Here is a 113,495-nt window from a genome sequence, read left to right on the forward strand (position 1 = left end):
GATCTCGGCGCCGATGTGCGGGGTGAGCGGGCGGATGTCCAGGCGGCGGTACTCGGCCGTGGGCAGCCCCGGTGCGGTGCGGTCCAGGACACGCTTCCCGAAGTGGATCAGGGGCTTGTCGAGGACGGGGGAAGAGGTGGTGACCAGCTTGTCCATGGGGACTCCAGAACGACGACCGGCAATTTCGTTCCTGGCAGTATCGTTATTAGGGCAGGGCCTGGCAAGGGTCGGCGGTCATCGGTATGGGCTCCGGCCTGCGGGGCCTCGGGTCAGGGGGCCGGGGCGACGGCGCGGGCGACGAGATCCACCAGTGTCTCCACCAGCGCGGCGTCGGGCAGTTCCTGCTCGACGATCAGCCGGAAGAGCAGCGGCGCCGCCACCAGGGTCGCCGCGGCGCGCACATCCGTCTCGGGCCGCACCTCACCGCGGACGATCGCTCGCTCGAGGATGCGCCGCGTCTCACTCGTGATCCGCTCGGTGTACCCCGCGTAGGCACCCCGGACCGCGCCCGCCTCGGCCGCCGCCCCGACCAGACCGGCGATCAGCCGGTCCGACCCCGGCATGCGGTACGCGTCGAGCCGCGCGGTGAGGATGAATCGGAGCTCGGCGCGGAAGTCACCCAGATCGGGCACCGACAGAGCACCGATACGGGTCTCCGCGGCGGCGATGATCAGATCCTGCTTGGTGGGCCAGCGGCGGTAGATGGCCGGCTTGCTCACCTCGGCCCGCGCGGCGACGGCGTCCATCGTGACCGCCCCGATCCCCGACTCGGTGACGAGGTCGATCACCGCCTTCAGGACCGCCCCGGTGACGCGCTCCTCCCGCGGCCGCCCCGGCCCCCGCTCCGTACCCACCATGCCCCCGAGCCTACGATCCCCACAGCCCGTACGGACCACGGGTGCACGGCGGCCGACGCCCCGTCAGAAGCGAGTCCAGCAGCGCCCGAAGGGCTCCTCGCGCGGCGTCTCGATCACCCGCATCGCAGGTCTGATCGTTTCTGCACGGAGGGCGCGCGGTGGGGCGGGTGGGACTCGAACCCACGGCCGACGGATTATGAGTCCGCTGCTCTAACCGGCTGAGCTACCGCCCCATAGCGGCGTGTCGCGCACATTTGTACGCGCCGTCTGCCGCAGCATAGCCGCTCATACGATCTCCTGCTTCGGATGGTCGACTACGCATGCCCTGAAGGACTTCGACGCGCCCCGCGCGGTTCCCGGGCACTGGATCGGACATGAAAAAGGACCCCCAAGGGGTCCTCGTTCAACCTGCTCCCCCGACTGGACTCGAACCAGTAACCTGCCGGTTAACAGCCGGCTGCTCTGCCAATTGAGCTACGGAGGACCGAGCTCCCCCGACTGGACTCGAACCAGTAACCTGCCGGTTAACAGCCGGCTGCTCTGCCAATTGAGCTACGGAGGAATGCCTCGTTGCATCGAACGTAGCTACCTGGGTATTCGCCAGGGGGCGGACGCTCGCTGCGACACATACATTAGCGCAAGCAGGGGGGTGCTCCGCCAATCGGTACTCCGCCCACGAGGGAAGAAGGCTGGCCGCCATGCGCTACAAGCTCACGTTCGTCGTCGGGCTGGCTCTGGGTTACGTGCTCGGCACGCGCGCCGGACGCGAACGCTACGAACAGCTCAAGAAATCCGCGCGCCAGGTCACACAGAACCCGGCGGTCCGCAACACCGCGGAGACCGCGGCCCAGCAGGGCCGGGTGTACGCGGGCAAGGCCTACCACGCGGTCAGCGACAAGGTCGGTGACAAGGTCCCGGAGTCGGTGACCCAGCGCGTCCGCCACCTCCGCGACCGCCACCCGAACGGCGCGGCCGAGGACGACTGGGGCACCAGCACCACCTAGCCACCGGCGCGGCGCCGCCGGACCCATAGAATTTTCGCCATGGGGATAGTCGCCGGGTTGGACAGCTCGCCCGAGTTCACTCGAATCGTCGTCTGCGACGCGGACACCGGAGCCGTGCTCCGGCAGGGGTATGCGCCGCACCCGGTCGAGGGGCGGCCGTCCGACGTCGACCCCCAGGCCTGGCTGCTCTCCCTCGGCGAGGCCGCCGGTGGCGGTCTGCTGGAGGGGGTGCAGGCCATCGGCGTGTCCTCGCAGCAGAACGCCGTCGTTGCCCTGGACTCCCAGGGCAACACCACCCGCCCCGCCATGGTCGGCGGTGACAGGCGGGCCCAGGTCGCCGCCGCCGATCTCGTCGACGCGCTCGGCGGGCGGGAGGCCTGGGCGCAGGCCGTCGGCTGCGTGCCGCAGGCCGCGCAGCCGGTGACCAAGCTGCGCTGGCTCAGCAAGAGCGAACCCGACGCCGCCGCCCGCACCGCCGTGCTGCTCCAGGCCCACGACTGGCTGGTGTGGCAGCTGCTCGGGCGCCCGGTGCGCAGGACCACCGACCGCGGTGGCGCCTCCGGCACCGGCTACTGGTCCGCGGCCAGCGGCGCCTACCGCACCGATCTCGTCGAGCTGGCACTCGGTCACCAGGCCATGCTGCCCGAGGTGATCGGCCCCGCCGAGGCCGCCGGTACGACGCCGGAGGGGCTGCTGATCTCCGCCGGGACCGGCGAGACGATGGCCGCCGCCTTCGGGCTCGGCATCGGCCTCGGGGACGCCGTCGTCTCGCTCGGCGCCTCCGGATCCGTGATGGCCGTCCACCCCGAGGCCCTGCACGACCCGACCGGGATGATCACCGCGCTGGCCGACGCGACCGGCATGCACCTCCCCGTCGTCACCACCCTGAACGCCGTACGGACCCTGCGCGGCACCGCCGAACTGCTCGGGCTGCCCGATCTGGAGAGCCTGTCCGACCTGGCGATGAAGTCGACCCCGGGGGCGCACGGGCTGGTGCTGCTGCCCTATCTGGAGGGCGAGCGGACCCCGAACCTGCCGCACACCGCCGGAACCCTGACCGGGCTGAGGCGGGAGGCGATGCGGCCGGAGCATCTGGCGCGGGCCGCGTTCGAGGGCATGCTGTGCGGACTCGCGGACGCCCTCGACGTACTGCGCGGCCGGGGGGTCGAGGTGCGGCGGGTCTTCCTGCTGGGGGCCGCCGCCGAGCTGCCCGCCGTGCAGGCCTCGGCGCCGTCGCTGTTCGGCGCCCAGGTCGTCGTACCGCAGCCCGCCGACTACGCAGCGATCGGGGCCGCCCGGCAGGCCGCCTGGGCGCTCGGGACCTCGCAGGGCACGCTCGACGCGCGGACCCCGCCGGCCTGGCGGGGCGCGGCGGCGCAGGTGCTGGAGCCCGGCGAGGAGCTGGCGGTGGGACAGGCGGTGCGCCAGCAGTTCGTGTCGGTGCGCGAGCAGACCCATCCGGGGGCCTTTCGCGGATAGCGCACCCTTGTTGGGTTAATCAGTTGAGGTAACGCGGGTGGAGTGCCCGACGATAGGGGCCAGGGGCAACCAACCTCCCCGCCGCCGACTCCGAGAGACACAGCGTGCTCATACGACTCCTGCGGACCTACCTCAGGCCCTACCGAAAACCCATCGCACTGCTGGTGCTGCTCCAGTTCCTGCAGACTTGCGCCACGCTCTACCTGCCCACCCTGAACGCGGACATCATCGACAACGGTGTCGTGCACGGCGACGCCGGCTACATCCTCGGCCGCGGCGCCCTGATGATCGGCATCTCGCTGGCGCAGGTCGTCTGCAACATCGGGGCCGTGTACTACGGCGCCCGGACCGCGGCCGCGCTCGGCCGGGACGTGCGCGCCGCGGTCTTCGACCGGGTGCAGTCGTTCTCCGCGCGCGAGGTGGGCCACTTCGGCGCGCCCTCGCTGATCACCCGTACCACCAATGACGTGCAGCAGGTCCAGATGCTGGCCCTGATGACGTTCACCCTGATGGTCTCGGCGCCGATCATGTGCGTCGGCGGCATCGTGCTGGCCCTCGGCCTGGATGTGCCGCTGTCCGCGGTGCTGGTCGCCGTGGTGCCGGTGCTGGGCATCTGCGTGACGGTGATCGTGCGGCGGATGCGGCCGCTGTTCCGGGCCATGCAGGTGCGCCTGGACACGGTGAACCGGGTGCTGCGCGAGCAGATCACCGGCAACCGCGTGATCCGCGCCTTCGTCCGCGACGAGTACGAGCAGCAGCGCTTCCGCAAGGCGAACGCCGAGCTCACCGAGATGTCGCTGGGCACCGGGAACCTGCTCGCGCTGATGTTCCCGATCGTGATGACGGTGGTGAACCTGTCGTCGATCGCGGTGGTGTGGTTCGGCGCGCACCGGATCGACAGCGGCGGCATGCAGATCGGTGACCTGACGGCGTTCCTCGCCTATCTGATGCAGATCGTGATGTCCGTGATGATGGCCACCTTCATGTTCATGATGGTGCCGCGCGCGGAGGTGTGCGCCGAGCGGATCCAGGAGGTCCTGGACACCGACTCCAGCGTGGTGCCGCCGGTGGCGCCGGTGCGCGAGCTGCGCCGGCACGGCCGGCTGGAGATCCGCGGGGCGGGCTTCCGCTACCCGGGTGCCGAGGAGCCGGTGCTCAAGGGCATCGACCTGCTGGCGCTGCCCGGCGAGACCACCGCCGTGATCGGCTCGACCGGCAGCGGCAAGTCCACCCTGCTGGGCCTGGTCCCCCGGCTGTTCGACGCCACCGACGGGCGGGTCCTGGTGGACGGCGAGGACGTGGCGACGATCGATCCCCGGCTGCTGGCCAGGACCGTCGGCCTGGTGCCGCAGAAGCCGTACCTGTTCGCCGGGACCGTCGCGACGAACCTTCGCTACGGCAATCCCGACGCCACCGACGAGGAGCTGTGGCACGCGCTGGAGGTCGCCCAGGCCAGGGAGTTCGTGGAGCGGCTGGAGGGCGGGCTCGACGCGCCGATCGCACAGGGCGGCACGAACGTCTCCGGCGGTCAGCGCCAGCGGCTCGCCATCGCCCGGACGCTGGTGCAGCGCCCGGAGATCTATCTGTTCGACGACTCCTTCTCGGCGCTCGACTACGCCACCGACGCGGCCTTGCGTGCCGCGCTGTCCCGGGAGACCGCCGAGGCGACCGTGGTGATCGTCGCCCAGCGGGTGGCGACCATCCGGGACGCCGACCGGATCGTGGTGCTCGACGAGGGCCGGGTCGTCGGCACCGGACGGCACCAGGAGCTGATGGCGGACAACGAGACCTACCGGGAGATCGTGCTCTCCCAGCTGACGGAAGCGGAGGCCGCCTGATGGCCGGGCCGATGGGGCGGATGATGGCGGGCACCGGCCCGGAGCACCGCTCGCTGGACTTCAAGGTGTCGGGCCGCCGGCTGGTCGCCCAGTTCAAGCCGGAGCGGCTCACCATCTGGGTGCTGCTGCTGTGCGTCGTGGTCAGCGTGGGTCTGACGGTCGTCGGGCCGAAGATCCTCGGCCAGGCCACCGACCTGGTCTTCGCGGGCATCGTCGGACGGGAGATGACACCCGGCGCGACGAAGGAGCAGGTCCTCCAGGACATGCGGGACCGGGGCGACGGCGACGTGGCCGACATGCTCCGCAGCACCGACTTCACGCCGGGCGAGGGCATCGACTTCACCGCCGTCGGGAACGTGCTGCTGGTCGCGCTCGTCGTGTTCAGCGTCGCCGGGCTGCTGATGGCGGTGGCGACGCGGCTGGTGAACCGGGCCGTGAACCGGACCATGTTCCGGCTGCGCGAGGACGTGCAGGTCAAGCTGGGGCGGCTGCCGCTGTCGTACTTCGACAAGCGGCAGCGCGGTGAGGTGCTGTCCCGCGCCACCAACGACATCGACAACATCGGGCAGACCCTCCAGCAGTCGATGGGCCAGCTCATCAACTCGGTGCTGACCATCATCGGGGTGCTCGCGATGATGTTCTGGGTGTCGTGGATCCTCGCGCTGGTCGCGCTGGTGACCGTGCCGCTCTCCTTCTACATCGCCACCCGGGTCGGCAAGCGGTCGCAGCCGCACTTCGTGCAGCAGTGGCGCTCCACCGGCAAGCTCAACGCGCACGTCGAGGAGATGTACACCGGGCACACCCTGGTGAAGGTGTTCGGGCGGCAGGACGAGTCGGCGCAGCAGTTCGCCGAGCAGAACGAGGCGCTGTACGAGGCCGGGTTCAAGGCGCAGTTCAACAGCGGGGTCATGCAGCCGCTGATGATGTTCGTGTCGAACCTCAACTATGTGCTGGTGGCGGTGGTCGGCGGTCTGCGGGTCGCGTCGGGTGCGCTGTCCATCGGTGACGTCCAGGCCTTCATCCAGTACTCGCGGCAGTTCTCGATGCCGCTCACCCAGGTCGCGTCGATGGCCAACCTGGTGCAGTCCGGCGTCGCCTCCGCCGAGCGGATCTTCGAACTGCTCGACGCGGAGGAGCAGTCGACGGACCCCGTCCCGGGGGTGCGGCCGGAGGAACTGCGCGGGCGGGTGGCGCTGGAGGGGGTGTCCTTCCGGTACGACCCCGACACCCCGCTCATCGAGGACCTGACGCTGACGGTGGAGCCCGGGCAGACGGTCGCGATCGTCGGCCCGACCGGCGCCGGGAAGACCACGCTGGTCAACCTCCTCATGCGGTTCTACGAGGTCTCCGGCGGGCGGATCACGCTGGACGGGGTGGACGTGGCGGCGATGTCCCGGGACGAGCTGCGCTCCGGGATCGGCATGGTGCTGCAGGACACCTGGCTGTTCGGCGGGACGATCGCGGAGAACATCGCCTACGGGGCCGCTGGCGAGGTCACCCGGGGCGAGATCGAGGAGGCGGCGCGCGCGGCCCACGCGGACCGGTTCGTCCGTACGCTGCCGGACGGCTACGACACGGTGATCGACGACGAGGGTTCCGGGGTCAGCGCCGGTGAGAAGCAGCTGATCACCATCGCCCGGGCGTTCCTGTCGGATCCGGTGATCCTGGTGCTGGACGAGGCGACGTCGTCGGTCGACACCCGGACCGAGGTCCTGATCCAGAAGGCGATGGCGAAACTCGCGCACGGGCGTACGTCGTTCGTCATCGCGCACCGTCTGTCGACGATCCGGGACGCGGACACCATCCTGGTGATGGAGAACGGCTCCATCGTGGAGCAGGGCGCCCACGGCGAGCTGCTGGCGGCCGGCGGGGCGTACGCCCGGCTGTACCGGGCACAGTTCGCGGAGGCGGTCGCCGAGGTGGACTGAGCGTGCGGGGGCCGCCGTCCGGCGGCCCCCCTCCTAGTCCAGATACCCCCGCAGCTGGTCGGCGAAGGCATGGTCCCGCAGCTTGTTCAGGGTCTTGGACTCGATCTGGCGGATGCGTTCCCGCGTCACGCCGAAGATGCGGCCTATCTCCTCCAGCGTGCGCGGGCGGCCGTCCGCCAGGCCGTAGCGGAGCTGGACGACCTTGCGCTCGCGCTCGCCCAGCGTGGACAGCACCGCCTCCAGGTGCTCGCGCAGCAGGAGGAACGCCGCCGATTCCACCGGGCTCGCCGCGTCGCCGTCCTCGATCAGGTCCCCCAGCGCCACGTCGTCCTCCTCGCCCACCGGGGCGTGCAGGGACACGGGCTCCTGGGCCAGCCGCAGCACCTCGCTCACCCGCTCCGGGGCGAGGTCCAGCTGCCCGGCCACTTCCTCCGGGGTCGGCTCGTAGCCGCGTTCCTGCAGCATGCGGCGCTGGACGCGGACGACGCGGTTGATCAGCTCCACGACATGGACCGGGACGCGGATGGTGCGGGCCTGGTCGGCCAGGGCCCGGGACATGGCCTGGCGGATCCACCAGGTGGCGTAGGTGGAGAACTTGTAGCCGCGGGCGTAGTCGAACTTCTCCACGGCGCGGATCAGGCCCAGGTTTCCCTCCTGGACCAGGTCCAGCATGGTCAGGCCACGGCCCACGTACCGCTTGGCCACGGAGACCACCAGGCGCAGGTTCGCCTCGATCAGGCGGCGCTTGGCCATCCGGCCCATCACCACCAGCCGGTCCAGGTCCAGCGCCAGCTCGCTGTCCAGGTCGGGGGTGCTGCTGAGCTTCTCCTCGGCGAACAGACCGGCCTCGACGCGGCGGGCGAGTTCGACTTCCTCGGCGGCCGTGAGCAGCGGGATGCGGCCGATCTCCCGCAGGTATTGGCGGAACAGGTCCGAGGACGGCCCGCTGTTGTCGGCCCGGGGGGCGCGCACCGGCTCGGGCGGTTCGTCGAGGACGGCCGGGGTCTCCGGCTCGGTCTCGGGGTGGTGCACGGCACGGTTCTGCGGGGGCACCGCGACGAGGACGTCGGGCTCCTCGTCCGGTGGGACGTCCGTGCCGCCGGCGGTACTCGTGTCGGTCTGGGCGAGGGTCTGGGTCTGCACGGGGGCGACCTCCAGGATGATCGCTGCTGTGAAGAGCGGCAGCGCGGCTTCGAGGGCGGAGTCGGCGGCCTCGCCGCTGTCCGTCCCGTACGCGATGAGCGGAACCGCGGGGGTGTGGGACCCGTAGGGGACGGATCGGCCGCGCTCCGAGGACTCAGGCACCGGAACCCAGTGTTGCGTACGACACATCGCCGCCACGAGGGGCGTGCGGTGACTTTTTGCGTTCGGTCCGTGACGGCGCGGTCACCGCCGGCGGGCCCGCAGGGCTACAGAGCTGCGGCTCCGTGCTCGCGCAGGGCCTGGTCGTACTGCTGGAGCACCCACAGTTCGTTCTGCACGGAGGCGAGTTGGGCCGGGTCCCCGCCGGCGGAGAGCCGGGTCATCTGGGACTGGATGTCACGGATGCGGCGCTCGACGGCCCGGCGGCGGACGGTGATGAGCTGGTCGCCCGCGTAGTTCTCGTCGACGGTACGGCGCATGATCGCCTCGACGGCCAGCTCGGTGACCATCGCGCGGACCGCGTCGTCGGGCGCCGCGTCCCGCACCCGGACCAGGTAGTCCTGCGGGTCCTGGACGCCGTACTCGACGCCGCCCGCCTCCATGACCGCCTGGCGGACGGCGGCGTAGGGCGCGGCGGTGAACTCGTCGATGCCGTACGCGTCGAAGGCCGGGCAGACCAGCTCGGGGCGCTGGAGAGCGAGCTTGAGCAGCTCGCGCTCGGTGGCGTAGACGGGGTTGCGGAGGTTGAGCGCGGGGCCCGCCGCCATCGGCCGGGGGGCGGCGTCGTACGGCTGTCGCGCGCCGCGTGCGGGGGCCGGGCCCTTGCCGCCGCGGTCCCGGGCCCAACGGGCCAGCTGCGCCACCCGCTTGACCACGAACTGGGTGTCGAGGATGCCGAGCATCCCGGCGAGCTGGACGGCGACCTCGTGCTGGGCGCCGCTGTTCTTGATGCGGGCGACGATCGGCGCGGCCTCGTCCAGTGCCGCGGCCCGGCCGCCCGGGGTGTCCAGGTCGTAGCGCACGACGATCTGGCGGAGGGCGAACTCGAAGAGCGGGGTGCGGGGTTCGACCAGGTCGGCGACGGCCTCGTCGCCCTTGGCGAGGCGCAGGTCGCAGGGGTCCATGCCGTCGGGGGCGATGGCGATGTAGGTCTCGGCGGCGAACTTCTGGTCGTCCTCGAAGGCGCGCAGGGCCGCCTTCTGGCCGGCCGCGTCACCGTCGAAGGTGAAGATCACGCGGGCCGAGCCGTTGTCCATCAGCAGCCGGCGCAGGATCTTGATGTGGTCGGTGCCGAAGGCGGTGCCGCAGGTCGCGATGGCCGTCGGGACCCCGGCGAGGTGGCAGGCCATGACGTCGGTGTAGCCCTCGACGACGACCGCCCGGGAGGACTTCGCGATCTCCTTCTTCGCCAGGTCGATGCCGTACAGCACCTGGCTCTTGCGGTAGATCGCGGTGTCGGGGGTGTTGAGGTACTTCGGGCCGTTGTCCGCCTCGTACAGCTTGCGCGCGCCGAAGCCGACGACCTCGCCGCCGATGTCGCGGATGGGCCACATCAGCCGGCCCCGGAAGCGGTCGATGGGGCCGCGGCGGCCTTCCTGGGCGAGGCCGGAGAGGATCAGTTCCTTGTCGGAGAAGCCCTTGCCGCGCAGATAGCGGGTGAGGTGATCCCATCCCTGCGGGCTGTAGCCGACGCCGAAGTGGACCGCGGCGGCCTGGTCGAAGCCGCGCTCGGCGAGGAACACCCGGCCGGTCTCGGCCTCAGGGCTGACGGCGAGCTGCTCGGCGTACCACTCGGCGGCGATCTTGTGGGCCTCGACCAGCCGGATCCGCTCGCCGCGCTGGTGGGCGGGGTTGTAGCCGCCCTCCTCGTAGCGCAGGGTGATGCCGGCCTGGGCGGCGAGGCGCTCGACCGCCTCGGAGAAGGAGAGGTGGTCGACCTTCATCACGAACGTGATGGTGTCGCCGCCCTCCTGGCAGCCGAAGCAGTGGAAGAGGCCCTTGCTCGGGCTGACCTGGAAGGAGGGCGACTTCTCGTCGTGGAACGGGCAGAGCCCCTTGAGGTTGCCGCCGCCGGCGTTGCGCAGCTGGAGGTACTCGGACACCACGGCGTCGATCGGGACCGCGTCCCGAACCGCCTTCACGTCCTCGTCATTGATCCGTCCAGCCACGCGTGAATTCTACGGGGGCGGACCGACAGCTAAGGGATGAGACTGTCGAGTGGTGCGTGCGGGTCCGCCAGAGCCTCGGCGCTCACCCGGGCCCCGGCGCGGATCAGCCGCTGGATCGGGTCTGTGACGTCCCACACATTCACGTTCATCCCGGCCAGCACCCTGCCCTCCTTCAGCCAGAACGCGACGAACTCCCGCTTGCCCGCGTCTCCCCGGATCACCACTTCGTCGTAGGAGCCGGGGGGCGCCCAGCCGGAGTACTCCATCCCCAGGTCGTACTGGTCGGAGAAGAAATAGGGCACCCGGTCGTAGACGACGTCCCGGCCGAGCATCGCGCGGGCCGCGGCCGGGCCGCCGTTCAGGGCGTTGGCCCAGTGCTCCACGCGCAGGGCGGTGCCGAAGAGGGGGTGCGGGAAGGACGCGACGTCACCGGCGGCGTAGATGTCGGGGTCGGAGGTGCGCAGCCGGCCGTCGACGACGACTCCTCCGCCGTGGGCGCGGTCGGCGATCTCCAGGCCCGCCGCCTCCGCGAGAGCGGTCCGCGGCGCCGCCCCGATCGCCGCCAGCACGTCGTGCGCCGGATGCTCCTCACCGTCGTCCGTGCGCGCGGCCAGCACCACGCCGTCCTGCCCGATGATCTCGGTCAGCCGCACCCCGAAGTGGAAGCGCACCCCGTGCTCCCGGTGCAGCTCGGCGAAGAGCTGGCCGAGCTCCGGGCCGAGGACGCCGTGCAGCGGGGTCGGCTCCGGCTCCACGACGGTGACCTCGGCGCCGTACTCCCGGGCCGCCGCCGCCACCTCCAGGCCGATCCAGCCGGCCCCGGCGATCACGATGTGGCCGTTGTCCCGGCCGAGCGCGGCCAGCACGCCCTTGAGCCGCTCGGCGTGCGCGAGCCGGCGCAGATGGTGGACGCCGGCCAGGTCGGTGCCCGGGATGTCCAGGCGACGCGGCTCGGCGCCGGTGGTGAGCAGCAGTTTGTCGTAGTGGACGACCGTGCCGTCCTCGCCGAAGCGGACCGTCTTCGCCGTACGGTCGATCGCGTCGACGGTGTGCCCGAGATGCAGCTCGATGTCGTTCTGCGCGTACCAGGCGGGCTCGTGCACGAAGACGCTGTCGCGCTCCTCCTTGCCGAGGAGGTAGCCCTTGGAGAGCGGCGGACGCTCGTAGGGGTGGTCGCGCTCGTCGCTGATCAGTATCACGCGGCCCGTGAAACCCTCCGCCCGCAGCGTCTCGGCCGCCTTCGCGCCGGCGAGTCCTCCTCCGACGATGACGAATGTCTGATCCGCGTCGACCACTTGATGCCTCCTCGTAAGGGTGCCGCCACAGGGGAGCGTCCCGCACGGAGTGTGATGGGGGAAGAGGGAGTGGCCCGATCAGGCCACGGAGTGTCACATTCGGGCGCGTTTCACTTCACTGATGTCCCCGCACTCTCACGCGTGCCCCGTAAGGCGTCCGTGAAGCGAACGGGCCGAGGCGTCGGTGAGGGACGCGATCTGGTCCACGATCACCCGCTTGCGCTCCCGGTCGTCGGGCGCCCGGTCGAACAGCGCCCGGAACTGCGGGTCCAGCCCCTCCGGCGCCCGCGCGGTCAGCGCCTCCGCCAGTTCGGCCACGACGATCCGCTGGTCGGCCCGCAGCAGCTCCTGCTCGGCCCGCTGCATGACGTACCGGTCGGCGACGGCCTTCAGCACCGCGCACTCCAGCCGGACGTCCCGGGGTACGACGAGTTCGGCGCCGTACCGGGTGAGCCGCCCGGAGCCGTGGGCGGCGCGGGTGGCGCCCTCCGCGGCGAGGCAGAAGCGGCCGATGAGCTGGCTGGTGGCGTCCTTCAGGCGGGCCTGGGCGGCGGCGGTCCCGTCGTAGCCGTGCGGCCACCACTCCTGGTCCTGGAGCCGGTCGAGGGCGGCGGCGAGTTCGGCCGGGTCGGTGTCCGCGGGGACGTACCGTCCGACGGCCACCGCGAAGACCGCCCGGCGTTCGGGTTCGGCGTGCAGGCAGTTGGGGTCGATGTGGCCGGCGTGCAGGCCGTCCTCGACGTCGTGCACGGAGTACGCCACGTCGTCGGCCCAGTCCATCACCTGGGCCTCGAAGGTGGCGCGGCCGGCGGGGGCGCCCTCGCGGACCCAGTCGAACACCGGCCGGTCGTCGTCGTAGACGCCGAACTTCCCGGAGGCGGGGTCGGTGGGGTGGGCGCCCCGGGGCCAGGGGTACTTGGTGGCGGCGTCGAGGGTGGCGCGGGTGAGGTTGAGCCCGACGGAGCCCTCGGGGGTGAACCGCTTGGGCTCGATCCGGGTCAGGAGCCGCAGCGACTGGGCGTTGCCCTCGAATCCGCCGACGTCCCGGGCGAACTCGTTGAGGGCCTGTTCGCCGTTGTGGCCGAACGGGGGGTGGCCGAGGTCGTGGGCCAGACAGGCAGCCTCGACGAGGTCCGGGTCGCAGCCGAGGGCGGCGCCGAGTTCGCGGCCGACCTGGGCGCATTCGAGGGAGTGGGTCAGGCGGGTGCGGGGGCTCGCGTCCCACATCTGGCTGCGGGTGCCCGGGGTGACGACCTGGGTCTTGCCGGCGAGCCTTCTGAGGGCGGAGGAGTGCAGGATGCGGGCGCGGTCCCGCTGGAAGGCGGTGCGGCCGGGGCGCTTGTCGGGTTCCTTGGACCAGCGTTCGACCGACGTCGGGTCGTAGCCGGGGGGTGGGATGTGGTTCTCGTCCGCCATGGGTCGACAGTAAGCGCCATCGCGTCTGCCCAGGACTCTTATGTGGCGAGTGCGGGTCGCCGGTGGCTGGTCGCGCAGTTCCCCGCGCCCCTGAGGTGGGTGCTCGCGGCCCTCGCTGCCAAGCTCTGGTCGTAGCGGTGGAGGAGGAGTCGGGCCATGGCCGGGTGGGGGCCCAGGGGGGCCGATGCGATCCAGGGGGCCTGGGCCGCGCACTCCGTCGCGAAGCGGCCGGGGGCCGTGAAGCAGGAGGCGACCGCAATACGGTGGTGGCCCCGGGCGGTGAGCAGCTTGATCGCGTCGGGAACCGTGGGGGCGGCCGTCGTGGCGTAGGCGGGGACCACCGGGACGCCGAGGCGGTCCGAGAGGAGGGCCGCCGTGCGGCTGGTGTCCACCTTCGACTCCGGGTCACGGGAACCCGCCGCGGCCAGCACCACCGCCGTTCCCGGGGTCTCGCCCCAGCCGGCCTCCATCAGGCGGTCGTACAGGGCCTCCACCAGCAGGGGGTGCGGCCCCAGCGGCTTCGCCACGCTCGTGCGTACGCCGGACTCGGCCGCCATCTCGGGGATGTCCCGCTTCACGTGGTAGCCGCGGCTGAGGAGGAGGGGGACCAGGACCGCCTCGTCCGTGTCCAGGGCGGCGAGCGTGTCGGGGAGCAGGGGCTCGTTCAGTTCTATGTGGCCCAGACGTACGGGGAGGCCGGGGCGGAGTTCGCGGACGCGCTCGAGGAGGGCGTGGACGGTGCTCAGGGCTCGCGGGTCCCGGCTGCCGTGGGCCACCACCACCAGCGCGGGCGGGGTGGGGCGGCGCCGGCCGTCGCGCGCGACGAGGCTGAGCTGGCTGGCGAGCTGGCTGCTGATCCGGTTCATGAGATGCGCCGTACTGTCGAGGGACGTGGACTCGTCGTGAAGCGATTGCGACGCCGTCATGAACCGATGGTGGTGGCCGGAGGTTGCCGCCCCGTTGCGCGGGGGTCACGGGTCTTTTCCGCAGGTTCACCGTCCGGGACCCCTCGGTGTGAGCGGGCCTGACCTGGGCTTCCGGCGGCCTCGGTGACCTTGGTCACGCAACCGGGCCGCGGTGTCCCACGTCCTAGGGTGCATGAGGATCCGCCTGCCGCGCACCCGCACCGCACAGCGTCGGCTGGTGCAGGCGCTGATGGCGGCGTGTGTGCTGGCCCTGCTTCCGATGACCTGGATGTACCTCTCCACGGGCGACCGGCTGCGCTCCCTCGCCGACGCGCCCCGCACCGACGTGGCCGTGGTCTTCGGCGCGGGCCTGTGGCAGGGGGAGCCGTCGCCGTACCTGGCCCACCGGCTGGACGCGGCGGCCGAGCTGTACCGCGCGGGGCGGGTGAAGGTCGTCCTCGTCACCGGCGACAACAGCCGCGAGGACTACGACGAGCCGGACGCCATGCGCGCCTATCTGACCCGGCACGGGGTGCCCGACGCGCGGATCGTCAGCGACTACGCCGGCTTCGACACCTGGGACTCCTGCGTGCGCGCGAAGAAGATCTTCGGTGTGGACGAGGCGGTGCTGATCAGCCAGGGGTTCCACATCCGGCGTGCGGTCGCCCTGTGCGAGGCGGCGGGCGTGACGTCGTACGGGGTCGGGGTGGCCGCCGTGCACGACGCCACCTGGTACTACGGGGGCTCCCGGGAGATCCTCGCGGCGGGCAAGGCCGCGCTGGACGCCGTGTTCCGGCCGGACCCCACCTTCCTCGGACCGGCGGAACCCGGGGTGGCGAAGGCGCTGGCCGCCGGCCGGTGAACGGTGCCTCACCGGCGGCGGGGGCCGACGGGGAGGTGGCTGTCGACGCGGCGTAACAATCCGCCGTCACGGCACGTAACACGGCCGAAGCACGCTGGAGGGCATGCAGAACACCGCCACGCCCACGCACTGTCCGTACTGCGCCCTGCAGTGCGGGATGAATCTGACGCCCGCCTCCGACGGGACGGTCGAGCTGAGTGAGCGGGCGGACTTCCCCGTCAACCGGGGCGCGCTGTGCGGCAAGGGCCGTACGGCGCCGGCAGTGCTCTCCTCCCGGGTGCGTCTGACCTCCCCGTTGGTGCGCTCCGAGGGCACGCTGGTGCCCGCCTCCTGGGAGGAGGCACTGGACCGGATCGCCGAGGGGCTGAGCCGCACCCGGGCGGAGCACGGCCCGGACGCGGTCGGGGTCTTCGGCGGCGGTGGTCTGACGAACGAGAAGGCGTACACGCTCGGCAAGTTCGCGCGGGTGGTGCTCGGCACCTCGCAGATCGACTACAACGGCCGCTTCTGCATGTCCTCGGCGGCGGCCGCCGGCATCAAGGCGTTCGGGCTCGACCGCGGGCTGCCGTTCCCGCTGGAGGACATCCCGAAAACGGGCTGTGTGATCCTCGTCGGCTCCAACCTCGCGGAGACGATGCCGCCCTCGCTGCGCTTCTTCCACGAGCTGCGGGAGAACGGCGGCACCCTGATCGTCGTCGACCCGCGCCGCACGAAGACCGCCGAGCAGGCCGACCTGCATCTGGCGCCCCGCCCCGGCACCGACCTCGCCCTCGCGCTCGGGCTGCTGCACCTGGTCGTCGCCGAGGGGCGCACGGACGAGGAGTACATCCGCGAGCGGACGACCGGCTGGGAGGAGGCCCGCGCGGAGGCGCTGGCGCACTGGCCCGAGTACGTCGAGCGGATCACCGGCGTGTCCGTGCCCGAACTGCGCGAAGCGGTACGGATGTTCTGCGAGCCGGAGTCGGCCATGGTGCTCACCGCCCGGGGCCCGGAGCAGCAGTCCAAGGGCACCGACACCGTGGGCGCCTGGATCAACCTGTGCCTGGCGACCGGCCGGGCGGGCCGTCCGCTGTCCGGCTACGGCTGCCTCACCGGGCAGGGCAACGGCCAGGGCGGACGCGAACACGGCCAGAAGGCCGACCAGTTGCCCGGCTACCGCAAGCTGACGGACCCCGAGGCGCGGCGGCACGTGGCCGAGGTGTGGGGCGTGGACCCCGACTCGCTGCCGGGCCCGGGACGCAGCGCCTACGAGCTGCTGGACGCGCTGGGCACGGACATCCGCGCGCTGCTGCTGATGGCCTCCAACCCGGTGGTCTCCGCGCCGCGCGCCGCGCACGTCGAGGAGCGCATCAAGTCCCTGGACTTCCTCGCCGTCTGTGACGTCGTGCTGTCGGAGACGGCGGCGCTGGCGGATGTCGTGCTGCCGGTGACGCAGTGGGCGGAGGAGACGGGCACGACGACGAACCTGGAGGGGCGGGTGCTGCTGCGCCGGCAGGCGATCACGCCCCCCGACGGCATCCGCAGCGACCTGGTGGTCATGCACGAGCTCGCGGGCCGCCTCGGGGTGGAGAAGGGCTTCCCGACCGACCCCGAGGAGGTCTTCGAGGAGCTGCGCCGGGCCAGCGCGGGCGGTCCCGCCGACTACTCCGGCATCACCTACCGCCGGATCGTCGAGGAGAACGGCGTCTTCTGGCCGTGCCCGGCGGACGGGGACGCCCCGGAGCCGGTCCACCCCGGCACGCCCCGGCTGTTCCACGACCGGTTCGCCACGGAGGACGGCCGCGCCCATTTCGTGCCGGTCGCGCACCGGGCGTCGGCCGAGGAGCCGGACGAGGAGTACCCGGTGCTGCTGACCACGGGACGGGTGGTGTCCCAGTACCAGTCGGGCGCCCAGACCCGCCGGGTCGACGAGCTCAACGCCGCCGCGCCCGGCCCCTTCGTGGAGCTGCACCCGCGGCTGGCGGCGCGGCTCGGCGCGGCCGAGGGCGACCCGCTCGCGGTGGTCTCCCGCCGCGGCCGGGCGGTGGCCCCGGCCCGCATCACGACCGCCATCCGCCCCGACACGGTGTTCATGCCGTTCCACTGGCCGGGCGAGGGCCGCGCCAATACCCTCACCAACCCGGCGCTCGACCCGACCTCCCGCATGCCGGAGTTCAAGGTGTGCGCGGTGCGGGTGGAGACGGTGGAGGGCCAGCTATAGCCGTACGGCATAGACGTACGGCCCAGTCGCCGCCGGCGATGAGCCTGCCGTGGGCGCGCAGTCGTGCCGCCACGGCGGGTGCGGCCACGTACACCCACGCCCGCACCGGACGTGAGCCGGTGGTCACCTCTCGCTCGACGCGCTCGTAGAGGTTGCGCGAGCCTCCCGGCGTGTAGTCCTCCAGCCTGTCCAGGGCCCTCAGGAGGTCCGGGTACGCGTCGGGGCGCGGCGTGATCAGCTCGCCGTGGACCCGTCCGCCGGGCGCCTCGACGACGTAGGGATATCCGGGTCCGTCGTAGAGCCACGCCCCGCCGAGGGCCGCCGGTTCCTCCGTCAGCGTGCGGCCGCGCAGGAAGAGGTCGTGGTTCGGCCCGCCGGGCCGCAGCGTGCCGTAGACGAAGAACGGAAGGGTCACAGAAACGATTCTGACCCCTCACACATCTCCACGGGACGGCCCTGGCCCCTGATCTGTCATGCCCCCTTAAATCGCAGGACAAGATCACCCGCTCCCTCCCGAGGAGATCCATGAGCCGGATACGGCCGCATGTCCGAGGTTCCCGTCTCGCCACCGCCGGTGTCACCCTCACCGCCGCCGGCCTGCTCGCCGCGACACTCACCCCGTCCGCGGGCGCCGCCGACCGGCCGACCCGGGCCGTGGCCGTCGAGAACGCGGCCGCCGCGCTCGTCGACCATGCCGCGGCCCTGGGCCTGACCTCGGCGCAGGACACCGAGGTGCGGGACGTCATCGTCGACGCGGACGGCACGCAGCACGTCCGCTACGACCGGACGTACCGTCAGTTGCCGGTGCTGGGCGGCGATTTCCTCGTCCACCTCGCGAAGGACGGGACCTACCGCGGCGCCTCCCGCGCCGTCGAGGGGTCCCTCGCCCCGGCCGCCGGTGTCACCCCCGCGCTCCCCGCCGCCCGCGCCGCGGATCTCGCCGCGAACGCCCTGCGCGGCGCCCACCTCGGCGAGGCCCTCCGCCGGCTCACCGCCAAGCCCCGGCTCGTGGTGGACGCCCTGCACGGCGCGCCGAAGCTGGCCTGGCAGACGGACGTCCTGGCCAAGGACTCCCTGGGCAACCCGGTCGGGCGGACCGTGCTGACCGACGCGCGCACCGGCGACCAGATCGACGCCTGGGACACCCTGGAGACCGTGGGCGGCGACGGAAAGTCCCTGTACAGCGGGACCGTGCCGCTCGACACGACGCTCTCGGGATCGGCGTACCAGCTCAAGGACGCCTCGCGCGGCGGCACGTACACCGGTGACGCGGGGGGCCAGTCGGACCTCTGCCTTCTGGGCACGATCTGCCTCAGCCGGGCGCCCGCCACGGTGTTCACCGACGCCGACAACCACTGGGGCACCGGCGCGAGCACCGACCGCGCCTCCGCCGCCGTCGACGCCCAGTACGGCACCGACATGACCTGGGACTACTTCAAGGGCGTCCACGGCCGCAACGGCATCGCGGGCGACGGCAAGGGCTCGTACAACCGGGTGCACTACGGCACCCGGTACAACAACGCCTTCTGGGACGACAGTTGCTTCTGCATGACGTACGGCGACGGTGACGGGACGAATCTCGGGCCGCTGGTGTCGCTGGACGTGGCGGGGCACGAGATGTCCCACGGGGTGACGTCGAAGACGGCCGCGCTGACCTACTCGGGCGAGTCCGGCGGGCTCAACGAGGCGACCTCCGACGTCTTCGGCACGCTGGTGGAGTTCCACGCGGCGAACTCCGCCGATCCGGGCGACTGGTTGATCGGCGAGAAGATCGTCCGGGACGGGTTCGGGAAGGAGGCGCTGCGCTTCATGGACAAGCCGTCCAGGGACGGCAGTTCGGTGGACTGCTGGAGCCCGGCGACGGCCGGACTCGACGTCCACTACTCCTCGGGCGTCGGCAACCACTTCGCGTACCTGCTGGCGGAGGGAAGCGGGCCGAAGACGATCAATGGCACCGCGCACAACTCCCCCACCTGCGACGGCTCCTCGGTGACGGGGATCGGCCGGGACGCGCTGGGCGCGATCTGGTACCGGGCGCTGACGGTCTACATGACGTCGTCCACGGACTACGCCGGGGCGCGTACGGCGACGCTGAGCGCGGCGAAGGATCTGTACGGGGCGGGGAGTTCGGAGTACGCGGCGGTGGGGGCGGCGTGGAGTGCGGTCAACGTGGCGTGAGAGCGGGTGGGTTCAGCCCGCCGCCGCCTTCGTCACCAGGTCGTGCACCGGGCGGGGCGGCGCCCCCAGCAGGCCGGGGAGGTCGGAGGTGCGGGACTCCAGGAAACCGGCTCCCGCGTTGGAGAGCAGGGACAGGGTGTGGGTGACCTGGTAGGCCTCGTAACCCTGGTCCGTCAGCGCGGCACGCGCCTCGGAGAGGGGGGCGGGCCGGTAGGTGACGGTCCTGCCGTACCGCTCGGCGAGCAGGGCGGCGATGTCGTCACCGCCGAGCGCGGTGCCGCCCTCCAGCTCGTACGTCCGCCCCGCGTGCGGGCTGCGGGCGCCGGCCGCGAGCGCGCGGTCGGCCTCGGCCGCCACTCGCACGGTGACGTCCGCGAGGTCCGCCCTGGCCACGACCGACATCCGTCCCGTGCCGAGCGCGGCCGAGAAGACCCCACTGCGGGCGGCCTCGCCGGCGCCCGCCGCCGAGAGGCCGCCGAGCAGTTCGGCGTAGACGCCGTTGCGCAGGACGGTGGTGGCGAACGGCCCCTGGAGCAGCCGGTTTTCGGTCCAGCGGTGCGGCAGGGCGAGGGTGGTGCGCTCGCCGGAGCCCGCCAGGCTGGTGTAGATCACCTGGCGTACGCCCGCCTCGGCCGCCGCGTCGGCCACCGCGCCGTGGCGGGCCAGCACGACGTCGTCCTCGGCGTAACCGGCCGAGATCATCACCAGTACGTCGACCCCGGCGAAGCCCTTGCCCAGGCTCGCCGGGTCGTCGAAGTCGATCCGGCGGGCGGTCGTTCCGTCGCCGCCGCGGGTGCCGGCCACCACCTCGGGTCCGTCGAGTGCGGACAGGCCCTGGAAAACCAGACGGCCGAGTGCGCCGGAAACGCCGGTCACGAGAATCATTCGAACAGTCCTTGTGTTGATGCCGGTGAGAACAGCACCGAGCATCCGCCGGGTTCGGCGGGTCCGTAAGGAGGCACTTTCGTGTCAGCCCCGAACACGGCCGTAAGTTCCCAGCTCAGCACCCCTGTCCCGGAGGGGCCGTGTGGCGATGACGACTGCGGGATCCGGGAGGTGCTGGACCGGCTCGGCGACCGGTGGACGGTCCTGGTGGTCGTGGAACTCGCCAAGGGCAGCCGCCGCTACGGCGAGCTGGAGCGGGCCGTACCGGGCATCTCGCAGCGCATGCTGTCGCTGACCACCAAACGGCTGTGCCGGGACGGGCTGGTCGAGCGGATCGTCCATCCGACCCTCCCGCCCCAGGTCGAGTACCGCCTGACCGACATGGGCAGCAGCCTGTCCGGCATGATCTCCGGCCTCGCGGACTGGTCCCGCGACCACAAGCCGGCGATAGCGGCGGCCCGCGCGGCGTGGGACGCCGAACATACGGGAAGGCCGGCCCTTCCCGGCACCGGCCTTCCCGCACCCTCCTGACGGAGGACGTCCGCGCCCCGTCACCTGCCCGTGCCGTCGCACCGGGCCGCCTGGGGGACGGCAGTGGCCGGAGCGGGCCGGGCGGGTCCGGCGGGACCGGGACGTCGTGCCGTCCGGGGCGGCAGCCGACCGCGACGAGCCCGGCCGCTGCCGCCCGCTCTCCGCTCAGGCCGGCAGCGGCGTCAGTACGCCGAAGTGTTCGGTCCCGCGCAGGCTGAGCAGTGGGCCAGCCCCGGGGCGGCCACCGCCGCCGCCCGCGCAGGCGCGAGGGCCGGTCTCGCGCCGCTCGGTGGTTTCCGGACGCACCCCCGACCCGGCCCGGCGGTTTCCGGAGGCGCCCCCTGCCCGGCGGTTCCCGAACACGGCCCCCGCCCGGCCAGGGCTACGCCGCGTACGGCCTGCGTTCCTTTGCCTCCCTCAAAGCGAGGCCCCACCACACCAGTTGGTCCAGCATCGTCTTGGCCGCCGCGTCCGGTCCGGCCGGATCCTTCAGGCGGCCGGCGTCGTCGAAGGAGGCGCCCGCGTTGTGGAAGGACACGGTGTCCCGGACCGTCACGGCGTGCAGTTCGGCGAAGACCTGCCGGAGGTGTTCCGCGGCGCGCAGGCCGCCCGCGAGGCCGCCGTAGGAGACGAGGGCCACGGGCTTGGCGCGCCACTCGGCGTAGTGCCAGTCGATGAGGTTCTTCAGGCCGGCCGGGAAGGAGTGGTTGTACTCGGGGGTGAGGACGACGAAGGCGTCCGCGCGGGCCAGTTTCGGGGTGACGCCGGTGAGGGCGTCGGCCGCCTCGGGCGTGCGGGCGAAGGAGGTGGGCAGGGCGATCTCGGCGACGTCGACGACCTCGGCCGTCAGGTCCTCACGGCGCTGGACGTGGTCGAGGATCCAGTCGGCGACGACGGGGCCGAAGCGGCCGTGGCGGTTGCTGCCGATCACGACGGCGACATTCAGGGGTTCCATGGCGGAAGTCATGCCGACAGCATGATACCTCAACCTTTGTTGAGGTCAAGGGCCGGCCTGGCGCCGGTCCGGCGCCGGATCGGGTCACCCGTTCACACGCGCCGCGCACGCACTTCCCCGGCGCCTCTACGAAAGGGCACTGACCTGCGTAAACAGGTGGCCCGGCCGGGGTTCCTGACACCCATTCACCCCAATTCTGACGTCCCCTCAGGAAGCGCGCCCGGCCCGCTGCCCCTTACCTCGAAAGGGCAGTGACCCACCGCTGATCCCCAGGGAGCACCGATGCGCCGTACCGCCCGTCTGCTGATCGGGAGCGCACTCGCTGTCGTGACCGCCGGGCCGGTCGCCGCACCGGCGTACGCGGACGCCGCGGGCGCCGGGAGCCTGGAGGTCCGCCCCTCCTCCGTCGTGCCGGGCGAACAGGTCACGGTGCACACCGCGGCCTGCGGCGGCGGGGGTACCGCGGCGGGCGACGCCAGCGCGGTCGGCGCCGGTACGTTCACGCTGGCTCCGGGCGGCCGTGAGCAGGACGCGAGCGGCCGGTTCCGGGTGCCGCCGAGCGCGCAGCCGGGGACGTACGAGATCACCGCGACCTGTACCGGCGGCGGGCGGCGGGTGGCGGGTGACCTGGTGGTGACACTGACCTCGCAGCGGCAGCCGGTGCACCCGCGAGGAAGTGTGAAGACGGGGGTCGGCGGCGCACTCGGCCCCGACCCCGTGCAGACCGCGGCCGGTGTGGCGGCTCTCGCCGTCGCCGCCGCGGGCGGTACCTGGCTCCTGCATCGCCGGGCGAGAGGCGACGGGATCTGACGGACACCCTCCGCTGTCCGTCCGCCGGTACCGCATGTCCCCTCCCCCTCCGGGTCCGACGCCCCTCGCGGCCCGGAGGGGGAACAGGGCCCGTCCAGGAGGCTCCGGTGCGCAAGTACAGCAACGCCGCGCGCGAGTACGGCACCACCGAGCGCCGCCGCAGCAGCACCGAGCGCCGGTACGGCACCACCCCGCACCGGTGCGGCAACGCCGCCATAGCGGCCGTCACCGTCGTCGCCCTGTGCTCCGGGGCCTGGCTGCTGCGCAGCGGCGCCGAGCGGCACCCTCCGCCGCAGCCGTCCGCCGCCCAGGCGCACCCCGACCCCGCCGGCCGGCAGCCGTCCGCCGCGCCCGCGCTGCCGCCGTCCCCGCCCGAGCGGGTGCGCATCCCGTCGATCCGGGTGGACGCCCCCTTGACCGGCCTCGGCCTCACCGCGGCCGGCAGCCTGGACGTCCCGCCCGCCGAGCGGAAGAACCTGGCCGGCTGGTACGAGGCCGGGACGACACCCGGCGAGCAGGGCACCGCGATCGTCGCGGGCCATGTCGACAACGCCGACGGCCCCGCCGTCTTCTACCGGCTGGGCGCCCTGCGCAAGGGCAGCACGGTGGAGGTGGACCGGCGCGACGGAGGCACCGCCGTCTTCACGGTCGACTCCGTCGAGGTGTACGACGCCCGGGAGTTCCCCGACGAGAAGGTCTACGGCGCGGCCCGCCGCCCGGAGCTGCGGGTGATCACCTGCGGCGGCGGCTACTCACGCGCCACGGGCTATCAGGGCAACGTCGTCGTCTTCGCGCACCTCATCGGCAGCCGCTGACGCGCCCAGGACGTTGCTCTTGCCCCAGGCGCCCAGCGGTTCCAGGGCGGTGTTCAGGCTCACGCCCTTCGGCGTCAGCGAGTACTCCACCCGCGGCGGCACCTCGCAGTACTCCTCGCGGTGCACGATGCCGTCCGCCTCCAGCTCCCGCAGCTGGGCGGCGAGCACCTTCTCCGTCACCCCCGGCAGCCCGCGGCGCAGCTCCCCGAAGCGGTGCGGACGCACCGACAGCTCCCACAGGATGAGCACCTTCCACTTGCCGCCGATCACGTCCATCGCCGCGTCGATGCCGCAGACGTACGACCCCGGCCGTCGCCCCGTCGCCATGTCGGTCCCCCTGCCTCGATGCTTTCCCGGAGGTAAGCGCCCACTCCAAAGTACGTACTTGAGCAGGACGTTGACCCTCTACGAGGCTAACCGCCATGACTGACAACGCCTCCTCCCCCGCCCCGCGACCCCCCCTCACCCTGCTCGGCACCGGCGCCATGGGCACCGCCCTGGCCCGGACCTGGCTCGCCGCCGGACATCCGGTGACCGTCTGGAACCGCACCCCCGCCCGAGCCGAGGCGCTGGCCGCCGAGGGTGCCTTGGTCGCGAGCAGCGCCGCCCGGGCGGTGGCCGCCAACCGCCTGGTGATCGCCTGTCTGCTCGACGACGACTCCCTCGGCGAGGCCCTCGCCGGCGCCGATCTCACCGGCCGGGACCTGGTGAACCTCACCACCGGCACCCCGGCCCAGGGCCGCGCCCGCGCCGCCTGGGCCGAGGAGCGCGGCGCGCGCTTCCTGGACGCCGGGATCATGGCCGTACCGCCGATGATCGGCAGCCCGGACAGCGGGGCGTACGTCTTCTACAGCGGCTCCCCGGAGCTGTTCGAGGAGCACCGCGAGACGCTGGCCGTCCCGGCCGGGACCGCCTATGTGGGCGCCGACCCGGGGTTCGCCGCGCTGCACGACGTGGCACTGCTCAGCGCGATGAGCGGGATGTTCGCCGGGGTCTTCCACGCCTTCGCGCTGGTGCGCCGGGAGGACATCGCGCCCAAGGAGTTCGCGGGGCTGCTCCAGGGCTGGCTCACGGCGATGGCGCACACCGTCCACTCCACGGCCGACCAGCTGGAGAGCGAGGACTACAAGAAGAACGTCGTCTCCAACCTCGCCATGCAGGCGGCGGGCAACGCCACCCTGCTGCGCACCGCCGAGGAGCAGGGCGTGAGCGCGGAACTGCTGACGCCGTACATGGCCCTGATGGACCGGCTGCTCGCCCAGGGCCGGGGCGAGGAGGACACCACGGGGATGATCGATCTGCTGCTGGGCGACAAGCGCTAGGCCGACTGCGCTGCTTTTTACGCCCTTGCTGATGCCCTCACCGCTCGTACGCCATGCTCGTCACCAGGGCTTCCGGGGTTCCACCGGAACGGCCCCGTGTTCTCACAGCCCCGCCCGGCCGCCGCCGGGGAACCCTCACACCTCGCCCCGGGCCCCGCTGAGGGCAGCGTTCCCCGCGGGAAACAGAGGTGATGCGGTCGGGAAACACCCGCACCGCACGCTCAATGGCATGACCTCGAATACGCGTGTGGTGGTGATCGGCGCCGGCCTCGCGGGCGTACGGCTCGCCCGGCGGCTCGGTGAGCTCGGCACGCCCGCGCTGCTGATCGGCGAGGAGGAGCACCGGCCCTACAACCGGGTCCTCCTCGCCGAGGTGCTGGCCGGGCGGTACGCCCCCGAGGTGATCGCGCTGCCCACCCCGGCCGGGCTCGTGCGGACCCGGGTCACCCGCATCGACCGGGAGGAGCGCACCGTCGAGTGCGCGGACGGCTCCAAGATCGCATACGACACGCTGGTCCTGGCCACCGGCTCCAACCCGGTGCTGCCGCCGCTGCGCGGACTGTTCACGCCGGATCATGTGCTGCCCGAGGGCGTGCACGCGTTCCGCACCATGGACGACTGCCTGGGCCTGTCCAAGGCGGTACGGCCCGGAGTGCGCGCCGTCGTCATCGGCGGCGGGCTGCTCGGTGTCTCCGCGGCCCGCGCGCTCGCCGTGCGCGGCGCCCAGGTCGTCCTCGCCCAGCAGTCCGAGCGGCTCATGGAGCGCCAGCTCGACCCGGGCGCCTCCAAGCTGGTGCTGCGGCATCTGAAGGACCTCGGCGTCGAGGTGCACACCGAGTGCCGGGTGCGCGACGTGCGCTGCGTCGGCGGCGCGGTCCGCTCGGTGGAGATGGCCGACGGATACGCCCTCGACGCCGACCTGGTGGTGCTGGCCTGCGGGGTCCACCCGCGCGCCGGGCTCGCCAAGGACGCCGGACTGGCCGTCCACAAGGGCATCCTCGTCGACGACGAACTGCGCACCTCCGACCCGCACATCCGGGCCGTCGGCGACTGCGCCCAGCACGACGGCACGCTCTACGGCCTCGCCACCCCGGCGCTCGAACAGGCCGACGCGCTCGCCGAGCTGCTCGCCGGGGACACCGCCGCCCGCTACACCGGCACCCGGTCCCTGACCCGGCTGACGCTGCACGGAAACTCCGCCTTCGACCTCGCCGCGTTCGGCGAGACCGAGGCGCTCCCGGGCGACGACGTCGTCCAGCTCACCGACGCCACCCGAGGCACGTACCGCAAGGTCGTCGTCCGCGACGACCGCGTGGTCGGCGGGGTGCTCGTCGGTGAACTCGGCACCGTCGGCGCGCTCGCCCGCGCCTGGGAGGGAGCAGAGCCGCTCCCCACGAACGGCGCCCCCCTGCTCCATCTGCTCACCAACGACGGAGGCTCCTGATGACCGCCACCCCGGGGGCCACCCCCACGATCGTGCTCGTCGGCCACGGCATGGTCGGCCAGCGCTTCCTCGAAGCCCTCGCCGAGCGCGGCATGACCGCCACCCACCGCGTGGTCGTGCTGTGCGAGGAGCCGCGTCCCGCCTATGACCGCGTCGCGCTGACCTCGTACTTCTCGGGCAAGACGCCCGAGGACCTGTCCATGACGGACATGGAGTTCATCGAGAAGCACTCGATCGAGCTGTACGTCGGCGACCCGGCCGAGACGATCGACCGCGCGGCGAAGAAGGTCACCGCCCGGTCGGGCCAGGTCTTCACGTACGACACGCTCGTCCTCGCCACCGGCTCCTTCCCGTTCGTGCCGCCCGTCCCGAACAAGGACGCCGAGGGCTGCTTCGTCTACCGCACGATCGAGGACCTGCTCGCGATCGAGGAGTACGCGAAGAAGGCGACCACCGGTGCCGTGGTCGGCGGCGGTCTGCTCGGCCTTGAGGCGGCCGGCGCCCTCAAGGGCCTCGGACTGACCTCCCACATCGTGGAGTTCGCGCCGCGGCTGATGCCGGTGCAGGTCGACGAGGGCGGCGGCGCGGCGCTGCTGCGCACGATCGAGGACATGGGCCTGAGCGTGCACACGGGTGTGGGCACGCAGGAGATCGTCGTCGACGAGGAGGGCGCCGTCACCGGCATGAAGCTCTCCGACGGCTCCGAACTCGCCACCGATCTGGTCGTGTTCAGCGCCGGTGTCCGGCCCCGCGACCAGCTGGCCCGCGACTGCGGCCTCACCGTCGGCGAGCGCGGCGGCATCGCGGTCGACGAGCAGTGCCGCACGGTGAACGACCCGCACGTGTTCGCGATCGGCGAGTGCGCGCTGGCCGCCGACGGCCGGGTGTACGGCCTGGTCGCCCCCGGCTACGAGCAGGCCGAGACGGCCGCCGCCACGATCGCCGCCGACGAGGCAGCGTTCACCGGCGCCGACCTGTCCACCAAGCTGAAGCTGCTCGGCGTGGACGTCGCCTCCTTCGGCGACGCGCACGGCGCCACCGAGGACTGCCTGGACGTCGTCTACTCCGACTCCCGCGCGGGGCTGTACAAGAAGCTGGTCATCGGCCGCGACGGCACGCTGCTCGGCGGCATCCTGGTCGGCGACGCGGAGGCGTACGGCACCCTGCGCGCCTTCACCGGCTCGGTCCCGCCGGTCTCCCCCGAGTCGCTGGTGCTGCCGGCCGGCGCGGGCGCCCCGGCCCAGCTCGGCCCCTCCGCCCTGCCCGACGAGGCGATCATCTGCTCCTGCCACAACGTCTCCAAGGGCGCCATCCGCGGCGCGGTCACCGACCACCAGTGCACGACCGTGCCCGAGGTGAAGAAGTGCACCAAGGCCGGCACCGGCTGCGGCAGCTGCGTGAAGGTGCTCGGCCAGCTGGTCACCGCCGAGCTGGAGGCGTCCGGCGTCGAGGTCGACAAGGGCCTGTGCGGCTGCTTCGCCCAGACCCGCGAGGAGCTCTACGAGATCGTCCTCGCCCTGCGCATCAACAAGTACCAGGACCTGCTGGACCGGTACGGCCGGGACGGCGCCCGCGGCGGCGACGGCTGCGAGATCTGCAAGCCCACGGTGGCCTCGATCATCGCCTCCCTCGCCCCCGCCATCGGCGCCGAGGTGTACGTCCTCGACGGCGAGCAGGCGGCGCTGCAGGACACCAACGACCACTTCCTCGCCAACCTCCAGAAGAACGGCTCCTACTCGGTCGTGCCCCGCATCCCCGGCGGTGAGATCACCCCGGAGAAGCTGATCGTGATCGGCGAGATCGCCCGCGACTTCGGGCTCTACACGAAGATCACCGGCGGCCAGCGCATCGACATGTTCGGCGCCCGCGTCGAGCAGCTCCCGCTGATCTGGACCCGGCTGGTGGACGCCGGCTTCGAGTCCGGCCACGCCTACGGCAAGTCGCTGCGCACGGTGAAGTCCTGCGTCGGGCAGACCTGGTGCCGCTACGGCGTCCAGGACTCCGTCCGGATGGCGATCGACCTGGAGCTGCGCTACCGCGGCCTGCGCTCGCCGCACAAGCTGAAGTCCGCGGTGTCGGGCTGCCAGCGCGAGTGCGCCGAGGCCCAGTCCAAGGACTTCGGCGTGATCGCCACCGCCAACGGCTGGAACCTCTACGTCGGCGGCAACGGCGGCGCCACCCCGCGCCACGCGGACCTGCTCGCCCAGGACCTCTCCGACGCCGAACTGATCCGCCTGATCGACCGGTTCCTGATGTTCTACATCCGCACCGCCGACCGCCTGGAGCGCACGTCGACCTGGCTGGAGCGGATCCCGGGCGGCCTGGACCACGTCCGCGACGTCGTGGTCGAGGACTCCCTCGGCATCTGCGAGGAGCTGGAGTCCCTGATGGCGGCCCACGTCGACCACTACCGCGACGAGTGGGCCGAGACCATCAACGACCCCGAGAAGCTGGCCCGGTTCGTGTCCTTCGTGAACGCGCCGGACACCCCCGACCCGGTCGTCGGCTTCGTCCCCGAGCGCGACCAGATCAAGCCCGACCTGCCGCTGCTGTCCATCGGCCGCCGCCCCCTGGAAGGAAGCGCCCAGCGATGACCCTGGCACCCGAGACCACCGACCTCAAGGTCCAGCTCCAGCTCGACGCCCGCGAGGGCACCTGGTTCACGGTCTGCGACCTGAGCCGGCTGCTCCCGGGCCGCGGAGTGGCGGCCCTGCTGCCGGACGGCAGCCAGGCGGCTCTCTTCCGCGACCGCTCCGGCACGCTGTACGCCATCGACAACCGCGACCCGTTCAGCGGGGCCGGCGTCCTCTCCCGGGGACTGACCGGCACCCACCAGGGGCGGCCCTTCGTGGCCTCCCCCCTGCTCAAGCAGCGGTTCGACCTCGCCTCCGGGCAGTGCCTGGACGACGAGTCGGTACGGGTGACGACGTACCCGGTCCGCACAGCCCTCGGCACCGACCTGGTCGACAGCGGGGTCACCACCTGAGAAAACGGCTGGCCGAGCGGGGGCGAGCGCTGCTTCCATGGCGGCATGGTGCCCACCGACCGTCTCCTCGCCTTCGCGGCCATGTCGTTCCTGCTGATCGTGGTCCCCGGACCCAGCGTGCTCTTCGTCGTCGGCCGGGCCCTCGCCCAGGGCCGGCGGGCCGCACTGACGACCGTGGCGGGCAACACCGCCGGCGCCTATGTGCTGGTCCTGGCGGTGGCGTTCGGGGTCGGCTCGATCGTGGAGCGCTCGGTGCTGGTGTTCACGGCGCTCAAGCTCGCCGGCGCCGCCTACCTCGTGTACCTGGGCGTCAAGGCCTGGCGGGAGCGCGGGGCGCTGCGGGCCGCGTTCGCCGAGGACGCCGCGGCCGCCGGGCCGGGCAGCGCGCGCACCTTCTGGGAGGGGTTCGCGGTCGGGGTGACCAACCCCAAGACGATCGTGTTCTTCGCGGCGGTGCTGCCCCAGTTCGTGGACCGGGCAGCGGGCCAGGTGGCGGCCCAGATGCTGCTGCTCGGCCTGGTCTTCAACGTCATCGCGCTCGCCTCGGACAGTGTCTGGGGACTGGTCGCGGCGACCGCCCGCGGCTGGTTCGCCCGCTCCCCCCGGCGGCTGTCGGCGGTGGGCGGAGCCGGCGGGATCACCATGATCGGCCTCGGTGTCACGGTCGCCGTGACGGGCCGCAAGGACTGACCCTCACGCGCCGAGGGCGTCGTAGGCCACCCCGGTCAGCCGCTCGGAGGCGGCCCACAGGAGCTGCCCCATCGGGTCACTCACCGTCCAGGGCGCCCGCCAGGACGGTACCGGTGCGCCGCGCCAGCCCGCCAGGGACGGGCCGGTGAAGGAGTCGGGCGCCACCCCGGGTGCGGTGGCCGCGTACAGCGTGGGCAGGGCGCCGGCGTCGGCGGACTGGGCGACGAGGCGGTTGCCGAGCCCCATGACGCGCTCCGCGATCCGGCGGCCCGCCATCCGCGGCCCCGCCGTCTGGAGGTTGGTCGCCGCGTACCCCGGGTGGGCGGCGGCCGCCACCACGTCCGCCCCGTGTGCGGCGAGCCTGCGCGCCAGCTCGTGCGTGAACAGCAGATTGGCGCTCTTGGACCGGCTGTAGGCGATCCAGCGCCGGTAGCGGCGCTCGCTGTTGAGGTCGGTGAGGTCGATGCCGGCCACGGCGTGCATGAGGCTGGAGACGGTCACCACCCGGGCCCCCGGGGTCCGCAGCAGCACCGGCAGCAGCAGCCCGGTGAGCGCGAAGTGCCCCAGATGGTTGACGCCGAACTGCCGCTCGAACCCGTCCTCGGTCGTCCCGTACGGCAGCGCCATCACCCCGGCGTTGTTGACGAGGAGATCGAGCCGGCCGTACGGCAGACGGGACGCGAACTCCCGGACGGAGGCGAGGTCCCCGAGGTCGAGGCGCGCGTACTCCACGTCCGCGCCCGGCACCTCGGTCACCAGCCGGTCCCCGGCCTCGGCGCCGCGCCGTTCGCTGCGGCAGGCGAGCACCACCCGGGCGCCCCGGCGGGCCAGCTCGCGCGCGGTGACGTACCCGATGCCGCTGTTGGCGCCGGTGACCACGGCGACGCGTCCGCTCTGGTCGGGGATGTCCCCGGTGCTCCAGCCGGCCATGACCGGGCTCCCTCCGCCGCGGGCTCCCTTCAGCGTACGAGCCGCCGCGGGCTCCGTCCCGGCCTACGACTCGGCCTACGAGAGGACGCGCTCCGCGGAACGTCACGACCTGTCCATGGACTGTCAACCCGGTGCCCCTGGGCACGGTAACCCCGCCGCCCTAGCGTCCCTCTGCGCACGGCCCCCGTCGCCGACCGGTGGCGGGGCGGTCACTCCTCCCTTGGAGCGAGAGTGGAACGTCGTACTGTCCTGCGTGCGGCCGTCCTCGGCGGGTCCTCCGCCGTCTTCGGCGGAACCCTGTGGCGCGGCGCCGCGTACGCCGCGCCCGCCCAGCCCGGCACCGGCCCGTACGGGGCGCTCGGCGCACCGGACGCCCGCGGCATCCGGCTGCCCAGCGGCTTCACCAGCCGGGTGATAGCCCGGTCCGGACAGCAGGTCCCCGGCACGTCGTACACCTGGCACAACGCCCCCGACGGCGGGGCCTGCTACGCGGACGGCACGGGCTGGATCTACGTCTCCAACTCGGAGATCAACCCGGGCGGCGGGGTGAGCGCGGTGAAGTTCTCCGCCACCGGCGCGATCACGGGGGCGTACCGCATCCTGTCCAACACCCGCACCAACTGCGCGGGCGGCAAGACGCCCTGGAACACCTGGCTGTCCTGCGAGGAGGTCTCCCTCGGCTACGTCTACGAGACGGACCCGTGGGGCGTGAACGCGGCCGTGCGGCGGGACGCGATGGGCCGCTTCAAGCACGAGGCGGCGGCCGCCGACCCGGTCCGCAAGGTCGTCTACCTCACCGAGGACGAGACGAACGGCCGCTTCTACCGCTTCGTCCCGAACACCTGGGGCAACCTCTCCTCCGGCACCCTCCAGGTGATGGTCGCGGGCTCCGGCACCTCGGGCTCCTTCAGCTGGGCGAACGTCCCCGACCCGGACGGCTCCCCCACCACCACCCGCACCCAGGTCTCCGGCTCGAAGTCCTTCAACGGCGGCGAGGGCTGCCACTACGCCGACGACAAGGTGTGGTTCACCACGAAGGGCGACAACCGGGTCTGGCAGCTCAACCTCCTCAACAACACCTACGAGCTGGCCTACGACGACTCCCTGGTGACCTCGGGCACGGCCCCCCTCACCGGCGTCGACAACATCACCGGCTCCTCCTCCGGTGACCTGTTCGTGGCCGAGGACGGCGGCACCATGGAGATCTGCGTCATCACCCCGGACGACGTCATCGCCCCGTTCCTGCGCATCGACGGCCAGTCCGGCTCGGAGATCACCGGCCCGGCCTTCTCCCCCGACGGCCGCCGCCTGTACTTCTCCAGCCAGCGCGGCACGACGGGCAGCTCCTCGGGCGGCATCACCTACGAGGTGACGGGTCCGTTCCGGGCCTAGTCTCCACGGCCGGGCGGTGGCGCAGAGCTACCGCCCGGTCACGTCACGCTTGCATCACAGGTCCGTCGAACCGCCACGCCACCATGCGCCCCTCACTACGGTCAACACCTCAAATCCGGACCAAGGGGGGTTCCATGAACCTGTTCCGCATACCCGCCGCCTTAGCCGCCGCCGCGTTCGCGCTGGCCGTGACCGCCGGCGCCGCCCAGGCCCACGAGGGCACTCACCCGTTCGAGAACTGCTCCGAGGCGTACGCCAACGGGTACGCGAACATCGCCGAGGGCGACGAGCACTACGGCAGCCATCTGGACCGCGACGCGGACGGCATCGGCTGCGACCAGCCGCCCGCCGACTTCGAACCGGCCGAGGAGACGGGCGAGGACACCACCGACGCTGGGGCCGAGGACACCGCCGACGACACCGACCTCGCCGCGACCGGCGGCAACGGCGCCACCCCCTACCTCGCGGGCGGCGGCGCGGTCGTCATCCTCGCCGGCGGGGGCGTGCTGATGGCCGTCCGCCGACGCCGGGCCGGGGCGGAGTAGGACACGCCAAGGGGCGGCACCCCCGCACGGGTGCCGCCCTCTGGGTATCTACCTGCGAACTTCCCCTTTCCTGGGGCGGACAGGGCACTTTCAGGGCACGTCCGCCAGAGCCTCATCGATGAGAGCGGCCGTAGTGTCCTCGTCGTCCTCATACAGATGCACGTACAGATCCAAGGTGATCGATGGCTTGGCGTGACCGAGGCGCCGCTGCACTTTCTTCACCGACGCACCGTGCTTAATGAGTACCGAGGCATAAAAGTGCCTCAGATCGTGCGTTGTCGTCCCTTCGGGAACGCGCAGCGGCGACTCGCTGGCGGCCAACTGCTTGTCTGCCCGCTTCACCAGGCGCGCCCACAGCTTCGCCCACGACCCTCGCCGGATGGGGTTGCCCGTCTCGCTCACGAACAGCAGCCGGGCTTTCCTGGTCCTCGGCTTCCGCGGGTCCGTTCGGTCCTCGATCTCCACTTCGGCCAGCGGGTACGCCTTCAGGTGCTCCTCGATGGCCGCCACAGCAGTCACCGACAGCGGCACTGTGCGGTAGCTCTTCTCCGTCTTCGGCTCCCCGATGTACGGCACGCCCTTGTCGGGGCCGATGAGCTGCTGCTCAACCTCGACCGTTCCGGCCAGCAGGTCAACGTGCTCAGCCTCCAGTCCGAACAACTCGGCCTGCCGCAGGCCCGTGGTCGCGGCCAGGCGCATCAATGCCCGGTAGCGGGACGAGGTTGCGGCCAGCAGGGCTCGCACTACTGCGGGGTCGAGCGGAACCACCTCGGGCTTACGGATCTCGGGGAGGTCGATGCCGTGGCAAGGGTTCGCGCGGATGATGCCGTCGTAGTGGGCTGCGGCCATCACGCCGAACAGGGCATTCCACGGTGTTCGAAGGCTGGACGGGGCAAGAACGGCGGAGCGGTCCTTCACCCATGCCCTGATGTCCGATCGCTTGATGCTGGCGATCTGACGGGGACCGAGCAGCGGGTAGACGTGCAGCCGCAGCCCCCGCTCGACGTTGGACTCCGTCCTCTCGCGGTGCGTCGCCGTGGTGCGCCACTCCTCGGCGTAGTCCCGGAGCGTCTGGCGGCGCGTGAGGCGGTCGACGTACTCACCCTTGTCCAGTTCATTGGTGATCTCGGCCGCCCGCGCGTCGGCTGCGGTGCGCTTGGCGAAGTTCTCCTTCTTCTGCTCGCCCGACGGGTCCCGGTACCGAACCTGCCAGCGCTTCCCCACGCCATGTTCAGCGGAGGGAAACACGGTCCTGGTCTTAGTGCTGTGCTCCTTGCACGGCTCAGCGTCGGCCGGCGGTCGGGACAGGTGCCAGCGGTCATACACGTCAGCCATCAGTTCCCCTCCCACCAGAGCAAGGCGAGGCAGCATTGAAGTGGCGTGCGGCGTGGTGAGGTTGGCGCCCGTCTCTAGTCATGCTGCGCATCGGCCTCCGATCTCTTCAGCGTCGTACTTGTCGAGCGCTACGGCGTCGTACAGAACATGTCGCCCACGCCTGAAGAAGCACTGCGGACCGGTTCCGGCATAGCGCCAGTAGCGGACAGTCGCGGGCGACGTGCGGTAGCGCTCAGCAACTTCCGCAGTCGTCAAGTACCTCTGCATTGCGTCCTTCCTGAAAATCAGAGGCGGCGGGCAGGGTGCCCGTGTGTGTCCGAAGCAGGGATTTCTGCGTCATTGCGTCACCTGCGTCAATCAGGCCTCTGACCTGCTGTTTTCGGTGACGCAGCGGGATGGGCCTTGCGTCACCGATGTCACGCGCTCTCGTCACGGGGTGACGCGGATGACGCGGGATGACGCAGGATTCGCCGTCTGCGTCACCGTCTATAGCCGCAGGTCAGCGGCCGTCCGTCGGGCCCGTGGTGACGCAGTGACGCAGACCTTCCCTACTTGGGACAAAGAAGGGGGGGTGGTCTGTGTTCTTACGTCCACTCAGGACTTGAAGAACGGGCCGCTTCGCGGCGCGACCCTTGCAGGGCGGCTGCCGCCGCCGGACCAGCAAGAGGAGCACCCGCCCGGGGCGATGCGTGCTCCTCTTGCTTGTCCGCCTGGTCCCGGGGGCGGCTAGAACGCGGCCTGCTGCTCGGGGGGCGGGGCCGGGGCGGGGAGGCTGAGTTCGATGTAGCGGGCGGCGCTGGTGCGTCCCCAGTCGACCAGGACGCCCCGCGCCGCGAGGGTGGGTTGGATGCGTCGCAGCCGGTCGGACAGCACCTTGCCGGTGGTGGGCCAGCCTTTGGGCAGGGGGCGGCATTCCTCGCCGCTGTAGAGGGCGGTCAGGGCGTGCAGCCACTCCGCCGACGTCATCCGTTCTTCCTCGCCCGGGGCGAGGCCGGCGGCGTGCTTGAGGACCGTCTGCGCCAGCAGGTCACCCTCGATCACGTCGTCGTTGAGGTCGTCCAGGCTGGCCCGGTACGCCTCCAGTGTCCCGAAGCCGGTGGCGGCGTCGAGCTGGGCGCACAGGTGGGCGAAGTCGGCCATCCGCAGGTCGGTCGGGGTCTCGGCCTGCACCGCGCGGACCTTGACGGTCAGGTCGAGCAGGGAGCCGAGAACGAGGGGCAGGATCTCGGCGTACTCCGCCCACAGCTCCGCCTCGGTACGCCGTACCCGGGGGCGTTCCAGGCGCAGGGTGAGGAGGCGTTCGGCGAGGTCGGGGCGGATGACGCCGACGTCGATGCCGGTCAGCAGCATCGGGCGGCGGTAGCGGGAGCGGACGACGTCGCCGTCGGTGAACAGCGCGCGCTTGATGCTCTCGGCCCCGGTGATGATGCAGCACATCAGGTCGGACAGGTCCGGGGGCAGGTGGGAGAGGTTGTCCAGGGCGGTGACCCATCCGGCCGCCACCGCCGTGATCATGTTCTCTTCATCCTTGGGCGCCCGCCGCAGGTCACCGCTCATCCCCTCCACGATCCGGATCAGCATGCGCCCGCCGGTCGACTTGCCCGCCCCTTGTGGGCCGGTCAGGAACGGCGCCGGGACCGGCACAGACGGTTCCAGGCAGCCGATCAGCCACGCGATGGCCAGGGCCTCGGTCTTGGCGTCGGCGAAGTTGCACAGCCGCATCAGCAGATCGATGCCCTTGCCGTCGGTGTCCTTGGCGGGCAGGGGGAGTTCCCCGGTGAGCTGGGTGCGCCGCCAGCACACCTCCTCGGGGTCGGGGACGCGGATGTCCCAGCCGGTGGGGTGGATGCGGACGGACTGGCCGTCATCGCGGCCGAGGTCGAGCCAGGTGGCGCCGTCGAATCCGGGGGCGACGCGGATGTGGGTGGGCTGTACCTGCTCGGTCAGGGCGAGTGCCTCGATCAAATCCAACGCCTCCTTGAGAGCGGTTCCGTTGAAGATGCCGACCCCGTCGCGGAAGAGACCGACCATGAGTTCCTGGCGGTGGCTCCCGCTCGTGCCCTGGGAGCGGATCGGGCGGGCCACGGGGTGGCCGGTGCGCTGCGCGTACACGGTCCCGTCCACGGTGCGGAAGTACCGGAAGTGGGACTGGGCGTAGTCGGTGATGACCTTGCGGGCGGGGTCCTTCTCGTCGTCGGACACGGTCACAGTCCCAACGTGGTCAGGGCGTTGGTCCACGCGTCCACGCAATGCCGCGGGGATTCGCCCTTGGACTGCGCGGCGGTGAACAGCCGCGCGATGTGGGCATCGGTGAGACAGCCGCACCGGCCGTGTGTCGACAGCACCGCGAGGAACGTCCGGTAGACGGTGGCGTGCACCGCGCTGCGGGCCTCAGTGATGGCCTGCTCGGCCATGGCGATGCCACGGTCCAGATACGTCGGCGTGCGGTGCGGGCACTGCCCGCCGCCAGCTGGCGCGGACGCGGTGAGGACCTGCGCCACCGGCCGGACGACCGGGGGTTTCTCCGCGGCTAGCTCGCGCACGATGTCCGGGAGCGCCGTGATGGCACCGGTTCCGGTGCCGAGCCAGCGGACGTAGGCCATGGTGGATTTGATGTCCACACCAGGGCGGACCGCGTTCACGGACCGCATGGTGCCCTGGTAGATCCAGTGCTGACCTCGCGTGGTCGTCACGGTGCGGGTGCCGGGCAGCGCGTGGTGGGCCCACTCCATGGCCGCCTCGTCGTCAAGGTCGACCACGGTCAGGCCGGCGCCTCCGGGGTGGTAGGCCACGGCCACCGCTTGGCGCCAGGCGCGCAGCCACGGGCGCGAGGTGAGCACGTCCGGGTCTGTAGTGGCGGCGGCCCATCCGTGGCAGGGTGCGGGGCACCAGCACGGTCCGCCGTGCTTCATGTTCGGCCGGCCGCCGCACGCGTTCTGGGCACAGGCACGGCAGTTACCAAAGGGGACCTTGCCCTGGCGCAGGGGCAGCGGCGGCAAGCCGGTCTCCGCGAGGTCCAGGGCGATGCGCAGGAGCTCGGGCACTCGCCGGATGCCGGTGGGTTGGGTCATGCTGGGAGACCTCCAACAGGTCAGTAGCTGACTGGTTGGCAAGGGCGGCCCGGTCTTTGGCGAGAGGGGCCGCCCTTGGCATTGCTAGGGATTCGAGACAGCGCGGTTGCGGTTTCGGTGCCGGTAGGCGCGTTGTCGGCATGCCGGGGAGCAGTAACGCGGCGGGCGACCGGTGGCAGTTGCGGTGAGCGAGCGTTTGCACTCCGGGCAGCGCTTGCGACGACCCCGAGTGGGTTGGGTTTCGTCACACGTTTCATCACACGGTTCGGGCAACGGCGACGCGTCGTGGGTGGTGATCTCCCACAGGGCGCGGGCCATGTTTTCGGTACCAAGAGCGCGGCGGGAACGACTCGGGGAGTCCCATCCAGGACGGGCAGGCAGGTCAGCAATCTTGCGCCAGCCCGCGGCTCGGAGGCTCGCGCCGCTCTCGCCGTCCTGGGTGTAGGTGATGGCGCGGCGGTAGCCCGCGCTGCGGGCGGTGCGCCATGCAGCTGCGTACAGGGCGGAGCAAGCATTCGCGGTGCCGTCCGTCGCAACCCGGGTCACCTCGATGGTCAGCCCGTTGTCGAAGTGCCGGTTGACGGGACGACCCACGATGGCCACTCCGACCAAGCGGCCGTCGTTGGTGCGGACACCGAGGGAAAACTGGTGCCCTTGTGGCGGAGCATGGTGCCGGTGATGTTCCTCGACGTAGGCGCACGCGGCCTTCCACTTCATCGGCCGAATGTGCAGCCGCTGTGCGCCGGGCGGGGCAGTCATCGGGCAGTCCTCTCGGCTCAGTGCTTGACGCGGGCGCGCTTAAGGCTGATGCCACCGGTACCGATCGGTCCGGCTGCGGCGGCGATGACGGTTACGGCGTGGGCGGTGGCGTCCAGCAGTGCGCACAGCGCGGCGACCAGTCCCCAACAGCCGATGGCGGCGGCGCCGGCGGCGCCGACCGCGATCAGGATGCGGCGCCACGGAAGGGTGCTCGGGTCGGTGGTGTGGACGACGATCACGAGCGGGGCGCCGGTGTCCTGGGCGCGGCGGTAGGCGTCGGCGGGGATGTGCGGGGCGAGGATTCCCGGCGGGGTGCCGGGCGTGTGGGAGTGCATGCGGAATCCCTTCACAGGGTGGTTCAGGGAGGAAGAAACACCCCTTGCAGGGTGGCTTCTGGAGGGGGTTTCGGGGGTGCTGACCTGCGGGCCTCCCTGCCTCCCTGAGCGATCATTCGCGCAGCTCAGAGCGAGGGATGTGGGGCAGGGAGGGGTTCAGGGAGTTCTCCCTGCCTCCCTACCCCGGGGCGGGCCCTCTCCCTGCGACTAGGAAGCGGAAGCGGAACCGTCGTTGCGGTTGGCGAGGGCGCGGGCGAGCCGGTCACGCGCGATGACCATGACGCCGTCGGACTTGTAGGGCTCGGCTCCGGTGCCCTCAAGGACGCGCTTGAGGTCGATGAACGACCAGCCGCCGTAGGCGTCCGCGTTGAGCGTGCCGAGCCGGGACAGCACGTCCTTGGTGCGCACCCGCTCTGCTGTGCCGACCACGGACGCGATGTCCGCGAGCGGGTCACGCTCGGTCCCGCGGTCGATGGCGTGCAGGGTGCTCACCCCGTCGCGCAGGGCCTTCGCCCGGTCGGTGATGGCCTGGGCCGCGTCGTCGTCGATGTAGTGCGTGCGCACCGTGATGGACGACTGTCCGGCCGGGATGGTGATGCCGTCGGACGCGACGACCAGGGTTCCCCGGTCCAGCCCCGGACGCAGCAGGTTCGGAGCCGCGCCCCCGTCAACGGCCTTGTCCCCAAGCGCCATGCGGGCCTGCGACTCGGTACCCAGAGCGAGGGAGGCGCGCGTGTGGGCGCCCTCGCGGACCAGCTTGGGCAGGTTCTCGTTGGTCGGGTCCTGCGTGCCTTGCCACATCAGCACGTTCACCGCGCGGCCCTGGTTGTGGATTTTCCGGACGGCCATGAAGTACCGGGAGTTGGCCTTCGAGCCGCCGTAGGGCCGCTTGTCGGCGTCTTTGGCGGGGCACATGAACGCCACCTGCGCCTCGTCCACCAGCACGATCAGCGGCGGGAACACCGTGCCGGGCGGCGCCTGGATACGCCGGTTCATCTCGGCAACCGCGCCCTCAACCATCTCGGTCACCTGGATCACGTGCTCATCCGTCGGCCCCTGAATCAGCGTGGTGGCAAGGCCGTCGAACATGGCCCAGTCGCCCACGCCCTTGAGGTCACCCATGAGGAACTGCACCGACTTGTCCAGCGACAGCCACAGCGCCAGCGAGCGCAGGGCGACCGTCTTGCCCTGGTTCGACAGACCGGTGATGAGCAGGTGGCGCTGGTAGAGGGACAGAGCGGCGGCATCCCCCCGCAGGTCCTGACCCCACGGAGCGCGGCCCATGGCGTAGTCGGCGGTCATCGTCTCGTCGGTGACCAGCGGGGACGGGCCGATCGGCTCATCCAGCGCCCCCGAGTCCGCGATCCACAGCCGCACCGTGCGCGCGGCGGTGGGGATGGTGATGAACACCTCGTGCTCGTGCCGGGTCAGGTTCTCCGCGAGCTTGCGGCGCTTGTTCTGCACCTCGTTCGTGGCCACTCCGGAAGGAAGGGTGACGTCGACCTCGACACCGCACCCGGCAATGGTGATCGGCCCGAGCATGGACGCGCCCGCGTCGCCCATCTCCTTGATGGCGCGTGCCAGGGCGGGCACTCCGAGGTCGCGCAGGGCCTTGACCACGATGGACGGGGTGATCGGCTCGCCTTCCCCTGACCGGAGGTTGGCGGGCAGGGCCCAGGCGGGGGCGGCGTGTTGCTTGCGGCCGACCGACCACAGGGCTAGCAGCGCGAGGAACGGGCCGAGGGTGAGCGCCGGGCCCCACACGATCTGAACGATCCGGATGAGCAGGGCGATGAAATTAATGGTCGCGGACAGCGGGGTGAGCACGTCGCCGGCGTGGCCCGTGTCGATGGCCATGGCGATTCCGAGGGCGACCAGGACACCCACGCTCATCCCAGCACCCACGGCGACACCTTTTGCGGCCTCTACCGGGGAGTGGAGCAGGTCCATGCGGCGGTGGTGGCGGGCGGCGCGGAAGCGCTGCAACCGCTCCTCCCACTCTTCAGCCGCTTCCAGGTTCCCCGCGGCTTCCGCCGCCCGGATCATCCGCTCGTAGCGGGCCCCGGTCCGGCCGTCCCACGTACGTCGGAGCACGATCCGGCCGCCGTTGAGCGTGTAGAGGCCGTGCCGGGTCACCGCGCGGACGACCGTCCTGGTGCTCTCGTGAGTGGCGGCGGTCTTCACCGCGCGGCCGGAGCGCACCCACAGCGGCACGGGCCGCGCGGGCGGCGCGTCCGGCACCACGGTGAGCACGGTCGGGGCGGTGTCGGGGGCCGGCGGGTCGGTGGGCTTGTGGAGGTGAACGACGTTATCGAACATGCTGGAAGTGCTCCTGACTGCCCCCAGCGGGGCGGGAGTAAGGGAGAGTCGGGGTGGCCGTGTCCGTGGAAAGACCCGGTCACCCCGGCGCCAATACGGGCTGATCAGAACCAGCCGGACGACTTCTTCTTGGCCTTGGCGCGGGCGGCCTCGGTCATGAGACGCTGCCGCTCGCCGTGCAAGGCGGTCAGCTCCGCGTTCAGCCGGATCTCCGCGCTGTTCCCGGTGGCGTCCATGCGCTGCTCTTCACGGCCCGCGCTACGGCCCCGGGTCACCTTGTAGCCACCGACGGCCAGGGAACGGGCCATCGCACGGCGCTCGCTGCCGTTCAGCGGCCACCACTCGCCCCGCTGCACGGCTTCCAGCCTCTTCGTCGTCGCCAGGATCGCGCGGTCCAGACGACGGATATCGGCGTTGCTCATGGTCAGACGCTCCTCGGAGAGTCGGCAGAGTCGGGGTAGGCGCAGGGCACGCACATGCCAAGCGAGGTGGGGATGACGTAGCCCGCATCCCGGCGGCACTGCGGGCAGACGCGGCGGGCCCGGTTCGCCGCCGCCAGCGCGGCCCACCGGCCCGGCCTCATCGGCCTAACTGGCTTGGCCAGGTCGATGCGGTAGAGGTAGGCGACCAGCGGGCCCCGGCGGCGGCGCGGCCGTTCGAGCTGCGCGGCCACACACTGACCACCGGGCCGCAGCCCGCGCGCTCTGAGTTGGCGGCGGGTGGCGTATCCGTCCGGGGCGAGGCGCCACCGGTAGACCGGCAGCGCAGCCATCAGGCGACGCGCTTCCAAGCGGCCCGCAGCCGTACCTCGGATGCGGAGTGGCCGGCGGCACGGAAGCGGGCGGCCATGTCGCGGTAGGACAAGGGCGGCGTCTGGCTGTGCCGAATGTCGTGAACGAGCGTGTCCAGCGCGTCATCCGACAGCGCGGGCGCCCCCGTCTCCAGCGCCGGAACCTGCTCGGTCGGACCCCATACGGGGAGTTCCCAGCGGGGTGTGACGCCGGGTGTGACGTGGGTCGTCACGCTGGTAAGGGCCCTGCTGGTCTCCTCGCCCTTGCGGGCGGTCTCCAGCGTCGACCACGCCCCCGCGAGGGTTTGCGCGGTCTCGGCCTGGACGCGTGCGACGCGGGCCCCGGCTTCCGTCACGGCCGTCAGCCGCGTCTCCTCCGTGGCCGCTTCCGCCCGCAGCCGGGCACGGGCCACGGCCGCTTCGTCGCGCGCCTCCTGCTGGATTCCCCGGATCGCGTCCAGCGCGAGCGGCGTGAGCGCGGTCCGCTCCCACAGGCTGTGCACAAGCCACAGGGCCTTGGCCGCGATCGGCAGCCAAGCCACAGCCAACCACGCGCCGGCGGCATGCTCAGCGGTCAGGGCGTGGGCGACCAGGACGCCGGCGGCGAGAACGCCGAAGGACCAGCCGACCGCCGTTACGGCGCGGTTGTGGTCGCCCTGCGCGGCCAGTCGGCGTTCGTAGGCGAGGGTGGCCAGCCATCCACCGTCGATACCGAGACCGACGACCAGAGCGACCGGCCACGGCACCGCTGCACCCAGCCACATTATGACCACCGCGAGGGTGAGCACCATCGACACGGCCGTCATCGCGACAGCCGGAAGCACGGTCTTGGCCTTCACCGGGCACCTCCCGCCTGCCCCGCAGGGGCACGGTCGACATCCGGCTGATCGGCATACGCGGTCAGGACGATGCCCGCGCCGGCGAACTGCCCTTCGGCCTTCAGGACGCGGGTGCGACCCGCGCTCTGGGTGCGGGAGTCGACCGCTTCCGGGGCGATCCGCAGGGCAGTGCGCCACTGCTCGAACGCGGCGAGGCTCTCGCCCGAGGTGTCGTGGAAGGACAGCCGCAACCACTCCGGGAAGATCGGGGACACATCCACGTCGGGGGCGGGCAGGTGCGGGAAGTCCACGGCCAACAGCCGCAGCGCGCGCAGGGGGACCGTGAGGCCGTCCAGCGTCATGCCGCACCCCCGGGCAGACTCGTACCGGCCGTGCGGTTGACCAGCGCGACCCGGGCGGCGAGCGCCCGGCGCCGGGCCCGGCGGATACGCCGCTCGTCCAGTTCGGTCGGGGTGCGGTCCAGGGTGGTGATGTGCGCGTCCAACAGGTCGACGTCCGCCAGGATGACGGGGATCTCCTGCTCGATCGCGTCCAGCTCAGCGCCGGTTGGTTCCATCCACGGTGCGAACGCGGTAACAGCGTCCTGAAGTGTGACGATGTGGTTCATGGGTCGTGGTCTCCCTTGCAGGTGAAACGGCCCCAACAGCGGCCCCGGGTCTAGCCACCCGGGGCCGCGCGCCGTTGTAGGTGAAGCCGCGCAGATGGCGCGGTATGGCCGCTGAGCAGCGGCCGAAGTGCCCCGGACCGGCCTCGAACCGGTCAGGCTGCCGTACGGGGCACGCCGGTCTTCTCCGCCTTGTTTCCGACCCCTTCGGGCAGGCGGACCACGGGTTACCGGCAGTTCCTTGTGTGCAGTTGTCAAGGCGCTGACGCTTCCTTGGTACTCACCCCTGGGGGCTTTCCTTCCGGGCGTTGCAGTTGCAGTACCTGTTTTACAGGTACTGCATGATGGGCTGTCAAGTACGTCGCCGGAATCTCTTGCTTTCTCGCCGGGACGTCTTGGCGTGCTCCCAGCATCCGCCCATGTCAGGGGAGTTGGTCACCCCGCCTATGGACACGTCCGGGCCATATGGCTACGGTCAAGAAGTCCCTAGAAGTCCCTCAGGGGGTGCAGATGTCGAACGAGCGCTTACGGTCCGCTCTCCTGGCGCGCGGCATGACCGTGCAGAGCCTGGCTGAAGCGATCGGGGTAGGCCCCAAGACTGTCGAACGTTGGATCACTCAGGGCAAGGTGCCGTACCAGCGTCACCAGTACGCGGCGGCGGCAGCGCTCAACATCGACGTGACCACGTTGTGGGAGGATGTCCGAACCCTTGACAGCGCGACAGATCTGGCAAAGGCGGAGATAGCGACCGTGTACCCGCACCGCCACACGGTGCCTGTCGGTCTCTGGCGAGAGCTGTACAAGCGAGCTGACCGGAACTTGGACGTGCTGGTCTACTCCGGACTGTTCCTCTCTGAAGATCCCCTGTTCCACGACCTGCTCAGGGCGAAGGTGGAAGCGGGAGCGCAGGTGCGCATCCTGCTAGGCGACCCCGGATGTGCGGCCGTCCGGCAGCGTGGCATTGATGAGGGTCACCGGATCATGGACGGCAAGATCCGCAACGCTCTGGTGCTGTACCGGCCCCTCATGCGGAGTCATTCAGTCATCGACTTCCGCTTGCACGACTCGACTCTCTACAACTCCATCTACCGAGCCGATGACGAGATGCTCGTCAACCCGCACGTCTACGGCATCGGGGCCTACATGGCGCCCGTCATGCACCTGCGGCGACTTCCCGGCGGCAGTCTCTTCGACACCTACGCGAATAGCATCGAACACACCTGGGAGAACGCCCGACCGATAACTGACCAGGATATTGCGAGCATCACAGGAGCCTGACATGGGACGCATCGACTACCTGCACGATCCCGACGCCCCGCCGGCCAACTCTGTTGTGCCGTCCGTCGTTGCGTTCGTGCAGAACGACGCGGGGCAAGTGCTGATGATCCAGCGGTCCGACAACGGACGCTGGGCACTTCCCGGCGGTGGTCACGACGTGGGCGAGTCCATCAGTGACACCGTCGTGCGGGAAGTCTGGGAAGAGACCGGCATCCGGGCTGAAGTAGTCGACGTGTCGGGGCTCTACACCGACCCCGGGCACGTCATGCAGTACGACGACGGTGAAGTCCGCCAGCAGTTCAGCATCTGCTTCCGTGCGCGGCCGGTCGGGGGCGAACTCCGCACGAGCAACGAGACGACTCAGGTCCGCTGGGTCGACCCAGCGGACCTGAAAGCGATGGACGTGCACCCCACGATGCGGCTTCGAATCGAGCACGCGATGGACCGGACGCGAACGGCGCCCTACATCGGCTGACGCTTCGCGGCGGCGACTCGTTCGAGGACGCGGCATGTGCAGTCGATGATCTCCGGTTCGGCCCGGCGGATGAACTTGCCGATCAGGCTGTCCGGCCCGTAGCGCCCGGTGATTTCGTTGATCCGATCGATGGGGTTCGTCGGCGTGCCGTCCGGGGTGGTGCTCATGTCGCAGTAGCAGAGCGCATCGTTCAGGTGCTCGCTCTCACGGGGAAACTCGCCGTCGAGCTCAGCCCGCAAGCCGCGCGCATCAGCCTCAAGCCATGAGCACGAGTGATGAGCGACGAGGTTGACGACCTGCTCGTCAGCATCGGTCACGTCCCGGAGATACCGTGCGCCGTCCAGGGGATGAAAGCCAGTCTTAGCGAGATCCGGCGCGTAGCCGATGTCATGCAGAACCGCCGCAGCCTCCAATAGGTCCGCATCCTGATCGAGGATGAGCGCGATGGTGCGCGCCCTCTCAGCGACCCCGAGGCAGTGTCTCCAGCGCCGCGGCAGCGGCTCAGAGAGCAGCGACTCAGCCAGGGGATAGGCCCACTCCGTCAACGTCGACAAGCTACGACCGCCCCTCTCGCGCCGGCATGGCGCGGACCGTCCGCACCTTGCCCTGTCCTCCACCCGCCAGCACGCCGGCGGCTTCCAACTTCTCCAGCGCCTTGGTCACGGTCGGACGTGAGACCCCGAACCGTTCGGCCAGCACGGAAGCGCTGGGGAACGCTTCCCCTACTTCGAGTCCCTCAGTCACGATGATCTCTGCCAACCGCTGATCGAGTGGGCGCCGGTCGACTCGCGCCCCCGCGCGTACGACGCGCCACCGCTCGCCCGGTACTGGCTCGGCCATGCCCTCCTGACGCAGTACGCCGAACGCACGGAGAGCGACCCCGCGCGAAACCTTGTGGTCGCGCATGACCTCAGCCAGAGATGGAAGTTCCGACATGTCTGGGTCGTCCTCGATCTGCCTCTTCACAGAGTCAGCAATCTTCAGGAAGGTACCCCGAGGGTTGGCCTGCTGCGACACTCGCTCTCCTTCTCCATTCGCCATCGCCATCCCAGCCTCCCACGACCCGTCAGCGCTGCGGAGGGGGCAAGGAGTCGCGCTGTCGCCCTTGGCCAACCTGCGGCCACAGAAGGCGGACCAATGAGAGCGGAAACCCAAATACGCAGCTCACGGATTCACGGATCGCTCGCCACTCCCACTCACGGCTTCCACTCGCTGCATGATCCTGAAATCAACGCCCCAGTAGTGGCCTAGCTATCAATAGGCGAGAAGAACGGCTTTGCAATATCTCGAATAATTCCCCCTCGCCTGATCCGGCGAGCTCGCTCATTCGTTCCCGAGATAACGTCTACTCGATACTGCTCAGCAGTCTGGCCGAAAACCTTCGGCTGTACCCCTTCGGAGATGCCGTCGACTTCCGCATAGAAAGTGCTCAGCTGCTTACCGAAAGCCGCCACGTCGCTACAGTTCTCTGGGCCGAGATCTGACAGCTCTACCATAAGCGTGAACAGATCATTCTTCTGCCACATTCGACTCGAACCGTCTACACTCAGATCCTCGATCAGTTTAGATGTTCGTTCCAGCTTACCCTCCACTTCAGCCCATTCCGGGAACTCGTCATTGTACTGCTCAAGGTAGGTCTCGTGTTCGACATCTCGGCTAAAGTACCCGGAGATCATGGTGATGATAAGGGTCAAGCACCATTTAATGTCATTCATTCGCCGAATATCAACGGCATTAAAGACACGGTGAGCGTCAAAGAACTGCCATTCGCTCACACCTTCCGCTGCACGCTTAAGTGCACCATCAAATCGGGCGTGATTGACCTCCATCGCATTTAGACCATAGTTGGTGGAATTCATTCGAGTGAAAACGTTGCGAACATCTTGATCCGTAAGCTCGCCAAGGTCTCGAACTACAACATCATAGTTCAGAAAGGCAAGCTTTGCGCCGTCATCAAGGCTTTCATAGGGATCAAGAGGCCCTAGCTTCAAATCTTTCGACGCAGTGAAGTACTGGTACAAGGTCGTGAGTCGCTGCTGACCATCAACAACCTGCTGATTACCCCGCCCAGTAGTCAGGTCGACATCCCCATCACACAAGAAGATCTCAGGAAAAGGAAGCCCTTCAAGAACCGTCCGAATGAATTCCTGCTTGTGCTTATCGGTCCACACGAGTCGCCGCTGAAACTCAGGCTTAAGGATCAGGCTTCCATCGCTTACCGCAGTCAAAAGTTGACGGATCTTCTTGTTGGTGGCAGTCGTCTTCACAGTTGGCTCGTCTCCTGACATGCCGCGACGGCGCGACATTGATAGTTCTCCAGAGATTCCATTTCATTCCAAATGGCGAATGTGACCCGGTACGGCCCGGCAACTCTGGCGCGCTGAAGGGATCGCCCAAGTTCCCATAGCTTTTCTTGGGTCGGAATAAGCGGCGAGCGAGGAATGTCGGATAGGTGAATCGAACCCCAGAAATGGCGCAGCTTGAACATGCGCTCCTGGTCAGCCTTCCATATTCCCTTTTCTGACTGGAATGCACGAACTTGACGCCAAAGGCTAGTGTAAATTTCTGGGGAGACTATCGCAATGTCGACGTCCGACGTGTCGCTAAAAGGGCGGTATCGCGCTTTTGGTTTAATGCTAAAACCTAGCTTAGCCGATCCCACGGTGTAAACATCTCGGTTAGGGTGAACACCGAGGGCGCTCGCCACGGCCTCGCGGAGCGTTGCGTGCGTTGTGCGGTCAATAGCTACACAAGACCCATGAGTCAGAAACTCACGAACCACGGGCAGAGGGCCACTATGCCTCTTTAGCCCTTCCTTGAATTCGACTAACGCACGACTAATTGCGTTTTCGAGCTCGCTATCATTCGCGGCGCTCAACAGGGGCCACCCCGTTCAATTGACCAGTGCATGCAATTTTGCACGATGGTAATGTTTTCGCTTTTTGGTATCAGTTGAGCAGTCTAGCCGTTCCTGCCTGACTCCGGTGACGTCACGTCAGAAGTTACGTCCCAGTAGGCATTCAGGCGAGGCCTCCCGCTTTACGCGTCGGCCTTCGGCGATCGCATGGCCGTAGTTCGCGTCAGGAGGTACGGCTGCCACCGGCCAGGATCTTGCCTCGGCTGGTCCGTTCGGCAACGCTCGTTGTCTTGGTTTTTCTCCAGTGCGCTGACAGCCGCCATCGTTCACCGCCGTACGTGCACCCCGCCTGACCTGCCCGCGCCCCCACGGACGCCCCGGACGGCCGAGCGGCCAGTTGGAAAGCGTGCGCTCCGTCAGCGCGCTTGAGGGGGGACGGCAACGGGACCCGTCAGCGCCCGTGGACCCTGTGCGGGCCGGCAGTACCCTCGCGGGAGTCGAAACCGCCCCTGACCAGGACGCACGTACTGCCCGCTTGACGCTCCTGAAAGCCCTTCCTGTGACGTGGCGGCGTCTACGGCGCGAGTAGACGCCGCCACGCACGAGTCAATCGAGCATGGCCTCATGGAGGCGTCGCGCAGTAGCAGTGAGCAGGCGCCGAAGCTTGTCCCTGTTCTCGCCGTAGGTCTTGAGGGCGTGGCAGTTCGGGCACAAGGCGATCATGTTCCAAGGGACATCGGGTCCCTTCTTGGCGAGGTCTTTGACGTGGTCGACCTGCAAGATTGGCAGGCCGGCTGTGGTCAGCTCGGTGGGGTGGCCTGCGCAGTCAGGGCTTTCGCACCTGCCGCGGCAGCGCTTGATGACGGCAGCTCGCGCACTAGGGTCGCGGACGTACTTGTCGGCCAGTGTCGGCTTCTTCATCTGGCCACGCCGCTCGGCGTTCGCCTCCGCCTTCTGCGCCAGCCGCCGATACGCATCCTCGTCGCTCTCCTCGACGCCGGGGGCTTCAAGGGCAAGGTCGCTGGGACGGTAGTCGCCAGTGTCGTCGTGGAGCTCCCCTGTATCGGCGTCCAGCGCTTCGAGCACTTCGGCGGGCCATGTCTCCCGCTCCGGGGAAGGAACCGGCGCCAGCACCCAAAGGAACTCACGACGGGGCAGCTTGTCTTCTCCAACGCCCCACCGCAGTCGGCGTTGCACGATCACGGCCCAGGTTTCGAAGCTGAACTGTCCCTGGAACGGCTTGTGCCAGTAGCGCAACGGGCGGCCGGCCGTCTGGTGTTCGGCCATGAGCTCGTTGCCGTCAGTGAGTTTCTGGTCGCCAGAAAGCCCGTCGCCAACGTAGGCGATCCAGTTGGTGTCCGGGATGCGCCCATCGGCGTAGGGGCCCTTGTCGTCCGAGAAGGCGCTCACGATGCCGTCGGCGAGGCAGCCGATCCCCGCCATCTTCTGCCCACCGTAGGACCGCCAAATGGCGTCTCGATCCTTGAAGTTTTCCCCAAGCAGAGGGCGCAGAGCATCCGGCCATCTGCCGGCGAGCAACTCGTGGAGGCCGAAGTCTTCGAGCAAGTCTGCTGGAAGGGGATGGAAGTAGCGCAGGATCAGTCCGGCAGCTGCTGATGCCGCGGCATCCGGGTGCGAGCGGAGCAGGTTGTAGTCATCCTCGCGCAGACCGCCAAGGGGATTGACCTCGTTCAGGGACTCCAGTGTGGGGCGCCGCCCTCGACTGGTCAGGTTGAGTTTTTGCCCCTGCTCGATGGTCCACAGCTCATCGCGAACGAGTGCCCAGAACGGGTAGCGGGCCCCGTCCACGCCGTCTTCCACTTGTCCGTGCTTCACCAGCAGAGGTGCGACAGCATCACGGGTGGTCGACCATGTCTGCATGCGGGGTGCTCCGGCCAGGGCCTGGCCGATTGCCCAGAGCAGGAGAACGGGACGGTGCAGGGCGGGCCCCGTGGCTCGTCGGGCCGGCCGGACGTCACCCACTCGCCGGTGAAAGGACTTGGGGGGCTCCACCACGGTGAAGCCCTCCCTCTTCAGCCATGCCACTGCATGCCTGAGGCCCCCGCTGAGCTCCGACGGCTTGAGTGCTGTCCCGAAGTCGTACTGGTGAGCGACGCCAGCTATGGCCTTCGAGTCGTACATGTTCCCCTCGTGCTCTAGGAGATAGGTAGCCGCGGCGCGATAGCCGTAGGTGTCCCGGAACGCCTCCGGGCCGATCCGGTCGTGCTCCGCAATCGCCTGCAGGATGCCTGCACGAGTGATCTCAGACGGTGCCATGAGCGACACCGTAAAGCAGGGCACTGACAGCGGACCCTGACATGCCTCGCGCTGCGGCCGGTTCGTACGTCGCTGGCTGGACTGAGACCCCGTAGCACCGAAGTGCCTTGGTATCCAACTGACGCAGCCGGGTTGGCAATGGCAAGTCGGTATCACAGCGCTGTGGCGGTCAACGACTTCTGCTGGAGACCAATGTCGTGCGCGTCCAGGCGATGAGTTGGCGGACGATCGCCTGAGCGCGGGCACTGTGCTTGGGGAAGAACGGCAGCAACGCGAGAGCAGGCACGGAGGCCAGCGTCACGACGAACAAGGGAAGTAGGGCAAGAAGGACAATGAGCGCTCGCTGCACCCAGCGGGCGCCGTTGATGACAGCTGACCATGAGGACGGGGCCATGACGGATGTGTTCCTTTCGGAGCAGGCACTTGAGAACTCATCCACAGTCGGTGGCGTCCGGTAGGTTGCGAAAGCGGCAATGGTTGCCAGCAGCGTGACAACCGATCAGGGGTGGTGAGCGTTGGCTAAGGAAGGGCCCGCAGCTGGGAGTTCGTCCGAGCTGGAACGAGGTGAGGTTCCGGAAGTTGCCGCGCTCGGCAACGCGTTGACATCTTTGTTCAACACCCTGGAAGTGACACAGAACGCGTACGCCGTCCGCATCTCTATGGACAAGTCCATTGTCTCCCGCTACCTGAGGGGTCGAAGAGTTGCGACAGAGGACTTCATCGATCGCCTGATGCGGGAGGTCGAAGTTCGGCGTGGTGCTTCGGTTCAGCCAGAGGTGCGTCGAAGGGTGACGAAGCTCCGGCTCGACGCTCTCAAGGTAACCGACCCCGCCACATACGAATTGGAGGAACTGCGCGCCGAAATGCTCGAATCGGGGCGCAAGGTTCAAATGCTCGTCAGGCATCAGGAAGCCCTGCACGACCTCTTGGAGAAGAGGGAGTCAGCAGTGCGCGCAGTACAGGAAGAATTGGAGACTGTACGGCAGGACTGGACCGTGGATCTGGCACGTGCGGAGCGTGCCGAAGTCGAGCTGCGTGAACGGGTCGAACGGCACTCCACTGAGCGTGGACGACTCTTCCAAGAGATCACCCGGCTCAAGGCCGAGATTTCCGAGATTGCGAGACTCAAGGCCGGGGCGGAACAAAGGTGCGCCGAGCTGGAAGAGCAAGTCAGTCTGATGGAAGAGGAACTAGCCACTCGGCTTGGCGCGACTGGGGAACCTGCGCTTCCCCTTGCTGCTCTCAAGGGGCAGTTGGCGGAACTAGTGGAGGCTGGGGAACAGCGGGAGGCGTCGAGGGAAGTCGTGGAGGCAGCGTGGGGTCGGCCCATCGGTGAGCTCGCGGAATTGGTCGAGTGGCTCCGAGAGCGTCGGGACCATAGCCGCGCCGACCGGTTGATCACGGAAGTTGTTCACGCGCGGAAAGTTGGTGAATTGGCCGAGTTTGGCAACCTGGTCAGGAGTCCGCGAGGATATTTGCCAACCATTCTCGTCAAGGAGGCAGCAGATATTCGAAGGCCGCAGGAAATTATTCTCCTCCAGGTTGAGTGGGGCGGCGTCTCGCAACCTTTAAACGTGAAGGAAAGTATTCTAAACTTCCTATGTCGTTCTCTTCGGGATGAAAGTGAAGTTGTCGAGACGCTGGCCCTTCTAGATCCGAATGATGCGACTACGTTCGCGACCCTTAAGGGAATCCGTGCGCGAACAGGATACGAACAGCGCTACGTGACAACCGTGACGCAGCTTGAGTCGATAGGATGCGGCAGCGTAGCCGTGGCGCTTTGTGTAAACATGTTTAGAAGCCATCATCGACTGAAGGCGATGCTAAGCGGGTTGACTGACAGGCAGTGCGTACAATTCACGCATATCCTGCTCCGATCGGAACCGATCGAGCTGATCACCCATTGGCTGGTAAGAGAGTTCGATTTCGTGCCAGTTCCAATTGCCGAAGACAACCGACTCGACCATCGAGTAGCAATTTTCGCCGACACGCTGAGAGACGCGGGTCGACTCTCAGAGGTGCGAACGGTGATCGCTGCCACCACTCCGAGAGGAGATTATTCCCCCTCCCTCCTCCGCTACCTGGAGAGCGCTCCACCACAGCCTGAACGAGATTCCGGAAGCCGCAACGACCGGGAGGCGTGAGGGCATCGGACCGGAGTCTGCGCGCAGTTCCCCCAGGTATCCCCCGGCAAGGGCCAGCGACTGGGAATCCCCAGGCCACAAGGGGCAGGGGGAGCCCGCTGTAAAACTGTCCACGACAGACCTCCTCGGCCATGCGAAGCACGGGAGGCCGGCCGGCGTTGAGCCCAGGAGACGCGGGCCCGGCCCGGTTCAAGGGCAAGTCTCAGGCGAGGCCCGCGGCCACGGCGGACGGGGACCCGGCCCAGCCCTCGTCTGTCCGCCACACTGCTGCGATGCCGTGGTGCTCAAGGAGCCGGACGTACACCTCGCCAACGGGTTCCGAGAACAAGGCCATCTTGTGTGGCTGCGCGTCCTCTGGATACAGGCAGAAGGCGTAGGTAGCGAGCTGCCCTAGGGCCTCGCGTACGGCTCCCGTGGCGTTCCCCCGGCGGACGAACTTGGCTTCAGCGAGCCAGTGGATTCCATTCCTGATGATGACCAGGTCCCGCGGATGCACGTTGGTGCCTACCTCGACGCCCTGCTCTCGGAGGTACGTGCCGTACTGCTGCACGAGAGTCTCGTGGCTGCGGCTCTTGCGGAGCCGTCGTGCTGTCACTACCTGGACGTACTCTTCATCGCTCTTGGGCGCGAAGTGAAGGAGGGTCTCTGGGGACTGTGTGGGAGGCTGTTCGACCACCGTGACGATGGTGTCGCGGGTGGTCTGACGCACTTCCTCACGGACTGCCAGGGCGTCTTGGTACAGAGCGATCATGCGGCTGAGGTCGGCACGCAACGTCTGCTCGTCAGGCAACGCAGCGATGTCATAGGTGGTGGCCAGGATGTTGCCGGCCTGGTACGAGCGCGGCAACCCTGGCTGGTTACCGAGGTCGATCGTGACATCCAAACCAGCCCTTGCCTCGGTCGGCAGGGCTTCCCTGATGGCTTCTGCTTGCGCTGCCAGCCTTTGACGTGCTTCGCGGGTGCCCAGGGCTTTAGTGATTTCGGTGACGCCTTGGTTGAGGCTGAGCGCGAAGGTCTTCCTGTCCTCGGCGAGGAGGTAGACGAGGTACATGCCGCGCGTAGCGGTAGTTGTCTCATCGGGGTCGAAGAACGACACCCACGGGCAGACCGCAGCGTTCCCCCTTCCGGGGCTGCCCTCGACGAGATAGCCGGCCGGCACCAAGTGCCCAATCTTGTCCGGCGCCGCGCGGAGCAGTCGTGCAGCGTCACTGCTTGTGCTGGCGGCGGCGCCCACCCCGAAGGTGGTCCCGACCTGGCTGAGGAAGTTGCTGAGCTCCATAGCGCGGATGCTACGTGCGCACACTGACAGGCGCCCATGTCCATATCACTGCACCAGAGTTGGCGATGGCCACTTCATCCTGTGTCGGCAGCCGCGGAGACTAGTCCGTCATGGCGGCTCGCCGTCGCACATCAAGTGGTCAGGGCCCAAGAGGAGGCACGTAGTGGGCCGAGAAACTTGAGGGAGCACAGCCCCAACCCCGTGCCTCCTCTCCGAGCATCAGTAGTAGCTGCTAAACACCTCCTTGATCGCTGCCCAAAGAACGCGAACGCTCAATGAGACAACGATCTGCTTGGCGAGCTCTGCCGCTAGCTGTGCCCGATGAGTAGACGACTTGTCACTCATATCCCCACCTCCCTAGGTGATCTCAACCACCCGCAGGTGGCCCTCCCTCCGGATGGGTGTGGGGACAAGTGCCAAGGTAATGGCGTGAGTTGGGTCGTGCTACGCATTCAGCAAAATGCGTCCCTTGACAGGGCCAGATACGCGAGCACCTCCCGTGCACTGGCTTCCTGGTTCCTGACCTACTTCGGTGCTTGACGTGGCGTTGTGCTCAGGAAGCACACTTGCTGACGCCTGATGCATACAGCTCAAGCCATGGCCGATGAGACTGCTGAGGGGTGGGCGTGGGGCATCGACGGTCGATGCAAAAAATCCTGCAGGTCAGATGATTTTCGCTGCGCGGACTGTAAATCTGCCGACTCAGCCTTGCCTGCAAGCCGCTCGTTGTCCTTGTCTTTGTCCAGTGCACCAACGGACGCCGCCCCGAGGGCACAACGAGGGCACAACGGCTTCGCACGGCCTCAACGGCAGCCAACGCCAGCAAACGACATTTGCCTGGTCAGCGATGGGGCTTGACATTTTCCGCAGATGACGCGCCAAGGGGCGGCACCCCCGCACGGGTGCCGCCCCCTTCTCGCGTTCCGGAGCCGCCGTGGATCGGTACTGAGGGTCGGGGACCCACGACGGCTCCGGAGCCTGGGACGGTCAGCGGTGGTCGCTGCCCGCCGACTGGGTGGCCGCGCGCCCCGCTTCCAGGCGGGCGACCGGGATGCGGAACGGCGAGCAGGAGACGTAGTCCAGACCTACCTCGTGGAAGAAGTGGACCGACTCCGGGTCACCGCCGTGCTCACCGCAGACGCCGAGCTTGAGGTCGGGGCGCGTCGCGCGGCCGGCCTTCGCGGCGGAGGCGACCAGCGAGCCCACGCCGTCCTTGTCGATCGTCTCGAAGGGGCTGACGCCGAAGATGCCCTTCTCCAGGTAGGCCGTGAAGAACGAGGCCTCCACGTCGTCCCGGCTGAAGCCCCACACCGTCTGGGTGAGGTCGTTCGTGCCGAAGGAGAAGAACTCCGCCGCCTCGGCGATCTGGCCGGCGGTCAGCGCGGCGCGCGGCAGCTCGATCATTGTGCCGATCGCCAGCTTCAGCTGGGTGCCGGTGGCCGCCTCGACCTCCGCGATCACCGCGTCGGCCTCCTCGCGGACGATCTCCAGCTCCTGGACCGTGCCGACCAGCGGGATCATGATCTCCGCACGCGGGTCGCCCTTGGCGTTCTTGCGCTCGGCCGCGGCCTCCGCGATGGCCCGTACCTGCATGGTGAACAGGCCGGGGATGACCAGGCCGAGGCGCACGCCGCGCAGACCCAGCATCGGGTTCTGCTCGTGCAGCCGGTGCACGGCCTGGAGCAGCCGCAGCTCGTTCTCGTGCGGGTCCTTGCGGGCCTCCGCCAGCGCCACGCGCACCGACAGCTCGGTGATGTCCGGGAGGAACTCGTGCAGCGGCGGGTCGAGCAGCCGGACCGTCACCGGCAGTCCGTCCATCGCCGAGAACAGCTCCACGAAGTCCTGCTTCTGCAGCGGCAGCAGCGCCTTCAGGGACTCCTCGCGCTCGGTGTCCGTGTCGGCCAGGATGAGGCGCTCGACCAGCTCGCGCCGGTCACCGAGGAACATGTGCTCGGTACGGCACAGGCCGATGCCCTGGGCGCCGAAGCGGCGGGCCCGCAGCGCGTCCTCGGCGTTGTCGGCGTTGGCGCGCACCCGCAGCCGGCGCTTGCGGTCGGCGAACGCCATGATCCGGTGCACGGCCTCGACCAGTTCGTCGGCGTCGTTGGCGCCCGCGTGCATCCGGCCCTCGAAGTACTCGACGACGGGAGAGGGCACGACCGGCACCTCACCGAGGTACACCTTGCCGCTGGAGCCGTCGATGGAGATGAGGTCGCCCTCCTCCACCACATGCCCGCCCGGCACCGTCATCCGGCGCCGCTTGGTGTCGACCTCCAGCTCCTCGGCGCCGCAGACACAGGTCTTGCCCATGCCGCGGGCGACCACGGCCGCGTGGGAGGTCTTGCCGCCGCGGGAGGTCAGGATGCCCTCGGCCGCGATCATGCCGTCCAGGTCGTCGGGGTTGGTCTCCCGGCGCACCAGGATGACCTTCTCGCCCGAACGCGACCACTTCACGGCCGTGTACGAGTCGAAGACCGCCTTGCCGACCGCCGCACCCGGCGAGGCCGCGATGCCCCGGCCGACCTGCTGGGTCTTGGCTTCCTCGTCGAACTTGGGGAACATCAGCTGCGCGAGCTGGGCGCCGTTGACGCGCTGGAGCGCCTCGGTCTCGTCGATCAGGCCCTGGTCGACCAGCTGGGTGGCGATCCGGAAGGCCGCGCCCGCCGTGCGCTTGCCGACGCGCGTCTGCAGCATCCACAGCTGGCCGCGCTCGATGGTGAACTCGATGTCGCAGAGATCCTTGTAGTGGTTCTCCAGGGTCTCCATGATCTGCATCAGCTGGTCGTACGACTTCTTGTCGATCGTCTCCAGCTCCGCCAGCGGCACGGTGTTGCGGATGCCCGCCACCACGTCCTCGCCCTGGGCGTTCTGCAGGTAGTCGCCGTACACGCCCTGGTGGCCGGAGGCCGGGTCGCGGGTGAAGGCGACGCCGGTGCCCGAGTCCGGGCCCAGGTTGCCGAAGACCATCGAGCAGACGTTGACGGCCGTGCCCAGGTCGTGCGGGATGCGCTCCTGACGGCGGTACAGCTTGGCGCGGTCACCGTTCCAGGAGTCGAAGACCGCCTTGATGGCGAGGTCCATCTGCTCGCGCGGCTCCTGCGGGAAGTCCCGGCCGGCCTCGGTCTTGACGATCTTCTTGAACTTGGTGACGAGCTTCTTGAGGTCGCCAGCCTCCAGCTCGGTGTCGACGGTGACCTTCTTGGCCGCCTTCGCCGCCTCCAGCGCCTCCTCGAACAACTCGCCGTCCACGCCGAGGACGGTCTTGCCGAACATCTGGATGAGGCGCCGGTAGGAGTCCCAGGCGAACCGGTCGTCGCCGGCCTGCTTGGCGAGGCCCTGCACCGACTTGTCGGAGAGCCCGATGTTCAGGACCGTGTCCATCATGCCGGGCATGGAGAACTTGGCGCCGGAGCGCACCGATACGAGGAGGGGGTCGTCGGCCTGGCCGAGCTTCTTGCCCATCTTCGTCTCGAGGGCGTCGAGGTGCGCACTCACCTCGTCACGCAGTGCCGCCGGCTCCTCGCCACTGTCGAGGTAGACCTTGCAGGCCTCGGTGGTGATCGTGAAGCCGGGGGGGACGGGGAGGCCCAGGTTGGTCATCTCGGCGAGGTTCGCACCCTTACCGCCCAGAAGGTCCTTGAGCTCCTTGTTGCCCTCGGTGAAGTCGTAAACGAACTTTTTGTTTTCCGACACGGGTCCCAACTCCTCGAGGACTCGGTGGCTGCCCTGACGGCGAGGAACATACCCAGATCGAAGGCGCCTGGGTACGTCCACTTGTGCGTCATGCGCCTGTAACCAGTCGTCACCCACCGGATCGAAAGTCAAAGCTTGGCAAGGAAGCACACCGCCATGTGTTCACTTCTTGAACGGATTCACGGCCTCAGGCCCGGCGAAAGTGCTCAGATGAGCGGCTCTCTCTACGTCTGAGTTCGATCGATGAACGATCAAGGGGTGGCACTCGGTGCCACCCCTTGGAGAAGTGCAGTAGCCCAAGATTCGCTCATCTGAGCGCAACCCTTATCAAGGGTGGCGAGAATCACGCTGCCACAGCCGCCGGGATTTCACCATGCGGACGTGCGGTGAGACCGGAAACGCGCCGGTCACACGCCGAGCGCGGTGAGCCGCTCCTCGGCCCGCTCGGGCGCGTACAGATGCTCCACGACCAGCGCTCCGGCCCCCACCAGACCGGCCCGCTCGCCCAGCCGTGAGGTGACGATCTCCAGATGAGCGGTGGAGCGCGGCAGCGCCCGCTGGTAGAGCAGCTCTCGTACGCCGGTCAGGAACGGCGTCCCGGCCAGGTCCCCCGCGATCATCAGCACCCCGGGGTTGAGCAGCGTCACCACGGTCGCCAGCACGTCCCCGACCTGACGGCCCGCCTCCCGGGCCAGGCCCACCGCCTCCGGGTGCCCCGCCGCCAGCAGCTCCCGCACATCCGAGCCGGACGCCGCCCGCACCCCGGCCTCGGCCAGCCGCCGGGCCACGGCACCGCCGCTCGCGACGGCGGCGAGACAGCCGTAGGACCCGCAGCGGCACAGGGCCTCGGCGCCCACCCGGATGTGGCCGAGGTCCCCGGCGCCGCCGTCGACGCCCCGGAAGAGCGAGCCGTCCACGACGACGCCCGCGCCGATCCCGGTGGAGACCTTGACCAGCACGAACGCCGAGCAGTCGGGGTAGCCCGTGCGCTGTTCGCCGTACGCCATGAGGTTGGCGTCGTTGTCGACGAGGACCGGCACCCGGGGTGCTCCGGAGTGCTCGGTGAAGGATCTGGCGAGGCGGCCCCTGATGTCGTAGCCGTCCCAGCCGGGCATGATCGGCGGCTGCACGACCCGGCCGGTCTCCCTGTCGACCGGGCCGGGCACCGCGAGGCCGATGCCGCAGACCTCGCCGGCCCGGTGGCCGGCCTTCTCCAGCAGTCCGGCGAACCAGCGGCCCAGTTCCCCGAGGACCGCCTCGGGGCCGTCCTCCACGACCAGGGTCCCGCCGTGCTCGGCGAGGATCTCGCCGGTCAGCGTCAGGACGGCGGCGCGGGCGTGCCGGGTGTCGAGGTCGGCGGCGAGGACGACGGCGTGCGCGTCGTCGAACTCCAGGGTGATCGAGGGGCGTCCGCCGAGCGGGGAGTCGACCGGTCCGCCGGCGCCCTCGCGCAGCCAGCCCGCGCGGAACAGCCGGTCCAGGCGCTGCCCGACGGTGGCCCGGGAGAGCCCGGTGACCTGTTGCAGGGCGCCGCGCGTGGTGGCCCGGCCGGTGCGGACCAGTTCCAGCAGATCACCGGCGCTGACCTGACCCCGACCCGTCATGCGCACCCCCTTGTGTTTCTCAAGCTTGCATTACATATTGGGTTTTGCGTGTTAAATAGACGTAACCCTACGGTAGCCACTGCCGAACCGATCAGCCGAGTCATCTCCGGGGAGCCCCGAGTGGATCGCATCGCCGCCTTAGCCGCCCGCCCCACGGAGCGGCCCGTCGTATACGACCCGCCCGGTACGGCACCTTCCCTGCACACCGCGGCCGCCCGCGTCCTGGAGTCCAACTGGACCGGCGCCTCCACGGTCCCCTCGCGCGGGCTGTATCCGCACCAGTGGTCCTGGGATTCCGCGTTCATCGCGATCGGCCTGCGGCATCTGTCGCCGCTGCGGGCCCAGACCGAGCTGGAGACGCTGCTGGCCGCCCAGTGGGGCGACGGGCGCATCCCGCACATCGTCTTCAACCCCTCCGTCCCGCTCGACGCGTACTTCCCGAGCCCCGACTTCTGGCGCTCCTCGACCGCGGGGCGCGCTGCGGGCGCCCCGCGCACCGTACAGACGTCCGGGATCGTGCAGCCACCGGTGCACGCCCTGGCCGCCTGGCTGGTGCACCGGGCCGACCCCGGCCTGTCCAGCGGACGCGGCTTCCTGGCCCGGGTCTACCCGAAGCTGGCGGCCTGGCACCGCTATCTGCTGCACCGGCGGGACCTGGGCGGCGGCGGCCTCGCCTCCGTGGTGCACCCGTGGGAACAGGGTATGGACAACAGCCCCTGCTGGGACGCCCCGCTGGCCCGCGTCGTCCCCGCCCCGGCCCGCTCCTTCCGCCGCGCCGACCTGGACCACGGCGCCCCCGAGGACCGGCCGACGGACCTGGACTACGGGCGGTACGTCCGCCTGGCCACGGACTACCGGGACGGCGGCTACGCCGACGGGACCGGCGCGTTCGCGGTGGAGGACCCGGCGTTCAACGCCCTGCTCATCGCCTCCGAGCACGCCCTGGCCCGCATCGCCCGCGAACTGGGAGCGACGGGCACGGCCCGCCACGCGCGCGCCGAGCGCCTGACCGGCGCCCTGGTGGAACGCCTGTGGGACCCCGAGCGCGAGATGTTCTGCTGCCGGGACGTACGCGGCGGCGGGCTGATCCCGGAACGGTCGGTCTCCGGCCTGGTCCCGCTCCTGCTGCCCACGCTGCCGGGCAGAACCGCCGAGGCCCTGATGCGCACCGCCCGCGGACCGCACTTCTCTCTCGGCGACACCACCCGCCTGGTGCCGAGCTACGACCTGCTCGGCGAGGCCTTCGACCCGCACCGCTACTGGCGCGGCCCGGCCTGGTTCAACACCGCCTGGCTGATGGAGCGCGGACTGCGCACCCACGGCGCGCACCACTCGGCCGACGCGCTGCGGCGCTCGGTCCTGGAGCTGGCCGTCAGCTCCGGATTCGCGGAGTACGTCGACCCGTACACCGGCGAGGCCTGCGGCACCGCCGACTTCAGCTGGACCGCGGCGCTCGCGCTCGACCTGCTGCACGACGAGCCCGCGAAGGACACACGGACGGCGTCACCAACGGCGTGAGGGAAGACAAGGGAGGGGACCGGGATGACGGAGCGCCATCATCTGCTCGTGCACGGGGAGACGTTCGCCGCCGTGGGGGACGGCGGGGACATCAGCGGAGTCCGGGGCGTCGGCTCACCGGACGGCTTGTTCGTCCGGGACGCCCGGCACCTCAGCCGCTGGCAGCTGACGGTGGACGGCGCGGTGCCGGAGGCCCTGACGCCGGTGGCCGACGGGGACACCGCCCGCTGCGTCCTGGTCCCCCGGGGCGGCCGCCAGGAGCCCCCGGCGTACACGCTCTTCCGTGAGCAGGCGGTCGGGGACGGCTCGTTCGTGGAGTCCCTGCGGGTGACCAGCAACCTCCCCACCCCCACCACGGTCCGTCTGGCGATCACCGCGGACGCGGACTTCACCGACCAGTTCGAACTGCGCTCCGACCACCGGACCTACACCAAGACCGGCGCCACCCGCTCCCGCCACGTCCTCGACCACGGCCTGGAGTTCACCTACCAGCGGGGCGAATGGCGGTCCCGTACGACGGTCTCCGCCGAGCCGGCCCCGGACGCGGTGGAGGAGACGGGGACCGGTGCGCGGCGCCTGGTGTGGACGCTGGACCTGGAGCCGCACGGCACGGCGGAACTGGCGCTGCGGGTGATGGCCCGCCCGCACGGGGACAAGCGGGCGCTGCGCGTACCGCGCTCCCCCGGCGCCCTGAACGACCAGCTGATCGCCCTGGAGGGCGAGTTCGTCGAGGGCGTCTCCTTCCCCACGGGCTGGCCCGAGCTGGCGGCGGCCTGCGCCCGGGGCCTGGCGGACCTGGCCTCGCTGCAGATCCCGGCGACGGGCCTGGACGGCGAGGAGGTGCGGGTGCCGGCCGCGGGCGCCCCCTGGTTCCTGACCCTGCTGGGCCGGGACGCCCTGCTCACCTCCCTGTTCGCCCTCCCCTACCGCCCGGCCCTCGCGGCGGCCACCCTGCCCGCGCTGGCCGCGACCCAGGCCGAGGAGACGGGCACGGCCTCGGTGGCGCAGCCCGGCAAGATCGTGCACGAGGTCCGGCACGGCGAGCTGGCCCACTTCGGCCAGGTGCCGTACGGCCGCTATTACGGCTCGGTGGACGCGACCCCGCTCTTCCTGGTCCTGCTGGGCGCGTACGTGGAACACACCGGGGACGTCGCCCTGGCCCGCCGACTGGAGCCGCACGCCCGGGCCGCCGTCGCCTGGATGCTGGACCACGGCGGCCTGACCTCCCGCGGCTACCTGGTCTACCGGGCCGACCGCGGCGGGCTGGCCAACCAGAACTGGAAGGACTCCCCCGGCGCCATCTGCCGCGCCGACGGCACCCGGCCGAGCGGCCCGGTGATGGCGGCGGGCGCACAGGGCTACGCCTACGACGCACTGCGCCGCACGGCCGGGCTGTCGCGGACGGTGTGGGCGGACGAGACGTACGCGGCGCTGCTGGAGCAGGCGGCCGGCGATCTGCGGGACCGCTTCCAGCGGGACTTCTGGATGCCGGAGCGCTCCTTCCCGGCGCTGGCCCTGGACGGCGAGGGCCGCCAGGTCGACGCGCTGGCCTCGGACGCCGGGCATCTGCTCTGGTCGGGCCTGCTGGACAAGGAGTACGGCGAGCTGGTGGGCCGCCGGCTGCTGGAGGCGGACTTCTTCTCGGGCTGGGGCGTGCGGACGCTGGCCGCGGGCCAGCCGGCCTACCACCCGCTCTCCTACCACCGCGGCTCGGTGTGGCCGCACGACAACGCCCTGATCACCCTCGGCCTGGCCCGCTACGGCCTGCACGACGAGGCCCGGACCGTGGCGCACGCCCTGGTGGACGCGGCGACGACGACGGGCCACCGCCTGCCGGAGGTCCTGGCGGGGTACGGCCGCGACACCCACCCCGAGCCGGTCCCCTACCCCCACGCCTGCGTCCGGGAGTCCCGCTCGGCGACCGCGCCCCTGGCCCTGCTGACGGCGGTGGGCGGAGCGTAGTGACCCGGTTGGCCGGGCGTTCGCCCGCTGTTCGCCGAACGGTGGGGCGGACGGGCTGAACAAGCCCGAGTGAGGGCCCGTACGACATCACGGCGGGCCTCCCCGCCGCCAGGGACCGCACGGAAGGACCACCGGGTGCCCCTCTTCACGCGCCTGCACCAGCCACCGGGACCACCCCCGCCCAAGCCCTCGAACCCGCCCACCACGGCACTCCCGCCCACCGCAACGCCCCCGTCCGCGGACACCTCCGACGGAGAAAGCAGCGCGGCCGAGGACGTCGGCTCGGGCGGGAAGAGCAGTGCGGCCGGAGAAGGCGGTGCGGCCGGGCTCGGTCGTGCGGGGTGGGTGTCCCTCGGGGTCACCGTGCTGTCCGCCGTCCTGGTGCTGGGCGCTCTGCTCCTGCCCAACACCGTGACCGCCCTGCGCCCCAACCGCTTCGCCCGTATCCCCGCGGAAGCGATCGTCGGCGCCGCCGTCCTGCTCGCGCTGCCCCGGCGTCCGCGCACCGTCGTCGCGGCGGTGGCGGGCACCGCCCTGGGTGCCCTCACCGTCCTCAACTTCCTGGACATGGGGTTCCGCTCCTACCTGGGCCGGGGCTTCAACCTCGTCCTCGACTGGTCCCTCCTCGACGACGCCCAGAGCTACATGAAGGACTCGATGGGCACCGCCACCACGCTCACCGCGACCGTCGGCGCCGTCCTGGCCGCCGTACTCCTCCTCGTCCTGACCGCCCTGGCCACCGTCCGCCTCGCCACCTTCCTGGCCGACCACCGGCAGCGGGCCACCAAGGCCACCCTCGTCGCGGGGACGGTCTGGATCACCTGTTCCACGCTCGGCCTGCAGCCGGCCGGCCTGCCCCTCGCCGCCGACCGTGCGGCCACCGCGCTGGCGAGCCAGGCGAGGCGGGTGCAGGTCACCCTCGCGGACGAGGCGGCCTTCGCGAAGGAGGCGAGGGCGGACACCTTCGGCGCGACGCCGCCCGACCGGCTCCTGCCCGACCTGCGCGGCAAGGACGTGATCTTCACGTTCATCGAGAGCTACGGCAGAAGCGCCATCGAGGACCCGGTCATCGCGCCGGGTGTGACGGCCACGCTCGACGCGAGCACCGAGTCCCTGGAGGCGGCGGGCTACCGGGCGCGGAGCGGCTGGCTGACCTCGTCGACCTACGGCGGCAGCAGCTGGCTGGGCCACTCCACGTTCCTGTCCGGCCTGTGGATCGACAACCAGCAGCGCTACACCACCGTCACCTCCGGCGACCACCTGTCCCTCACCAAGGCGTTCCGGAAGACCGGCGCCTGGGACACCGTGGGCATCATGCCGGGCATCCAGAAGGCCTGGCCGGAGGCCGACTTCTACGGCCTGGACAAGGTCTACGACGCCTTCCAGCTCGGCTACCAGGGACCGAAGTTCAGCTGGTCCACCATGCCGGACCAGTACGCGCTGGAGGCCTTCCAGCGCATGGTCCACGGCAAGCAGCGCGACAAGCCCCTGATGGCGGAGGTCATCCTGACCTCCAGCCACCAGCCCTGGGCGCCGATCCCGACGATGGTCGACTGGGAGGAGCTGGGCGACGGCTCGCTCTTCGGCGCCGTCCAGCGGGACGGCAAGGACGCGCAGGACATCATCACGGACGGCACCAAGTCCCGTGCGGAGTACGGCAAGTCGATCACGTACTCGGTGACGTCCCTGACCCAGTGGCTGGAGCGCTACGGCACCGAGGACACCGTCCTGGTCTTCCTCGGCGACCACCAGCCGATCGCCCGGGTCAGCGGCGACAACGCGAGCCGGGACGTCCCGGTCTCCATCGTGGCCAAGGACCCGGAGGTCCTGGAGAAGATCGCGGACTGGAACTGGACGCGGGGCCTGCAACCCGCCCCGGACGCCCCGGTCTGGAAGATGGACGCCTTCCGCGACCGCTTCCTGACGGCCTACGGCTCGACTCCCCGCCCCACGAGGGACTGACCCCGCCCAGGACTAACCGCCGGAGGTGTCCAGCTCCGCGTCCTCGCTCACGCCCGCGCAGTCGTACGGGTCCTTCAGCCAGCCGTCCGGCAGGACGACCCGGTTGTTGCCCGACGTGCGGCCGCGCGGACCGTCCGCCCCGAGCGGCCAGGGCTGGTCGAGGTCCAGCTCGTCGAGCCCGGAACGGAGTTCCGCCAGCGACGAGGTGATCGCGAGCCGCTTGCGCATCTCGGAGCCGACGGCGAAGCCCTTCAGGTACCAGGCCACGTGCTTGCGGAAGTCGATGACGCCCCGCGCCTCGTCGCCGATCCACTCGCCGAGGAGCGTGGCGTGCCGGACCATGACGTCGGCGACCTCGCGGAGCGCGGGACGCGCGATGTCCTCGGGGCGGCCCTCGAAGGCGGCCACGAGGTCCGCGAACAGCCACGGCCGCCCCAGGCACCCGCGCCCGACGACGACGCCGTCGCAGCCGGTCTCCCGCATCATCCGCAGCGCGTCCTCGGCCGACCAGATGTCGCCGTTGCCGAGCACCGGGATCTCCGGCACATGCTCCTTGAGACGGGCGATGGCCTCCCAGTCGGCGGTGCCGCCGTAGTGCTGCGCGGCGGTACGGCCGTGCAGGGCGATCGCCGTGACGCCCTCCTCGACCGCGATCCGCCCGGCGTCGAGGTAGGTGATGTGATCGTCGTCGATGCCCTTGCGCATCTTCATCGTCACCGGCAGATCCCCGGCCCCTGAGACCGCCTCGCGCAGGATCGCCCGCAGCAGGTTCCGCTTGTACGGCAGCGCCGACCCGCCGCCCTTGCGCGTCACCTTCGGCACCGGGCAGCCGAAGTTCAGGTCGATGTGGTCGGCGAGGCCCTCCTCCGCGATCATGCGGACGGCCTTGCCGACGGTCGCCGGGTCCACGCCGTACAACTGGATCGAGCGGGGCTTCTCGGTCGCGTCGAAGTGGATCAGCTGCATGGTCTTCTCGTTGCGCTCGACCAGCGCCCGAGTGGTGATCATCTCGCTGACGAACAGCCCTTTTCCGCCGCTGAACTCCCTGCACAGGGTGCGGAAGGGCGCGTTGGTGATCCCGGCCATGGGGGCCAGGACGACGGGCGGCTGAACGGTGTGCGGGCCGATCTGCAGGGGCGTGGGCATGCCTCCATTGTGCCGTGCAATGAGTTCGTAAAATTCGTTAGTTAACCGCACTATCGAATTCCGGGTTACGCTGGAGTGCATGCCCGAGCTCAGCCCCCGCCGACGCCTGCTGGTCCTCGCCATCTGCTGCATGAGCCTGCTCATCGTGAGCCTGGACAACACGGTCCTGAACGTGGCGCTGCCGTCGCTGCAGAAGGACCTGCACGCCGACACCGCCGGGCTGCAGTGGACGATCGACGCCTACACCCTCGTCCTCGCGTCGCTGCTGATGCTCGCGGGTTCCACGGCCGACCGGATCGGCCGCAAGCGGGTCTTCATGGCGGGGCTGGTCGTCTTCGGGCTCGGCTCGCTGCTGTGCTCCCTGGCGCCCAGCCTGGATCTGCTGATCGCGGCCCGGGCGGTGCAGGCCGTCGGCGGCTCGATGCTCAACCCGGTCGCCATGTCGATCATCACCAACACCTTCACCGATCCCCGCGAGCGGGCCCGCGCGATCGGCGTCTGGGGCGCGGTGGTCGGCATCTCGATGGCCGCGGGGCCGCTGGTGGGCGGGCTGCTCGTGGACTCCGTCGGCTGGCGCTCGATCTTCTGGATCAACCTGCCGGTGGGGCTCGCCGCGCTGCTGCTGACCCTGCGGTACGTGCCCGAGTCCCGGGCGCCCGAGCCCCGCCGGGTCGACCCGGTCGGACAGGTGCTGGTGATCGTGCTGTTCGGCGCGCTGACGTACGCGATCATCGAGGCGCCGCACGCCCCGGCCACGGCGGTTCCCTTCGCGGTGCTGGCCGTGGTCGCGCTGGTGGCACTGCTCCGCTACGAACCCCGCCGCGCCGAACCCCTGATCGACCTGCGCTTCTTCCGTTCGGCGCCGTTCAGCGGGGCGACGGTGATCGCGGTCAGCGCGTTCGCCGCGCTGGGCGGGTTCCTGTTCCTGTCGACGCTGTACCTGCAGAACGTACGAGGGCTCAGCGCCCTGGAGGCCGGGCTGTGGATGCTGCCCATGGCCGTGCCGACCTTCCTGTGCGCTCCCCTGTCGGGGCGGCTGGTGGGCAGCCGGGGGCCCAGGGTGCCGTTGGCGGTCGCGGGGGTCTCGATGACGGTGAGCGCGCTGCTGTTCGCCCTGTTCGACGCGGAGACGTCCGACGCCGGCCTCTTCGTCGGGTACGCGCTGTTCGGCATCGGCTTCGGGTTCGTCAACGCGCCCATCACCAACACGGCGGTCTCCGGCATGCCCCGCGCACAGGCCGGGGTCGCGGCGGCCGTCGCCTCCACGAGCCGGCAACTGGGCCAGACGCTCGGCGTGGCCGTCGTCGGAGCGGTCCTGGCGGCGGGCGTGGGCGCCTCGACGTACCGGGACGCCTTCGTGTCGGCCGCGGTACCGGGCTGGTGGATCCTCACCGCCTGCGGACTCGCGGTCCTGGTCCTCGGCCTCCTCACCAGCGGCCCCTGGGCACGCGGCACAGCCGAACGCACGGCACAGCGCCTCGAGACGGCACAGTCCTCCGCCCGCAAGCGAATCCACGCGTAACCGGAAAAGGCGCTTTCCGGCGGAGGTGCTGGGACGGCGGCGGGGCAGCGGGAATCATGGCGGGCCGGGGCCGGTGGGGCGTTGTGCGCGTCCGCCCGGAGCGGGGCCGCGTTCACACCTTCCCCCCTTCCCCCCCTCTCCGCTCATGGCCCGCAGGGCACAGCTTGGCCAACTCCCTGTGAAGAGGGTCCCCGTTGATCATGGTCATGCTGCACACTCCTCCTTGACTTGCCGGGACCCTGGAGGCGTCGTGTCCGAGAGCAATACGAGCAAGGTCACCCGCTGGGACCAGCACGGACGCGAGCACGTCGTACAGGTGCGGCGGACCGGCGTGCAGCGCACCGTCAGGTGCGAGACCTGCGGGTGGCGCATATCCGCGCAGTTCCTGCCGTGGCTGAAGGCGGAGGAACATCTGGCGCAGGCGCACCAGGCGACCGTGGACCCGTCCGTCGCCTAGGGTCGCCCGACCGGGCGGGCCCAGCTCGCGAAAGCGTCTTGTGGGAGCGCTCCCAGGCGCGGCAGGATGCACGGGTGAACCCACTGCCCGCCGCACGCCCCTATCGCCCCGCGGACCGCACCGCGCTCCACGACATCTGCGTCCGCACCGCCCACCTCGGCGGCGACAGCCGACCCTTCTACGCGGACCCCGGCGTCTTCCCGGCCACGTTCGCCGCCCCCTACGTCGAGTTGGAGCCGGAGCTCGCCTTCGTCCTCGACGACGGCCGGGGACAGGCCGTGGGGTACATCCTCGGCACCGCCGACACCCCCCGCTTCGCCACCGACTTCCGCCACAAGTGGCTGCCGACGGTCGCCGACCGCTACCCGGCGCCCGAGGGCCCGCCCACGACCCCCGACGAGACGATCGCCGCGCTGCTCCACGACCCCGAGCGCATGGTGCTGCCCGAGCTGCGCGGCTACCCCGCCCACCTGCACATCGACCTGCTCCCCGACTATCAGGGCAAGGGGCACGGCCGCGCCCTGATGCTGACGTTCCTGCACGCCCTGCACACCGGCGGGGTCCCCGCCGTCCACCTCGCCATGGCGACGGCCAACACCCGGGCGCGGCCCTTCTACGACCGGATGGGCTTTCACGAGATCCAGGTGCCGGACCCGGGCGGGGCCACCTTCCTGGGGCGGGCGACGCAGCAGGACTGAGCCGTCAGGCCGCCCGCAGCCCCCGCGCCAGCAGCTCCACCACGGCCTCGAACTCGCCCTGGACCTCCGGCCGTTCCCACTCCCGGTGGTAGCCGGGGTCGTGGAAGCGGGCGGTGGCCTGGAAGACGGCGCGGGCGGTGGTGAGCGGGTCGGCGGAGGCGAACGCGCCGGACGCGGTGCCCGAGCGGACGATCTCGGCGAGCTGACCGGTGAGTTCGTCGATGTGCTCGTCCACCGCGCCGCTGTTCTCCGCGGTCAGCACGGTGTACGTGGCGAACAGCTCGGGGTCGTCCCCGGCCTTGTGCCGCTTGGCGTCGAACAGGGCCAGCAGCCAGGCCCGCAGCCGGGCCTCCGGGTCGCGTCCGGTCTCGGCGACGATCCCGGCCAGCACCGTCGACGTACGGTCAAGCCAGCGCTTGGTCACCGCCTCGCGCAGCGCCGCCTTGGTCCGGAAGTGCCGGTAGACGCTGCCGTGACTGACGCCGAGCGCGCGGGCCACATCCACCACGGTGGCCTTGGCCGGGCCGTGGCGGCGCAGCACGTCCTCGGTGGCTTCGAGGATGCGCTCGGCGGTCAGGGCTTCGGAGGTCGGTGCCATGGAGGAGACCGTACCGCCGGCTGCTACTTGCTGCCGAGGTGGGCCATCTGCGCGGCCGGGTACCGCTCGCCCGCGGCGGCGTCGGCCGGCACCGCCCGCTCGATCGCGGCGAGGTCTGCGGCGTCCAGCGTGACGTCGAGGGCGCCGAGTGATTCGGTCAGCCGCTGCCGGGTGCGGGCGCCGACGAGCGGCACGATGTCCTCGCCCCGGGAGAGCACCCAGGCGATGGCGATCTGCGCGACGGTGACGCCCTTGCGCTCGGCGATCTCGCGCAGGGCTTCTACCAGGTTCAGGTTGTGCCGGAGGTTCTCGCCCTGGAAGCGGGGCGACAGGGAGCGGAAGTCGTCGGCGGCGAGCCGGCGGTCGCCGGTGAAGTGACCGGAGATCAGACCGCGGGACAGGACGCCGTAGGCGGTGATGCCGATGCCCAGCTCGCGGGTGGTCGGCAGGATCTCCTCCTCGATGCCCCGGGAGATCAGCGAGTACTCGATCTGGAGATCGGCGATCGGGGCGGTGGCGGCGGCCCGGCGGATGGTCTCGGCACCGACCTCGCTCAGGCCGATGTGGCGGACGTACCCCTTCTCGACGAGTTCGGCGATGGCGCCGACGGTCTCCTCGATCGGCACGTCCGGGTCGAGCCGGGCGATGCGGTAGACGTCGAGGTGGTCGACGCCGAGCCGCTGGAGTGAGTACGCGGCGAAGTTCCGCACCGCGGCGGGCCGTCCGTCGTAGCCGCTCCAGCCGCCGTCGGGATCGCGCAGGGCGCCGAACTTCACGCTGATCAGCGCCTGTTCCCGGCGATTGGCGGGCGCGCCGCGCAGGGCCTCGCCGATCAGCATCTCGTTGTGGCCCATGGCGTAGAAGTCGCCGGTGTCGAGCAGGGTCACGCCGGCTTCCAGTGCGGCGTGGACGGTCGCGATGGACTCGGCCCGGTCGGCGTCGCCGTACAGCGCGGACATGCCCATGCAGCCGAGGCCGAGGGCGGAGACCTGGGGGCCGGTGGTTCCGAGGGTTCGGGTGGTCGTCGTCATGCCTCCACTCTGCCCCATGGACTGACAGATTTCAATATCTGTCAGTCCATACTTGTCAGCGGCACTACCGGGCGGTGAAGGCCAGCTTCGCGCTCAGGGCCACGAAGGACCCGGCGAAGCTCCGGCGCAGCCAGGCCATCACCTTCGGGCGGGCGACGACCTGGTCGCGGACGGAGGCGGCGAGCACGCCGTAGAGCGCGAAGACGATGAAGGTCGCGGCCATGAACACCCCGCTGAGCGCCAGCATCCGCGGCACCGCGCCCGGGCCGTCGGGGTTTACGAACTGGGGCAGGAAGGCGAAGAAGAACATCGTCAGCTTGGGGTTGAGGAGATTGATCAGCACGCCTTGGACGATCGTCCGCCCGGCCGACATCGGCGCCGCCGTGCGGTCCACGGTGATCGCCTCCTTGTCCCGCAGCGTGGCCCAGGCCATGTAGAGGAGGTAGGCGACACCGGCGTACTTCAGGATCTGGAAGGCCGTGGCGCTGGTGTGCAGCAGGGCGGCCACCCCGGTGATCGTGGCCAGCATGTGCGGCAGGATCCCGAGGGCGCAGGCGAAGGCGGCCACGACACTGGCCCGCCGACCGTGCGACAGACCGGCCGCGAGCGTGTAGACGACCCCGGTGCCGGGGGTGGCGACGATGACCAGGGTGGTCAGCAGGAATGCGAGGCTCATGCGGGCAAGCCTGGCCGCGCGGTGGCCCCGGTCACAGGGCCAATGAGATGCCGCTATGGAGGACCACCGAAACGCCCCCGCCGGACGAGCTGGTGTGCTCGTCCGGCGGGGGCGGTGGTGGGTCGGGGCGTCAGCAGCCCAGCAGGCGCTGGGCCAGGTAGCCCTCGATCTGGTCGAGGGAGACCCGCTCCTGCTTCATCGAGTCACGCTCGCGGACCGTCACCGCGTTGTCGTCCAGCGTGTCGAAGTCGACCGTCACGCAGTACGGGGTGCCGATCTCGTCCTGGCGGCGGTAGCGGCGGCCGATGGCGCCGGCGTCGTCGAACTCGATGTTCCAGTTCTGCCGCAGCGCCTGGGCGAGGCCCTTGGCCTTCGGGGAGAGCTCGGCGTTGCGGGACAGCGGCAGCACCGCGACCTTCACCGGGGCCAGCCGGTGGTCCAGGCGCAGCACCGTGCGCTTCTCCATCTTGCCCTTGGCGTTGGGCGCCTCGTCCTCGATGTAGGCGTCCAGCAGGAACGCCAGCATCGCGCGGCCGACACCGGCCGCGGGCTCGATGACGTACGGCGTCCAGCGCTCCTGGGCCTCCTGGTCGTAGTAGGCGAGGTCCTGGCCGGAGGCCTTGGAGTGCGCGGAGAGGTCGTAGTCGGTGCGGTTGGCGACACCCTCCAGCTCGCCCCACTCGTTGCCGCCGAACCGGAAGCGGTACTCGATGTCGGCGGTGCGCTTGGAGTAGTGGGAGAGCTTCTCCTTGGGGTGCTCGTACCAGCGCATGTTCTCCTCACGGAGACCCAGGCCCGTGTACCAGTTCCAGCGCTGCTCCATCCAGTACTCCTGCCACTTCTCGTCCTCGCCCGGCTTGACGAAGAACTCCATCTCCATCTGCTCGAACTCGCGGGTGCGGAAGATGAAGTTGCCGGGCGTGATCTCGTTGCGGAAGGACTTGCCCATCTGGGCGATGCCGAACGGCGGCTTGCGGCGCGAAGTGGTCTGCACCTGGGCGAAGTTGGTGAAGATGCCCTGGGCGGTCTCGGGCCGCAGGTAGGCGACGGAGCCGGAGTCCTGCGTCGGGCCGAGGTGGGTGGAGAGCAGGCCCGAGAACTGCTTGGGCTCGGTGAACTGGCCCTTGTTGCCGCAGTTGGGGCAGTTGACGTCCGCGAGGCCGTTCTCCGGGAGGCGGTTGTGCTTGGCCTCGTAGGCCTCCTCCAGGTGGTCCGCGCGGAACCGCTTGTGGCAGGAGGTGCACTCGGTCAGCGGGTCCGTGAAGGTGGCGACGTGACCGGAGGCGACCCAGACCTCGGAGGCCAGGATCACGGACGAGTCGATACCGACGACGTCCTCGCGCGACGTCACCATGTAGCGCCACCACTGGCGCTTGAGGTTCTCCTTGAGCTCGACACCCAGGGGTCCGTAGTCCCAGGCGGCCTTCTGCCCGCCGTAGATCTCACTGCAAGGGAATACGAAGCCACGGCGCTTGCTCAGGCTGACGATGGTGTCGATCTTGTCGGCGGCCACGGTGCTCTCTTCATTACGAATGGACGGCAGCGAATGCCTCAGGTTACCGGCGCTGCCCGCCCTCGTATCAAATCGGTTCCCCGACCTCAGCTTGTTGACAACCGTTTCCAGATTTGTTGAAAATGACTGTCATGAACGTACGACGACAGCACATATCCGGGGTGGCCGTGGCGGCCGTCACCGCCCTCGGTCTCGGCACCCTCTCCGCCTGCTCCGGCAGCGCCGCCGCGGGCAACACGGAGAAGTTCGACGTCGTCGCGTCGTTCTACCCGATGGCCTACCTCGCCGAGGAGATCGGCGGGGACCACGTGAACGTCACCAGTCTCACCGAGCCCGGCCAGGAGCCGCACGACCTGGAGATCAGCGCCCGGCAGACCGCGCAGCTCCAGGAGGCCGACGCGGCCCTCTACCTCAAGGGCCTGCAGCCCGCCGTCGACGAGGCCGTCGCGCAGGCCGGCGTCGGCACCACGATCGACGCCGCCACGCTGACGAAGCTCGAGGACCACGGCAGCCTGGAGGACAGCCACGAGCACGCCGGGGAAGAGGGGCACGCCGAGGAGGAAGCGCACTCGGAGGAGGAGGCCCACTCCGAGGAGGAGGAGCACGCCCTCGACCCGCACGTCTGGCTCGACCCCGTGAAGTACGCCGAGATCGCCAAGGGCGTCGGCGCCGCCTTCGAGAAGGCCGACCCGGACCACGCGGCCGACTACAAGAAGAACACCGCGGCCCTGGTCGAGAAGCTGAACGGCCTCGACAGCCGGTTCGAGGAGGGCCTGAAGAACACCGACTCCAAGGTGTTCTTCACCAACCACGCCGCCTTCGGCTACCTCGCCGAGCGCTACGGCCTGACCCAGGAGGCCATCTCCGGACTCGACCCGGAGAGCGAGCCCAGCCCGGCCCGGATCAAGGAGCTCCAGGAGGAGGCCAAGGCCGACGGCGTCACCACGGTCTTCTACGAGACACTGGTCTCCGACAGCACCGCGAAGACCCTCGCCAAGGACGCGGGCCTGAAGACCGACGTGCTCGACCCGGTCGAGGGCATCACAGGCAAGTCCGAGGGCGACGACTACATCCAGGTCATGGATGCCAACCTGAAGGCCCTGCAGGCCGCGTTGGGCGCCAAATGACCGTCTTTCGGAGGACCGCATGAGCGAGCCCGTCATATCCCTGCGCGGCGTACGCGCCGACCTGGGCTCGCGGCCCGTCCTGCGCGGCATCGACCTCACCGTGTCCCGCGGTGAGGTCGTCGCGCTGCTCGGCGCCAACGGCTCGGGCAAGTCCACCGCCGTGCGCAGCGTCATCGGCCAGGTGCAGGTGAGCGCCGGCGAGATCGAGCTGTTCGGCACCCCGCGCCGCCGCTTCCGCGACTGGCACCGCCTCGGCTACGTCCCCCAGCGCACCACCGCCGCGGGCGGCGTCCCGGCCACGGTGACCGAGGTCGTCTCCTCCGGCCGGCTCTCCCGCACCCGCTTCGGCCTGCTGCGCAAGGCGGACCGGGCGGCCGTGCGCCGGGCCCTGGAGCTGGTCGGCATGACGGACCGCGCCAAGGACTCCGTGGACGCGCTCTCCGGCGGCCAGCACCAGCGCGTGCTGATCGCCCGGGCGCTCGCCGCCGAACCCGAACTGCTGATCATGGACGAGCCGATGGCGGGCGTCGACCTGGCCAGCCAGGAGGTGCTGGCGCGGACCCTGCGCGAGCAGGTCGCGGCCGGTACGACCGTCCTGCTCGTGCTGCACGAACTGGGCCCCCTGGAGCCGCTGATCGACCGCGCGGTGGTGCTGCGCGACGGCTGTGTCGTCCACGACGGACCACCCCCGAAGGCCGTCGGCCAGCACGCGCTGCCCGGCCACGACCACGTCCACCCGCACGCCCCCGCGGGCGCCGAACCGATCCGCACGGGACTGCTGAGCTGATGGAAATCCTCGACTACGCCTTCATGCAGCGGGCCCTGCTCGCCGCCGTCCTGGTCGGCATCACGGCCCCCGCGGTCGGTATCTACCTGGTCCAGCGCCGCCAGGCCCTGATGGGCGACGGCATCGGCCACGTCGCGATGACCGGCGTCGGCCTGGGCTTCCTGCTCTCCTGGTCCCCGGTCTGGATGGCGACCCTCGTCTCCGTCCTCGGCGCGGTCCTCATGGAGCTCATCCGCTGGTACGGCAAGACCCGCGGCGACCTCGCCCTCGCCATGCTCTTCTACGGCGGCATGGCCGGCGGCGTGATGTTCATCAACCTCGCGCCGACGGGCTCCAACGCCAACCTGACCTCGTACCTCTTCGGCTCCCTGTCCACGGTGAGCGAGTCGGACGTCACGGCGATCTGCGTGCTCGCGGCCTTCGTGGTGCTGGTCACGCTCGGCCTGCGCCGCCAGCTGTTCGCGGTGAGCCAGGACGAGGAGTTCGCCCGGGTCACGGGCCTGCCCGTGCGCGCCCTGAACCTGCTGACCGCGGTCACGGCGGCCGTGACGGTGACCGTCGCGATGCGCGTGGTCGGGCTGCTGCTCGTCTCGGCGCTGATGGTGGTCCCGGTGGCCGCCGCCCAGCAGCTCAGCCGCAGCTTCGCCGCCACCTTCGCCATCGCGGTCGCCATCGGCGTGACCGTCACGATCAGCGGCACGGTCACCTCGTACTACCAGGACGTGCCGCCCGGCGCGACCATCGTGCTGCTGACCATCGGGGCGTTCGTCCTGCTGACCGCGCTGGCCGCGCCGCTCGCCCGGCGCCGCGCGCGGGCCCTGGCCGCCGCCCAGGGCGCCGGGGACCCGGCGGAGTGCGTGATCCCGCCGAGCCGGGGCCCCGGCGGAAAGGTCGGCGTCTGACCGCGCCGACAGCCGGGGCTGGCACAATGGCCCGGCAGGCAGACCTGAGGAGGCACCCCGTGACGACCGCTGGACCGCCCGTGAAGGGCCGATCCACCCGGCAGCGGGCCGCCGTGGCGGCGGCCCTGGACGAGGTCGACGAGTTCCGCAGCGCGCAGGAGCTGCACGACATGCTCAAGCACAAGGGCGACTCGGTCGGTCTGACGACGGTCTACCGCACGCTCCAGTCCCTCGCCGACGCCGGCGAGGTCGACGTCCTGCGCACCTCCGACGGCGAGTCCGTCTACCGCCGCTGCTCCAGCGGCGAACACCACCACCACCTGGTCTGCCGGGTCTGCGGCAAGGCGGTCGAGGTCGAGGGCCCCGCGGTCGAGAAGTGGGCGGACGCGATCGCGGCCGAGCACGGGTACGTCAACGTGGCCCACACGGTCGAGATCTTCGGCACCTGCGCGGAGTGCGCCGCAGGTTGAGCGGCATCCGGTGCGGGTGATCGGGGGTACGCGCCCTCGGGGCCACGCCCCCAGACCCCCATCGGCCTGAACGGCCTCGTCCTCGAACGCCGGACGGGCTGCTCCTGCCGGACCGGCGCCGAGAAGCAAGAAGGGCACGGGCAGGGGCGGCGGGGGCAAACCCTGCCCCCGCCGCACAGCCTCCCGCTCAGTCCTCGGTCCGGCCCTCCATGGCCAGCAGTTCCTCGTTCGGGATGGCGCCGCCGAAGCGGCGGTCCCGGGAGGCGAACTCCAGACACGCCCGCCACAGGTCGCGCCGGTCGAAGTCCGGCCACAGGACGTCCTGGAAGACCATCTCGGCGTACGCGCTCTGCCACAGCAGGTAGTTGGACGTGCGCTGCTCCCCGCTCGGCCGCAGGAACAGGTCCACGTCCGGCATGTCCGGGTAGTACAGGTACCTCGCGAAGGTCTTCTCGCTCACCTTCGACGGGTCGAGCCGCCCGGCCCGTACATCCTCCGCCAGCGCCTGCGCCGCGTCCGCGATCTCGGCGCGGCCGCCGTAGTTCATGCAGAAGTAGAGGGTCAGCTTGTCGTTGCCCTTGGTCTGCTCCTGGGAGATCTCCAGCTCCCTGGCGACCGACTTCCACAGCTTGGGCATCCGCCCGACCCACCGCACCCGCACCCCGAGCTCGTCGAGCTGGTCCCGGGTCTTGCGGATGAAGTCGCGGTTGAAGTTCATCAGGAAGCGCACCTCGTCGGGCGAGCGCTTCCAGTTCTCGGTGGAGAAGGCGTACAGCGAGATCGCCCCGACGCCCATCTCGATCGCGCCCTGGAGGACGTCCAGCACCCGCTCGGCGCCGACCTTGTGCCCCTCGGTGCGCGGCAGCCCGCGCTCCTTGGCCCAGCGCCCGTTCCCGTCCATGACGATCGCCACATGCTTCGGGACGAGCTCCCCGGGGAGCTTCGGCGCACGGGCCCCGGACGGATGCGGCTCCGGCGCCCTGTACTCCCGACGCTGCCGCCCCAGGATCCCGCGTACGACCATGTGCCCCTCGTCTCCCTTACTTTTCCACGTACCGCAGCGAACGCAGCCCGCGCTCCAGATGCCAGTGCAGATAGGCCGAGACCAGCCCGCTGCCCTCCCGGACGTGCCGCGCCTCGCAGGCGTCGGCCGTGTCCCAGTCTCCCGTAAGCAGCGCACCGAGCAGTTCCAGGGTCGCCGGCGAGGGTACGACGCTACCGGGCACCCGGCAGTCGACGCATACGGTGCCCCCGGAGGCCACCGAGAAGAAGCGGTTCGGTCCTGGCATCCCGCACTTCGCGCAGTCGCTGAAGCTCGGGGCGTAGCCGTTGACGGCGAGGGACCGCAGCAGGAAGGCGTCGAGCACGAGGTGCGGGGCGTGCTCACCGCGGGCCAGGGTCCGCAGCGCCCCGACGAGCAGCAGGTACTGCTGCACGGCCGGCTCGCCCTCGTGGTCGGTGAACCGCTCGGCGGTCTCCAGCATGGCCGTCCCGGCGGTGTAGCGCGCGTAGTCGCTGACGATGCCGCCGCCGTAGGGCGCGATGGTCTCGCTCTGCGTGCACAGCGGCAGCCCGCGGCCGATCAGCTCGCTCCCCCGCGCGAAGAACTGCACGTCCACGTGGGAGAACGGCTCCAGCCGGGCCCCGAACTTCGACTTGGTCCGCCGCACCCCCCGCGCCACGGCCCGCACCCGCCCGTGCCCCCGAGTGAGCAAGGTGATGATCCGGTCCGCTTCGCCCAGCTTCTGGGTACGCAGCACGACCCCGTCGTCACGGAACAGACTCATCGCGCACCCCAGGGTCGGCACAGCATGATCCGGTCCGCTTCGCCCAGCTTCTGGGTACGCAGGACAACACCGTCGTCGCGGAACAGGCTCATGGCGCCATTCTCCCGTACGCCGCGGGTCAGCGGGGACGGTCGGGGTGGCTCACCGTGAGGGTGGTCGCGCGGAGTCGTTCGGCGGGGGTGGCGGGGCGCAGCCCGTCCGGGGCCACGTCCCATTCGCGGCCGCCGCCGTACGGTCTGAGCTGGACGTACGGGCCCTCGTGGCCCATGACGATGCCGATCCTCCCGGTACGGATGTCCACGACGTGCGAACCGACGGGTGGCTTCACCGCTGTCATTCCTTCCCCGCTGCCCCCGTGCTTCCTGCCGTGTCAGTCGGCGCTGCTGGCCTCCCACAGAGTGTCGAACCGTTCGATGCGCTCCGCCACATGGCCCGGCGTCATCTTCAACGTGGTCTTGGTGGGCGCGGCCCGCACATCGGGCTCGATCTCGTAGCAGAGCTCACCGTCGAAGATGATGAAGTCGTTCACCGAGGTCACCGGCGCGTTGTCCAGCTCCGACTGATCGACGATCCGTGCGTCGATGCCGTACCTGCGCTGTTGCTCGCACAGCTTGCGCAGCGACTCGGTGATCTCGTCCGGTCCGTCGACGAGGAACAGCCGCCGTATCTCCACGCCCCGCTTCCTGATCGCGTCGCCCTGCGCGACCAGATACCGCTTGCCGGGGCCACTGGACCAGAAGTCCCGGTCGACGGAGGTGCTGGTGGCGTAGAGCGTCTTCTTGGTGCACGCGGTCAGGTCGATCAGCCACTCGTGGTTCTCGCCGGGGCAGTCCGCGGTGCCGTTGCTGAGGCTCTCCATCAGCAGCGCGAGACTGGCGATCTCCTCCTGCGCGAACCGCTTCACGATCTCCGAGCCATGTTCGCCGACCTGGGTGTACTTGCGGGCCAGCCGGGTCACCCCGTCGGAGCGCAGGACGGACCGGTCGACCTGGCTGAACAGCTCCGTCGCCGCGTTGATCTTGGCGAAGCTCTCGTCGACCGCCGACCGCATCTCGCGGTGATGGTCGGCGAGACTGTCCCGCATCCCCCGGATCCGGCGGTTCTGGGCCTCCTCCACGGCCTCCAGCCGCTCACCGAAGTCGACCAGGTACTGCATGATCAGCACGGCGCTGCCCACCACCACGGGCATCGTCCACTGCCACTGCTCGCTCGCGTCCGGGCTCAGGACGTTGGTCAGGAAGAACGTCCCGGTCGCCAGTAACACCGTGACCAGCGTCTTGCGGAACAGCTTCGACCGGCGTTCTTCCTCGGGCGGTGGTGCGGTCCTCACGTCCCCTGTCGTAGCTCCGCTCATGTCGCTCCCCCGTCGGGTGTGTCGTTCGGCCGCCCCTCAGCGCGTACTCAGCGCCTGGTGCAGCAACGGAATGGTCTGTACGGCCAGTTGGTCACGGATCCGCTGGACGAGGCTCCGCCACTGGCGGGTGAACCCCGGTTCTCGTTCCAGCTCGTCCCAGAGATGGCCCAGCGCGCGGTCCACATGGGCGCGCGGCATCCACAGGTGCAGCAGATGATCGACGGCGGGCCGCAGCGCGAGCACGGCCGCGGGCCCGTCCGCCGCGCCGAGCCGGCTGCTGTCCAGCAACTGCACGACGGCCGTCAGCAGCCAGTCGTGCAGCGCGAGGTCCTCGCACAGTCCGGCCGCCGCGCCCGCCGGAATGTGTGCCGGCAGACGCAGCTCCATCGTCCGCAGCCCGTCCTCGGCCAGCGTGAAACGGGTCAGCGCCGGGCCCTCGCCGTCCGGGGCCCGGCGCGCGGTCCACCGCAGGTGCGTGCGGCGGGACTTGAAGGGCGCCTTGTGGTCGAGCAGGGGATGGCGCAGCAACTGGGCCAGCAGCCCCTCGGCGATCGTCCCGAGGTCCAGCTCCCCCCGCCCGGCGCCGCGCAGCACGCCCTCCGCGGTGGCCTGCTCGGGCAGTTTCCCGAACGGCTCGACGAGCCCGGGCCGGACCAGGTACTGCCCCCAGGGCCGGCGCAGATCGGGGCCGGCGGCCGGGGCGCTGAACCAGGCGGTCGCCTGGAGCACCCGGCCCTCGGTGAGCGCGGCTCGGGCGGCGACCGTGCCGACGGCCCGCACCCGGGCGCCGTTGGAGGTGGGCAGCCGGCAGTCCACACCGGTCAGCACCTCGGGCGAGCGGACGTACAGGTTGGGCCGCTCGGAGACCCGGACGTGTTCGTCGGCGCGCAGCCTGAGCAGCTGTGCCGCGGCCCGGCCGTCCAGCGCCTGGAAGGACGGCAGCAGACCGGTGCGCACCTCGCCGCAGACGAGGACCGGGCGCGCCGACGGTCCGGGGGCCGCCATCTCAGGCCCCTTCGGGGGCGGGCTCGGCGGGCTGCTCGTAGCAGGCGGGCTCCTCGTAGAAGACGTACGAGGCGCGCTGGGCGACGGCGGCGGGGACCTCGACCTGTTCGCCGCGCGAGCGCCGGTCGACCTGTTCCAGCGCCCGGGCGTCGACGTCTATCTGGTCCAGGACCAGCCGGACGGCGTCCTCGACGGCGAGGAAGCGGTTGGGCATCAGGGTGCAGGTGCGGTAGGCGCTGAACGGGTCGGCGTCCGGGTTCAGCTGGAGCAGCGGCGGCAGCCGGTCCCAGTCGTGCGGGAAGCCTGCGCCGTCCCAGGGGGCGGGGGTCAGCACCGGTTCGCCGAGGTGGCGCAGGAGGCCGAGCCGGGCCAGTTGCCAGACGGCGGCCAGGAAGGGGCAGGACCACAGGCGCCGGCCGTCCTTGTCGGACCACAGCTCGACGTCCATGAAGACGGAGTGGTTGCGGGCGGCCGTCTCCTGGGGCGGCTGCCAGGCGGTGACCTCGGCGAGGGCGGCGCCGCGGCCGGGGCTGCGCTGGCCGTTGGCGAGCCAGCCGGTGCGGCTGACCGGCGGGCGGGAGCCGGAGGAGCCGGGCGGCGGCGACTCGACGAGGCGGTGCATCACGGACTCGGCGAGGTCGACGCGGTCGGCGACCGCGCAGCCGGACTCGCGGGCCAGGTAGTCGATGGTGAGCCCGGCCTCCTCGGCCTCCTTGAGGATCAGGGGGAGGAGTTCGGCCGGGGTGGAGAAGCGGCTGAAGTAGTCGTCGACGAGGAAGCAGGTGCTGATCCGCGGCCGGTTCTGGCCGGCCCGGCGGGCGGCGGAGGCGCGGGCGGCCTCCACCCAGATCCGTACCTCGGCGAAGTGTTCGCCCAGCCGCTTGGGCCCGGCCTCGAAGTCCTCCATGTAGAGGTGGCCGAGTTCGAGGGAGAGGTGGGACAGCGGTACGGCCTGGGTGCGCGGCTCGGCGCTGGTCTCCCGGAAGACGACATCGGTCATGCCTGCTCCCAGTACTTGTCGTCGGTGAGCCGGCCGGCCAGGTCGCTCAGCGCCTGCCAGGTCTCCATGTTGGCGATCTGGCTGTCGAGCACGTCCTCGTCGGTGATCAGCTGCTCTCGCCACTGGAGCACCGGCTCCAGCGGTACGGCGCCCAGGACCTGGCTGTAGCCGATGCCGTGCGAGGAGGCGAGCTGCTTGAGGTCCCGGTCGCACTCGCGCATCCACGCCGACTGGGTCGCCGAGACCTGCGACCACAGCGCCGACGAGGGGTCGGGCACGGCGGCCCGCACGAACCGGATGGCGCCGCGCAGCGCGTCCTCGTCGTGGCCGCGGGCGACCCCGCCGGCGACGATCCCGCGCTTGCCGAAGACGAGTCCCGCGGCGGCCGCCACATGCTGCCGGGTCCAGCGGTGGAAGATCAGCCAGCGCGCCTCGACGCCCCGCATCTCGGGCAGCGAGGTGGCCTCCAGGGCCATGTCGACGGCGTACGAGCGGCCCGCGCTGAGGTCGACGACGATCAGGTCGAACTCGGAGTTGAGCCGCAGCAGCAGATCCACGCAGCGCCGGAGGTTGTCGTCGTCGGTGGCGAACTCGCCGCCGCTGAGGTCGCCCGGCATCAGCACCAGCCGGCCCGATCCGGGCGGCCGGTTGCGCAGCACCCGGTGCTCGGTGTCCGCCCAGACGTCGACCCGGACGGGTTCGCCGACCTCGCCCACCAGGTAGGAGTGCAGTCCGCGGTCCTCGGCGGCCTGGCGGGCGTCGGGGACGTCGAAGACGGCGGAGGCGGTGGGCGAGCCGAAGTCGAAGTCCAGGTAGCAGACGTCGTCGCCGGCCAGCGCCCGGTGGTAGGCGAGGTTGGCGCTGGTCACCGAGCGCCCGGTGCCTCCTTTGTCGGAGGCGGCGAAGATCAGCACCGGGTCACACTCCCTGGGCCGCGGCTTCGCGCGCCCGGCCGAGGGCGTCGAGCTGCCCGAGGACGTCGAGGGCCAGCGAGTAGGCGGTGCCGGGCTGTTCGTCGACCAGGAACCGGGCGCGGCGCAGCTTGACCTCGATCTGGCGCAGCTGCATGCCGTGCCGGCCGTCGTCCTTGGGGGCGGGCTCCATCTGTTCGTTGCCGAGGAGATGGGCGGCCTCGGAGAGCAACGCCTTGGCCAGCTCGACCAGTTCGAGGCTGCGGATGGGCGGCTGCTGGTACATCTGGTGGGCCTGCACCATCACCTCGGTGACCCGCTCGGTGATGCTCCAGGACACCGGGACGCGCCGCTTGAGGATGTCGGCCTCGGGGTAGGCGGCGTGCACGTTGTCCCAGAGGCCCGTGCCCTCGCCGTCGCGGATCCGGCGGCGCCACATGTGGTCGAAGATGGACTCGGCGAGCCCGAGCAGCCGGTCGTGCGCGGTGAGGTTCCTCGAGAGCGTGCACAGCTGGACGGTCCGCTTGAGCAGCTGCGCCGAGAAGTCGCTCATGGACCAGGTCATGAGCGGGCCGAGCCGGTCGCTGCCCTGCAGCGGCAGGGCGACGCCGACGTTGTGCAGCGCGTGGACCATGGGGTCGTCCACCGTCATACGGCTGGTGATGCGGCCGCGTTCGGCGAGGCGCTCCATGATGGTGACCGTGCGGTTGAGGTCCTCGTCGGTGGCCCGGCGGCGCATGAGGTCGTGCACGAGGATGGCGGCGACGGAGAGGGAGAAGTACTCGGACTCCAGCTTCTGGCCCGTCGTACGCCAGGGGATGTCCTCCAGGGGCCAGCGGTCGGCGTCGAAGCGGGCGATCCGGGACCAGTACTGCTGGGTGAGCTCCCAGCGCAGGCGGAGCGCCTCGGCGAGCCTTTGCTGCTCGGTGTTGAGCAGGCCGAGGGTGAGGGTGCGGTCGGAGAACAGGTCCTGGATGCCGTCGAGGGCGACGACGGTGAAGTACAGGTACGGCACGGCGTGGGCGGTGCCCTCGGGCTGCGGTCCGATGGGTTCGTCGGTCTCGACCTCGGGGGCGTCCTTCACCAGGGTCCAGGCCCAGCCGCACTCGAAGAGCTGGCTCTCGTCCTTCAGGCCTTCCTGGACGTCGATGCCGAGCTGGAGGCTCTCGACGATCGCGGCCCGCAGCGGGCGGAAGCGATCCTGGAACTTCTTCAGCACCTGGCGCTGCGACATCCGGCCCTGGCCGAGGAGTTCGCACAGGGTCTGGCCCTGGGAGGCGTCGGTGTCGAAGACGTTGACGGTGAAGGAGCGCAGCAGGCTGACCATGGCCGCGGTGAGCCGGCTGCTGGTGGCGGAGCGCAGTTCGGCGATGGTCTCCTTGATGTCGGTGCGCCGGGTCTTGTTCTCGTAGACCTTGAGGAAGCCGAGGATGGCCAGGCACAGGGTGATGGACATCGAGTAGGAGTCGACGACGCCGAGCCGGCGCTGTTCCTCGGTGAGTTCCGCGGTGGGGTCGTGGGAGCCGAAGTAGTAGCCCCCGGCGAACGTGGGCCGCTTGTCCTCGCCGGTGTGGGTGCGCATGAACTCGGCGGTGGCCGTGACGAGGTTGGCCGGGATGTCCAGGCGCCCGCCGGCCTTCTTCAGCACCTGCTGGACGTCGTCCTGGGTGGTGTCCGGGTCGTCCAGCCGGAACGCGGGGATCTCGGTGGCCGGGTAGAGCAGGCAGAGCAGCCGCTCCGCGTCGGCGACGCTGCTCTCGCCGCCGTATTCGCCCCAGTTCCACTCCCCTGCCTCGAACGAGTGGCGACCGAGCGCCTGCCAGATGTCCAGCAGATGCTGGCGTGGCTTGATCTGCATCCCATGCCCCTCACACAGGCCGCACTGCCAGGAATGGAGGAGAAATCCCTCCGCTGATTTTCAGTCACCCAGCGACGGAATGCGGGAATCCGAATTCCGTCGGCCGCAGGCGACGATCATTCCGGAATACCCGTCCCGCACCGCGGCCGAGGATTTCAAGCGGACGCTTGTGAAATCGTCGGAGAACCGCTCGAGACTGGCGGACACCTCCGACTCCCCCACATCGCAGGCGGGGAAGAAATGCGCGCCGGCGTGATAGCCCTTGGAATGCTCCATGAAGGCCGCGGCAAAGGGCGCCCCGGGGGCGAGGGCGCGCAGGAAGCACTCGACGCCCCGGTCGAACTCCTCGCGGGAGGAGGTCATCGACTCGGCGACGAAGAACATCGTCCCCATCGACCACCGGCCCTCGTGCCGCACCAGGTCGAAGAGGTTGCCCTCGGCCACCCGGGCGACGTCCCGGAAGCGGGCCCGCGGGTCCATGTCCAGGGCGCCGTAGGCGTCGTTCTTGCACAGCACGCGCCAGAACTGGTCCCAGTTCCCGTCGTAGGAGCCCACCTGGGACCTGAGGTAGCGGACGTTGGCGGGCGAGCGCTCGAAGAGCGTGATCGCGTCGCACCAGGGCAGCATGGCGAGCGCGGGGTAGAGATTGGCGCCGGCACCGACGTCGATTCCTGAAACAGGTCGGTCACCACGTTTCGGAAAATGATCGCCGAAATGATCCCTGATGATCGAAAGGATCTCCGCGTCTTCCGCCTGCAAGTCGCGGTAGTTGTGATCCACATAGGCGATCGGGTCGAATGCCGCCCAGGACACATCCGCATTCAGCTGGGCATCCCCCGAGGAGCGCAAGGTCATTCATCAACGGTACCAACGGCGGGAGCACCACGGATCCCCCTTGCACCAATCTGACGGAACAACGACCCGGACGGGGCGCACGCGGGGCGCATGGGGGCGAATGGATTCCCGCGACCTGATCCGGCCTTGAACGGCCGCATCGCCCCCCGCAAGATGGTCGGAACTCTGCCGAACACACCCGAAAGGCAGACACCTCGCGTCTCGCTCGTACCACCCGTACGAGTGTCAACGCGCAATTGACCCGGACCCGCAGGGGGGCGGCATGGCGGCTCTTCCAGAGGAACGTTTCCCTTCGCGCGGCGGCCGCACCGGCCATGCGCTCTTCCGCGACCGGGCCTTCATCGACCGGCCCCTGACGATGAGAGGCGTCACCGAGGCCGACCTGCCCGAACTCGTCCGCGTCGACCGCGAGGCGTTCCCCGAGGAGCCCTACCCCTATTTCATCCTGCGGCAGTTGTACGACGTCCACGGCGACCGCCTGCTGGTCCTGGACGACGGCGAGCGGCTGCACGGCTACGTCCTCTTCCCGACCACCTCGGACGGCCGCCGGGGCTGGATCATGAGCCTGGGCGTCACCCGGGACCAGCGCGGCCGGGGCCTCGGCCGGCGGCTGATGCTGGAGGTGCTGCGCCGGCTGCGCACCGAGGGCGTGCGCGAGGTCGGGCTGACGGTCGAGCCGACGAACGCCGCCGCGATCATGCTGTACCGGTCGATCGGGTTCTCGTCGCAGGAGGGCGTGCGCGCGGACTACTTCGGGCCCGGCGAGGACCGCCTGGTGATGACGCTGAGCCTGTGACCCGGAGGGGTCACCCCGAGCCCGGAGATGGGGGTAATCCCCCCGGAATCCAGGGCGTTACCCGGATGTGACGTGCCGTCACGGTCCGCCAGGCTGCTGTGCATGCAGCAGATCACGAGAAGTGCAGCCCTGATCGCAGCGACCGGAGTCGTCCTCGGTCTCGCCGTACCGGCCGGTGCCTTCGACGGCGGCGGCGGCCGCGCCGAGGCGCTCGAGTGGAGCGCGTGCGAGGGGAAGGGCCTCGATCCACGCCAGCAGTGCGCGACCGTTCCGGTTCCGATGGACTACGCCGATCCCGGCGGCCGCACGATCGACATCGTCATCTCCCGTATCCCCAGCGAGAATCCCGCGGCCCGCCGGGGCGCCCTGCTGTTGATCCCCGGCGGCCCCGGCGGCGACAGCCTCGGCGACCCGTCGGGCAAGGGACAGCGGCTCCCGCAGAAGGTGCGGGACGCCTACGACCTGATCGGGTTCGCCCCGCGCGGGATGGCCCCGTCCACCGCGGTCAGCTGCGACGTGGAGTACGGCGACCTCGCCGCCTCCAGGCTGCGGCCCTGGCCCGCCACCGACGGCTCCGTCACCGAGAACATGACCACCGCCCGGCGCGTCGCCGCCGCCTGCGCCGAGAACGGCGGCGAGCTGATCCGGCACATCAGCACCGCCAACGAGGCCCGTGACCTCGACCGCGTCCGGGTCGCGCTCGGCGAGCGGAAGGTGTCCGCGTGGGGCGTGTCGTACGGCACCTATGTCGGCGCCGTCTACGCCCAGCTGTTCCCGCACCGCACCGACCGGTTCGTGCTGGACAGCAACAACAACCCCGATCCGGAGCGGGTGGTGCGGGCCTGGCTGGCCGCGTTCGAGCAGGGCGTCGAGGACGTCTTCCCCGCGTTCGCCCGGTGGGCGTCCCGGCCCGGCAACCCCGACCGGGTGGCCCGTACGCCGGAGGACGTGCGCTCACGGTTCCTGGCCCTGGCCGCCCGGCTCGACCGCGAGCCGCTCCCCCGGCCCGGCGCCAACCCGCCGGTGCTGGACGGCAACGAACTGCGCCAGGCCATGCTGTCGGCCATGTACGACCCGGACGACTTCCCCGGTCTCGCGCAGCTGATCCGGGCCGCGGAGAAGGGCGAGGTGCCGCCCGCGCCGCCGTCCCCGCCCGAGGAGGTGCTGCAGAACTACCTCGGGGTCGGCGCCGGGAGCATCTGCAACGACTCCGCCTGGCCGACGGACGCCGCCGTGTACCAGAAGGACGTCACCGAGAGCCGTGCCACGTACCCGCTGACGGCGGGCATGCCGCGCAACGCCATGCTCTGCGCGGCCTGGCCGTTCCCGCAGAAGGAGCCGGCGGTACGGATCACCGACCGGGGCCCGTCCAACATCCTGCTCGTCCAGAACGAGCGGGACCCGGCCACCCCGCTCAGCGGCGCCCTGAAGTTGCGCGAGGCGCTCGGCGACCGGGCGGTCATGGTGGTCAGCGACGCCACCGGCCACGACGCCTACCTCGCCAACGGCACCGCGTGCGGCGACCGGCTGGTCTCCCGCTTCCTCGCCACGGGTGAGCGGCCCGCCCGGGACGTCCACTGCGACTGAGGCCCGGTCACGCCGGGCCGAACCGCCGTACGTACCGCCGCTGCCACGGCGTCTCCACCGCCCGCGGGTCGTAGTGGCGGCGGACGTACGCGACGGCCTCCCGGGCCGGTACGCCGTCCAGAACCGCGACGCAGGCCAGTGCCGTGCCCGTACGGCCGCGTCCGCCGCCGCAGGCGAGTTCGACCCGCTCCCCGGCGGCCCGCCGCCAGGCCTCGGCCAGCACCGCGCGGGCCGCCTCGCGGTCGGCCGGGAGCCGGAAGTCGGGCCAGGGCAGCCAGCACGACTCCCAGGGGACCTCGGGCGGCCGCCGGCCCAGCAGGTAGACGCCGTACGACGGCGGCGGCGCGTCCGGGTCGAGGGGGCGCCGCAGCCCCCGGCCCCGGACGAGGCGCCCCGAGGGCAGCCGCAGCACTCCGGGGGCCCGCTCGTCCCACTGTTCCTCACCGGTCATGGAGGTATTCCAGCCCGGCCCCGCATCCCGGGCAACCGAATCCGTCCCGGTGGTGGTCTGGAGGGCGAGGGAGGGTGCTTGATGCAGGTCGAACTAGAAGACCGGTTCCAGGAGTTCGTCAGAGCCAGGTGGTCCCGTCTCGTGCGGACCGCCTATCTGCTCACCGGCGACGCGCACCACGCCGAGGACCTGACGCAGACGGCGCTGGCCAAGGCGTACCGGTCCTGGCGGCGGGTGGCGCGCAGCGACAACCCGGAGGCGTACGTCCGGCGGATGCTGGTCAGCTGCAACAGCGACCGGTTCCGCAAGCGGCGGGTGCCCGAGGCGCTGACGGCGGCGCCGCCGGAGACCGCGGGCCGGGACGAGGCCTACGCCTGGGCCGACGAGCGCAGCGCCCTGCTGCCCGCGCTGGCCCAGCTCCCGCCCCGGCAGCGGGCGGTGGTGGTGCTGCGGTACTGGGAGGACCTGTCCGAGGCGGAGGTCGCCGACGCGCTCGGCTGCTCGCCGGGCACGGTCAAGAGCCAGGCGTCCAAGGGCCTGGCGAAGCTGCGTACGTATCCGGGGCTCGCGCGGGCCATGGGCGGGCCCGAGCACTGCCATGCGTCGACGGGGGGATCCACGGATGAGTGACGGACAGCGGGAGCGGGACTTCGAGGAGCAGGTGCGCGAGCTGCTGGCGCGGGACGCGTACACGATCCGCCCGTCGCCGGCCCCGTATCCGCGGATCCGCCGCCGGGGCGTGGTCGAGCGGCGGCGCCGGGTGGCGGTGGCCGGGGCGGTGCTGGTGACGCTGGCCGCGCTGCCCGTGGGGGCGTACGCGGTGGCCGGGGGCGGTGGCGGCGGCGCGAGCACGGCCTCCTCGCCCACGCCGTCGGTCAGTGCGTCGCGGTCCCCGGCGCCCTCCGCGACCCCGTCCGGTCCCGCCCGCCCCGCCACGGACGGGCAGTTGCTGGACGGGATCACCTTCGAGCAGGCGGCGCACGCGGTGGAGCAGTGCATCGCCTACGACGAGCGGCACACCCCCGGCCCCGGGCACATGGACCTGGGCCCGGCGGACAGCTACCGCGTCATCCTGGCGATGAGGAGCACCGGCGACTCCAACGCGCCCGGTGACGGGATGCACGTCGTCGCGGTGAAGAAGGACGCCCCGCACGGGATGCGGATGATCTGCAACATCCGCGAGGGCGAGGCCCAGGGCCTGAACATCGGCGGCGCGGACGCGCCGGGCGCCTCCGGGGTGATGCCGGACATGAACGGCGGCAAGCTGTACCAGCAGTCGTTCCTCGACAAGGGCAACTGGGCGCTGCCCTTCCGGTGGGGCGTGATCGGCACCGTCGATCCCTCGGTCACGAAGGTCATCGTCTCCTACGGCGGCGCCACCAGCGAGGCGGCCCTGGACCACGGCTGGTTCGTGGCCTCCGGCGTCCTGGACCAACAGGTCACGGTCGCGCCCCGGGTCAAGGGCTACGACGCCGACGGCACGCTGGTCTACGACTCCGACCAGGACCCGTCGTACGCGAAGACGCTGCCGTAGCGGCGCGCGAGGGGGTGCCGCACAGGGGTCGGCACCCCCTCGGGCGCACACCGTGCCATTGGTCCGATTTATCCCGCCGTAGGCCATTCGCGCGTGATGCCTTGACCGTCCACATCGCCCCTCCTAGGGTCGCGGCTGACTGGCAGGACCCAGGACGCCGTATCTCCCCTCCCCCCACCCCTGTCTCCTGGAGGAACCGTGCGCGACGTGACCCGTGGCGTGTCGCCGCCCGGTCGCCGGACCTTCCTGAAGCAGACCGGCGCGCTGAGCGCGACCGCCGCCGTCTGCGCGCCCCTGTCGGCCTGTTCGGTCGGGCCCGCGTCCACCATCGACCCCGGCGGCGGGGCGGGCGGCGCGAACCGGACGCTGACCGCGGTCATCGGCTACGGCAACGACGGCAGCTGGGACCCCACCCAGACGGCGTCGGCGTTCAGCACGGCCGCCAACAACCACATCTACGAGGGCCTGCTGGACACCGATCCGATCTCCCGCCGGCCCTACCCGGCCCTCGCCACCGGGCTGCCGGCCGACCCCGACGCCACCACCTGGCGGTTCACCCTCCGCGCGGGCGCCACCTTCCACGACGGCGAGCCGGTCACCGCCGACGACGTGGTGTTCGTCTTCGACCGGATCCTCGACCCGAAGACCCAGACCCTCGCCAAGGGCTTCTTCGCGAGCTGGCTGGAGGACGTACGCCGGATCGACGCGCGGACCGCGGAGCTGGTGCTCAAGTTCCCCTTTCCGGAGGGGCTTTCGCGGCTCACCCTCGCCAAGATCATGCCCAGGCACGTCTTCGGGCGGCCCGGCGGCTGGGACGACGCCATCCGGGGCAAGGCGATCGGCTCGGGACCCTACCGGCAGACCGCGCACCACCCGAAGTCCCACACCACCTTCGAGGCGTACGCCGCCTACAACGGCCCGCGCAGTCCCGCCTTCAAGAAGATGAACTGGCTGACCATCGTGGACGCCGCCCCCCGCGTGGCGCGCATCTCGGGCGCGGGCGCCGGCGCGCAGATCTCCGACAACATCCCCTACGCCAACATCGGGCAGCTGCAGAGCAGCGGGCTCACGGTCGGCGGCGGGGCCGGGATGAACAACCTGTTCCTGATGTTCAACACCCGGCACCGGCCCTTCGACGACGTCCGCGTCCGCCAGGCCCTGCACTACGCCATCGACACCGAGAAGATCGTCGAGGTGGCCCTCAAGGGCCACGGCAAGCCGTCGACTTCGTTCCTCGACGAGGCCAACCCCGCCTACCGGCGCGCCAGGACGGTCTACGACCACGACCCCGACCGGGCGAAGGCGTTGCTGAAGGAGGCCGGGGTCAGCGGTCTGGAGATCGACCTCCTCGCGGTGAACGTCAGCTGGATCGTGGACTGCCTGCCGACCGTCAAGTCCTCCTGGGACGCGATCGGGGTGAGGACGACCCTGTCCCCGCAGGAGACGACGGCCGTGTTCACCAAGCTGGACCAGAAGCAGGACTACCAGGTCGTCGCCGCCGCCTCGAACCCCAACCAGTTCGGCCTCGACCCCGACCTGATCCTTCGTTACAACTACGGCCCCGACAACCTGTGGATGGGCTACACCCGCTGGGCCACCGACCCGGTCGCCCGGCAGCTCTTCAAGGACATGGACCGGGCCACCCAGGAGCCGGACCCGGAGCGGAAGAAGACGATGATCCAGGAGTACGTCGACGTCGTCGCCGAGCAGGCCGTGCTCTATCCGGTCGTCCACAACGAGCTGATGACCGCCTGGAACGGGAGCGTCCTCGCGGGGATAAGGGCACAGCCGTACCCCGGCATCAACGTGCTCCAGGCGAAGTGGGCCTAGCGGCATGACCGCGGTCGTACGCATCCTGCTCCGCCGTGTCCTGCTGCTCGTCCCGCTGATGCTCGGCATCGTGCTGTTCGTCTTCGTGGTGATGCGCTTCTCGGACGTCGACCCCGCGTCCGCCTTCTTCCAGGGGGCGAACCCCACTCCCGAGCAGTTGCGGCAGTTCCGCGAGGAGAACGGCCTGCTGGACCCGCTGCCGGTGCGCTACCTCGCCTTCGTGGGCGCGCTCCTCCACGGCGACCTGGGCACCAGCGCGCTCACCCGCGGCGAGGTGGCCGACCAGGTGCTGACCGCGCTGCCGCTCACCGTGCAGCTGACCTTCCTCGGCCTCGGCATCGCGATGGTGCTGGCGCTGTTCGGCGGCGTCACCGCGGCCATCTACCGCGACCGGCTGCCGGACCAGATCATCCGGGTCGTCTCCCTGACCGGCGTGGCCGCGCCCGGCTTCTGGCTGGCGCTGCTGATGATCCAGTACCTGGCGGTCGACCTGGGCTGGTTCCCGGCCGGCGGCTACATCAACCCGGCGGACTCCGTCACCGGCTGGCTGAAGACGATGACGCTGCCCGCGCTCGCCCTGTCCCTGCCGGTGGCGGCCCAGCTCACCCGGATCGTGCGGACCTCGATGGTGGAGGAACTGGACAAGGACTACGTCCGCACGGCGATCGGCAGCGGTCTGCCGCCCCGGGTGGTCGTGGGCCGCAACGTGCTCAGGAACGCCCTCGTCAATCCGCTGACCGTGCTCGGGCTGCGGGTCGGCTATCTGCTGGGCGGCGCGGTCGTCATCGAGACGATCTTCTCGCTGCCCGGCATGGGCAAGCTGATGATCGACGCGGTGAAGAACGGTGACCCCGCGGTCGTCCAGGGCGTGGTGCTGACCACGGCGTTCGGCTTCGTGATCGTCAACCTCGTGATCGACGTGCTCTACCTGCTGGTCAACCCGCGACTGAGGGATGCAGCCGCATGATCATGACGCGCAAGAGCCTCACCGAGGCCCTCTCCCGCCCCGGCATCCGGCTGCGCGGCCGGCGCCGGCTGCCCCTGATGTCGAAGGTGGCGCTCTGCTTCCTGGCGCTGGTGGTCCTCGTCGCCGTGTTCGCGCCGCTGCTGGCCCCGCACGATCCGCTGGAGCAACAGCCGCCGGTCGACGGCACCGGGCACCCCTCCGCCGAGTACTGGATGGGCCAGGACAGCCTGGGCCGGGACATCCTCAGCCGGCTGATGTACGGCGCCCGCTGGTCGCTCGCCATCGGGCTCGGCGCCACCGGGCTCGCCCTGGTGGCGGGCGCGCTGATCGGGGCGGTCGCGGCGACCTCCCGCAAGGCGGTCGACGAGACGCTGATGCGCTGTCTGGACGTGGTGATGGCGTTCCCCGGGATCGCCCTCGCGGCCGTCCTGGTCGCCGTGTTCGGCGGCGGGATCACCGTCCTGATCTGCGCCATCGCCTTCCTGTTCACCCCGCCGGTGGCCCGTGTGGTGCGCGCCAACGTCCTCGACCAGTACGGCGAGGACTACGTCACCGCGGAACGGGTGATCGGCGCCCGCACCCCGCACATCGTGTGGCGGCACGTGGCCGTCAACTGCGCGGCCCCCGTGCTGGTCTTCTGCACCGTGCAGGTCGCCGAGGCCATCGTGTTCGAGGCGTCGCTGTCCTTCATCGGCGCGGGGGTGCGGCCACCCGACCCGTCCTGGGGCAGTGTCATCGCGGACGGCAAGAACATGGTGCTCACCGGGGGCTGGTGGGCGACGGTCTTCCCGGGCCTGGTGATCCTGTGCACCGTGCTCTCGCTGAACATCCTGTCCGAGGGCGTCTCGGACGCGTGGGCGGCACCGGCGCCCCGGGACGTGCCGGTCCCCGAGGAGGCGGACCCGGTCGAGGCGCCCGAGCCCGGCGGCGGCGCGGTGGTCGCCCTGCCCGGCCTGGCCGAGGCGGCCCGCCGCCTGCGTGCTCGGGCCCGGCCGCTGCCCACGGGAGCCCAGCCGGTGCTGTCCGTGGAGAACCTCGCCATCGGCTTCGAGGGGCGCCACCGGGGCGTGGACATCGTGGACGGCATCAGCTTCGAGGTGCAGCCCGGCGAGGTGCTGGGCCTGGTCGGCGAGTCCGGCTGCGGCAAGTCGCTCACCGCGCTGACCGTCATGGGGCTCCAGCCCAAGGGCGCCCGGGTCAGCGGCCAGGTCCGCTTCCACCACCGGGACCTGCTGGCCGAGCCGATGCGGGCGCGGCGCAGACTGCTCGGCCACGAGATGGCGATGGTCTACCAGGACGCCCTGTCCTCCCTGAACCCGGCGATGACCATCCGCGCCCAGCTCAAGCAGGTCGTGCGGCGCGGCGGCCGCCGTACGGCCGGGGAACTGCTCACCCTGGTCGGCCTCGACCCGGAGCGCACCCTGCGCAGCTATCCGCACGAGCTCTCCGGCGGCCAGCGCCAGCGGGTGCTGATCGCCATGGCCCTGTCCCGCGACCCGAAGCTGATCGTCGCCGACGAGCCGACGACCGCGCTGGACGTCACCGTGCAGGCGCAGATCATGGCGCTGCTGCTGCGGCTGCGCGAGGAGCTGGGCTTCGCGCTGATCCTGGTCTCGCACGACCTGGCCCTGATCGCGGACGTCACCGACCGGGTGGTGGTGATGTATGGCGGACAGGTCGTCGAGACCGGGGTGACCGCCGACCTGGTGGAGGCACCGGCCCACCACTACACGCGCGGCCTGCTCGGCAGCGTGCTGTCGCTGGAGGGGGCCGCCGAGCGGATGACGCAGATCAGGGGCGTCGTCCCGTCCCCCGCGGACTTCCCCGCGGGCTGCCGCTTCACGGACCGCTGCCCCCGGGCCACGGAACGCTGCCGCACCACCCCGCCCCACCTGCTGGGCACCCCCACCCACACGGCCGCCTGCCACCACCCGGCGGTCGTCCTGGCGCCGACGGAGGCCGTGCAGTGAACCCGATCGTCGAACTGCACGGCACCGACGTCTCCAGCGCGGCAGGCCCCCCACCCACGCGCAGACGAACCCCAGGACGACGGAGGCCGTGACATGAGCGCGATCATCGAACTCTCCGGCACCGACGTCGTCCACAGGGCCCGCAGCGGCGGGCTGTTCACGCGGGACCGGGTGTACGCGCTGACCGGTGCCGATCTCGCCGTGGCGCCCGGCGAGACCGTCGGGGTCGTGGGCGAGTCGGGGTGCGGGAAGTCGACGCTGGCGAAGGTGCTGGTGGGGGTGGAGCGGCCGACGGCCGGGACGGTGTCCTTCCGGGGGCGTGACCTGTGGAGCATGTCGGCGGACGAGCGGCGGACGACCGTGGGCCGCAGTACCGGCATGATCTTCCAGGACCCCTCGACGGCGCTGAACCGGCGCCTGCCCGTCCGGCGGATCCTGCGCGACCCGATGGACGTCCACGGGGAGGGCACGGGGCGCGAACGGGAGGACCGCGTCAGGGAGCTGATGGCCCTGGTGGGTCTGCCCCGGGCCCTCGCCGACGCCCTGCCCGGCCAGCTCTCCGGCGGTCAGCGGCAGCGCGTCGCCATCGCCCGCGCCCTGGCCCTGGACCCGGACCTGGTGGTGGCGGACGAGCCGACCAGCGCGCTGGACGTGTCGGTCCGCGCCCAGATCCTCAACCTCCTGCTGGACCTCAAGGAACGCCTGGGCCTGGCCCTGGTCTTCGTCTCGCACGACATCCAGACGGTACGCCGGATGAGCGACCGCGTGATCACCATGTACCTGGGCCGGATCGTGGAGGAGACCCCGGCCGGCCGGGTGACCGACCGCTCCCGGCACCCGTACACCCGCGCCCTGTTCTCCGCCACCCCCGGCCTGCTGGACCCGGTCGACCCGATCCCGCTGACCGGGCCGGTCCCCTCGGCCACCCGGCCGCCCAGCGGCTGCCCCTTCCGGACTAGGTGCTGGAAGGCCACGGAGCTGTGCGCACAGCAGATGCCCGGCTTCTCCGACGCGTCCAGCCCGGGGCACCGGTACCGCTGCCACCATCCTGTCGAGGAGGACCGGTCGACCCGCGACCTGGCACAGCCCGCAACGGAGCCCTCATGAACACGCTCACCGGTGTCATCCCGCCCGTCTGCACACCCCTGACACCGGAACGCGAGGTCGACGTCCACTCGCTGCTCAGGCTGGTCGACCATCTGGTGGACGGCGGAGTGCACGGTCTGTTCGTGCTCGGCTCCACCTCGGAGGCCGCCTACCTGACGGACCGCCAGCGGCGGCTGGTGGTGGAGACGGTGGCCCTGCACGTGGGCGGCCGGCTGCCGGTGCTGGCCGGGGTGATCGACATGACGACCCCCCGGGTCCTGGACCACGTGGGCAAGGTGGTCGCGGCCGGGGCGGACGCGGTGGTGGCGACGGCACCCTTCTACACGGCGACCCACCCCGCCGAGATCGCCCGCCACTACCGGCTGATCGCTGCCGAGAGCCCGGTCCCCGTCCTCGCCTACGACATCCCGGCCGCCGTGCACACCAAGCTCCCCGCCGAGCTGGTCCTGGACCTGGCCGCCGAGGGCGTGCTGGCCGGGCTCAAGGACTCCAGCGGCGATCTGGCCGGCTTCCGCGAGGTCGTCACCGGCGTCCGCGCCCGCCCCGACATCACCGGCTTCACCCTGCTGACCGGATCCGAGCTGCTCGTCGACGCGGCGCTGGCGCTGGGCGCGGACGGCGCGGTGCCCGGCCTCGCCAACGTCGACCCGCACGGCTACGTCACCCTCGACCGCCTGTGCCGGGCCGGCGACCGGCACCGGGCCCGGGCCGAACAGGAGCGGCTGTGCGCCCTGTTCGGCATGGTCCGGGCCGGCGACCCCACCCGGATGGGCGGCAGCTCCTCGGCGCTCGGCGCCTTCAAGGCGGCCCTGCGGCTGCGCGGGATCATCGACTGCCCGGCGACCGCGGAGCCCCAGGTGCCGCTCGGCGCCGAGGAGACCGAACGGGTCGGCAAGTTCCTCGCCGCGGCGGGCCTGCTCTAGAGCGCGTTCACCGGCAGCCGGCGGAACTCGATGCTTTCGTAGGGGCTCTTCGCCCCCGTCTCGTACAGGACGCCGACCGTCGCCGAGTCGACCTGGACCAGGTCGGAATAGGCGGCGCGCTGCTGGGACAGGGTCACCGCCTTGGTGAACGTCACCCCGCCGTTCGCGCTGCGCCACACCGCCATGGACTGCCGCGAGGTGGGCACCGAGGGCCCGGCGAACAGCAGGGGTGCCCCGAACCCGGGGAGTTGGAGGACGCTCGCCTGCACCACCGGCACCTCGTTGAGGGTGGGCTGGACCGCGTACGGGCGGACCAGGGTCCGCGCCCCGTCCGCCGACCAGCTGTCGATCCGGTGGCCGATGTCGGCGCCGTGCTGGTCGCGGGCGTTGAAGTAGATCCTGCCGTCGGGGAGTTCGGCGGCGGCGGTCTCATTGGCGTTGTGCCTGTTGTCGTAGACGTCGTCCAGGAAACCCATGTGCCAGGTGTTGCCGCCGTCGTCGCTGTAGATGGCGTGGCCGCCGTAGTACTTGGGTTCCTGGCCGGAGTCGGCGGAGCCGGGCGGCGGGGCGGCCGAGTGGTTGGACGGGACCACCAGCCGGCCCGGGTGCGCGCCGTGCCGGAGGGCCACGGCGTGTCCGGGGCCGGTGGCGTACCAGCGCCAGTTCGGCAGCTTCACCTGATCGGTGATGTCCCGCGGCGCGCTGAAGCGCACGCCGTCGTCCCAGCTCTTCTGGACGAAGACCCGGCGGCTCTGCTCCGGTGTCACCTCGCCCCGCATGATCTGGCCCTCGGTCACCTTGCCGCCGTTGTAGGAGGTGACCAGGACGACCGCGCCCGTGCGGGGGTCCACCACCGGCGACGGGTTGCCCCGGGTGTCGCCGTTCCCGGCGGCCACCACCCTCAGCGGGTCCCAGGTGCAGCCGCCGTCGAAGGAGCGTCTGACGACGACGTCGATGTTCCCGGAGTCGCCCGCGCCGTCGTGCCGGCCCTCGGCGAAGGCCAGCAGGGTGCCCCGGCGCGTGGTGATCGTCGCCGGGATGCGGTACGTGTCGTAGCCGCCCTGCCCCGAGACGTACGGGACGGAGGACGTGCAGTCGGCGGCCGCCGAGGCCCGGCCGGTCGCGGTGAGCGGGGTGAGAAGTACTGCGGTGACGAGGAGTGTGCGGCTCAGCAGGGTCATCGAGCTCCCTTGACGGAATGTCAGGCTTCGACCTGTCCGTCACATGGTTCCCGGAGTCACCAGACCCGACTCGTAGGCCACGATCACCAGCTGCGCCCGGTCACGCGCCCCGAGCTTGCCCATGATGCGGCTCACATGGGTCTTCGCGGTGAGCGGGCTGAGCCCCAACGCATCAGCGATCTCAGTGTTGTTGAGGCCGCGCGCGACCAGCGTGAGCACCCCCCGCTCCCGTGCGGAAAGGCACTCCGGACCGCCCACGGCCGGGGTTGTGGGACTGCGCAGAAATCGCGCGATCAGCCGTGCCGTGGGGCCCGGCGACAGCAGCGCCTCCCCGGCGGCGACCGTGCGGATGGCGTCCAGGAGGTCGGCCGGACGGGTGTCCTTGACCAGGAAGCCGGAGGCCCCGGCCCGCAGCGCCTCCACGATGTGCTCGTCGGTGTCGTACGTCGTCAGCACCAGCACCCGCACCCCGGCCAGGTCCTCGTCGGCCGCGATCAGCCGGGTGGCCTCGATGCCGTCGAGGTCGGGCATCCGGATGTCCATCACCACCAGGTCGGCCCGCTCGGTGCGGGCCAGCTCCAGCGCCTCGCGGCCGGTGCCGGCCTGGCCCACGACCTCCATGTCCGGCGCGGACTCGATGAGCATGGCGAACGCGGCCCTGACCAGGGTCTGGTCGTCGGCGAGCAGGACGCGGATGGTCACGTGACTCCTCCCAGCGGCAGTACGGCGGTCACCCGGAAGCCGCCCCCGGGGCACGGCCCGGAGTCGAGTGTGCCGCCCACGCTGCGGGCACGCTCGCGCATGCCGACCAGCCCGAACCCCGGCACCTTACCGGGCACAGGACCGGTGCCGTCGTCGCTGACCGCGAGGTGCAGGGCGCCGTCCTCCTCGTGCAGGTCGACGACGACGGCCGGTTCGGGTCCGGCGTGCCGGACGGCGTTGGTGAGCGCCTCCTGGACGATGCGGTAGGCGGCGGCGCCGACGGCGGGGGGCGCCTGCCGGACCCGTACCGTCTGCTGGACCTTCGCGCCCGCGAGCCGGGCCGCCTCGACCAGGTCGGGCAGTCCGTCGAGTCCGGGCAGCGGACCGCGCGCGTCCGGGCCGGGCTCGCGCAGCACCTCCAGCGTGGTGCGCAGTTCGCCGCGCGCGCTGCGGCAGGTCTCGGCGATGTCGTCGAGGGCCTTGGCGATCGTCTCCCGGTCCAGGCGCCCGGGGTCGGCGGCCAGCACATGGGCGGCGACCGAGGTCTGCACCCCGATGAGGGTGATGCTGTGGGCGAGCAGGTCGTGCAGGTCCCGGGCGATGCGCAGGCGTTCCTCGGCGACCCGGCGGCGGGCCTCCTCCTCGCGGGTGCGTTCGGCGCGGTCGGCGCGTTCGACGATGGCGGCGATGTACTGGCGGTAGTAGCGCACGTCGATGCCGACGAAGACGACGGCGAGGACCCAGCCGTAGATGCGCAGCAGTTCGGCGGCCTGCTTGTGCTCGCCGAAGGTGAGCATCGCGGCCAGGGAGAGGCTGAGGCCCGTGCCGGTCACCAGGAGGGTGCGGGCGGGGCGTTGGGTGACGGTGACCGTGTACAGCGCGATGAACGAGGCGGGGACGGGCGCGCCGTGGTTGTTGTCGAGGGCGTGGTACGGCAGGACGAGCGCCACTACCGCAGCGAACACGAGCAGCGGCCCGCGCCGCCGCCACACCAGCGGCGCATGGGCGGCGATCAGGAGGGTCCAGCCGAGGGCGTCGGGCCGGCGGGAGTCGTCGCCGACCAGCGCCAGGCAGACGGCCAGGGCGGCGGCCGCCGCCGCGAGCAGCGTGTCGTTGCGGAGGGCGTGCGGGGCGGTCGTCGGGTCACGGTTGATCGCGGCCATGATCCGCTCGCCGATACGGGGGCGCGCCGCTGAGGTGTTTGGCTGCACGGGGTCATCCTCCGCTGCGAGGGCGCCCCTCCGGGAGGGAGGGGCGCCCTCGGTCGTCAATGGGCTGCTGCGGTGATCCGCTCCGGTTCCTTCGGGGGTACGGGGGGCGCGGGCTCCTTGGACAGGGCGCCCGGCCACCACAGCGTGCGGCGCAGGGCGACGCTGGCGCTGGTCACCAGGTAGGTGCGGACCAGGAAGGTGTCGAGGAGCACGCCGACCGCGATGACGAAGCCGAGCTCGACGAGCTGCACCATCGGCATGCTGGTGAGCACCGCGAAGGTGGCGGCGAGGACCAGTCCCGCGGAGGCGATGACCCCGCCCGTGGTGCGCAGCGCGGTGAGCGCGGCCGGGACGGGTTCGGCGCCGTTCAGGGACTCCTCGCGCATCCGGTGCATCAGGAAGATGCCGTAGTCGACGCCGAGGGCGACCAGGAAGACGAAGGAGAGCAGTCCGAGCCCCGGATCCGTGCCCTCGAACCCGAACACCGGCCCGAAGACGAGCCCGCCGATGCCGAGGGCGGCGGCCCACACGGCGACCACGGCCGTCACCAGGATCAGCGGCGCGACGATCGAGCGCAGCAGCGCGACCAGGATGAGGAACACGGACACCAGCACGATCGGCACGACGATCATCCGGTCGCGGGCGTTGGTGTCCTTCAGGTCGATCTGCTCGGCGCTCGGTCCGCCGACGTAGGAGCCGTCGAGCCGGTCGCGCAAGGCCTCGATGGTCGCGGTCTCCCCCGCGGACTGCGGCGCCGAGGCGGCGAGCACGGAAATCTCGGTCCAGCCGTCTCCGGTACGTCCGGGTGCGGCGCTGTCGACTCCCTCGGTGCCGCGGATGCCGGCGAGGGTGGCCTCGGCGCGGTCGGCCGGGGTGATGACGGTGATGGCCTGGGTGGAGCGCTCGGGGTAGGCGGCCGCGAGCGTCTGCATGGCGGCGACCGCGTCGGGCTTGCTGGTGAAGGAGTCCTCCTGCTTGAGGGTGCCGGGCAGGTTGAACGTGCCGAGCGCGAGCGCTCCGAGGAGCAGGGCGCCGCCGACGAGCACGGTCACCGGCCGGCGTCCGGCGGAGCTGCCCATCGCCGCGAACAGCGACCGGCGGGCCTTGGGGGTGCTGCCGTGGCGCGGGATCAGCGGCCAGAACACGCGCCGCCCGAGCAGCACCAGGACGACGGGGAGCAGCGTCAGCATGGCGACGAGCGCGCACAGCACCCCGACGGTGCCGAGCGGCCCCATGCCCCGGCTGGAGTTGAGATCGGCGGCGAGCAGGCAGAGCAGTCCGGCGGCGACGGTCCCGGAGGAGGCGAGCACGGCGGGCCCGCAGCCCCTGAGCGCGGCGGCCATGGCGTCGTACGGCCGCTCGATGCGGCGCAGTTCCTCGCGGTAGCGGGCGACGAGCAGCAGGGCGTAGTCGGTGCCCGCGCCGAAGACGAGGATCGTCATGATCCCGGAGCTCTGGCCGGACACGGAGGTGCCGAACCACTGGTTGAGCCCGTAGGCGACGGCCATGGACAGGTAGTTGGCGACCCCGGCGACGACCAGCGGCACCAGCCAGAGGAACGGGCTGCGGTAGATGACGATCAGCAGCAGCGCCACCACGGCGACGGTGGTGTAGAGCAGGGGCCCGTCGAGGGAGTTGTAGACCTCGGCGGCGTCGGTGGCGAGGGCGCCCTCGCCTCCCACCTCCACGCTCAGCCCGTCGCCGCCCCGGGCGACGTCCCGCACGTCGTTGACGAGCTCGTCGCGGGCCTTCTCGTCGGTGCCGGGCTCGTTGCTGGCGACGGGGTACATCAGGGTGGTGCCGTCCTCGGACGGCACTCCGGCGGGCTCACCGGTCAGCCGGTGCGCCCCGGCGATCTCGGCGATCTGATCGGCGGCGGTGGCCTTGTCGGCGTCCGTGAGCCCGCCGTCCCGGTGGTAGACCACGATCATCTGCGTGGTCTCGCCGCCGGGGAGCTGCTCCTGGATCCTGGCGACCTGGGTGGAGTCGGCGCCGGCCGGCAGATAGTCCACGGCCCGGTCCCGCTGCACATCGGCGAGTTGCGAGGCGAACGGCGAGGCGATCGCCAGCACGACAATCCACAGCCCGAGCACGAGCCAGGGAATGCCCCGCCGCCGTCGTACGGATGTTCTTGCGGCCCCCATCAGACGGGCCCCCCTCCGGTGCGGTGTCTGGGTCGTCTCCAGACTCCCGGCGCGAAGGGCCGTGTTCGTCGGGCGGAAGGGCGAGTCGGACCGTACATCCGGGGGTGGCGGAAAACCGCTGATACTCCCCGGGGAGTACTACGACGGAGTACGGGCCGCCGCCAGCAGCCGGGTCACGTCGTCCCCGCAGATCGTCAGCGCCGCGCCCACGGTGCTCAGGACCTCCCGCTCGGCGGGGGTGTACGGGCCGTCCGCGAGGGCGATGCGGGCGCCCTGGAGGAGGATCGACTCGCGGCCGGCGGGGGCCAGGTGCGGGGCGAGGGGGTCCAGGGCCTCGTGGAGCTCTATGGCCAGGCCCGCTCCGCAGGGTTCGCCCCCGACGCGGCCGGTGTCGGCGGCCAGGGCCTCGACGAGGGCGTCCAGCTGCTCCTCGGTGCAGTCGTCGAAGCCGGCGGCGCGGACCGCGCAGGCGGCCGTCTCCAGGGCCGTACGGGCGCAGGAGCCGCCCGCGGCGAGGACGGCGAGGGCGACGGTGTGGACGGCGTCGCGGAGCATCGCGGAGAAGCGGGTGGTGGTGGGGTGGTCCAGGACGTCGGTGCCGAAGTGGCGGCGGCAGGCCGCGCACTCCACGACGGGGCCGGTCTCCCCGCGCGGCAGCACCGGTACGCCCAGCAGGGTGAAGCGGCGCCGCCCGGTCAGCCGCTGGTAGTTGCGGTCGCCTCCGCAGCCGGGACAGAAGAACTCGCCGTCACCGACGGCCGTCCACGCGGTCCCGGTGCCCAGGATGCGGGCAGGCCTCGCGGCACGGCCGTTTCGTCCCCGTCCTGGCAGCACGTCGCACCTCCGCGTGACCTCGCGGCAACATCGCCGCGCTTGCGTGATGTTAGCCACATCTCGCCGACCTAGTCAGCACCTTGGACGAGACCTTTCCGTGACCTGCACGGGGATTGGCCGGTATACGACGATCCCCGCCCGTCGGAGGTACGACGGGCGGGGCTTTTCAACGCCGGGCAGGGCAGCGCCGGTAAGGGGCGCGGGGAACTGCGCGACCGGCCACGACGGCGCAGCAGTCGCCCCACGACCTGACGCGGCAATTCCTAGCGCGCAGCCCTGTTCACGGCGGAGACGACCGCCTTCAGCGAGGCCCGCGTCGTGTTCGCGTCGATCCCGATGCCCCACAGCACCTTGCCGTCGATCGCGCACTCGATGTACGACGCGGCCTGCGCGGACGCGCCCTCGCTCATCGTGTGCTCCTGGTAGTCCAGCAGGCGCACGTCGATGCCGATGGACTGCAGGGCGTCGAAGAAGGCCGAGATCGGACCGTTGCCGGTACCCGTCAGGACGGTGTCCTCGCCGTCGACGGTCGCCTCCACGCGCAGCACGTCCACACCGTCGGTGTCGGTCGTCGACTGCCCGTTCCTGACCTGGATCCGGCCCCAGGGGTTCTCGGGGTTGGGCAGGTACTCGTCCTGGAAGACCGACCAGATCGCGGCGCCGGTCACCTCGCCGCCCTCGGCGTCCGTCTTCGCCTGGATCAGCCGGGAGAACTCGATCTGCATCCGGCGCGGCAGGTCCAGCTTGTGGTCGTTCTTCAGGACGTACGCGATACCGCCCTTGCCGGACTGCGAGTTGACCCGGATGACCGCCTCGTAGGAGCGGCCGACGTCCTTGGGGTCGATCGGCAGGTACGGCACCGCCCACTCGATGTCGTCGACGGTGACGCCCTTGGCGGCCGCCTCGGCCTCCATGGCGTCGAAGCCCTTCTTGATGGCGTCCTGGTGGGAGCCGGAGAAGGACGTGTAGACCAGGTCGCCCACGTACGGGTGGCGCGGGTGGACCTCCATCTGGTTGCAGTACTCCCACGTGCGACGGATCTCGTCGATGTCGGAGAAGTCGATCTGCGGGTCGACGCCCTGCGAGAACAGGTTCATGCCCAGGGTGACCAGGTCGACGTTGCCGGTGCGCTCGCCCTGTCCGAACAGGCAGCCCTCGACGCGGTCGGCGCCGGCCATCAGCGCCAGCTCGGCGGCCGCGACGGCCGTACCGCGGTCGTTGTGCGGGTGGATCGACAGGCAGACGTGCTCGCGGCGGGACAGGTTGCGGCCCATCCACTCGAAGCGGTCGGCGTGCGTCGACGGCGTCGAACGCTCCACGGTGGCGGGCAGGTTGAGGATGATCTCGCGGCCCGGGCCGGGCTGGTAGACGTCCATCACCGCCTCGCAGACCTCCAGCGCGAAGTCCAGCTCGGTGTCGGTGAAGATCTCGGGGCTGTACTGGTAGCCGAACTCCGTCTCCGGGCCCAGCAGCTTCTCGGCGTACTCCATGACCAGGCGGGTGCCGTCGACGGCGATCTGCTTGATGTCGTCCCTGGAGCCGCGGAACACCACCCGGCGGAAGACCGGCGCGGTGGCGTTGTACAGGTGGACGGTGGCCCGCCTGGCGCCCTTCAGGGACTCCACGGTGCGCTCGATCAGGTCCTCGCGGGCCTGGGTCAGTACGGAGATCGTGACGTCGTCGGGGATGGCCCCGGGCTCCTCGACGATCGACCGTACGAAGTCGAAGTCGGTCTGGCCGGAGGCGGGGAAGCCGACCTCGATCTCCTTGTAGCCCATCTTGACCAGCTGGTCGAACATCCGGCGCTTGCGCTCGGGCGACATCGGGTCGATCAGTGCCTGGTTGCCGTCGCGCAGGTCGGTGGAGAGCCAGCGGGGAGCGGTGGTGATGCGCTTCTCCGGCCAGGTGCGGTCCGGGATGTCGACCTGCTCGTAGCGGCCGTACTTGTGGATCGGCATGGAACTGGGCTGCTGGCGGTTCGCCATGATTGCGGGGCTCCTCAGGATGTCCGGAAGGACGGCCGACGACGCAACGCGAAGCTCCGCGGGGAGGGAGTCGACCTGGACTACAGGCCCTCGCCGCGGCAGCTAAGAAGAAGCAGCCCGAAAAGCATGATGCGCAGCATGCTAGCCGAGCCGCCCGCGATGCTGCGGTGCGTATCAGTATGCGGGACCGTCGGGACGAACAGGACAAAAAGTGCGCCATACCACTCCGTGACCGTCCGCCGGGCGCCTTGTCGGCACATTTCACCAATCATGGTGGCGGCTAGTGACACGGTCATCACGCAGTGCAATGGTGCCGGGCATGACGACCAACGGGGGCCATGAGCCCGTCTTCTGCACCGTCGTACCGCCCCATGTCCTCGACAAGCTCGCCCAGGCCGAGGACCCCCGGCTCGCCGGCCCGGCCCGCCGCACCCTCCAGCGCGACGCCTACGAGCGCACCCACCGCCGGCTGACCACCGTGCTCGGCGCCCCCGCCGTCCCCCCGCCCCCCGGCGCCGAGCCCGGCACCCCGCGGCGCACGGTGTACGACGCCCGGCACGGCACCGGCCTGCCCGGCCGGAAGGTCCGCGCGGAGGGCGAGGAGCCCGGCAAGGACGCCACCGTCAACCGCGCCTACGCGGGCCTCGGCGCCACCTTCGAGCTCTTCCTCAAGGCCTACGCGCGCGACTCCATCGACGGCGGCGGGCTGCCGCTGGACGCGACCGTGCACTACGACAAGGAGTACAACAACGCCTTCTGGAACGGCGAGCAGATGGTGTTCGGCGACGGCGACGGCGAGATCTTCCTCGACTTCACCATCCCCATCGACGTCATCGGGCACGAACTCGCCCACGGCGTCACGCAGTACACCGCGAACCTGACCTACTTCGGCCAGCCCGGCGCCCTGAACGAGTCGATGTCGGACGTGTTCGGCGCGCTCATCAAGCAGTACACGCTCGGCCAGACCGCCGCCGAGGCCGACTGGCTGATCGGAGCCGGGCTGCTCGCCCCGCGGGTGACGGGCAAGGCGCTGCGCTCCATGAAGGAGCCCGGCACGGCCTACGACGACGACGTCCTCGGCAAGGACCCGCAGCCCGCGACGATGGACGGCTACGTCCGCACCGGCCGCGACAACGGCGGCGTGCACATCAACTCCGGCATCCCCAACCACGCGTTCTACCTCGCGGCCACCGCCCTCGGCGGCCACGCCTGGGAGCGCGCCGGCCAGATCTGGTACGACGTGCTGACCGGCGGCGAACTGAAGGCGCAGGCCCTGTTCGCCGACTTCGCCACCCTGACCGCCGCCGCCGCGAAGGCACGGTACGGCGACGGCAGCGAGGAACTCCGGGCGGTGCTCAAGGCGTGGGAACAGGTCGGGGTGCGCACCCTCTGATTCCGTACTAGACAGGTCCCATGCGTATTCAGGTGAGGCGCACGGGCGGATTCGCGGGCATCGAGCGGCACGCCGAGGTGGACACCGCGGGCCGGCCCGACGCACCCGCGTGGCACGCCCTGGCCGAGCGGGCGGTCGCCGCGGGCCGGGGCACACCGCCCGTCGGGGTGCCCGACGGATTCGGCTACCAGATCACGGTGGACGGGAAGACCGTGTACTGCTCCGATCCCCGGCTGACCGAGGAACAGCGCACGCTGATCAGCAGAGTGCTGAAGGAAGGCGCGTAACAGGTCATGGGCGCCGCGCCGTTGACACCCGTCACCCGGGTGCCGATGATCCGGCGCATGGCGACTCAAGAGCACCCGATACCCCGGTTCCCGGCGGGCTTCCTGTGGGGCGTGTCGACGTCCGCGCACCAGATCGAGGGCGCGGCCGAGCTGCGCGGGCCGTCCGTGTGGGACGCGTTCACGGAGGTGCCGGGCCGGGTGAAGGACGGCTCGACGGCGGCGGTGGCCTGCGACCACTACCACCGCTACCGCGAGGACGTGGCGCTCCTGGCGGACCTCGGCGTGGGCGCGTACCGCTTCTCGGTCTCCTGGCCGCGGGTGAACTCCCGCGGCGGGCTGGACTTCTACGACCGGCTGGTGGACGAGCTGTGCGCGGCGGGCGTCCGTCCGGTGTCCACGCTCTTCCACTGGGATCTGCCGGTCGGCCTGGACTGGCTGGAGCGGGACACCGCCGCCCGGTTCGCCGAGTACGTGTCGGTGGTGGCCGAGCGGCTCGGGGACCGCGTGCACAAGTGGATCACCCTCAACGAGCCCGCCGAGCACACCCTGCTGGGCCACGCCCTCGGCAGCCACGCCCCGGGCCGCCGCCTCCTGTTCGACGCGCTCCCCGTCGCCCACCACCAGCTGCTCGCGCACGGCCTGGCCGTACGGGCGCTGCGCGCGGCCGGGGTCGGGGACGTCGGGATCGCCAACTCCCACGCGCCGGCCTGGCCGGCCTCGCGCGAGCCCGCCGACGTGGAGGCGGCCGAGTTCTACGACGTCCTGCTCAACCGGCTGTTCGCGGACCCGGTGCTGCTCGGCGAATACCCGGCCGGGATCGCCGAGTTGATGCCGGGCGACGTCGAGGCGGATCTGAAGGTGATCGGGGAGCCGGTCGACTGGTACGGCATCAACTACTACGCGCCGACCAGGGTGGGCGCCCCGCAGGGCACCGAGATCGAGTTCGGCGGGATCACCATGCCCGCCGAACTGCCCTTCTCCGTGCGGGAGATCGAGGGCGTCCCGGTCACCGACTTCGGCTGGCCGGTGGTCCCCGAGGCGCTCACCGAGCTGCTCACCCACTTCCACGAGCGCTACGGCGACCGGCTCCCGCCCGTCGTCATCACCGAGAACGGCTGCTCCTACGAGGGCCTCGACGACCGGGACCGGATCACCTACCTCGACGGCCACATCCGCGCCCTGCACCGGGCGACGGAGGCGGGTGTGGACGTCCGGGGCTACTTCGTCTGGTCGCTGCTGGACAACTTCGAGTGGGCGGAGGGGTACGCGCGCCGGTTCGGTCTCGTCCACGTCGACCGCGACACCCTGCAGCGGACCCCGAAGGCGTCGTACCACTGGTACCGGGACATGCTCCGGTACCAGGGCTGACGCGCCCTCAGAATCCGAGCTTGCGCAGCTGCTTCGGGTCGCGCTGCCAGTCCTTGGCGACCTTGACGTGCAGGTCGAGGAAGACGGGGGTCCCCAGCAGCGCCTCGATCTGCTTGCGGGACTTGATGCCGACGTCCTTCAGGCGCTTGCCCTTGGGGCCGATGATGATGCCCTTCTGGCTGGGGCGCTCGATGTAGACGAAGGCGTGGATGTCCAGGAGCGGCTTGTCGGCGGGGCGGTCCTCGCGGGGGAGCATCTCCTCCACCACCACGGCGATGGAGTGCGGCAGCTCGTCGCGGACGCCCTCCAGGGCCGCCTCGCGGATCAGCTCCGCGATCATGACCTGCTCGGGCTCGTCGGTGAGGTCGCCCTCGGGGTAGAGGGGCGGGCCCTCGGGCAGCATCGGGACCAGCAGGTCCGCCAGCAGGTCGACCTGCTTGTTCGCGGTCGCCGACACCGGGACGATCTCGGCCCACTCGATGCCCAGCTCCTTGCCGAGCTGGTCGATCGCGATCAGCTGCTCGGCGAGCGCCTTGGAGTCGACCAGGTCCGTCTTCGTGACGATGGCGACCTTCGGCGACTTCTTGATCGCCCCGAGCTCCTTGGCGATGAAGCGGTCACCGGGGCCGATCTTCTCGTTCGCCGGCAGGCAGAAGCCGATCACGTCGACCTCGGCCCAGGTCGTCCGGACCACGTCGTTCAGCCGCTCGCCGAGCAGGGTGCGCGGCTTGTGCAGGCCGGGGGTGTCCACCAGGATCAACTGGGCGTCCGGGCGGTGCACGATCCCCCGGACGGTGTGCCGGGTCGTCTGCGGCTGGTCGGCGGTGATGGCCACCTTCTGCCCGACCAAAGCGTTCGTGAGGGTGGACTTGCCCGCGTTGGGGCGGCCGACGAAGCAGGCGAAGCCGGCCCTGTGGCGGGCCTCGGCCGGCTCTTCGGAAAACTGGGTACGAACGCTCATGGGGCCCATTCTCCCTGATCCACGGAGCCCCGCCGCACAGACGTCCGTCCCGCGCCGGGCAACGGGCCCGCCGGGGCCTTACGGCGCGTGCCCGGAGCGCATACGATCACGGCTCCCGGGGCGGGGCGCCCCGGCCGGCAGCTCCGCTCTCCTCCCCAGAAGGCCACGGCATGAAGCTCATCACCGCGATCGTCAAGCCCTACCGCCTCGACGAGGTGAAGTCGGCGCTGCAGGAGCTCGGTGCGCACGGACTGACCGTGACCGAGGCGAGCGGCTACGGCCGGCAGCGCGGCCACACCGAGGTGTACCGAGGCGCCGAGTACCAGGTCGACCTGGTGCCCAAGGTGCGGATCGAGGTGGTCGTGGAGGACGCCGACTGCGACGCCGTGATCGACGCGATCGTGAAGGCCGCGCACACCGGCAAGATCGGCGACGGCAAGGTGTGGGCGCTGCCCGTGGAGACCGTCGTACGGGTCCGGACGGGCGAGCGCGGCCCCGACGCGCTCTGAGGAACCGCGCCCGCCCGGAACCCGGACGGTCCGTCCGGACTACTCCGCGGGGACGGTCCGCCGCACCGCGCCGTCGGTCCCGGCGAGCAGCACCGGCGTACCCGCCCCGCCCAGGTCCCGTACCGCCGCGAGATCCTCGGCCGCCGCGCTCTCCGCCTCCGTCACCACGGCCGCCGCCTCCAGCGACTTCGCCCCGGACGCCACGGCCATCGCCACCGCCGTGCGCAGCGCGCTCAGCTTCAGCGAGTCCAGCTCCACGGACCCGGCGGCATACGTCCGTCCCGTCTCGTCGCGTACGGCAGCGCCCTCGGGCACGCCGTTGCGGGCCCGCGCGGAACGGGCCAGGGTGACGATCTTGCGGTCCTCGGGGTCAAGCGCGTTGCTCTCGGTCATGCCCCGAGCATACGAAGTGCCCGCCAGGGCCGGTCCAGGCGGAGCCGCTCGGCGCGCGGGAGTCCGGCGACGACAAGGTCGTAGGAGTCCTCGACGAGCTCGCGGACCAGGCGGTCGGGCAGGCCGCCGTCGACGGTGACGGTGTTCCAGTGGCGCTTGTTCATGTGATAGCCGGGGACGACCAGCCCCGGATGCTCCTCGCGCAGCCGGACCGCGTCCTCGGGGTCGCACTTGAGGTTGACCGTCAGGGGCCGCGCGTCCAGGTTCGTCAGCGCGAACAGCTTGCCGAGGACCTTGAAGACGGAGGTCTCCGGGTTGAACGGGAAGTCCTCCACGACGGCGTTGAAGGACAGGCACAGGGCGCGCAGCTCCTCGGAGGTCACTCGTCCTCCTCGCCTTCCTTCGCGGCGCCCACCGGCTCCACCAGCACGGTCACGATCTTGTTCCGGCGGCCTGCGGCAGCCTCCGCCGTCAGCCGCAGCTCCCGGTCGTCGGGGAGCTTGACGACGGCCGAGGCACCGGCGATCGGGACCCGGCCCAGCGCCTTGGCGAGGAGACCGCCGACCGTCTCCACGTCCTCGTCGTCGTACTCGTCCAGGCCGTACAGCTCGCCGAGGTCGGTGATGTCCAGGCGGGCGGTGACCCGGTAGCGGTCCTCGCCCAGGTCCTCCACCGGCGGGAGCTCCCGGTCGTACTCGTCGGTGATCTCGCCGACGATCTCCTCCAGGATGTCCTCGATGGTGACGATGCCCGCGGTGCCGCCGTACTCGTCGATGACGACGGCGACGTGGTTGCGGTCCTGCTGCATCTCGCGCAGCAGGTCACCGGCGTTCTTGGTGTCGGGCACGAAGGCGGCGGGACGCATCGCGGTCGACACCAGCTCGCTCTCCGCCTCCCGGCTGATGTGCGTCTTGCGGGCGAGGTCCTTGAGGTACACCATCCCGACGATGTCGTCCTCGCTCTCCCCGGTGACCGGGATGCGCGAGAAGCCGGACCTGAGCGCGAGGGTCAGGGCCTGCCGGATGGTCTTGTAGCGCTCGATGACGATCAGGTCGGTGCGCGGCACCATGACCTCGCGCACGAGGGTGTCGCCGAGCTCGAAGACGGAGTGCACCATCCGGCGCTCGTCGTCCTCGATCAGGGACTCCTTCTCCGCGAGGTCGACCAGCGCGCGCAGCTCGGCCTCGGAGGCGAAGGGGCCCCGGCGGAAGCCCTTGCCGGGGGTGAGGGCGTTGCCGAGGAGGATCAGCAGGGACGGGATCGGGCCCATGATCCGGGCGAGCGGCAGCAGCACGTACGCCGCCGCCGTCGCGGTGTTCAGCGGGTGCTGGCGGCCGATGGTCCGGGGGGAGACGCCGACGGCGACGTACGACACCAGGACCATGACCGCTATCGCCACCAGCAGCGCCTCGGTGGTGCTGGAGAACTCCTGGAGGCAGGCGTACGTGACCATCGCCGCCGCGGCCATCTCGCAGGCCACGCGGACCAGCAGCGCCACGTTCAGATAGCGCGTCGGGTCGGCGGCGATCTGCGCGAGCTTCGCGCTGCCGCGCCGTCCCGAGCGGGCGGCCTCCTCGGCTCGGAAGCTGGAGACGCGCGCCAGGCCCGCCTCCGCGCAGGCGGCGAGCCAGGCGACCACGACCAGCGCGATCGCCCCGAGGACGAGTTGCGCACTCATGAGACGGTCGGAGCCGGGGAGGGACCGGTCAGGCCCTTCTCCGCGCGCCAGCCGTCCACGATCGCCGCCTGCAGTCCGAACATCTCGGCCTTCTCGTCGGGTTCCTCGTGGTCGTAACCGAGCAGGTGCAGCACGCCATGGACGGTGAGCAACTGGAGCTCCTCGTCCATGGAGTGCTGCGTCGGCGCTTCCTCGCCCTGCTTCTTGGCGACCTCGGGACAGAGCACGATGTCGCCGAGCAGGCCCTGCGGGGGCTCGTCGTCGTCCTTGGACGGCGGCCGGAGCTCGTCCATCGGGAAGGACATGACATCCGTCGGCCCGGGCAGGTCCATCCACTGGATGTGCAGCTGCTCCATGGCGTCGGCGTCCACGACGATCACCGAGAGCTCGGAGAGCGGGTGGATGCGCATCCGGGCGAGCGCGTAGCGGGCGATGTCGAGGATCGCCTGCTCGTCGACCTCGGTTCCGGACTCGTTGTTGACGTCGATCGACATGGTCGTGCTGGTCTACTTCCCCTGGGAGCCCTTGGCAGCCGACTTCGACCGGCCCTTGTGCGTGCCGTTCTCGGTGCCGTGCTTGCTGTCGTACAACTCGTACGCGTCGACGATACGGCCGACCAGCTTGTGCCGGACGACGTCCTGGGACGACAGCCGGGCGAAGTGGACGTCGTCGACGCCCTCCAGGATGTCCTGCACCTGCCGCAGACCGGACTTGGTGCCGGACGGCAGGTCGACCTGGGTCACGTCACCGGTGATGACGATCTTCGAGTCGAAGCCGAGGCGGGTGAGGAACATCTTCATCTGCTCGGGGCTCGTGTTCTGGGCCTCGTCCAGGATGATGAAGGCGTCGTTGAGGGTACGGCCGCGCATGTAGGCCAGCGGCGCGACCTCGATGGTCCCGGCGGCCATGAGCCGCGGGATGGAGTCGGGGTCGAGCATGTCGTGCAGCGCGTCGTACAGCGGGCGCAGGTAGGGGTCGATCTTCTCGTACAGGGTGCCCGGCAGGAAGCCGAGCCGCTCGCCCGCCTCCACCGCGGGGCGGGTCAGGATGATGCGGTTGACCTGCTTGGACTGCAGCGCCTGGACCGCCTTGGCCATGGCGAGGTAGGTCTTGCCGGTACCGGCGGGGCCGATGCCGAAGACGATCGTGTGCTTGTCGATCGCGTCGACGTACCGCTTCTGGTTGAGGGTCTTCGGGCGGATCGTGCGTCCGCGCGAGGAGAGGATGTTCTGGGTGAGCACCTCGGCCGGGGTCTCGGGGGTCCCCTCGCCGTTCTCGCTCGCCCGGAGCATGGCGATCGAGCGTTCCACTGCGTCCTCCGTCATCGGCTGTCCGGTGCGGAGCACCAGCATCATCTCGTCGAACATGCGCTGGACCAGGGCGACTTCACGGGCCGCGCCGACCGCGCTGATCTCATTGCCCCGGACATGGATGTCGACCGCCGGGAAGGCCTTCTCGATCACACGCAGGAGGGAGTCCCCGGACCCCAGCACGGTCACCATGGGGTGCTGGGCGGGGACGGTGAACTCTGCTCTCGCCTGCCCCTGCGCGGGTGTATGAGCTGTGGGTGTCTGAGTCATGGGCCGGCTCTGTAGGCCTTGCTCGTCCTCCTCGAAACGGTGCGTCCGCCACAGGGGCGGCCTGGCGATTCCAGGGTACGCCGCACGACTGACAAGCCCGTAGGCCTTTTCCCGCTCAGGCGGAGCGGCCGAAGCCGATCGTCGGGACCGCGCGGCGCAGCGGCCAGGGGCGGGCCGGGTCCGTGGGGACCAGGCCGGCGAGGAAGGCGTAGCGGCGCAGTGCCGCCGGGTCCTGGTCGTCGTAGGACTGGATCCTGCGCCACCAGGCGCCGATCTCGGCCCAGCCGGGGGCGGACAGGGAGCCGCCGAACTCCTGCACGGAGAGGGCCGCGGTCAGGCCCGCGAAGGCGAGGCGGTCGGCGAGCGGCCAGTCGGCGAGGGTGCCGGTGACGAAGCCGGCCACGAAGACGTCCCCGGCGCCGGTGGGGTCGAGGGCCTCCACGGCGATGGCCGGGACCTCGGCGCTCTCGCCGGTGCGCCGGTCCACGGCGTAGGCGCCCTCGGCGCCGAGGGTGACCACGGCGAGCGGTACGTGCGCGGTGAGGGCGTGGGCCGCGGCGCGCGGGCAGGTGGCGCCGGTGTAGCGCATGGCCTCCTCGGCGTTCGGCAGGAACGCCTCGCAGTGGGCGAGGTCGGTGAGCCCGGCGAGGTCCCAGGCGCCGGTCTCGTCCCAGCCGACGTCGGCGAAGATCCGGGTGCCCTTGGCGGCGGCCTGGGCGATCCAGGGGGCGCTCCTTCCCGGTTCCAGGGAGGCGACGGCGGCACGCGCGCGTGGGGGGCAGTCGGGGGCGGGCTCCTCCGGGGGCGGTTCGTGGCCGTGGGAGACCATCGTGCGTTCGCCCTCGTAGGCCATGGAGACGGTCACCGGGGAGTGCCAGCCGGGGACGGAGCGCGAGGAGGTGAGGTCGATGCCCTCGCCCTGCTCCAGGGCGTCCCAGCAGTACTCGCCGTAGTGGTCGTCGCCGAAGGCCGCGGCGAGGGAGGTGCGCAGGCCGAGGCGGGCCAGGGCGGTGGCCATGTTGGCGACGCCGCCGGGGCTCGAGCCCATGCCGCGGGCCCAGGACTCGGTCCCGCGCACCGGGGCGGAGTCGAGCCCGGTGAAGATGATGTCCAGGAAGACGGTGCCCGTGAGGTACACGTCCCAGGGCGGATCGGCGGGGGTGCGCAGCGCGGCCAGGGGGTCGACCTGGGCCGGGCACTGCGGCCTCCCGGCGACGGCGGAGGAGGGTCCCTTTCCGGTGGACGCGGCGGACGCGATCACGGTGCGCTCCCTGACGTGGTGCGGATCAGGCCAGTGTGCACCACCCCACTGACAACGCGCCGCCGCGCGCCCCGGCCCCGCCGCTCGTGCCGGGCCGTCCCGGGCCCGGCGGCTCCTCCGGCGGGCCGGCACCGGGCGCGACCTCGCGGGAGGCCCCGGGCTACCAGCGGGGGACGGCCGGGGTGACCCAGTCGGGGTCGGCGACCCGCATCGCCGCCGCGTCGTCGCGCTCCCGCAGGGTGCCGTCGTCATCCAGCCACCGCTGGTGCAGGAACCGCAGCCTGTCGCGGTCGAGTTCGACACCGAGGCCGGGCTCGTCGGGGACGGCGACCTTGCCGTCCTCGAACCGCAGCCGCTCGGTGAGCACGTCCTCCGCCTGCCAGGGGTAGTGGGAGTCGCAGGCGTGGTGCAGGTTCGGGACGGTGGCCGCGACGTGGGTCATCGCGGCCAGGGAGATCCCCAGGTGGGTGTTGGAGTGCATGGACACCCCGACGCCGAAGGTGCGGCAGATCGCGGCGAGCTGTTGGGTGTTGCGCAGCCCGCCCCAGTAGTGGTGGTCGGAGAGCACGACCTGCACGGCGTCCCGGGCGAACGCCTCCTTGATCTCGGCGAACGTCGTCACGCACATGTTGGTGGCGAGCGGCACCCCGGTCCCGGCGGCCACCTCGGCCATGGCCGGGGTGCCGAGCGCGGGATCCTCCAGGTACTCCAGGACGTCCGCCAGTTCCTCCGCCACCTTCAGCGAGGTCTCCACCGACCAGGCGCCGTTGGGGTCGAGCCGCAGCGGATGCCCCGGGAACGCCTCCGCGAGCGCCCGCACGGCGGCGATCTCCTCGTCCGGCGGGAACACCCCGCCCTTGAGCTTGAACGACGTGAACCCGTACCGCTGCGTGAACGTGCGCGCCTGCGCGACAACGCCCGCCGGGTCCACGGCGGCGCCCCAGTCGTCCCGCTCCGCCGCCACGCCCGCCGGGTGCTCGGCCCAGCGGTAGAACAGGTACGCGCTGTACTCGACGGCGTCGCGCACCTTGCCGCCGAGCAGCGCGTGCACCGGCAGGCCGAGCGCCTTGCCGAGCGCGTCCAGACACGCCACCTCGAAGCCGGAGACCACGGACAGCCGCAGCTTGTCGGCGGTCTGGACGCCGCGCAGTCCGCCCACGTCGACCTGGTCCGAGACCCGGGAGCCGTCGACCACGACGTCCTCGGCGAGGGTGAACAGGCCGTTCAGATCGCTGACCGGCCGGCCGATCAGCTTCGCGGCGAAGGGCCGCGCCAGCTCCAGGTACTTGGTGTCGCCGTAGGTCTCCCCCACCCCGGTGATGCCGTCCGCGGTCACGACCTCCACGATCAGCCGGGGCGTGTAGGGCTGGTGGACGCCCTGGGTGTTGAGCAGGGGCGGGTCGGCGACGAGGATCGGCGTCAGCCGGACATCGGTGACGGTGAGGTTCACAGCGCGGCTCCTACGAG

Annotated in this window: 106 protein-coding genes and 3 tRNA genes (2 of these 109 cut by a window edge); 43 read left to right on the plus strand and 66 right to left on the minus strand. The window is 70.7% G+C overall.

Going from position 1 to position 113,495, the window contains the following annotated elements; translation table 11 throughout:
• The 5 genes from M8H82_RS17310 to M8H82_RS17330 form a co-directional block, all read right to left on the minus strand.
• Nucleotides 1-156: the 5' portion of a TauD/TfdA family dioxygenase gene (locus M8H82_RS17310; RefSeq protein WP_250074913.1), read on the minus strand. Its footprint begins 768 nt before the window's first position; 156 of the gene's 924 nt are visible here — the first part of the coding sequence; the start codon lies at nt 154-156; its stop codon lies off the left edge, out of view.
• A gap of 113 nt (nt 157-269) precedes the next feature.
• Nucleotides 270-857, minus strand: coding sequence for a TetR/AcrR family transcriptional regulator (locus M8H82_RS17315; protein WP_250074915.1), 588 nt, complete (start codon nt 855-857; stop codon nt 270-272).
• A gap of 159 nt (nt 858-1,016) precedes the next feature.
• Nucleotides 1,017-1,090: transfer RNA gene (locus tag M8H82_RS17320), tRNA-Ile, on the minus strand.
• Between the two features lie 178 nt (nt 1,091-1,268).
• A tRNA-Asn gene (locus tag M8H82_RS17325) sits at nt 1,269-1,341 on the minus strand.
• A 5-nt stretch (nt 1,342-1,346) separates the two neighbouring features.
• Nucleotides 1,347-1,419: transfer RNA gene (locus M8H82_RS17330), tRNA-Asn, on the minus strand.
• A 136-nt stretch (nt 1,420-1,555) separates the two neighbouring features.
• Here M8H82_RS17330 and M8H82_RS17335 point away from each other — a divergent pair.
• The 4 genes from M8H82_RS17335 to M8H82_RS17350 all read left to right on the plus strand — a co-directional run bounded on the left by M8H82_RS17335 (nt 1,556) and on the right by M8H82_RS17350 (nt 7,106).
• Nucleotides 1,556-1,861, plus strand: a complete 306-nt coding sequence (locus M8H82_RS17335; protein WP_250074917.1) for a YtxH domain-containing protein — start codon at nt 1,556-1,558, stop codon at nt 1,859-1,861.
• A 39-nt stretch (nt 1,862-1,900) separates the two neighbouring features.
• Complete coding sequence (locus M8H82_RS17340) at nt 1,901-3,340, plus strand: FGGY-family carbohydrate kinase (RefSeq protein WP_250074919.1); 1,440 nt, start codon at nt 1,901-1,903, stop codon at nt 3,338-3,340.
• A gap of 104 nt (nt 3,341-3,444) precedes the next feature.
• Nucleotides 3,445-5,178 carry an ABC transporter ATP-binding protein gene (locus tag M8H82_RS17345; RefSeq protein WP_250074921.1) on the plus strand — a complete coding sequence of 578 codons (1,734 nt, stop codon included), beginning with the start codon at nt 3,445-3,447 and terminating at the stop codon, nt 5,176-5,178.
• Nucleotides 5,178-7,106, plus strand: coding sequence for an ABC transporter ATP-binding protein (locus M8H82_RS17350; protein WP_250074923.1), 1,929 nt, complete (start codon nt 5,178-5,180; stop codon nt 7,104-7,106). Before M8H82_RS17345 ends, M8H82_RS17350 begins: the two co-directional genes overlap by 1 nt.
• A gap of 33 nt (nt 7,107-7,139) precedes the next feature.
• On the opposite strand, the gene M8H82_RS17355 is transcribed toward M8H82_RS17350, so the two are convergent.
• From M8H82_RS17355 to M8H82_RS17375, 5 genes are all read right to left on the minus strand, one after another.
• The gene (locus M8H82_RS17355; RefSeq protein ID WP_250074925.1) at nt 7,140-8,411 is read right to left on the minus strand and encodes an RNA polymerase sigma factor; all 1,272 of its coding nucleotides are present in this window, start codon (nt 8,409-8,411) and stop codon (nt 7,140-7,142) included.
• Between the two features lie 104 nt (nt 8,412-8,515).
• Nucleotides 8,516-10,417 (minus strand): DNA primase, encoded by a 1,902-nt coding sequence (gene dnaG / locus M8H82_RS17360; RefSeq protein WP_250074927.1) that lies wholly within the window; start codon nt 10,415-10,417, stop codon nt 8,516-8,518.
• A gap of 29 nt (nt 10,418-10,446) precedes the next feature.
• Nucleotides 10,447-11,712, minus strand: coding sequence for an FAD-dependent oxidoreductase (locus M8H82_RS17365; protein WP_250074929.1), 1,266 nt, complete (start codon nt 11,710-11,712; stop codon nt 10,447-10,449).
• 135 nt (nt 11,713-11,847) lie between these two features.
• Entirely contained in the window at nt 11,848-13,128 is a 1,281-nt protein-coding gene (locus M8H82_RS17370; RefSeq protein ID WP_250074931.1) for a deoxyguanosinetriphosphate triphosphohydrolase, read from the minus strand.
• Nucleotides 13,129-13,166: 38 nt separating this feature from the next.
• Nucleotides 13,167-14,054: a sirohydrochlorin chelatase gene (locus tag M8H82_RS17375; RefSeq protein ID WP_250074933.1), complete on the minus strand. Its 888-nt coding sequence runs from the start codon at nt 14,052-14,054 to the stop codon at nt 13,167-13,169.
• A gap of 172 nt (nt 14,055-14,226) precedes the next feature.
• Here M8H82_RS17375 and M8H82_RS17380 point away from each other — a divergent pair, with 172 nt between their 5' ends.
• Nucleotides 14,227-14,895: a vancomycin high temperature exclusion protein gene (locus tag M8H82_RS17380; protein ID WP_250074935.1), complete on the plus strand. Its 669-nt coding sequence runs from the start codon at nt 14,227-14,229 to the stop codon at nt 14,893-14,895.
• 103 nt (nt 14,896-14,998) lie between these two features.
• Nucleotides 14,999-17,095 (plus strand): molybdopterin oxidoreductase family protein, encoded by a 2,097-nt coding sequence (locus M8H82_RS17385; RefSeq protein ID WP_250074937.1) that lies wholly within the window; start codon nt 14,999-15,001, stop codon nt 17,093-17,095.
• Here the strand turns inward: M8H82_RS17385 and M8H82_RS17390 are convergent.
• On the minus strand, nt 17,049-17,519 hold the full coding sequence (locus tag M8H82_RS17390) for a gamma-glutamylcyclotransferase family protein (RefSeq protein ID WP_374211673.1): 471 nt from the start codon (nt 17,517-17,519) through the stop codon (nt 17,049-17,051). The genes M8H82_RS17385 and M8H82_RS17390 overlap by 47 nt on opposite strands.
• A 101-nt stretch (nt 17,520-17,620) precedes the next feature.
• Between M8H82_RS17390 and M8H82_RS17395 the strand changes: the two genes are divergently transcribed.
• The gene (locus tag M8H82_RS17395; protein ID WP_250074940.1) at nt 17,621-19,273 is read left to right on the plus strand and encodes a M4 family metallopeptidase; all 1,653 of its coding nucleotides are present in this window, start codon (nt 17,621-17,623) and stop codon (nt 19,271-19,273) included.
• A 12-nt stretch (nt 19,274-19,285) separates the two neighbouring features.
• Here the strand turns inward: M8H82_RS17395 and M8H82_RS17400 are convergent, their stop codons facing one another.
• A complete protein-coding gene (locus M8H82_RS17400; protein WP_250074943.1) occupies nt 19,286-20,158 on the minus strand; it encodes an NmrA family NAD(P)-binding protein in 873 nt (290 codons plus the stop codon).
• Nucleotides 20,159-20,239: 81 nt separating this feature from the next.
• Between M8H82_RS17400 and M8H82_RS17405 the strand changes: the two genes are divergently transcribed.
• Complete coding sequence (locus M8H82_RS17405) at nt 20,240-20,689, plus strand: helix-turn-helix domain-containing protein (protein ID WP_250074944.1); 450 nt, start codon at nt 20,240-20,242, stop codon at nt 20,687-20,689.
• Between the two features lie 382 nt (nt 20,690-21,071).
• Here M8H82_RS17405 and M8H82_RS17410 read toward each other — a convergent pair whose 3' ends face one another.
• Nucleotides 21,072-21,656, minus strand: a complete 585-nt coding sequence (locus M8H82_RS17410; RefSeq protein ID WP_250074946.1) for an NADPH-dependent FMN reductase — start codon at nt 21,654-21,656, stop codon at nt 21,072-21,074.
• Nucleotides 21,657-21,926: 270 nt separating this feature from the next.
• Between M8H82_RS17410 and M8H82_RS17415 the strand changes: the two genes are divergently transcribed.
• On the plus strand, nt 21,927-22,454 hold the full coding sequence (locus M8H82_RS17415) for a hypothetical protein (protein WP_250074949.1): 528 nt from the start codon (nt 21,927-21,929) through the stop codon (nt 22,452-22,454).
• A 215-nt stretch (nt 22,455-22,669) separates the two neighbouring features.
• Nucleotides 22,670-23,269, plus strand: a complete 600-nt coding sequence (locus M8H82_RS17420; protein ID WP_250075263.1) for a class F sortase — start codon at nt 22,670-22,672, stop codon at nt 23,267-23,269.
• On the opposite strand, the gene M8H82_RS17425 is transcribed toward M8H82_RS17420, so the two are convergent.
• The gene (locus M8H82_RS17425; protein ID WP_250074951.1) at nt 23,207-23,596 is read right to left on the minus strand and encodes a helix-turn-helix domain-containing protein; all 390 of its coding nucleotides are present in this window, start codon (nt 23,594-23,596) and stop codon (nt 23,207-23,209) included. The genes M8H82_RS17420 and M8H82_RS17425 overlap by 63 nt on opposite strands.
• A 95-nt stretch (nt 23,597-23,691) precedes the next feature.
• On the opposite strand from M8H82_RS17425, the gene M8H82_RS17430 reads away from it, so the two are divergent.
• The 5 genes from M8H82_RS17430 (at nt 23,692) to M8H82_RS17450 (ending at nt 29,711) form a co-directional block, all read left to right on the plus strand.
• Nucleotides 23,692-24,591 carry an NAD(P)-dependent oxidoreductase gene (locus M8H82_RS17430; RefSeq protein ID WP_250074953.1) on the plus strand — a complete coding sequence of 300 codons (900 nt, stop codon included), beginning with the start codon at nt 23,692-23,694 and terminating at the stop codon, nt 24,589-24,591.
• Nucleotides 24,592-24,820: 229 nt separating this feature from the next.
• Entirely contained in the window at nt 24,821-26,035 is a 1,215-nt protein-coding gene (locus M8H82_RS17435; protein WP_250074955.1) for an NAD(P)/FAD-dependent oxidoreductase, read from the plus strand.
• The gene (gene nirB, locus M8H82_RS17440; RefSeq protein ID WP_250074957.1) at nt 26,035-28,629 is read left to right on the plus strand and encodes a nitrite reductase large subunit NirB; all 2,595 of its coding nucleotides are present in this window, start codon (nt 26,035-26,037) and stop codon (nt 28,627-28,629) included. Before M8H82_RS17435 ends, nirB begins: the two co-directional genes overlap by 1 nt.
• The gene (nirD, locus tag M8H82_RS17445; RefSeq protein WP_250074958.1) at nt 28,626-29,021 is read left to right on the plus strand and encodes a nitrite reductase small subunit NirD; all 396 of its coding nucleotides are present in this window, start codon (nt 28,626-28,628) and stop codon (nt 29,019-29,021) included. The genes nirB and nirD overlap by 4 nt, the downstream gene beginning before the upstream one ends.
• 45 nt (nt 29,022-29,066) lie before the next feature.
• Nucleotides 29,067-29,711, plus strand: a complete 645-nt coding sequence (locus tag M8H82_RS17450) for a LysE family translocator (RefSeq protein ID WP_250074959.1) — start codon at nt 29,067-29,069, stop codon at nt 29,709-29,711.
• Between the two features lie 3 nt (nt 29,712-29,714).
• On the opposite strand, the gene M8H82_RS17455 is transcribed toward M8H82_RS17450, so the two are convergent.
• Nucleotides 29,715-30,641, minus strand: a complete 927-nt coding sequence (locus tag M8H82_RS17455; protein WP_250074961.1) for an oxidoreductase — start codon at nt 30,639-30,641, stop codon at nt 29,715-29,717.
• A gap of 231 nt (nt 30,642-30,872) precedes the next feature.
• Here M8H82_RS17455 and M8H82_RS17460 point away from each other — a divergent pair, with 231 nt between their 5' ends.
• Entirely contained in the window at nt 30,873-32,033 is a 1,161-nt protein-coding gene (locus M8H82_RS17460; RefSeq protein WP_250074963.1) for an alkaline phosphatase PhoX, read from the plus strand.
• A 134-nt stretch (nt 32,034-32,167) separates the two neighbouring features.
• Entirely contained in the window at nt 32,168-32,578 is a 411-nt protein-coding gene (locus tag M8H82_RS17465) for an excalibur calcium-binding domain-containing protein (protein WP_250074965.1), read from the plus strand.
• A gap of 90 nt (nt 32,579-32,668) precedes the next feature.
• On the opposite strand, the gene xerC is transcribed toward M8H82_RS17465, so the two are convergent.
• The 12 genes from xerC to M8H82_RS17525 all read right to left on the minus strand — a co-directional run bounded on the left by xerC (nt 32,669) and on the right by M8H82_RS17525 (nt 42,633).
• Nucleotides 32,669-33,913, minus strand: coding sequence for a tyrosine recombinase XerC (gene xerC, locus M8H82_RS17470; RefSeq protein ID WP_250074967.1), 1,245 nt, complete (start codon nt 33,911-33,913; stop codon nt 32,669-32,671).
• A 78-nt stretch (nt 33,914-33,991) separates the two neighbouring features.
• On the minus strand, nt 33,992-34,180 hold the full coding sequence (locus M8H82_RS17475; RefSeq protein WP_250074969.1) for a helix-turn-helix domain-containing protein: 189 nt from the start codon (nt 34,178-34,180) through the stop codon (nt 33,992-33,994).
• Nucleotides 34,181-34,639: 459 nt separating this feature from the next.
• Entirely contained in the window at nt 34,640-36,115 is a 1,476-nt protein-coding gene (locus M8H82_RS17480; RefSeq protein ID WP_250075266.1) for an ATP-binding protein, read from the minus strand.
• 2 nt (nt 36,116-36,117) lie between these two features.
• Nucleotides 36,118-36,984: a bifunctional DNA primase/polymerase gene (locus M8H82_RS17485; RefSeq protein WP_250074970.1), complete on the minus strand. Its 867-nt coding sequence runs from the start codon at nt 36,982-36,984 to the stop codon at nt 36,118-36,120.
• 84 nt (nt 36,985-37,068) lie between these two features.
• The gene (locus tag M8H82_RS17490) at nt 37,069-37,701 is read right to left on the minus strand and encodes an XF1762 family protein (RefSeq protein ID WP_250074972.1); all 633 of its coding nucleotides are present in this window, start codon (nt 37,699-37,701) and stop codon (nt 37,069-37,071) included.
• 59 nt (nt 37,702-37,760) lie between these two features.
• Entirely contained in the window at nt 37,761-38,078 is a 318-nt protein-coding gene (locus M8H82_RS17495; protein WP_250074974.1) for a hypothetical protein, read from the minus strand.
• Nucleotides 38,079-38,285: 207 nt separating this feature from the next.
• Nucleotides 38,286-40,397, minus strand: coding sequence for an FtsK/SpoIIIE domain-containing protein (locus tag M8H82_RS17500; protein WP_250074976.1), 2,112 nt, complete (start codon nt 40,395-40,397; stop codon nt 38,286-38,288).
• A gap of 104 nt (nt 40,398-40,501) precedes the next feature.
• Nucleotides 40,502-40,819 (minus strand): hypothetical protein, encoded by a 318-nt coding sequence (locus M8H82_RS17505; protein ID WP_250074978.1) that lies wholly within the window; start codon nt 40,817-40,819, stop codon nt 40,502-40,504.
• Nucleotides 40,820-40,821: 2 nt separating this feature from the next.
• Nucleotides 40,822-41,169: an RRQRL motif-containing zinc-binding protein gene (locus tag M8H82_RS17510; protein WP_250074981.1), complete on the minus strand. Its 348-nt coding sequence runs from the start codon at nt 41,167-41,169 to the stop codon at nt 40,822-40,824.
• On the minus strand, nt 41,169-42,026 hold the full coding sequence (locus tag M8H82_RS17515) for a protein spdB (RefSeq protein ID WP_308293260.1): 858 nt from the start codon (nt 42,024-42,026) through the stop codon (nt 41,169-41,171). The genes M8H82_RS17510 and M8H82_RS17515 overlap by 1 nt, the downstream gene beginning before the upstream one ends.
• Nucleotides 42,023-42,367, minus strand: coding sequence for a hypothetical protein (locus M8H82_RS17520; RefSeq protein ID WP_250074983.1), 345 nt, complete (start codon nt 42,365-42,367; stop codon nt 42,023-42,025). Before M8H82_RS17520 ends, M8H82_RS17515 begins: the two co-directional genes overlap by 4 nt.
• A complete protein-coding gene (locus M8H82_RS17525; RefSeq protein WP_250074985.1) occupies nt 42,364-42,633 on the minus strand; it encodes a DUF6284 family protein in 270 nt (89 codons plus the stop codon). Before M8H82_RS17525 ends, M8H82_RS17520 begins: the two co-directional genes overlap by 4 nt.
• A 507-nt stretch (nt 42,634-43,140) precedes the next feature.
• Here M8H82_RS17525 and M8H82_RS17530 point away from each other — a divergent pair.
• The gene (locus tag M8H82_RS17530; protein ID WP_250074987.1) at nt 43,141-43,908 is read left to right on the plus strand and encodes a helix-turn-helix domain-containing protein; all 768 of its coding nucleotides are present in this window, start codon (nt 43,141-43,143) and stop codon (nt 43,906-43,908) included.
• A gap of 1 nt (nt 43,909) precedes the next feature.
• Nucleotides 43,910-44,383, plus strand: coding sequence for an NUDIX domain-containing protein (locus M8H82_RS17535; protein ID WP_250074988.1), 474 nt, complete (start codon nt 43,910-43,912; stop codon nt 44,381-44,383).
• Here M8H82_RS17535 and M8H82_RS17540 read toward each other — a convergent pair.
• The 5 genes from M8H82_RS17540 to M8H82_RS17560 form a co-directional block, all read right to left on the minus strand.
• On the minus strand, nt 44,371-44,937 hold the full coding sequence (locus tag M8H82_RS17540) for an HD domain-containing protein (RefSeq protein ID WP_250074991.1): 567 nt from the start codon (nt 44,935-44,937) through the stop codon (nt 44,371-44,373). The genes M8H82_RS17535 and M8H82_RS17540 overlap by 13 nt on opposite strands.
• A 1-nt stretch (nt 44,938) precedes the next feature.
• Entirely contained in the window at nt 44,939-45,400 is a 462-nt protein-coding gene (locus tag M8H82_RS17545) for a GntR family transcriptional regulator (RefSeq protein ID WP_250074992.1), read from the minus strand.
• Nucleotides 45,401-45,630: 230 nt separating this feature from the next.
• Entirely contained in the window at nt 45,631-46,650 is a 1,020-nt protein-coding gene (locus M8H82_RS17550; protein ID WP_250074994.1) for a DUF262 domain-containing protein, read from the minus strand.
• Nucleotides 46,647-46,871 (minus strand): hypothetical protein, encoded by a 225-nt coding sequence (locus M8H82_RS17555; protein ID WP_250074996.1) that lies wholly within the window; start codon nt 46,869-46,871, stop codon nt 46,647-46,649. The genes M8H82_RS17550 and M8H82_RS17555 overlap by 4 nt, the downstream gene beginning before the upstream one ends.
• 975 nt (nt 46,872-47,846) lie before the next feature.
• Nucleotides 47,847-49,517, minus strand: a complete 1,671-nt coding sequence (locus M8H82_RS17560) for an HNH endonuclease (RefSeq protein ID WP_250074998.1) — start codon at nt 49,515-49,517, stop codon at nt 47,847-47,849.
• A 515-nt stretch (nt 49,518-50,032) separates the two neighbouring features.
• On the opposite strand from M8H82_RS17560, the gene M8H82_RS17565 reads away from it, so the two are divergent.
• A complete protein-coding gene (locus tag M8H82_RS17565) occupies nt 50,033-51,661 on the plus strand; it encodes a hypothetical protein (RefSeq protein ID WP_250075000.1) in 1,629 nt (542 codons plus the stop codon).
• Between the two features lie 202 nt (nt 51,662-51,863).
• Here M8H82_RS17565 and M8H82_RS17570 read toward each other — a convergent pair whose 3' ends face one another.
• The 3 genes from M8H82_RS17570 to M8H82_RS17580 form a co-directional block, all read right to left on the minus strand.
• Entirely contained in the window at nt 51,864-52,940 is a 1,077-nt protein-coding gene (locus M8H82_RS17570) for an MrcB family domain-containing protein (protein WP_250075002.1), read from the minus strand.
• Between the two features lie 987 nt (nt 52,941-53,927).
• Nucleotides 53,928-56,633, minus strand: a complete 2,706-nt coding sequence (gene ppdK / locus M8H82_RS17575) for a pyruvate, phosphate dikinase (protein ID WP_250075004.1) — start codon at nt 56,631-56,633, stop codon at nt 53,928-53,930.
• Between the two features lie 407 nt (nt 56,634-57,040).
• On the minus strand, nt 57,041-58,237 hold the full coding sequence (locus M8H82_RS17580; RefSeq protein WP_250075006.1) for an ROK family protein: 1,197 nt from the start codon (nt 58,235-58,237) through the stop codon (nt 57,041-57,043).
• 120 nt (nt 58,238-58,357) lie between these two features.
• On the opposite strand from M8H82_RS17580, the gene M8H82_RS17585 reads away from it, so the two are divergent.
• From M8H82_RS17585 to M8H82_RS17595, 3 genes are all read left to right on the plus strand, one after another.
• Nucleotides 58,358-59,755, plus strand: a complete 1,398-nt coding sequence (locus M8H82_RS17585) for a hypothetical protein (RefSeq protein WP_250075008.1) — start codon at nt 58,358-58,360, stop codon at nt 59,753-59,755.
• Nucleotides 59,756-59,779: 24 nt separating this feature from the next.
• Entirely contained in the window at nt 59,780-61,717 is a 1,938-nt protein-coding gene (locus tag M8H82_RS17590; protein WP_250075010.1) for a glycogen debranching N-terminal domain-containing protein, read from the plus strand.
• A 135-nt stretch (nt 61,718-61,852) separates the two neighbouring features.
• The gene (locus M8H82_RS17595; protein WP_374211669.1) at nt 61,853-63,679 is read left to right on the plus strand and encodes a CDP-alcohol phosphatidyltransferase; all 1,827 of its coding nucleotides are present in this window, start codon (nt 61,853-61,855) and stop codon (nt 63,677-63,679) included.
• Nucleotides 63,680-63,691: 12 nt separating this feature from the next.
• Here the strand turns inward: M8H82_RS17595 and dusB are convergent, their stop codons facing one another.
• Complete coding sequence (dusB, locus tag M8H82_RS17600) at nt 63,692-64,825, minus strand: tRNA dihydrouridine synthase DusB (protein WP_250075012.1); 1,134 nt, start codon at nt 64,823-64,825, stop codon at nt 63,692-63,694.
• A gap of 79 nt (nt 64,826-64,904) precedes the next feature.
• On the opposite strand from dusB, the gene M8H82_RS17605 reads away from it, so the two are divergent.
• The 3 genes from M8H82_RS17605 to M8H82_RS17615 all read left to right on the plus strand — a co-directional run bounded on the left by M8H82_RS17605 (nt 64,905) and on the right by M8H82_RS17615 (nt 67,502).
• Nucleotides 64,905-66,347 (plus strand): MFS transporter, encoded by a 1,443-nt coding sequence (locus M8H82_RS17605; RefSeq protein ID WP_250075013.1) that lies wholly within the window; start codon nt 64,905-64,907, stop codon nt 66,345-66,347.
• A gap of 250 nt (nt 66,348-66,597) precedes the next feature.
• Nucleotides 66,598-66,804 (plus strand): hypothetical protein, encoded by a 207-nt coding sequence (locus tag M8H82_RS17610; protein ID WP_250075016.1) that lies wholly within the window; start codon nt 66,598-66,600, stop codon nt 66,802-66,804.
• A 74-nt stretch (nt 66,805-66,878) separates the two neighbouring features.
• Complete coding sequence (locus M8H82_RS17615) at nt 66,879-67,502, plus strand: GNAT family N-acetyltransferase (RefSeq protein ID WP_250075018.1); 624 nt, start codon at nt 66,879-66,881, stop codon at nt 67,500-67,502.
• A gap of 4 nt (nt 67,503-67,506) precedes the next feature.
• Here the strand turns inward: M8H82_RS17615 and M8H82_RS17620 are convergent, their stop codons facing one another.
• From M8H82_RS17620 to M8H82_RS17635, 4 genes are all read right to left on the minus strand, one after another.
• Nucleotides 67,507-68,100: a TetR family transcriptional regulator gene (locus M8H82_RS17620; protein WP_250075020.1), complete on the minus strand. Its 594-nt coding sequence runs from the start codon at nt 68,098-68,100 to the stop codon at nt 67,507-67,509.
• Between the two features lie 23 nt (nt 68,101-68,123).
• On the minus strand, nt 68,124-69,131 hold the full coding sequence (locus M8H82_RS17625) for an aldo/keto reductase (protein WP_250075021.1): 1,008 nt from the start codon (nt 69,129-69,131) through the stop codon (nt 68,124-68,126).
• 64 nt (nt 69,132-69,195) lie between these two features.
• Nucleotides 69,196-69,807 (minus strand): LysE family translocator, encoded by a 612-nt coding sequence (locus tag M8H82_RS17630; RefSeq protein WP_250075023.1) that lies wholly within the window; start codon nt 69,805-69,807, stop codon nt 69,196-69,198.
• 130 nt (nt 69,808-69,937) lie between these two features.
• The gene (locus tag M8H82_RS17635; protein WP_250075025.1) at nt 69,938-71,320 is read right to left on the minus strand and encodes a glycine--tRNA ligase; all 1,383 of its coding nucleotides are present in this window, start codon (nt 71,318-71,320) and stop codon (nt 69,938-69,940) included.
• Nucleotides 71,321-71,451: 131 nt separating this feature from the next.
• On the opposite strand from M8H82_RS17635, the gene M8H82_RS17640 reads away from it, so the two are divergent.
• From M8H82_RS17640 to M8H82_RS17655, 4 genes are read left to right on the plus strand one after another with little or no spacing between them, the layout of a single operon-like run.
• Nucleotides 71,452-72,447, plus strand: coding sequence for a metal ABC transporter substrate-binding protein (locus tag M8H82_RS17640; protein WP_250075026.1), 996 nt, complete (start codon nt 71,452-71,454; stop codon nt 72,445-72,447).
• 19 nt (nt 72,448-72,466) lie between these two features.
• Nucleotides 72,467-73,234, plus strand: coding sequence for a metal ABC transporter ATP-binding protein (locus tag M8H82_RS17645; RefSeq protein WP_250075049.1), 768 nt, complete (start codon nt 72,467-72,469; stop codon nt 73,232-73,234).
• On the plus strand, nt 73,234-74,136 hold the full coding sequence (locus M8H82_RS17650; protein WP_250075051.1) for a metal ABC transporter permease: 903 nt from the start codon (nt 73,234-73,236) through the stop codon (nt 74,134-74,136). The genes M8H82_RS17645 and M8H82_RS17650 overlap by 1 nt, the downstream gene beginning before the upstream one ends.
• 59 nt (nt 74,137-74,195) lie before the next feature.
• Nucleotides 74,196-74,606 (plus strand): transcriptional repressor, encoded by a 411-nt coding sequence (locus M8H82_RS17655; RefSeq protein WP_250075053.1) that lies wholly within the window; start codon nt 74,196-74,198, stop codon nt 74,604-74,606.
• A gap of 187 nt (nt 74,607-74,793) precedes the next feature.
• Here M8H82_RS17655 and M8H82_RS17660 read toward each other — a convergent pair whose 3' ends face one another.
• The 10 genes from M8H82_RS17660 to M8H82_RS17705 are packed head-to-tail and all read right to left on the minus strand — an operon-like array spanning nt 74,794 to nt 83,376.
• Nucleotides 74,794-75,630 (minus strand): isoprenyl transferase, encoded by an 837-nt coding sequence (locus M8H82_RS17660; protein ID WP_250075055.1) that lies wholly within the window; start codon nt 75,628-75,630, stop codon nt 74,794-74,796.
• Nucleotides 75,631-75,646: 16 nt separating this feature from the next.
• Entirely contained in the window at nt 75,647-76,393 is a 747-nt protein-coding gene (recO, locus tag M8H82_RS17665; protein WP_250075057.1) for a DNA repair protein RecO, read from the minus strand.
• A complete protein-coding gene (locus M8H82_RS36780) occupies nt 76,390-76,485 on the minus strand; it encodes a recombination protein O N-terminal domain-containing protein (protein ID WP_250075058.1) in 96 nt (31 codons plus the stop codon). Before M8H82_RS36780 ends, recO begins: the two co-directional genes overlap by 4 nt.
• A gap of 26 nt (nt 76,486-76,511) precedes the next feature.
• Complete coding sequence (locus M8H82_RS17675) at nt 76,512-76,721, minus strand: hypothetical protein (RefSeq protein WP_250075061.1); 210 nt, start codon at nt 76,719-76,721, stop codon at nt 76,512-76,514.
• Nucleotides 76,722-76,763: 42 nt separating this feature from the next.
• Complete coding sequence (locus tag M8H82_RS17680; RefSeq protein ID WP_250075065.1) at nt 76,764-77,723, minus strand: DUF6879 family protein; 960 nt, start codon at nt 77,721-77,723, stop codon at nt 76,764-76,766.
• 60 nt (nt 77,724-77,783) lie between these two features.
• A complete protein-coding gene (locus M8H82_RS17685; protein WP_250075067.1) occupies nt 77,784-78,752 on the minus strand; it encodes an SCO2521 family protein in 969 nt (322 codons plus the stop codon).
• 1 nt (nt 78,753) lies between these two features.
• Nucleotides 78,754-79,752, minus strand: a complete 999-nt coding sequence (locus M8H82_RS17690) for an SCO2522 family protein (RefSeq protein WP_250075069.1) — start codon at nt 79,750-79,752, stop codon at nt 78,754-78,756.
• On the minus strand, nt 79,749-80,666 hold the full coding sequence (locus M8H82_RS17695) for an SCO2523 family variant P-loop protein (protein ID WP_250075072.1): 918 nt from the start codon (nt 80,664-80,666) through the stop codon (nt 79,749-79,751). The genes M8H82_RS17690 and M8H82_RS17695 overlap by 4 nt, the downstream gene beginning before the upstream one ends.
• A 4-nt stretch (nt 80,667-80,670) precedes the next feature.
• Nucleotides 80,671-82,521 carry an SCO2524 family protein gene (locus tag M8H82_RS17700; protein WP_250075073.1) on the minus strand — a complete coding sequence of 617 codons (1,851 nt, stop codon included), beginning with the start codon at nt 82,519-82,521 and terminating at the stop codon, nt 80,671-80,673.
• A 60-nt stretch (nt 82,522-82,581) separates the two neighbouring features.
• Entirely contained in the window at nt 82,582-83,376 is a 795-nt protein-coding gene (locus M8H82_RS17705) for an SCO2525 family SAM-dependent methyltransferase (RefSeq protein ID WP_250075075.1), read from the minus strand.
• 262 nt (nt 83,377-83,638) lie between these two features.
• Here M8H82_RS17705 and M8H82_RS17710 point away from each other — a divergent pair, with 262 nt between their 5' ends.
• Nucleotides 83,639-84,172 (plus strand): GNAT family N-acetyltransferase, encoded by a 534-nt coding sequence (locus tag M8H82_RS17710; RefSeq protein WP_250075077.1) that lies wholly within the window; start codon nt 83,639-83,641, stop codon nt 84,170-84,172.
• A gap of 102 nt (nt 84,173-84,274) precedes the next feature.
• Nucleotides 84,275-85,759, plus strand: coding sequence for an alpha/beta hydrolase (locus tag M8H82_RS17715; RefSeq protein ID WP_250075079.1), 1,485 nt, complete (start codon nt 84,275-84,277; stop codon nt 85,757-85,759).
• A gap of 7 nt (nt 85,760-85,766) precedes the next feature.
• On the opposite strand, the gene M8H82_RS17720 is transcribed toward M8H82_RS17715, so the two are convergent.
• The gene (locus M8H82_RS17720) at nt 85,767-86,210 is read right to left on the minus strand and encodes a protein phosphatase (protein ID WP_250075081.1); all 444 of its coding nucleotides are present in this window, start codon (nt 86,208-86,210) and stop codon (nt 85,767-85,769) included.
• Between the two features lie 81 nt (nt 86,211-86,291).
• Between M8H82_RS17720 and M8H82_RS17725 the strand changes: the two genes are divergently transcribed.
• The 7 genes from M8H82_RS17725 (at nt 86,292) to M8H82_RS17755 (ending at nt 94,541) form a co-directional block, all read left to right on the plus strand.
• Nucleotides 86,292-86,840, plus strand: a complete 549-nt coding sequence (locus tag M8H82_RS17725) for a SigE family RNA polymerase sigma factor (protein ID WP_250075083.1) — start codon at nt 86,292-86,294, stop codon at nt 86,838-86,840.
• On the plus strand, nt 86,833-87,744 hold the full coding sequence (locus M8H82_RS17730; protein ID WP_250075084.1) for a hypothetical protein: 912 nt from the start codon (nt 86,833-86,835) through the stop codon (nt 87,742-87,744). The genes M8H82_RS17725 and M8H82_RS17730 overlap by 8 nt, the downstream gene beginning before the upstream one ends.
• A 198-nt stretch (nt 87,745-87,942) precedes the next feature.
• The gene (locus tag M8H82_RS17735; protein WP_250075086.1) at nt 87,943-89,574 is read left to right on the plus strand and encodes an ABC transporter substrate-binding protein; all 1,632 of its coding nucleotides are present in this window, start codon (nt 87,943-87,945) and stop codon (nt 89,572-89,574) included.
• A 4-nt stretch (nt 89,575-89,578) separates the two neighbouring features.
• Complete coding sequence (locus M8H82_RS17740) at nt 89,579-90,541, plus strand: ABC transporter permease (RefSeq protein WP_250075088.1); 963 nt, start codon at nt 89,579-89,581, stop codon at nt 90,539-90,541.
• Nucleotides 90,538-92,511 carry a dipeptide/oligopeptide/nickel ABC transporter permease/ATP-binding protein gene (locus tag M8H82_RS17745; RefSeq protein ID WP_250075090.1) on the plus strand — a complete coding sequence of 658 codons (1,974 nt, stop codon included), beginning with the start codon at nt 90,538-90,540 and terminating at the stop codon, nt 92,509-92,511. The genes M8H82_RS17740 and M8H82_RS17745 overlap by 4 nt, the downstream gene beginning before the upstream one ends.
• Nucleotides 92,512-92,604: 93 nt before the next feature.
• Nucleotides 92,605-93,618, plus strand: a complete 1,014-nt coding sequence (locus M8H82_RS17750) for an ABC transporter ATP-binding protein (RefSeq protein WP_250075092.1) — start codon at nt 92,605-92,607, stop codon at nt 93,616-93,618.
• A complete protein-coding gene (locus M8H82_RS17755; RefSeq protein WP_250075094.1) occupies nt 93,615-94,541 on the plus strand; it encodes a dihydrodipicolinate synthase family protein in 927 nt (308 codons plus the stop codon). The genes M8H82_RS17750 and M8H82_RS17755 overlap by 4 nt, the downstream gene beginning before the upstream one ends.
• On the opposite strand, the gene M8H82_RS17760 is transcribed toward M8H82_RS17755, so the two are convergent.
• From M8H82_RS17760 to leuA, 6 genes are all read right to left on the minus strand, one after another.
• Entirely contained in the window at nt 94,538-95,722 is a 1,185-nt protein-coding gene (locus M8H82_RS17760; RefSeq protein ID WP_250075096.1) for an exo-alpha-sialidase, read from the minus strand. The genes M8H82_RS17755 and M8H82_RS17760 overlap by 4 nt on opposite strands.
• A 39-nt stretch (nt 95,723-95,761) precedes the next feature.
• On the minus strand, nt 95,762-96,424 hold the full coding sequence (locus tag M8H82_RS17765; RefSeq protein ID WP_250075098.1) for a response regulator transcription factor: 663 nt from the start codon (nt 96,422-96,424) through the stop codon (nt 95,762-95,764).
• Nucleotides 96,421-97,587: a sensor histidine kinase gene (locus tag M8H82_RS17770; protein ID WP_250075271.1), complete on the minus strand. Its 1,167-nt coding sequence runs from the start codon at nt 97,585-97,587 to the stop codon at nt 96,421-96,423. Before M8H82_RS17770 ends, M8H82_RS17765 begins: the two co-directional genes overlap by 4 nt.
• A 104-nt stretch (nt 97,588-97,691) precedes the next feature.
• A complete protein-coding gene (locus tag M8H82_RS17775) occupies nt 97,692-99,779 on the minus strand; it encodes an MMPL family transporter (protein WP_250075100.1) in 2,088 nt (695 codons plus the stop codon).
• A gap of 138 nt (nt 99,780-99,917) precedes the next feature.
• Nucleotides 99,918-100,613: a TerB family tellurite resistance protein gene (locus tag M8H82_RS17780; protein ID WP_250075102.1), complete on the minus strand. Its 696-nt coding sequence runs from the start codon at nt 100,611-100,613 to the stop codon at nt 99,918-99,920.
• 263 nt (nt 100,614-100,876) lie between these two features.
• Nucleotides 100,877-102,598, minus strand: coding sequence for a 2-isopropylmalate synthase (leuA, locus tag M8H82_RS17785; protein WP_250075104.1), 1,722 nt, complete (start codon nt 102,596-102,598; stop codon nt 100,877-100,879).
• A gap of 319 nt (nt 102,599-102,917) precedes the next feature.
• Between leuA and M8H82_RS17790 the strand changes: the two genes are divergently transcribed.
• The 3 genes from M8H82_RS17790 to M8H82_RS17800 are packed head-to-tail and all read left to right on the plus strand — an operon-like array spanning nt 102,918 to nt 105,646.
• Nucleotides 102,918-103,991 carry a M4 family metallopeptidase gene (locus tag M8H82_RS17790; RefSeq protein ID WP_250075106.1) on the plus strand — a complete coding sequence of 358 codons (1,074 nt, stop codon included), beginning with the start codon at nt 102,918-102,920 and terminating at the stop codon, nt 103,989-103,991.
• A gap of 20 nt (nt 103,992-104,011) precedes the next feature.
• A complete protein-coding gene (locus tag M8H82_RS17795) occupies nt 104,012-104,278 on the plus strand; it encodes a protealysin inhibitor emfourin (protein WP_250075107.1) in 267 nt (88 codons plus the stop codon).
• Between the two features lie 45 nt (nt 104,279-104,323).
• Complete coding sequence (locus M8H82_RS17800) at nt 104,324-105,646, plus strand: GH1 family beta-glucosidase (protein WP_374211674.1); 1,323 nt, start codon at nt 104,324-104,326, stop codon at nt 105,644-105,646.
• A gap of 7 nt (nt 105,647-105,653) precedes the next feature.
• Here the strand turns inward: M8H82_RS17800 and era are convergent, their stop codons facing one another.
• Nucleotides 105,654-106,607, minus strand: a complete 954-nt coding sequence (era, locus tag M8H82_RS17805; RefSeq protein WP_250075111.1) for a GTPase Era — start codon at nt 106,605-106,607, stop codon at nt 105,654-105,656.
• A 170-nt stretch (nt 106,608-106,777) separates the two neighbouring features.
• On the opposite strand from era, the gene M8H82_RS17810 reads away from it, so the two are divergent.
• Nucleotides 106,778-107,116 carry a P-II family nitrogen regulator gene (locus M8H82_RS17810; protein ID WP_250075114.1) on the plus strand — a complete coding sequence of 113 codons (339 nt, stop codon included), beginning with the start codon at nt 106,778-106,780 and terminating at the stop codon, nt 107,114-107,116.
• 39 nt (nt 107,117-107,155) lie between these two features.
• Here M8H82_RS17810 and M8H82_RS17815 read toward each other — a convergent pair whose 3' ends face one another.
• The 8 genes from M8H82_RS17815 to M8H82_RS17850 form a co-directional block, all read right to left on the minus strand.
• Nucleotides 107,156-107,509, minus strand: a complete 354-nt coding sequence (locus M8H82_RS17815) for a cytidine deaminase (protein WP_250075116.1) — start codon at nt 107,507-107,509, stop codon at nt 107,156-107,158.
• Nucleotides 107,506-107,892, minus strand: a complete 387-nt coding sequence (locus M8H82_RS17820) for an MmcQ/YjbR family DNA-binding protein (protein WP_250075118.1) — start codon at nt 107,890-107,892, stop codon at nt 107,506-107,508. Before M8H82_RS17820 ends, M8H82_RS17815 begins: the two co-directional genes overlap by 4 nt.
• Entirely contained in the window at nt 107,889-109,187 is a 1,299-nt protein-coding gene (locus M8H82_RS17825; RefSeq protein WP_250075120.1) for a hemolysin family protein, read from the minus strand. The genes M8H82_RS17820 and M8H82_RS17825 overlap by 4 nt, the downstream gene beginning before the upstream one ends.
• Entirely contained in the window at nt 109,184-109,681 is a 498-nt protein-coding gene (gene ybeY / locus M8H82_RS17830) for an rRNA maturation RNase YbeY (protein ID WP_142151884.1), read from the minus strand. Before ybeY ends, M8H82_RS17825 begins: the two co-directional genes overlap by 4 nt.
• A gap of 12 nt (nt 109,682-109,693) precedes the next feature.
• The gene (locus M8H82_RS17835) at nt 109,694-110,767 is read right to left on the minus strand and encodes a PhoH family protein (protein WP_250075123.1); all 1,074 of its coding nucleotides are present in this window, start codon (nt 110,765-110,767) and stop codon (nt 109,694-109,696) included.
• Nucleotides 110,768-110,882: 115 nt separating this feature from the next.
• A complete protein-coding gene (locus tag M8H82_RS17840) occupies nt 110,883-112,028 on the minus strand; it encodes a PfkB family carbohydrate kinase (RefSeq protein WP_250075125.1) in 1,146 nt (381 codons plus the stop codon).
• Nucleotides 112,029-112,188: 160 nt separating this feature from the next.
• Nucleotides 112,189-113,478 (minus strand): glucarate dehydratase family protein, encoded by a 1,290-nt coding sequence (locus M8H82_RS17845; protein ID WP_250075127.1) that lies wholly within the window; start codon nt 113,476-113,478, stop codon nt 112,189-112,191.
• Nucleotides 113,475-113,495: the end of a 5-dehydro-4-deoxyglucarate dehydratase gene (locus M8H82_RS17850; RefSeq protein ID WP_250075129.1), read on the minus strand. It continues 927 nt past the right edge of the window; the window shows 21 of its 948 coding nt (coding positions 928-948); its start codon lies off the right edge, out of view; the stop codon is at nt 113,475-113,477. Before M8H82_RS17850 ends, M8H82_RS17845 begins: the two co-directional genes overlap by 4 nt.

The organism is Streptomyces sp. YS415 (assembly GCF_023544665.1).
GTDB lineage: Bacteria > Actinomycetota > Actinomycetes > Streptomycetales > Streptomycetaceae > Streptomyces.

Bases quoted from the DNA above. Each gene is read 5' to 3' on its own strand.
- M8H82_RS17370 (WP_250074931.1), bottom strand. From the start codon at position 13,128: ATGGCGGACGAGAACCACATCCCACCCCCCGGCTACGACCCGACGTCG.
- M8H82_RS17815 (WP_250075116.1), bottom strand. From the start codon at position 107,509: ATGACCGAGAGCAACGCGCTTGACCCCGAGGACCGCAAGATCGTCACC.
- M8H82_RS17645 (WP_250075049.1), top strand. From the start codon at position 72,467: ATGAGCGAGCCCGTCATATCCCTGCGCGGCGTACGCGCCGACCTGGGC.
- M8H82_RS17570 (WP_250075002.1), bottom strand. From the start codon at position 52,940: ATGGAGCTCAGCAACTTCCTCAGCCAGGTCGGGACCACCTTCGGGGTG.
- M8H82_RS17525 (WP_250074985.1), bottom strand. From the start codon at position 42,633: ATGAACCACATCGTCACACTTCAGGACGCTGTTACCGCGTTCGCACCG.
- M8H82_RS17775 (WP_250075100.1), bottom strand. From the start codon at position 99,779: ATGGGGGCCGCAAGAACATCCGTACGACGGCGGCGGGGCATTCCCTGG.
- nirB (WP_250074957.1), top strand. From the start codon at position 26,035: ATGACCGCCACCCCGGGGGCCACCCCCACGATCGTGCTCGTCGGCCAC.
- M8H82_RS17560 (WP_250074998.1), bottom strand. From the start codon at position 49,517: ATGGCACCGTCTGAGATCACTCGTGCAGGCATCCTGCAGGCGATTGCG.
- M8H82_RS36780 (WP_250075058.1), bottom strand. From the start codon at position 76,485: ATGAGCCTGTTCCGCGACGACGGTGTTGTCCTGCGTACCCAGAAGCTG.
- M8H82_RS17475 (WP_250074969.1), bottom strand. From the start codon at position 34,180: ATGCAGAGGTACTTGACGACTGCGGAAGTTGCTGAGCGCTACCGCACG.
- M8H82_RS17430 (WP_250074953.1), top strand. From the start codon at position 23,692: ATGACTGACAACGCCTCCTCCCCCGCCCCGCGACCCCCCCTCACCCTG.
- M8H82_RS17720 (WP_250075081.1), bottom strand. From the start codon at position 86,210: ATGACCGGTGAGGAACAGTGGGACGAGCGGGCCCCCGGAGTGCTGCGG.
- M8H82_RS17415 (WP_250074949.1), top strand. From the start codon at position 21,927: ATGCGCCGTACCGCCCGTCTGCTGATCGGGAGCGCACTCGCTGTCGTG.
- M8H82_RS17605 (WP_250075013.1), top strand. From the start codon at position 64,905: ATGCCCGAGCTCAGCCCCCGCCGACGCCTGCTGGTCCTCGCCATCTGC.
- leuA (WP_250075104.1), bottom strand. From the start codon at position 102,598: ATGGCGAACCGCCAGCAGCCCAGTTCCATGCCGATCCACAAGTACGGC.
- M8H82_RS17395 (WP_250074940.1), top strand. From the start codon at position 17,621: ATGAGCCGGATACGGCCGCATGTCCGAGGTTCCCGTCTCGCCACCGCC.
- M8H82_RS17810 (WP_250075114.1), top strand. From the start codon at position 106,778: ATGAAGCTCATCACCGCGATCGTCAAGCCCTACCGCCTCGACGAGGTG.
- M8H82_RS17725 (WP_250075083.1), top strand. From the start codon at position 86,292: ATGCAGGTCGAACTAGAAGACCGGTTCCAGGAGTTCGTCAGAGCCAGG.
- M8H82_RS17825 (WP_250075120.1), bottom strand. From the start codon at position 109,187: ATGAGTGCGCAACTCGTCCTCGGGGCGATCGCGCTGGTCGTGGTCGCC.
- M8H82_RS17750 (WP_250075092.1), top strand. From the start codon at position 92,605: ATGAGCGCGATCATCGAACTCTCCGGCACCGACGTCGTCCACAGGGCC.
- M8H82_RS17485 (WP_250074970.1), bottom strand. From the start codon at position 36,984: ATGACCCAACCCACCGGCATCCGGCGAGTGCCCGAGCTCCTGCGCATC.
- M8H82_RS17425 (WP_250074951.1), bottom strand. From the start codon at position 23,596: ATGGCGACGGGGCGACGGCCGGGGTCGTACGTCTGCGGCATCGACGCG.
- M8H82_RS17620 (WP_250075020.1), bottom strand. From the start codon at position 68,100: ATGGCACCGACCTCCGAAGCCCTGACCGCCGAGCGCATCCTCGAAGCC.
- recO (WP_250075057.1), bottom strand. From the start codon at position 76,393: ATGAGTCTGTTCCGTGACGACGGGGTCGTGCTGCGTACCCAGAAGCTG.
- M8H82_RS17770 (WP_250075271.1), bottom strand. From the start codon at position 97,587: ATGGCCGCGATCAACCGTGACCCGACGACCGCCCCGCACGCCCTCCGC.
- M8H82_RS17660 (WP_250075055.1), bottom strand. From the start codon at position 75,630: ATGGTCGTACGCGGGATCCTGGGGCGGCAGCGTCGGGAGTACAGGGCG.
- M8H82_RS17625 (WP_250075021.1), bottom strand. From the start codon at position 69,131: ATGACGACGACCACCCGAACCCTCGGAACCACCGGCCCCCAGGTCTCC.
- ybeY (WP_142151884.1), bottom strand. From the start codon at position 109,681: ATGTCGATCGACGTCAACAACGAGTCCGGAACCGAGGTCGACGAGCAG.
- M8H82_RS17410 (WP_250074946.1), bottom strand. From the start codon at position 21,656: ATGACTTCCGCCATGGAACCCCTGAATGTCGCCGTCGTGATCGGCAGC.
- M8H82_RS17520 (WP_250074983.1), bottom strand. From the start codon at position 42,367: ATGACGCTGGACGGCCTCACGGTCCCCCTGCGCGCGCTGCGGCTGTTG.
- M8H82_RS17800 (WP_374211674.1), top strand. From the start codon at position 104,324: ATGATCCGGCGCATGGCGACTCAAGAGCACCCGATACCCCGGTTCCCG.
- M8H82_RS17710 (WP_250075077.1), top strand. From the start codon at position 83,639: ATGGCGGCTCTTCCAGAGGAACGTTTCCCTTCGCGCGGCGGCCGCACC.
- M8H82_RS17835 (WP_250075123.1), bottom strand. From the start codon at position 110,767: ATGACTCAGACACCCACAGCTCATACACCCGCGCAGGGGCAGGCGAGA.
- M8H82_RS17755 (WP_250075094.1), top strand. From the start codon at position 93,615: ATGAACACGCTCACCGGTGTCATCCCGCCCGTCTGCACACCCCTGACA.
- M8H82_RS17465 (WP_250074965.1), top strand. From the start codon at position 32,168: ATGAACCTGTTCCGCATACCCGCCGCCTTAGCCGCCGCCGCGTTCGCG.
- M8H82_RS17350 (WP_250074923.1), top strand. From the start codon at position 5,178: ATGGCCGGGCCGATGGGGCGGATGATGGCGGGCACCGGCCCGGAGCAC.
- M8H82_RS17340 (WP_250074919.1), top strand. From the start codon at position 1,901: ATGGGGATAGTCGCCGGGTTGGACAGCTCGCCCGAGTTCACTCGAATC.
- M8H82_RS17730 (WP_250075084.1), top strand. From the start codon at position 86,833: ATGAGTGACGGACAGCGGGAGCGGGACTTCGAGGAGCAGGTGCGCGAG.
- M8H82_RS17435 (WP_250074955.1), top strand. From the start codon at position 24,821: ATGACCTCGAATACGCGTGTGGTGGTGATCGGCGCCGGCCTCGCGGGC.
- nirD (WP_250074958.1), top strand. From the start codon at position 28,626: ATGACCCTGGCACCCGAGACCACCGACCTCAAGGTCCAGCTCCAGCTC.
- M8H82_RS17705 (WP_250075075.1), bottom strand. From the start codon at position 83,376: ATGACCTTGCGCTCCTCGGGGGATGCCCAGCTGAATGCGGATGTGTCC.
- M8H82_RS17795 (WP_250075107.1), top strand. From the start codon at position 104,012: ATGCGTATTCAGGTGAGGCGCACGGGCGGATTCGCGGGCATCGAGCGG.
- M8H82_RS17555 (WP_250074996.1), bottom strand. From the start codon at position 46,871: ATGTTCAAGCTGCGCCATTTCTGGGGTTCGATTCACCTATCCGACATT.
- M8H82_RS17490 (WP_250074972.1), bottom strand. From the start codon at position 37,701: ATGAAGTGGAAGGCCGCGTGCGCCTACGTCGAGGAACATCACCGGCAC.
- M8H82_RS17335 (WP_250074917.1), top strand. From the start codon at position 1,556: ATGCGCTACAAGCTCACGTTCGTCGTCGGGCTGGCTCTGGGTTACGTG.
- M8H82_RS17385 (WP_250074937.1), top strand. From the start codon at position 14,999: ATGCAGAACACCGCCACGCCCACGCACTGTCCGTACTGCGCCCTGCAG.
- M8H82_RS17375 (WP_250074933.1), bottom strand. From the start codon at position 14,054: ATGACGGCGTCGCAATCGCTTCACGACGAGTCCACGTCCCTCGACAGT.
- M8H82_RS17500 (WP_250074976.1), bottom strand. From the start codon at position 40,397: ATGTTCGATAACGTCGTTCACCTCCACAAGCCCACCGACCCGCCGGCC.
- xerC (WP_250074967.1), bottom strand. From the start codon at position 33,913: ATGGCTGACGTGTATGACCGCTGGCACCTGTCCCGACCGCCGGCCGAC.
- M8H82_RS17450 (WP_250074959.1), top strand. From the start codon at position 29,067: ATGGTGCCCACCGACCGTCTCCTCGCCTTCGCGGCCATGTCGTTCCTG.
- era (WP_250075111.1), bottom strand. From the start codon at position 106,607: ATGAGCGTTCGTACCCAGTTTTCCGAAGAGCCGGCCGAGGCCCGCCAC.
- M8H82_RS17400 (WP_250074943.1), bottom strand. From the start codon at position 20,158: ATGATTCTCGTGACCGGCGTTTCCGGCGCACTCGGCCGTCTGGTTTTC.
- M8H82_RS17640 (WP_250075026.1), top strand. From the start codon at position 71,452: ATGAACGTACGACGACAGCACATATCCGGGGTGGCCGTGGCGGCCGTC.
- M8H82_RS17760 (WP_250075096.1), bottom strand. From the start codon at position 95,722: ATGACCCTGCTGAGCCGCACACTCCTCGTCACCGCAGTACTTCTCACC.
- M8H82_RS17590 (WP_250075010.1), top strand. From the start codon at position 59,780: ATGACGGAGCGCCATCATCTGCTCGTGCACGGGGAGACGTTCGCCGCC.
- M8H82_RS17510 (WP_250074981.1), bottom strand. From the start codon at position 41,169: ATGGCTGCGCTGCCGGTCTACCGGTGGCGCCTCGCCCCGGACGGATAC.
- M8H82_RS17530 (WP_250074987.1), top strand. From the start codon at position 43,141: ATGTCGAACGAGCGCTTACGGTCCGCTCTCCTGGCGCGCGGCATGACC.
- M8H82_RS17700 (WP_250075073.1), bottom strand. From the start codon at position 82,521: ATGCAGATCAAGCCACGCCAGCATCTGCTGGACATCTGGCAGGCGCTC.
- M8H82_RS17690 (WP_250075069.1), bottom strand. From the start codon at position 79,752: ATGACCGATGTCGTCTTCCGGGAGACCAGCGCCGAGCCGCGCACCCAG.
- M8H82_RS17505 (WP_250074978.1), bottom strand. From the start codon at position 40,819: ATGAGCAACGCCGATATCCGTCGTCTGGACCGCGCGATCCTGGCGACG.
- M8H82_RS17455 (WP_250074961.1), bottom strand. From the start codon at position 30,641: ATGGCCGGCTGGAGCACCGGGGACATCCCCGACCAGAGCGGACGCGTC.
- M8H82_RS17685 (WP_250075067.1), bottom strand. From the start codon at position 78,752: ATGGCGGCCCCCGGACCGTCGGCGCGCCCGGTCCTCGTCTGCGGCGAG.
- M8H82_RS17495 (WP_250074974.1), bottom strand. From the start codon at position 38,078: ATGCACTCCCACACGCCCGGCACCCCGCCGGGAATCCTCGCCCCGCAC.
- M8H82_RS17630 (WP_250075023.1), bottom strand. From the start codon at position 69,807: ATGAGCCTCGCATTCCTGCTGACCACCCTGGTCATCGTCGCCACCCCC.
- M8H82_RS17790 (WP_250075106.1), top strand. From the start codon at position 102,918: ATGACGACCAACGGGGGCCATGAGCCCGTCTTCTGCACCGTCGTACCG.
- M8H82_RS17580 (WP_250075006.1), bottom strand. From the start codon at position 58,237: ATGACGGGTCGGGGTCAGGTCAGCGCCGGTGATCTGCTGGAACTGGTC.
- M8H82_RS17745 (WP_250075090.1), top strand. From the start codon at position 90,538: ATGATCATGACGCGCAAGAGCCTCACCGAGGCCCTCTCCCGCCCCGGC.
- M8H82_RS17715 (WP_250075079.1), top strand. From the start codon at position 84,275: ATGCAGCAGATCACGAGAAGTGCAGCCCTGATCGCAGCGACCGGAGTC.
- M8H82_RS17740 (WP_250075088.1), top strand. From the start codon at position 89,579: ATGACCGCGGTCGTACGCATCCTGCTCCGCCGTGTCCTGCTGCTCGTC.
- M8H82_RS17315 (WP_250074915.1), bottom strand. From the start codon at position 857: ATGGTGGGTACGGAGCGGGGGCCGGGGCGGCCGCGGGAGGAGCGCGTC.
- M8H82_RS17380 (WP_250074935.1), top strand. From the start codon at position 14,227: ATGAGGATCCGCCTGCCGCGCACCCGCACCGCACAGCGTCGGCTGGTG.
- dusB (WP_250075012.1), bottom strand. From the start codon at position 64,825: ATGCCCACGCCCCTGCAGATCGGCCCGCACACCGTTCAGCCGCCCGTC.
- M8H82_RS17650 (WP_250075051.1), top strand. From the start codon at position 73,234: ATGGAAATCCTCGACTACGCCTTCATGCAGCGGGCCCTGCTCGCCGCC.
- M8H82_RS17535 (WP_250074988.1), top strand. From the start codon at position 43,910: ATGGGACGCATCGACTACCTGCACGATCCCGACGCCCCGCCGGCCAAC.